75 protein-coding genes and 2 pseudogenes (1 of these 77 cut by a window edge) are annotated in these 85,594 nt (G+C 62.5%); 49 read left to right on the top strand and 28 right to left on the bottom strand.

Annotated elements, in window-relative coordinates:
- Positions 1 to 160: 160 nt before the first annotated feature.
- Together ACQZ5H_RS27815 and ACQZ5H_RS27810 are read right to left on the bottom strand one after the other, a co-directional pair.
- Complete coding sequence (locus ACQZ5H_RS27815) at positions 161 to 694, bottom strand: GNAT family N-acetyltransferase (RefSeq protein WP_246777600.1); 534 nt, start codon at positions 692 to 694, stop codon at positions 161 to 163.
- Positions 695 to 767: 73 nt separating this feature from the next.
- On the bottom strand, positions 768 to 1,994 hold the full coding sequence (locus ACQZ5H_RS27810) for an MFS transporter (RefSeq protein WP_449099597.1): 1,227 nt from the start codon (positions 1,992 to 1,994) through the stop codon (positions 768 to 770).
- A 161-nt stretch (positions 1,995 to 2,155) separates the two neighbouring features.
- On the opposite strand from ACQZ5H_RS27810, the gene ACQZ5H_RS27805 reads away from it, so the two are divergent.
- Positions 2,156 to 2,497 (top strand): nuclear transport factor 2 family protein, encoded by a 342-nt coding sequence (locus ACQZ5H_RS27805; RefSeq protein WP_449099596.1) that lies wholly within the window; start codon positions 2,156 to 2,158, stop codon positions 2,495 to 2,497.
- Here ACQZ5H_RS27805 and ACQZ5H_RS27800 read toward each other — a convergent pair.
- Together ACQZ5H_RS27800 and ACQZ5H_RS27795 are read right to left on the bottom strand one after the other, a co-directional pair.
- Positions 2,494 to 2,895, bottom strand: a complete 402-nt coding sequence (locus ACQZ5H_RS27800) for a VOC family protein (RefSeq protein ID WP_449099595.1) — start codon at positions 2,893 to 2,895, stop codon at positions 2,494 to 2,496. The two genes, ACQZ5H_RS27805 and ACQZ5H_RS27800, sit on opposite strands and share 4 nt — an antisense overlap.
- 13 nt (positions 2,896 to 2,908) lie before the next feature.
- Positions 2,909 to 3,640, bottom strand: coding sequence for a sulfite exporter TauE/SafE family protein (locus tag ACQZ5H_RS27795; protein WP_449099594.1), 732 nt, complete (start codon positions 3,638 to 3,640; stop codon positions 2,909 to 2,911).
- A gap of 210 nt (positions 3,641 to 3,850) precedes the next feature.
- On the opposite strand from ACQZ5H_RS27795, the gene ACQZ5H_RS27790 reads away from it, so the two are divergent.
- Both ACQZ5H_RS27790 and ACQZ5H_RS27785 read left to right on the top strand, forming a co-directional pair.
- On the top strand, positions 3,851 to 3,997 hold the full coding sequence (locus tag ACQZ5H_RS27790) for a hypothetical protein (RefSeq protein ID WP_449099593.1): 147 nt from the start codon (positions 3,851 to 3,853) through the stop codon (positions 3,995 to 3,997).
- A gap of 91 nt (positions 3,998 to 4,088) precedes the next feature.
- Positions 4,089 to 4,403: a GCG_CRPN prefix-to-repeats domain-containing protein gene (locus ACQZ5H_RS27785; RefSeq protein ID WP_449099592.1), complete on the top strand. Its 315-nt coding sequence runs from the start codon at positions 4,089 to 4,091 to the stop codon at positions 4,401 to 4,403.
- A 74-nt stretch (positions 4,404 to 4,477) separates the two neighbouring features.
- Here ACQZ5H_RS27785 and ACQZ5H_RS27780 read toward each other — a convergent pair whose 3' ends face one another.
- From ACQZ5H_RS27780 to ACQZ5H_RS27765, 4 genes are all read right to left on the bottom strand, one after another.
- Complete coding sequence (locus tag ACQZ5H_RS27780) at positions 4,478 to 5,287, bottom strand: hypothetical protein (RefSeq protein ID WP_449099591.1); 810 nt, start codon at positions 5,285 to 5,287, stop codon at positions 4,478 to 4,480.
- Entirely contained in the window at positions 5,284 to 6,645 is a 1,362-nt protein-coding gene (locus tag ACQZ5H_RS27775) for a hypothetical protein (RefSeq protein ID WP_449099590.1), read from the bottom strand. Before ACQZ5H_RS27775 ends, ACQZ5H_RS27780 begins: the two co-directional genes overlap by 4 nt.
- Positions 6,646 to 6,725: 80 nt before the next feature.
- Positions 6,726 to 8,258 carry a hypothetical protein gene (locus ACQZ5H_RS27770; RefSeq protein ID WP_449099589.1) on the bottom strand — a complete coding sequence of 511 codons (1,533 nt, stop codon included), beginning with the start codon at positions 8,256 to 8,258 and terminating at the stop codon, positions 6,726 to 6,728.
- Between the two features lie 203 nt (positions 8,259 to 8,461).
- Positions 8,462 to 8,791 (bottom strand): hypothetical protein, encoded by a 330-nt coding sequence (locus ACQZ5H_RS27765; RefSeq protein WP_112715136.1) that lies wholly within the window; start codon positions 8,789 to 8,791, stop codon positions 8,462 to 8,464.
- 212 nt (positions 8,792 to 9,003) lie between these two features.
- Here ACQZ5H_RS27765 and ACQZ5H_RS27760 point away from each other — a divergent pair, with 212 nt between their 5' ends.
- Both ACQZ5H_RS27760 and ACQZ5H_RS27755 read left to right on the top strand, forming a co-directional pair.
- Positions 9,004 to 9,606 (top strand): superoxide dismutase, encoded by a 603-nt coding sequence (locus ACQZ5H_RS27760; RefSeq protein WP_203430393.1) that lies wholly within the window; start codon positions 9,004 to 9,006, stop codon positions 9,604 to 9,606.
- Positions 9,607 to 9,782: 176 nt separating this feature from the next.
- A pseudogene (locus ACQZ5H_RS27755) lies at positions 9,783 to 10,432 on the top strand (pyridoxamine 5'-phosphate oxidase family protein).
- 19 nt (positions 10,433 to 10,451) lie between these two features.
- Here ACQZ5H_RS27755 and ACQZ5H_RS27750 read toward each other — a convergent pair.
- Entirely contained in the window at positions 10,452 to 11,264 is an 813-nt protein-coding gene (locus ACQZ5H_RS27750) for a class I SAM-dependent methyltransferase (protein ID WP_449099600.1), read from the bottom strand.
- Between the two features lie 130 nt (positions 11,265 to 11,394).
- Here ACQZ5H_RS27750 and ACQZ5H_RS27745 point away from each other — a divergent pair, with 130 nt between their 5' ends.
- Positions 11,395 to 11,523 (top strand): hypothetical protein, encoded by a 129-nt coding sequence (locus tag ACQZ5H_RS27745; RefSeq protein ID WP_354541113.1) that lies wholly within the window; start codon positions 11,395 to 11,397, stop codon positions 11,521 to 11,523.
- Positions 11,524 to 11,992: 469 nt separating this feature from the next.
- Positions 11,993 to 14,059 carry an autotransporter domain-containing protein gene (locus ACQZ5H_RS27740; protein WP_449099588.1) on the top strand — a complete coding sequence of 689 codons (2,067 nt, stop codon included), beginning with the start codon at positions 11,993 to 11,995 and terminating at the stop codon, positions 14,057 to 14,059.
- Between the two features lie 80 nt (positions 14,060 to 14,139).
- Here ACQZ5H_RS27740 and ACQZ5H_RS27735 read toward each other — a convergent pair whose 3' ends face one another.
- Positions 14,140 to 14,775: a TetR/AcrR family transcriptional regulator gene (locus ACQZ5H_RS27735; protein WP_449099587.1), complete on the bottom strand. Its 636-nt coding sequence runs from the start codon at positions 14,773 to 14,775 to the stop codon at positions 14,140 to 14,142.
- A 96-nt stretch (positions 14,776 to 14,871) separates the two neighbouring features.
- Between ACQZ5H_RS27735 and dctP the strand changes: the two genes are divergently transcribed.
- A complete protein-coding gene (dctP, locus tag ACQZ5H_RS27730; protein ID WP_449099586.1) occupies positions 14,872 to 15,951 on the top strand; it encodes a TRAP transporter substrate-binding protein DctP in 1,080 nt (359 codons plus the stop codon).
- 36 nt (positions 15,952 to 15,987) lie between these two features.
- Here the strand turns inward: dctP and ACQZ5H_RS27725 are convergent, their stop codons facing one another.
- Entirely contained in the window at positions 15,988 to 16,848 is an 861-nt protein-coding gene (locus ACQZ5H_RS27725; RefSeq protein ID WP_449099585.1) for an aldo/keto reductase family oxidoreductase, read from the bottom strand.
- Positions 16,849 to 17,130: 282 nt separating this feature from the next.
- Here ACQZ5H_RS27725 and ACQZ5H_RS27720 point away from each other — a divergent pair, with 282 nt between their 5' ends.
- The gene (locus ACQZ5H_RS27720) at positions 17,131 to 18,984 is read left to right on the top strand and encodes an ABC transporter ATP-binding protein (protein ID WP_449099584.1); all 1,854 of its coding nucleotides are present in this window, start codon (positions 17,131 to 17,133) and stop codon (positions 18,982 to 18,984) included.
- 129 nt (positions 18,985 to 19,113) lie between these two features.
- Positions 19,114 to 19,605, top strand: coding sequence for a histidine kinase (locus ACQZ5H_RS27715; protein ID WP_112715031.1), 492 nt, complete (start codon positions 19,114 to 19,116; stop codon positions 19,603 to 19,605).
- A gap of 111 nt (positions 19,606 to 19,716) precedes the next feature.
- Here the strand turns inward: ACQZ5H_RS27715 and ACQZ5H_RS27710 are convergent, their stop codons facing one another.
- Both ACQZ5H_RS27710 and ACQZ5H_RS27705 read right to left on the bottom strand, forming a co-directional pair.
- The gene (locus ACQZ5H_RS27710) at positions 19,717 to 20,421 is read right to left on the bottom strand and encodes a hypothetical protein (RefSeq protein ID WP_449099583.1); all 705 of its coding nucleotides are present in this window, start codon (positions 20,419 to 20,421) and stop codon (positions 19,717 to 19,719) included.
- Positions 20,422 to 20,602: 181 nt separating this feature from the next.
- A complete protein-coding gene (locus tag ACQZ5H_RS27705) occupies positions 20,603 to 21,511 on the bottom strand; it encodes an AraC family transcriptional regulator (protein WP_449099582.1) in 909 nt (302 codons plus the stop codon).
- Between the two features lie 153 nt (positions 21,512 to 21,664).
- Here ACQZ5H_RS27705 and ACQZ5H_RS27700 point away from each other — a divergent pair, with 153 nt between their 5' ends.
- On the top strand, positions 21,665 to 22,444 hold the full coding sequence (locus tag ACQZ5H_RS27700; RefSeq protein ID WP_449099581.1) for an SDR family NAD(P)-dependent oxidoreductase: 780 nt from the start codon (positions 21,665 to 21,667) through the stop codon (positions 22,442 to 22,444).
- 20 nt (positions 22,445 to 22,464) lie between these two features.
- Here the strand turns inward: ACQZ5H_RS27700 and ACQZ5H_RS27695 are convergent, their stop codons facing one another.
- Both ACQZ5H_RS27695 and ACQZ5H_RS27690 read right to left on the bottom strand, forming a co-directional pair.
- Positions 22,465 to 23,109 (bottom strand): ThuA domain-containing protein, encoded by a 645-nt coding sequence (locus ACQZ5H_RS27695; RefSeq protein WP_449099580.1) that lies wholly within the window; start codon positions 23,107 to 23,109, stop codon positions 22,465 to 22,467.
- Between the two features lie 61 nt (positions 23,110 to 23,170).
- Entirely contained in the window at positions 23,171 to 23,860 is a 690-nt protein-coding gene (locus ACQZ5H_RS27690) for a helix-turn-helix transcriptional regulator (RefSeq protein ID WP_112715039.1), read from the bottom strand.
- A gap of 130 nt (positions 23,861 to 23,990) precedes the next feature.
- Here ACQZ5H_RS27690 and ACQZ5H_RS27685 point away from each other — a divergent pair, with 130 nt between their 5' ends.
- From ACQZ5H_RS27685 to ACQZ5H_RS27670, 4 genes are all read left to right on the top strand, one after another.
- Positions 23,991 to 24,650 (top strand): LysE family translocator, encoded by a 660-nt coding sequence (locus tag ACQZ5H_RS27685; protein WP_449099579.1) that lies wholly within the window; start codon positions 23,991 to 23,993, stop codon positions 24,648 to 24,650.
- Positions 24,651 to 24,796: 146 nt separating this feature from the next.
- Complete coding sequence (locus ACQZ5H_RS27680; RefSeq protein ID WP_449099578.1) at positions 24,797 to 25,507, top strand: DNA helicase; 711 nt, start codon at positions 24,797 to 24,799, stop codon at positions 25,505 to 25,507.
- Positions 25,508 to 25,740: 233 nt separating this feature from the next.
- Positions 25,741 to 26,181, top strand: coding sequence for a c-type cytochrome (locus tag ACQZ5H_RS27675; protein ID WP_112715045.1), 441 nt, complete (start codon positions 25,741 to 25,743; stop codon positions 26,179 to 26,181).
- A gap of 112 nt (positions 26,182 to 26,293) precedes the next feature.
- A complete protein-coding gene (locus ACQZ5H_RS27670) occupies positions 26,294 to 27,208 on the top strand; it encodes a c-type cytochrome (protein ID WP_449099577.1) in 915 nt (304 codons plus the stop codon).
- Positions 27,209 to 27,264: 56 nt separating this feature from the next.
- On the opposite strand, the gene uxuA is transcribed toward ACQZ5H_RS27670, so the two are convergent.
- A complete protein-coding gene (gene uxuA / locus ACQZ5H_RS27665) occupies positions 27,265 to 28,452 on the bottom strand; it encodes a mannonate dehydratase (RefSeq protein ID WP_449099576.1) in 1,188 nt (395 codons plus the stop codon).
- Between the two features lie 51 nt (positions 28,453 to 28,503).
- Positions 28,504 to 29,226, bottom strand: coding sequence for a GntR family transcriptional regulator (locus ACQZ5H_RS27660; RefSeq protein ID WP_449099575.1), 723 nt, complete (start codon positions 29,224 to 29,226; stop codon positions 28,504 to 28,506).
- Between the two features lie 210 nt (positions 29,227 to 29,436).
- Between ACQZ5H_RS27660 and ACQZ5H_RS27655 the strand changes: the two genes are divergently transcribed.
- The 4 genes from ACQZ5H_RS27655 to ACQZ5H_RS27640 are packed head-to-tail and all read left to right on the top strand — an operon-like array spanning position 29,437 to position 33,493.
- Complete coding sequence (locus tag ACQZ5H_RS27655) at positions 29,437 to 30,612, top strand: extracellular solute-binding protein (protein ID WP_449099574.1); 1,176 nt, start codon at positions 29,437 to 29,439, stop codon at positions 30,610 to 30,612.
- 53 nt (positions 30,613 to 30,665) lie between these two features.
- Positions 30,666 to 31,769: an ABC transporter ATP-binding protein gene (locus tag ACQZ5H_RS27650; RefSeq protein ID WP_449099573.1), complete on the top strand. Its 1,104-nt coding sequence runs from the start codon at positions 30,666 to 30,668 to the stop codon at positions 31,767 to 31,769.
- A complete protein-coding gene (locus ACQZ5H_RS27645) occupies positions 31,766 to 32,647 on the top strand; it encodes an ABC transporter permease (protein ID WP_449099572.1) in 882 nt (293 codons plus the stop codon). Before ACQZ5H_RS27650 ends, ACQZ5H_RS27645 begins: the two co-directional genes overlap by 4 nt.
- 3 nt (positions 32,648 to 32,650) lie before the next feature.
- On the top strand, positions 32,651 to 33,493 hold the full coding sequence (locus tag ACQZ5H_RS27640; protein ID WP_449099571.1) for an ABC transporter permease: 843 nt from the start codon (positions 32,651 to 32,653) through the stop codon (positions 33,491 to 33,493).
- On the opposite strand, the gene ACQZ5H_RS27635 is transcribed toward ACQZ5H_RS27640, so the two are convergent.
- Both ACQZ5H_RS27635 and ACQZ5H_RS27630 read right to left on the bottom strand, forming a co-directional pair.
- A complete protein-coding gene (locus ACQZ5H_RS27635) occupies positions 33,490 to 34,851 on the bottom strand; it encodes an APC family permease (protein ID WP_449099570.1) in 1,362 nt (453 codons plus the stop codon). The genes ACQZ5H_RS27640 and ACQZ5H_RS27635 overlap by 4 nt on opposite strands.
- Positions 34,852 to 34,952: 101 nt before the next feature.
- Positions 34,953 to 35,666 (bottom strand): GntR family transcriptional regulator, encoded by a 714-nt coding sequence (locus tag ACQZ5H_RS27630; protein ID WP_112715063.1) that lies wholly within the window; start codon positions 35,664 to 35,666, stop codon positions 34,953 to 34,955.
- A 268-nt stretch (positions 35,667 to 35,934) separates the two neighbouring features.
- Here ACQZ5H_RS27630 and ACQZ5H_RS27625 point away from each other — a divergent pair, with 268 nt between their 5' ends.
- The 7 genes from ACQZ5H_RS27625 (at position 35,935) to ACQZ5H_RS27595 (ending at position 44,222) form a co-directional block, all read left to right on the top strand.
- A complete protein-coding gene (locus tag ACQZ5H_RS27625; RefSeq protein ID WP_449099599.1) occupies positions 35,935 to 37,017 on the top strand; it encodes an ABC transporter ATP-binding protein in 1,083 nt (360 codons plus the stop codon).
- 29 nt (positions 37,018 to 37,046) lie between these two features.
- Entirely contained in the window at positions 37,047 to 38,345 is a 1,299-nt protein-coding gene (locus ACQZ5H_RS27620) for an ABC transporter substrate-binding protein (RefSeq protein ID WP_449099569.1), read from the top strand.
- A 121-nt stretch (positions 38,346 to 38,466) separates the two neighbouring features.
- Positions 38,467 to 39,381 (top strand): ABC transporter permease, encoded by a 915-nt coding sequence (locus tag ACQZ5H_RS27615; RefSeq protein ID WP_449099568.1) that lies wholly within the window; start codon positions 38,467 to 38,469, stop codon positions 39,379 to 39,381.
- 33 nt (positions 39,382 to 39,414) lie between these two features.
- Positions 39,415 to 40,203, top strand: a complete 789-nt coding sequence (locus tag ACQZ5H_RS27610) for an ABC transporter permease (protein ID WP_449099567.1) — start codon at positions 39,415 to 39,417, stop codon at positions 40,201 to 40,203.
- A 1-nt stretch (position 40,204) separates the two neighbouring features.
- Entirely contained in the window at positions 40,205 to 40,939 is a 735-nt protein-coding gene (locus tag ACQZ5H_RS27605) for an aspartate/glutamate racemase family protein (RefSeq protein ID WP_449099566.1), read from the top strand.
- 137 nt (positions 40,940 to 41,076) lie between these two features.
- Entirely contained in the window at positions 41,077 to 43,473 is a 2,397-nt protein-coding gene (locus ACQZ5H_RS27600; RefSeq protein ID WP_449099565.1) for a glucan 1,4-alpha-glucosidase, read from the top strand.
- Between the two features lie 50 nt (positions 43,474 to 43,523).
- A complete protein-coding gene (locus ACQZ5H_RS27595; RefSeq protein WP_130280802.1) occupies positions 43,524 to 44,222 on the top strand; it encodes an ROK family protein in 699 nt (232 codons plus the stop codon).
- Between the two features lie 18 nt (positions 44,223 to 44,240).
- Here ACQZ5H_RS27595 and ACQZ5H_RS27590 read toward each other — a convergent pair.
- Positions 44,241 to 47,067: pseudogene (locus ACQZ5H_RS27590) on the bottom strand (M16 family metallopeptidase).
- 307 nt (positions 47,068 to 47,374) lie between these two features.
- Between ACQZ5H_RS27590 and arfA the strand changes: the two are divergent.
- The 11 genes from arfA (at position 47,375) to ACQZ5H_RS27535 (ending at position 59,890) form a co-directional block, all read left to right on the top strand.
- Entirely contained in the window at positions 47,375 to 48,895 is a 1,521-nt protein-coding gene (gene arfA / locus ACQZ5H_RS27585) for an arabinosylfuranosidase ArfA (protein ID WP_449099564.1), read from the top strand.
- Between the two features lie 62 nt (positions 48,896 to 48,957).
- Positions 48,958 to 50,043 (top strand): ABC transporter ATP-binding protein, encoded by a 1,086-nt coding sequence (locus ACQZ5H_RS27580; protein ID WP_449099563.1) that lies wholly within the window; start codon positions 48,958 to 48,960, stop codon positions 50,041 to 50,043.
- Between the two features lie 137 nt (positions 50,044 to 50,180).
- The gene (locus tag ACQZ5H_RS27575; RefSeq protein WP_449099562.1) at positions 50,181 to 51,449 is read left to right on the top strand and encodes an ABC transporter substrate-binding protein; all 1,269 of its coding nucleotides are present in this window, start codon (positions 50,181 to 50,183) and stop codon (positions 51,447 to 51,449) included.
- Positions 51,450 to 51,549: 100 nt separating this feature from the next.
- Positions 51,550 to 52,383: a carbohydrate ABC transporter permease gene (locus ACQZ5H_RS27570; protein ID WP_449099598.1), complete on the top strand. Its 834-nt coding sequence runs from the start codon at positions 51,550 to 51,552 to the stop codon at positions 52,381 to 52,383.
- 1 nt (position 52,384) lies between these two features.
- A complete protein-coding gene (locus ACQZ5H_RS27565) occupies positions 52,385 to 53,209 on the top strand; it encodes a carbohydrate ABC transporter permease (RefSeq protein WP_112718630.1) in 825 nt (274 codons plus the stop codon).
- Between the two features lie 169 nt (positions 53,210 to 53,378).
- Positions 53,379 to 54,302 carry an ArsR/SmtB family transcription factor gene (locus tag ACQZ5H_RS27560; RefSeq protein WP_130280809.1) on the top strand — a complete coding sequence of 308 codons (924 nt, stop codon included), beginning with the start codon at positions 53,379 to 53,381 and terminating at the stop codon, positions 54,300 to 54,302.
- A 302-nt stretch (positions 54,303 to 54,604) separates the two neighbouring features.
- Positions 54,605 to 55,225 carry a TetR/AcrR family transcriptional regulator gene (locus tag ACQZ5H_RS27555; RefSeq protein ID WP_449099561.1) on the top strand — a complete coding sequence of 207 codons (621 nt, stop codon included), beginning with the start codon at positions 54,605 to 54,607 and terminating at the stop codon, positions 55,223 to 55,225.
- A gap of 83 nt (positions 55,226 to 55,308) precedes the next feature.
- The gene (locus tag ACQZ5H_RS27550; RefSeq protein WP_449099560.1) at positions 55,309 to 56,445 is read left to right on the top strand and encodes a M14 family metallopeptidase; all 1,137 of its coding nucleotides are present in this window, start codon (positions 55,309 to 55,311) and stop codon (positions 56,443 to 56,445) included.
- A 145-nt stretch (positions 56,446 to 56,590) separates the two neighbouring features.
- The gene (locus ACQZ5H_RS27545; RefSeq protein ID WP_112718622.1) at positions 56,591 to 58,186 is read left to right on the top strand and encodes an ABC transporter substrate-binding protein; all 1,596 of its coding nucleotides are present in this window, start codon (positions 56,591 to 56,593) and stop codon (positions 58,184 to 58,186) included.
- Positions 58,187 to 58,347: 161 nt separating this feature from the next.
- A complete protein-coding gene (locus tag ACQZ5H_RS27540; protein WP_449099559.1) occupies positions 58,348 to 59,118 on the top strand; it encodes a 2-keto-4-pentenoate hydratase in 771 nt (256 codons plus the stop codon).
- Positions 59,119 to 59,155: 37 nt separating this feature from the next.
- Positions 59,156 to 59,890 (top strand): SDR family oxidoreductase, encoded by a 735-nt coding sequence (locus tag ACQZ5H_RS27535; protein WP_449099558.1) that lies wholly within the window; start codon positions 59,156 to 59,158, stop codon positions 59,888 to 59,890.
- A gap of 36 nt (positions 59,891 to 59,926) precedes the next feature.
- Here ACQZ5H_RS27535 and ACQZ5H_RS27530 read toward each other — a convergent pair whose 3' ends face one another.
- Complete coding sequence (locus ACQZ5H_RS27530; protein WP_449099557.1) at positions 59,927 to 60,802, bottom strand: helix-turn-helix domain-containing protein; 876 nt, start codon at positions 60,800 to 60,802, stop codon at positions 59,927 to 59,929.
- 213 nt (positions 60,803 to 61,015) lie between these two features.
- On the opposite strand from ACQZ5H_RS27530, the gene melA (ACQZ5H_RS27525) reads away from it, so the two are divergent.
- The 10 genes from melA (ACQZ5H_RS27525) (at position 61,016) to ACQZ5H_RS27480 (ending at position 72,630) form a co-directional block, all read left to right on the top strand.
- Positions 61,016 to 62,482 (top strand): alpha-galactosidase, encoded by a 1,467-nt coding sequence (melA, locus tag ACQZ5H_RS27525; RefSeq protein WP_449099556.1) that lies wholly within the window; start codon positions 61,016 to 61,018, stop codon positions 62,480 to 62,482.
- Positions 62,483 to 62,606: 124 nt separating this feature from the next.
- Entirely contained in the window at positions 62,607 to 64,694 is a 2,088-nt protein-coding gene (locus tag ACQZ5H_RS27520; RefSeq protein ID WP_449099555.1) for an ABC transporter substrate-binding protein, read from the top strand.
- A 116-nt stretch (positions 64,695 to 64,810) separates the two neighbouring features.
- A complete protein-coding gene (locus ACQZ5H_RS27515) occupies positions 64,811 to 65,818 on the top strand; it encodes an ABC transporter permease (protein WP_112718612.1) in 1,008 nt (335 codons plus the stop codon).
- A gap of 1 nt (position 65,819) precedes the next feature.
- The gene (locus tag ACQZ5H_RS27510; RefSeq protein WP_413712214.1) at positions 65,820 to 66,950 is read left to right on the top strand and encodes an ABC transporter permease; all 1,131 of its coding nucleotides are present in this window, start codon (positions 65,820 to 65,822) and stop codon (positions 66,948 to 66,950) included.
- A gap of 10 nt (positions 66,951 to 66,960) precedes the next feature.
- On the top strand, positions 66,961 to 68,628 hold the full coding sequence (locus ACQZ5H_RS27505; protein WP_449099554.1) for an ABC transporter ATP-binding protein: 1,668 nt from the start codon (positions 66,961 to 66,963) through the stop codon (positions 68,626 to 68,628).
- A gap of 22 nt (positions 68,629 to 68,650) precedes the next feature.
- Positions 68,651 to 70,018 (top strand): alpha-galactosidase, encoded by a 1,368-nt coding sequence (gene melA, locus ACQZ5H_RS27500; RefSeq protein ID WP_449099553.1) that lies wholly within the window; start codon positions 68,651 to 68,653, stop codon positions 70,016 to 70,018.
- 121 nt (positions 70,019 to 70,139) lie between these two features.
- Entirely contained in the window at positions 70,140 to 71,084 is a 945-nt protein-coding gene (locus ACQZ5H_RS27495) for a lytic transglycosylase domain-containing protein (RefSeq protein WP_449099552.1), read from the top strand.
- 160 nt (positions 71,085 to 71,244) lie between these two features.
- On the top strand, positions 71,245 to 71,694 hold the full coding sequence (msrB, locus tag ACQZ5H_RS27490) for a peptide-methionine (R)-S-oxide reductase MsrB (protein ID WP_449099551.1): 450 nt from the start codon (positions 71,245 to 71,247) through the stop codon (positions 71,692 to 71,694).
- Positions 71,691 to 72,197, top strand: a complete 507-nt coding sequence (gene msrA / locus ACQZ5H_RS27485; protein ID WP_449099550.1) for a peptide-methionine (S)-S-oxide reductase MsrA — start codon at positions 71,691 to 71,693, stop codon at positions 72,195 to 72,197. Before msrB ends, msrA begins: the two co-directional genes overlap by 4 nt.
- 136 nt (positions 72,198 to 72,333) lie before the next feature.
- Positions 72,334 to 72,630: a hypothetical protein gene (locus ACQZ5H_RS27480; protein WP_449099549.1), complete on the top strand. Its 297-nt coding sequence runs from the start codon at positions 72,334 to 72,336 to the stop codon at positions 72,628 to 72,630.
- 10 nt (positions 72,631 to 72,640) lie between these two features.
- On the opposite strand, the gene ACQZ5H_RS27475 is transcribed toward ACQZ5H_RS27480, so the two are convergent.
- Positions 72,641 to 73,882, bottom strand: coding sequence for a sensor domain-containing phosphodiesterase (locus ACQZ5H_RS27475; RefSeq protein WP_413712218.1), 1,242 nt, complete (start codon positions 73,880 to 73,882; stop codon positions 72,641 to 72,643).
- Between the two features lie 129 nt (positions 73,883 to 74,011).
- On the opposite strand from ACQZ5H_RS27475, the gene ACQZ5H_RS27470 reads away from it, so the two are divergent.
- Positions 74,012 to 75,808 (top strand): diguanylate cyclase, encoded by a 1,797-nt coding sequence (locus ACQZ5H_RS27470; RefSeq protein ID WP_449099548.1) that lies wholly within the window; start codon positions 74,012 to 74,014, stop codon positions 75,806 to 75,808.
- 2 nt (positions 75,809 to 75,810) lie between these two features.
- On the opposite strand, the gene ACQZ5H_RS27465 is transcribed toward ACQZ5H_RS27470, so the two are convergent.
- Positions 75,811 to 76,944: a TadE/TadG family type IV pilus assembly protein gene (locus ACQZ5H_RS27465; RefSeq protein ID WP_449099547.1), complete on the bottom strand. Its 1,134-nt coding sequence runs from the start codon at positions 76,942 to 76,944 to the stop codon at positions 75,811 to 75,813.
- Between the two features lie 244 nt (positions 76,945 to 77,188).
- Between ACQZ5H_RS27465 and ACQZ5H_RS27460 the strand changes: the two genes are divergently transcribed.
- Positions 77,189 to 77,965, top strand: coding sequence for a DUF1194 domain-containing protein (locus tag ACQZ5H_RS27460; protein WP_449099546.1), 777 nt, complete (start codon positions 77,189 to 77,191; stop codon positions 77,963 to 77,965).
- Here the strand turns inward: ACQZ5H_RS27460 and ACQZ5H_RS27455 are convergent.
- From ACQZ5H_RS27455 to ACQZ5H_RS27435, 5 genes are all read right to left on the bottom strand, one after another.
- Positions 77,962 to 78,228 (bottom strand): hypothetical protein, encoded by a 267-nt coding sequence (locus ACQZ5H_RS27455; RefSeq protein WP_199625838.1) that lies wholly within the window; start codon positions 78,226 to 78,228, stop codon positions 77,962 to 77,964. The genes ACQZ5H_RS27460 and ACQZ5H_RS27455 overlap by 4 nt on opposite strands.
- Before the next feature lie 157 nt (positions 78,229 to 78,385).
- Complete coding sequence (locus ACQZ5H_RS27450; RefSeq protein WP_449099545.1) at positions 78,386 to 79,672, bottom strand: HlyD family type I secretion periplasmic adaptor subunit; 1,287 nt, start codon at positions 79,670 to 79,672, stop codon at positions 78,386 to 78,388.
- Between the two features lie 30 nt (positions 79,673 to 79,702).
- Positions 79,703 to 82,303 (bottom strand): cadherin-like domain-containing protein, encoded by a 2,601-nt coding sequence (locus ACQZ5H_RS27445; RefSeq protein ID WP_449099544.1) that lies wholly within the window; start codon positions 82,301 to 82,303, stop codon positions 79,703 to 79,705.
- Positions 82,304 to 82,313: 10 nt separating this feature from the next.
- Positions 82,314 to 84,047: a type I secretion system permease/ATPase gene (locus tag ACQZ5H_RS27440; protein ID WP_449099543.1), complete on the bottom strand. Its 1,734-nt coding sequence runs from the start codon at positions 84,045 to 84,047 to the stop codon at positions 82,314 to 82,316.
- 69 nt (positions 84,048 to 84,116) lie between these two features.
- Positions 84,117 to 85,594: the 3' portion of a peroxidase family protein gene (locus ACQZ5H_RS27435; protein WP_449099542.1), read on the bottom strand. Its footprint extends 5,611 nt past the window's final position; only the last 1,478 of its 7,089 coding nucleotides appear in the window; its start codon lies off the right edge, out of view — the gene reads right to left on this strand; its stop codon occupies positions 84,117 to 84,119.

Here is an 85,594-nt window from a genome sequence, read left to right as displayed (position 1 = left end):
GCGAAAGCTCCTCACCATCCTCAACGCCATCATCAGGGACAACAAACCATGGCAAGACGCTTGACGCAGAAGACAGTCGCTCTCCCCTCGGGGAGAGGGCAGGGTGAGGGGGCTCACCCACTGCCGTCAATTCCTCAGGGCGAAAGCACCAGCTGCGCCCTCACACTGCCAGCATCCGCGCACGCTCATCCTGCGTGATCCCGTAATCCTTGCAGGGCAGGCCATCCGAGACCTCGTCGCTCAGGAACTTCATCCCGAGCTTCTCCGCCACCTTGATCGATGCATCGTTTCCGGCGAAGATATTCGCGACGATCCGCGGCAGGTTCAGCGTGTCGAAGCCGTGGTCGAGTACCGGGCGGGCGGCCTCCGTCGCATAGCCCTGGCCCCAGGCGTGGCGGTTCAGGCGCCAGCCGATTTCGATATCCGGGCCGATCGTGTCGTAGGGGATCAGCATGATCCAGCCGAGAAACTGCTTCGGCGCCGTCTTGGAAAAGATCGACCAGTAGCCGAGACCTTCGCCGAAATCGCTTTCCATGCGGTTGATGACGAAACGGCGATGCGCTTCCGGATCGGCCCAGGGGCCGGGGATGTAGCGTGTCACCTCGGGGTCGCGGTCCATCGCCATACAGTCATCGAGATCAGCCAGCGTGCGCGGGCGCAAGATGAGACGATCGGTGACGAATATCTGCTGCAAACTCCGTTTCCCCCGTTGCATGCGGTTTCGTTCTGAAACGCAATCATAGCGGCGGGAGTTGCAAACGATAGTCTCAGTTTTCGTCTTTTGGCTTCACAATCCACGTGAAGACCGCGCCGCCGGCCAGCAGCACGCAGGTTCCGAGGAATACCGAGGGCATGCCGATATGACCGCCGACGAAGCCGCCGAGCACGGGACCGGCGACCTGGCCGACATATTGCGACGACACCGAGAGACCGAGAATGCTGCCTGCCGCGCTGTCTGGAACGCTATGGCGAATGACGGCGGAAATGCAGGGAAGCAAGCCGCCGAGCGCGATCCCCATCAGGAAGCGCAGGATGATTAGCTGCCAGGAGCTGGTGACGAACGCCTGCGGGATCAGTAGCACCGCCGCCACCGCCAGCGCTCCGGCGATAACCGGCCAATGGCCGATCCGGTCGGCCAGCTTGCCGAGCCGCGAGGCCGACAGGATGCTGCCGAGCGCCGCCGCCGACATGACGACGCCTGATATCATCGTCACCTGCGACTGGTCCTTGGCAAGCTGCGCCACATAGACGGTGATGATCGGCTCGATCGACATATTGGCGAGCATCAGCAGCATGCCGGTCAGCAGCATGGCGATCACCGGCCCCTTGTCGGGGATGGAGCTCCAGCCGCCGCTCGCCTTCGCCGCCTGCTTGCGGGAAGGGGATTTCTCTTCCTTGATCAGGAAGGCCGTCGCCAGGAAAGCGAGGAAGATGATGCCGCCGGCCGCCAGAAATGTGCCGCGGATGCCGATGATCGGCGGCAGCACCCCGCCGATCAGGGGACCAACGAGATTCCCGGCCATGATGCCCGAAGAGAGCATGCCGAGCGCCCAGGCCGAACGGTCCTTCGGCGTCTGCGTCGCGACCAGCACCATCGAGCCCGAGGAATAACCACCCGCCAGGCCGACGAAGAGGCGCAGCGCCACGAGCTGCCAGACATCGCCCGCCATGCCCATCAGCGAGATGGCGATCGTCATGCCCAGGCTGGCGCGCACCAGCATCAGCTTGCGGCCATAGATATCGCCGAGCCTGCCCCAGAGAGGCGCCACGAAGGCAGCCGCAAAGAAGGTCGCCCCATAGGCGATGCCCGACCACTGCACGATCGCCGCGTGATCGCGGACACCGAGCTCCTCGACATAGAGCGGCAGGAAAGGAAGCAGCAGTGTCATCGCCACGATCGTGGTGAAGGAGCCGATCAGCGAGATCGTCAGGTTGCGCTTCCAGTAGAGGGACCCGGCCGCGGCATTTGCTGCGTCCATCGGGGTGTCGGTCATATCAGGGGCTCGTGCATTGCAATCTTGGGGGAGGGCCAGGTTACGCCGGGCTTTGCGCCCTGCCAAGGACGGTTAGGCCCCGAACCGTCGGCTGGTTTGCCCTAAATGCCAATTTTTGCTATAAACCAATTGCGAAATGCAATCAGATAACGGAGGTTGCAATGAGCAGCAGCAATGAGCACGAAGCCATTATCCGTGGCCTGTTCGCCGCCTATGTCCAGGGCCGCAAGGATCTGGTGCGGCCGATGCTGGCGGATGACTTCACCTTTTCGAGCCCGCGTGACGACCATATCGGCCGTGATGCCTATTTCGAGCGCTGCTGGCCCGAGAAGCCGCCGTTCAGTGCCATCGAGATCGAATATCTCTCGGTAGACGGTGATGAGGCGGCCGTCCGCTACCGCGCCGCCAAGCATGACGGCACCGCTTTCCGCAACATGGAAAGCTTCAGCTTCAGGGGCGGCAAGGTCGCTTCGGTGGACGTCTATTTCGGTCGCGAAGCCTAGCGCTCGATGACGATTTCGTGGGCCGAGCGTGTCGCCGGCCCATGATAGACGGCCTCGATATTGTTGCCGTCGGGGTCGAGCAGGAAGCAGGCATAGTAGCCGGCATGATAATGCCGCTCGCCCGGCGCGCCGTGCTCCCGCCCGCCATGCGCCAGTCCCGCCTCGTAGAAGCGCTGGACCGCGTCCTGATCCGCCGCCTGGAAGGCGAGGTGCAGGTGGCTGACATAGTTCTCGGCGGCATCGACATAGAGCTCGTCCGACGAGAAGAAATCCGCGCCCTCATGCGTGAAGCGCCGTCCGAGCGCACTGAGGATCGCCTGGTAGAACACCCGGCTCTTTTCCAGATCCCGCACTCTCAGATGCACATGATCGATCAATCGTCCCTGGTGATACTGCATCGCGTTGCCCTCCCTAGAACAAGCGGATTGCCGATGTCGCAATGATGATGATCGAGACGGCGATCATCAAGGGCTTTACCGGCAGCCGCTTGACGAGCAGCGCGCCGAAGGGGGCGGCGATCACGCCGCCGATGATCAGCCCGATCGCCGAATCCAGTTCCGACCAGCCGAGCGTCAGCACGAAAGTCAGCGAGATTACCAGCGTCACGACAAATTCGGTCAGATTGGTCGAACCGATTACCTTCTTCGGATCATGGCCGCGCCCGACCAGCGTGCTTGTCACGATCGGCCCCCATCCGCCACCGCCGATCGCATCGAGCACACCGCCGCAGAGACCGACCGGCGGCACCGCCCAATCATGCACATCGCGCGGCCAGCGCGGCCGGAAGGCCTTGTAGAGAATGATGAGGCCGATGGCGATCAGATAGGCGGAGACGAAGGGCTCGATCACCTTGCCGTCGACATTGGCGAGAATATAGGCGCCGACCGCGCCCCCGATCATCCCTGCCGGCGCCAGCCGCGCCACGAGCTTCCAGTCGACATTTCGCTGATAGGCATGAGACGCGCCGGAGGCAGCGGTCGTGAACATCTCGGCCACATGCGTCATGGCGCTTGCATTGGCCGCCGGCACCCCGAGCGCCAGAAGGCTCGTCGTCGACAGCACCCCGAAAGCCATGCCGAGCGCCCCATCGACGATCTGCGCACAGAAGCCCACCAGCACGAAAAACAGGAAATCGAGCGTCATGAAATTCCCCCGAAACCGACGTTCGGGAAACAACACGCGGGGGCTGAGAAAAGTTCCGGATTTGGCCGGATCGCGCCCCTTCATCCACCGCCCTGTTCCTTAACGGGAAAAACACGTGGGTTTAACCATGTTGCTTAGTCTTTGATTCATCCTCCCGGAGCAGTTTGCGCGCCAGGGTGGCTGGGAACCAACCCCGAAGGATCGAAGCTCATGACCTATGCACTCGTGCTCTTCTCGGCCGTAACGGCTATCGTTGTCTCCATCTCCGCGATCGGCAGCGCACCTGCGCCCAACAGCAACTGGCCGCAAATTCATCCGGAAAAGACCTCCAGGCTGGTGCAGACGCATCAGCAGTAAGTTGCCTTATTTCAGATGAACGTCAGGTTCATCACCGGTTCAGCGCGATCGGCAGAAGCTCCATCCCGGCTGGAAATTTTGGAGATTCGCAATGAAGATCATCACGCTGGCAGCAGCGCTCGTTATCGGAGGCCTTTCGGCGATATCCGCTGAAGCGATGCCGGTTGCGCCGCTTACTGCAAACACGACCGCCACGCCCGACGTGACCAAGGTCGACTATGCCTGCGGCCGCGGCTGGCACATGACCCGCTGGGGCGAATGCCGCCGCAACGAGTATCGCCGCTACGCACCGCCGGTCCGCTACTGGCACCGTCCTCCGCCGCCGCGCTGGGGCTGGGGTGGCGGCTGGGAACGCCCGCGCCCCTATTACCGCGAGCGTGGCTGGGGCGGCTACGATCGCTACTGAGCCGAACGGCTTGAAAAGGAAACCGGGGCACTCGCCCCGGTTTTTGCTTGCGCTCAGGAGAAAGCCGATCCGGCTCACTTCGTCTTCATCGCCGCCGCGGTCACCTTGGCCGGTCCCGTCACCAGCGCGAATTCCTTCATTTCTTCGGGCCTCAGGTAGTAGAGCCGGTCCGGTGGCGTCTCCATCGCGTGGATCCAGAGGCCGGGCTTGATGCCCATCTCGTCGAGATGACGGGTGACGTCGGCGGTGGTCCGCTGCGCATCCGACATGGCGCGTTCCGGCGAGAGCTTCTCCTTCGAGCCGTTGAAGACCTGATGGACGCCGATGACGGCGCCGTCATCGGCGTTGCGGGTGATGCCGCCGGCGAGCACGATCGGGCAGGAGGAGGCGCAGAGCGCGCCTTTGACCACCTTCGTGCCGATCTTCTTCTCGCGGATCAGCTTCGACATGGCGAGCGCATCACCGACGGCGCCGCCCGGCGAATCCAGCGATACCGTCTTCACGTATTCGCCGCGTGCCTCGATCTCCTTCTGAAAACGTCCGGCCGCGCCATAATCGATCGCGCCGCGTGCCAGCAGGATGCCGCCGGGCTGGAGCTCGAAGGTGATCGGCTGTTTCAGCAGCTCGACGCTGGTGGTGATTTCGGAAGGCGCGTTGTCGGGCTCGCCATCGGTCAGCACAGGCGGCAGCACCGGCATACTGTCCGGGGCCGCCGGATCGAAGACCGGCAGCTCGGCATTGGCGATCATCAGGTTGCGGAAGTCGATGACGAGGAAGGCGACGGCGGCGGCGATCAGCGCATGCAGCACCAGCCGCGGCAGCGTCGAATCGTCGATCGAAAGCAGCTTGCGTTTCAGCTGGTCTCCCGCCGCCTCGATCTTCATGCCTGCGGTCCCTTGCGCGGCGGCTTGCCGGGCAGGTCGAGGCTGGTGACGTTGGAGGGTTCGGTCTCATGTGTTTCGGCAGTATGCGCTTCGGACGTCGCTTCCGCGTGACCCGCCACCTTGGCATCGGCCTTCGCTTCTGCCCGGGCGACGACCGCCTCGATATCGATGCCGCGCGCTTGCAATGCACGCTGCACCTCGATGGCTTCCAAGAGTTCGGCGGCGGTAATCCGCTCGGCAAACGGCATCTTCTGCTCCTGCCGCCGTAAGGCGCCATGTGCTACCGACAGCATCAGCACGAGGACGCCCGGCAGAAGGTCGATCGAGATCGCACCCGCCCAGCTGGGGATGAAATCAGACGCATAGCGCAGCACGGCTTCGGCCGAGGATAGCGGCACGAAGCGCCGTTCGCCCACGGGCTCGCGCGCCAGAATCTGATCAGCCGCCTGCGACAGCACCTTGGATTGTGCCGCAACCGAGGAACGGATCGTCTCCATCACCTGATCCTGGCGGTTGGCAAGCTCCGCCTCGCGGCCATCGGCGACCGGGGCGATGAAGCCGAGCGACAGGTCTTCGGCGGCGCGTTTGACCGAAGGGGCGATCGAGGTCTGTTCCAGCGAAGTGATGACGCCGGTGAGTGCAACGACCTCGGCGGCGAATTGATCGGCGCGCTGATCGATGGCGCCTGGCGCTGAAACCAGCGTCCGCATCGTTTCCAGATGCTTGCGGCCATCGTCGAAGAGGGTGGTGACGCGTTCGCGAGAGGCATTGATGTTATTCTGCAGCTCCGTCAGCTGCGAAGCCATCTGCGAGAGCAGCTGCACGACGCTGCCCGCGCCTGTCGTGCCGGTCAGAGCGCCGGTCTCGCGCTCCTGATCGGCGAGCCGCTGGAAGCGTTCCTGCGTGCGCTGGATATCCGGCAGAAGGCTCTGCGCCGCCAGCGCATTCTGGTGCGCCCGATCGAGGTCGCCGGTATAGTCTTCCAGCGTTTCGGCAAGGTGCTGTTCGAGGGCTGCCGAACCCGCAAGCGCCGCCGCATTCAGCCAGCTTGCCATGGCGATGATCATCGCGCAGCCGAGCGCCATGATGCCGAGCAGCGCGGTGCGCGCCGCCACCGTCGTCACATGCGGATAGAAGCGGGCGAGATAGGTCCAGAAGGCGTAAATGGCCACCGAGACCGCCGCCGAATAGATCAGCGCCGCGAAGAAGGTGGAGGTCGGCGAGCCGTCGAGCAGACTGCGCACGCCGAGATAGGTATAGACGCCGGAAGCGAGCGCGAGGACCGCGAGCGCAAAACGCGTCATCGTTTCGACGGCTTCGATGCCGTCATGCAAGCGGTGAGATGCGCCAAGCGCCATGGTTTTCCTCCGGTCGGTATCCTCTTAAGAAACCCTTAAAATCCCGGCGAAAACAAGGCCTTCAAAATGAGCGTAGCGCCTTACTCCGCAGGCGGTACGCGCATCGGCTCGCCGGACATTTCCCGTTCGCTCGGATAGCCGTCGGCCGTGCCACGCAGTGACTTCTCGGAAATGTCGATCAACGGCTGGTAGTGGGCCGCCGGCATGCGGACGTCTTCCAGCTCCTCCAACACCGGCGCCGAAGGCCTGTCGCCGCGAGCCACTTCCAGCTGGCCGTTGAGGATGGCGCGTTCGGCGCGCAGCTGGCGGATCTCCGACTTGGCGATCTCCAGGCTGGTTCTCAGCTGGCCGATCTCGTGGCGGTCGCTGTCCATGCGGGTGTCGAGGTCGCGCTTCATCGCGTCCGCCTCGCGGTCGCGGCGGGTGCGCAGGGTTTCGGCTTCGCGCAGCTTCGCGGTCAGCTCGTTGTTATAGGCGGAGAGTTCGCGACGGGCCGTCTCGTTCTCGGTGCCGGTCACGCGGGTGCGGCGCAGCTCGTCCTCGACGCGCTCGGCGCGCGAAATGGTTGCCGCCAGTTCCGATTTCAGCCGCTTCATCTCGCCGCGCGCTGACTGCAGTTCCTCGTCGGTCATCTTGTTGCGGCCGTTGGCCGTGATCAGCAGCTTTTCGACAAGCTCTGCCTTGGAGCCCACAGCGTCGCTCTTCGTCGTCAGATGGGCGATCTCAAGCGCCGAGGAAGTGGTGATCGTGTGCAGCTCGACCTCGGCGCGCTTGTGGCGTTCCTCGACCAGCGACAATTCCTGCTTCAGCTTGGCGATCGCCGTCTGCAGGTTGGAAACCAGGCCTTCCTGTTCCATCAGGCCGGCCTTCAGGTGACCGCGCTCTTCCGTCAGCCGGGCGATGTCGCGTGCCTGCGAGGCGCTTTCGCGCCGCGAGGTTTCGGTCAGCAGCTGCAGCGCGGTGGTCTCGCTGTCCAGCTTGTCGCGGGTGGCGGAAAGTTCTCGGCTGCGGCTGTCCAGATCCTGCTGGGCGCGCTTCAGCAGCGTCGAGGCCTCGTCATACTGCATGGCGCGGGCGGCAAGCTCACGCTCCGCGTCGATCAGCCGGCTTTCGATGATCGAGAATTCCTCGCAGGTCACGCCGTGGACGTTCTGCAGCTTGGTCAGCTCGTCGCGCACCGCTTCGATCTCTATGCGGTACTGGCCGTTGGCGGTGCGGATGTCCTTGTTCTCGGAGGCGAGCCGGGCATTGTCCGCATCGGCCTTGCGCCGCGCGCTGCTTTCGTAATCGAGCAGCGAGCTGATACGCGCGCATTCGGCCTGCAGCCTGCCGGTATCGTTGAGGGACTGGTCATGGGCGCCGATCAGCGCCGAGACGCGATCCTGCAAGGCCGAAAGGCCGGCGACGAGTTCCTTGGAATTGCGCTGGTTTTCTTCGAGCACCGAGCCGAAAGCCTGGAAATCGTCGATCTCCGGCATCTGGTAGGGTTGCGGGGCTGCCGGCTGCGGCGCCATCGGCTGCTCGGTGATGGAGACCGGCCGGTAGGCCTGGCCAGTGCTGCGAATATCCGTCTTGCCCGGCTCTTCGCCCCGGCGGAAAAAACTCATGACCATCAAGCGCCCCAGAAAATGAATGTCAAAAAGCAGTCTGAAACTATCAATTCACGCTAATTAAGTTGATCCTATCAAAGGTTGCCCTAACGATCTTTGCCCGGATAACTTGTAGACGCATCTAGGCCGCGAAAACCCGCGCCTGTCAAAGCATCGTTCCATGAAATCAACAGTTTTTTAAGATTCGTTACCGCCGCTGCCAGTCTTCATTCGTCGGGCAGCAGGTCGAGCTCGTCGGTCTTCAGCTCGGTGCCGATCTCGGCCGCCTTGGACTGCTTGTCGTAGACGCAGATATGGGTGACGAAGCCGTTGCCGCCCTTCGGCTTGCCCGTTACCAGCGCCAGCCCGTAATGCTCGCTGCCGAACGGATCGACGACGGCTCTTGCAAATTCGAGCGAGGGTGTCGCCGCCTCCTTGCATTTCGCCGCCACGTCATCGGCAAAATCCTTCCAGGCGTCGTCCGAGGAGGCGGAGGCGCTACCGGCGGCAAAAGTCAGGAGGAGGGCGGGGAGAAAGCGGATTTTATTCCTCTGCATCATGGCCTCGTTCAGTTCGCTGTTGCGGATCCTGCCGGTTTTGCATCGGCATCATCGGTGATTTGGGGGCAGAAAGCCAAGCCCGCAATCAAGGCAATTTTTCCTCTGACGCTCCGTTTTTTGATCGTTCCGCCGTTGCCACGCCCTGCTTCGGCTCCTATGTTCCGCCTCACCTGCCGATCACGCAACCCATTGCCAAGAGGAGACTTACAATGGCTTTCGAATTGCCCGCACTCCCGTACGACTACGAAGCGCTTTCGCCCTTCATGTCGAAGGAAACGCTGGAGTTCCATCACGACAAGCACCACAAGGCTTATGTCGACAACGGCAACAAGCTGGCTGCTGAAGCAGGCATGGCTGACCTTTCGCTCGAGGAAGTCGTCAAGAAGTCCTTCGGCACCAATGCCGGCCTCTTCAACAATGCTGCCCAGCACTACAACCATGTCCACTTCTGGAAGTGGATGAAGAAGGGCGGCGGCGGCAACAAGCTGCCGGGCAAGCTGGAAACGGCCTTCAACTCCGACCTCGGCGGCTACGACAAGTTCAAGGCTGATTTCGCCAATGCCGGCGCAACGCAGTTCGGCTCCGGCTGGGCCTGGGTTTCCGTCAAGAACGGCAAGCTCGAAATCTCCAAGACCCCGAACGGCGAAAATCCGCTTGTCCACGGCGCCACCCCGATCCTCGGTGTCGACGTATGGGAACACTCCTATTACATCGACTACCGCAACGCCCGCCCGAAGTACCTCGAAGCCTTCGTCGACAGCCTGATCAACTGGGACTACGTCCTGGAGCGCTACGAAGAAGCCACGAAGTAATCGGTTCGGACAGAACGGATTTGCTGACACCCGGTGCGAGAGCGCCGGGTGTTTTCGTTTGCGCGGGTGCCCCCCGGCACACAGGGAGCTCAGCTTGATCGCAAACCGCGTTTGGTGTATCCAGTAAATGAGGTACGCACATCAGTTTTGTTGACGTGAGGAGGAGAGGTACTATGATGAAGGGGTTCCAACTCGATCCTGCATTTGCAATAGCGGACGAACAGGCTCTGCGCGGTCTGTTCGAAGCAACGCATGCCCTGGCGATCCAGAAGTGCCGCGACACGCTCGGCCCGCACGCGCAGGATTTCATCCGCCGTTCGCCTTCCTATGCATAGGTACGCAGAGCATGGATGGAAAAGCGGATGTCAGCCCTCGCGGCGATCCCGCCGGTTTCGTCCGGATTCTCGATGAGCGGACGCTGGCGATACCCGACCGGCCCGGAAACAACCGTCTCGACACGCTGGTTAACATACTCGCCAATCCCAGCGTCGGCCTGCTCTTCATCATCCCCGGCTTCGACGACACGCTGCGCGTCAATGGCCGCGCGGGACTGACGACGGAGCCCGCGCTTATCGAGAGCATGGCGGTAAATGGCCGCGCGCCGAAGCTCGCTATCGTCATTGACGTCGACGAGGTCTTTATGCATTGCGCCAAGGCCTTCCGCCGCTCCCATCTCTGGGACCCGGACCACCGGCAAAACCGCAGCGAAATGCCGTCGCTGGTCAAGATCATCCTTGACGAGACAACCGGCGCGCCGAGCGACGAACGCGAGATGCGCGACATCGACGACCAGCTGGAAGCGGATTATAAGCGGACGCTTTATTGAGGCGTCTTAACGGACGACGTTACGCCGCCGCCAAAATCACATGCGCCTGGATCTTCGCGGCCACCGAGCTGTCGCCATGCTTCCGCGCGAGCTCCAGCGCCACGTAATCGGTCACCGCCTGAAGCTCGCCCGGCTTTCTCGCCTCGATCTCGGTTCGCAGCAGCGTGCCCTGGCAATAGGCGAGCGCGACGATGCGCACCGAGGCGGCGTGGCTTTCCTCGGCTCGCGTCTCGATCGCGATGGAAGAGAAGCCGGCGGCTTCGAGGTCGCGGCGGATCAGCGCCTTGTCGTGATAGCCGTGCGGCGTGCGGGCCAGAAAACGCGGCGGGTCGTCCGGGAAGATATCGGCGAGCTCCTCGGTGACGTCATTGGCGAAGACGTTTTCCTCGATCCGGTCCCAGACGCTGAAGAGGAAATGGCCGCCGGGTTTCAGCACCCGCCTTGCCTCGCGATAGGCGGCCGGCCGGTCGGGGAAGAACATCGCCCCGAACTGGCAGCAGACGAGATCGAAGCTCGCATCCTCGAAGGGCAGCGCCAACGCATCCGCCTGGCGCCATTCGACAGGGTTGCCGCCGTCTTGCCGCGAGGCGGCATGGTCCAGCATCGGCTGGTTGAGATCTGTCGCGACATAGCGTGCCCCGACCGCCAGTCGCAGTGCCAGGGCGCGTGTCACGACCCCGGTCCCCGCTGCCGTCTCCAGCACGGCCAGCGGCGACAGCGCCGCCGCCCGCGCCGCCAGATCCGCGGCGAAGGGCGCAAAGATCAGCGGCACCATATGGCGGTCGTAATTTTCGGGAATCGAGCCCGCAAACACCTCGTCGCCTTCCCGCATCGCCATGCCCTCCATCGGCTGATGGGCCCAGATTAGCACGCGCGGCGATTTTGCGTCAGGAGAGGGTTCACGCTCTTGCTATTTTCGTCGAATGGGATGCTAGCTAGGCCTTCAACCGGAGGAGACGATCATGGCTAAGGGGCAGGTTCGCAGCAACAAGGAGGCACGCAAGCCGAAGAAGGACAAGGCGGCGCCAAAGGCTGCCCCCACTCTTGGCTCGCAGGTGAAATCGAGCGAAAGCGACACCAAGAAGAAGTAGACCGGCAACAGCCTCGCCATATGCGGCGGGGCGCAGGCTGGATGGAATGAGAGCAAACGGCGCCCGGAGAACCGGCGCCGTTTTTTATTGCCGGGGCGGGGATGATTCGCCGCCGCTCAGCCCATTGAAAAACCTGGCAAGATTGTGCCTTGATGCCATCGGGCCGGACCTTTTTTGGCATTTGGTGAGAGGTTTTGACCTCGGTCCTGTGCCGCTTTGAAACTAATCAAGCTCTTGAGCACGTTCTTGCCGAGGCTGCGGCGGCGCAGATTGCGGCGAATATTAGCGCAGAAATTGCGCTAATACAGCAACCTTTTGTGTAATTCATACTGAATTGCAACCATGTTGACATGCCCTTTTCGCCTTGCTCGAAAGCAGCCTGGCCGCCCGTTTGCGTGTGGCCGCAAGTTGGGGATGCGTAGTTAATTTCCTTTTTAAGCTATTGAAAAAGCAGGGTGAGCTTTTGACAATGATCAAGAAAATTAAAGATCGGACGGGCGCCGGATTTGGGCGGCGTCTTCTGGAAACCTCGGCGCTGACGCTGGTTTTCTCGGCGGGACTGCTTGCAGCTGGCATGGGTGTCGCGCGTGCAGGTGAAGCGGGAAATAGTGAGTTGTGGGACCCTATTCCCGGATCTGACGGGATTGCCAGCTCAGGGATCAGTGGCAACGGCAAGGTTATCGTTGGCACCATAGATGAAGAGCGCGCCTTCTACTGGAGCACCGTCGACCGCGAATGGATCGCCCTTCATGCGCTTCCCATCTATTCGTTGATGGCTACGAGCAGCTCCGTGAGCAGCTTGACGGAAGCTTTGGCGGTCAACGAAGATGGTTCGGTCATCGTCGGTACTTCACAAAGCTGGGATGGTATGCATGCCGTGAGCTGGACGAATGGCGTGATCAAGGACCTTGGCGGGCTGGATGATGCGACAGGATCCTACGCGACTGGCGTCAGTGGAGATGGTTCGGTCGTTGTCGGCTATTCGAACTTCAGCAGCACGGTCAACTCTGCAAGCCGCCAGGCTTTCCGCTGGAAGAATAACCAGATCCAAGGTCTCGACGGGCTGAACGGCGACGGATTCTCGCAGGCATTCGGCGTCAGCAGTGATGGAAAGGTCATCGTCGGCGTCGCGGCCGATGGCGCAAATGCCGGTATAAGCCGTGCAGTCCGCTGGACCAACGACGGTCAGGATATCGAGGATCTCGGCCACCTTGAGGGCGGGCAGTGGTCAAGCGCAAAGGCCGCCAGTGAGGACGGCTCCGTCATTATTGGCAACGCTGGCGTTGGCAATGCCAATCATGCTTTCCGCTGGACGGCCAGTGGGATGAAAGACATCAACGGGTTGGACAGCGATTATTCGGTCGCCAATGCCGTCAGCAGCGATGGATCGGTCGTGGTCGGTCAAGTGGGTCTTCTCAACGCCTCCCATGCATTCCGCTGGACGGAAGCCTTTGGCATGGAGACCGTCGAGGACTGGCTGAGCCGGCAAGGTGAGGACATCGGCGACGACGTGACGAAGACTGCAACCGGCATCTCCGCCGACGGCACCGTCATAGTCGGTGACTTGGATAATGGAGGCGTCTTTATCGCTCGCGCCACCTCCGGCATCATCGACGTCGACCAGTACAATACCACTATCGCCGCCAAGCCCTCGGCACAGGTCGGTCTCGGCTATGCCAATACGGTTCTCCAGGGCGCCCATGGCGAGCCTATGCGCGACCTGCTTGGCCTCGGCCAACGCTCTGTCGCCTTCACAGCCGACATCGGCTACGACGACAGCCGCGTTTCGAACGGCGGCGTCGGCATCGGCGACGTCACCTTCGGCTACGGTCTTGCCGAAGGCGTCACCGCCCGCTTCGCTGGCGGTGGTCTCTATACCAAGCAGGACATCGAGACCGGCGGCGACTTCCATCAGGCGGCCTTCTACATGGCGCCCGAAGCCACCATCGCGCTCGGCAGCAGCAACGTCTATGCCACGATCGGCGGCTACTACTCGACCGGCCGGATGAACGTTCACCGCGGCTATATGAACGGCGCCGCCATGGATTACTCGCATGGCGAAACCGACGTTGACACCTACGGCGCCAAGATCCGCTTCGACTGGCTGAACGCTGCGACGATCGCCGGCACCAAGCTGACGCCCTATGCCAGCTTGACCTATGCGCACTCGCATATGGACGGCTACACGGAAGAGGGCGGCTCGTTCCCATCGGCCTTCGATTCCGTCAACGACCACTCGACCGTTGCCCGTATCGGCGTCGACTTCCTCCACGAGCTGACGGACACTGTTCGCCTGACGGCGCGTACTGAAGTCGATTACCGCTTCGAGAAGAACACCGCTGGCATCAGCGGCGAAATCGTCGGCCTCTCGGCCTTCGATTTCGCGGGTGAAGACGTCAAGCAGCTCTGGCTGCGCGGTGCCGTCGGTACCGAGTTCGACGTCGCAGGCGGCACCGCCTCGCTCGGTCTCAACGTCACGACCGAGGGCGACGACCCGAACGTCTGGCTGCGCTCCGGCTGGAACGTCAAGTTCTGATTGTCACCAGTCTGGCGAGTATCCAGACTGCAAGATCAAAGGACCCGCCGGTCATGCCGGCGGGTCTTTTCGTTTGGGCCTTACCCTTCCGCCGCCGCCCGCAGATAGGCTGCAGCCAGCAGTCGCGCCTCGTCGCGCAACCTCTCCAGAACCTCGGGACCCGCCACCAGACCGGCGAAGCTGCCGCGCGAGAGGCCGGCGAGGGCTGAGAGGAGGGTGAAGGATGCGCGGGCGGGGTTGCGGAAGGAGGCGTCGGCCGCGTTGGGGAGTGCGCGCGTGACTGCCGCTTCCAGCCTTTTGAAGACGTCAGTCGAGAGGCGGAACTGGTCGATGGCGCCGGCGACGCGGTAGAGTGCGGTCGTTGCTTCAGGGCGGGCGGTCTTCACCGAGACATAGGCGTCGGCGATCGCGTGGGCGATGGTAGTGAGCGGTTGCCGGTCGCGGGTCAGCGGAATGGCCTCGAGCGCTGCGGCGATCTCTTCGAAGTGGCGGCTGAGGATGGCAAACAGCAGAGCCTGCTTGTTGGGAAAGTACTGATAAAGCGTGCCGACCGAGACCCCGGCGCGGTCCGCCACCCGGGTCGTCGTGAATTTCGCCAGTCCATCCGCCAGCAAAACCTGAATCGCGGCTTCGTGAACGGCTTCGACGGTCGCGCCCGAGCGCGCCTGGATCGGGCTTTTGCGGGGTTTCAGGCTCTGCGGAACGGGGTCATTCAAATGCGAATACCGAACTGAAGGATTGTTCAGGTATATTTTTGAGCAGCATCCCGGTCAAGCAAGGGACGGCGAGGTATCGATATGAGAGGTGAGACGATGAGCGAGGCAGACAGCATGACCGCAAATACCGGCATAAGCCGCAGGCTCTTTCTCGCTTCCGCCGCCGGAGCCGCCGCCTGCGCGGCGCTGCCGTCAGAGGCGGCCGCCCAGCCGCGCGTCCTCAAGTTCAGCGATCACGAACCGCTTGGCGGCATGCGCACGCGCTTTCTGCGCGATGTCGTGTTTCCGGCGATCGAGCGGGAATCTCGTGGACGCCTGAAGATCGAGGATCACTGGAATGGCGAGATCGCTGCCGCCTATGACGCGCTCAGCGCGGTCAGCAAGTCCGGCGCCGATATGGCGACCGTCGTACCGGAATATACCGCCAAGGAATTGCCGCTGCACCAGATCTTCAAGAGCTTTCCCGTGGGTCCGGCCGGTGGCCGGCAGGTCGATTTCTTCAGCCGTGTCTATGACGAGGTTCCGGCCTTTGCGGCGGAGCTGGAGCACAACAACATCGTGCCCGTCTTCTTCGGGACTGGCTATCCAGTCGCTTTCTTCAGCACGGCGCCGATGGCCGGTCTTGATGGTCTGAAGGGCGGTAAATGGCGCTCGGCGAGCTTCTGGCATCTCGATTTCCTGCGCAATGCCGGTGCGACGCCGGTCACCATGCATTGGGGGCCGGAGATCTACGAGGCAATGAAGCAGAAGACGCTCGATGGCCTGATGGTCAATGTCGATAGCGGCTTCATGCTTGGGGTTCACGAGGCGGCACCGCATGTTCTGGTGTCCGATGACCTGTGGCTCGGTCACGTCTATTTGCTGGCGATCAACAAGACCGTCTGGGATAGCCTCACGGCGGAGGACCGGGATGCTATCCGCCGCGCGGCTCGCAGCTCCTACCCGACGCTCGGTGCCGCAATGGCGTCAAGCCTGGAGGCGCAACTCGATGACCTCCGCAAGGCAGGTGCGACCGTGCGCATTCTTGAGCCCGGCGAAGTCCCCCGCTGGAGCGACGCTACGCGATATCGGGAAGTCCAGTCCGCCTGGGCCAAGGACCAGATGAGCAAGGGTGTCGCCGGGGCTGGTCCTGCACTGGACGCTGTTACGGCCATCATGACCGACCTGATGGGCTAATGGAAAATGCCCGGGGCGAGCCCGGGCATCTTGCTTTCAGATTGCCTCGAGCGCGGTCAGCGCCTCCGGGGGCAGGGCAATATCCGCTACCGCGAGATTTTCGCGCAGATGCGCCCGCGACGATGTGCCGGGGATCAGCAGGATATTCGGCGCTCTCTGCAACAGCCAGGCGAGCGCCACCTGCAGCGGCGTGGCGCCAAGGCGCGCGGCGACGTCGGAAAGCGTTGTCGACTGCAGCGGCGAGAAGCCGCCGAGCGGGAAGAACGGCACATAGGCCGTGCCGGCCGCCGCCAGCGCATCGACCAGCGTATCATCGCCGCGATGGGCAAGGTTGTACTGGTTCTGGACGCAGACGATCTCGGTGATCTTGCGCCCATCAGCCACCTGCTTTGCGGTGACGTTGGAGAGGCCGATATGCTTGATCAGCCCCTGGCGCTGCAGGTCGGCGAGCACGGTCAGCGGCTCCTCCAGCGATCCCTCGGCCGGTCCGTGCACATCGAACATGGCGCGCAGGTTGACCACCTCGATCGCATCGAGGCCGAGATTGCGCAGATTGTCATGCACGGCCTGGGTCAGCTCCTCCTTCGAGAAGGCCGGGTTCCACGAGGCATCCGGCCCGCGCCTGGCGCCGATCTTGGTGACGATCACCAGATCGTCTCTGTAGGGATGCAGCGCTTCCTTGATGATCTGATTGGTGACGTGCGGCCCGTAAAAGTCGCTGGTGTCGATATGGTTGACGCCGCTTTCGACGGCTTCACGCAGAACGGCGACTGCCTCGGCGCGGTCCTTCGGCGGGCCGAAGACACCCTTGCCTGCGAGCTGCATGGCGCCGTAGCCGAGCCGGTTCACCGTGCGGCTACCGAACGTAAATGTTCCTGCTTTTGCGAGATTGGACATGGTCTGCCTCCGTTTCGGGATAGACGAGAAATAGGCCGGTTTGGTTCCCGGCATAAGCGGCGACAATCCGCACGGGCCGTACGAAAAACCGGACAATCGCATCGGCCACGGTGCCGGAGAGTCTGAGGAGACAATCAAAAGCTGTCTTCAGGTGCGGCTTTCAGGCCATATCGCCCTCTCCGCCGTGTATTTTCTAATTGAGATTGCAGCCGACCGATGCTCCTATGCGCCCCCGCGTAACTGAGTTTCTCGTCCTATCTCGATCCCTCACACGAGCGAGCCATGTCGATTTCAGATACGATCTACCGTCCCTTCGAGCGCCTTATAAGGCCGCTCGACATTCCCTACAGGCCGCTGCCCGCCAAGGGACCGGTGACGGTTCTGCTGCATTTCATCGCAATGTTCCGCGGTGTGCTGTTTTCGCTGGCCGCCGCCTCGATGGCAATGGAGGCGATCAATCTGTCGGTCGTCTGGGGGCTGTCCGTCATCGTCGATGGCGTCACGCAGAAGGGGGCCGTGGCCTTTCTGGAAGACGAGTGGCTGCTCTTGACCTTCCTCGGCCTGCTGATCTTTCCGGCGATGCCGGTCGCCTCGTTCCTGGTCAATACTTTCACGTCGCACACACTCGGCATCGGCATGCCCGCTGCCATACAGTGGCAGGGGCACAAGGCGGTGGAGCGGCAGGATCTGGCCTTCTTTCACGATCTCTATGCCGGGCAGGTGGCGTCGCGCCTGTCGCAGGTCGCCTCCGCCGTGCAGCAGCAGATCATCGCCGCCTTCCAGACCGTCCCGCGCTTTCTGCTGCAGCTGGCCGGTTCCGTCATTCTCCTGTTGACGCTCTCCTGGCAGATGGCGCTGCCCGTCGTCATCTGGATCGCGCTCAACGTGCTGCTCGCCATCCGCATGGCGCCGGTCTTTGCCGAGCGCTCGCGCCGCTCCGCCAAGCAACGCAGCATCGTCGCCGGCGCCATCACCGATCTCTACACCAACATGCAGATGATCAAGCAGTTTGCCGCCGAAGACAGCGAGGCGGGCGCCATCCGCCGCATCATCGGCAAGTCGGTGCGCATCCAGCACGAGGAACAGCGGATCTACCGCACCTCGGAGCTGATCGTCGTCGCGCTCAACATGGCGCTCTGGCTGACGGTGTTGGCGATCGGCTTTTCCGGTCTCGTCAGGGGCTTCATCAGCATCGGCCAGTTTGCCGCCGCCGTCTATATCCTGCAGCGGCTCTCCGGCCACACCTACACCTTCCTGCAGATGGGCGAGCAGATCTTCCGGGCGGTCGGCACGATCAAGGATGCCATGCCCGTCATGACGACGCCGCCTGATATCATCGACCGGCCGGATGCCGGGGAGCTGAAGGTCGGGCGCGGCGAAATCCGTATCGAGAATGTCAGCTTCGCCTACAAATCGGGACCTTCAGTGATCGATGGGCTCTCGCTGACGGTTCGGCCCGGGGAGAAGCTTGGTCTTGTCGGTCTGTCGGGCGCCGGCAAGACGACGCTCGCAAACCTGCTGCTGCGCTTCTACGATATTCCCGATGGCCGCATCCTGATCGACGGTCAGGATATCCGCGCGGTGACGCAGATGAGTCTGCGCCGCAATATCGGCGTCATCGCCCAGGATGTCGCGCTGCTGCACCGCTCGGTCGGCGACAATATCCGCTATGGCCGCCCGGAGGCAGAGCAGGCCGAGATCGAGGAAGCGGCGCGTATGGCCAAGGCCGATGCCTTTATCGCCGACCTTGCCGATAGCGACGGCCGCAAGGGCTATGAGGCCTTTGTCGGCGACCGCGGCATCAGGCTGTCCGGGGGACAGCGCCAGCGCGTCGCGATCGCCCGCGTGCTCCTGAAGAATGCGCCGATCCTTGTGCTCGACGAGGCGACCTCGGCACTCGACAGCGAATCCGAGGCGGCGATCCAGGAGCGGCTCAATCTGGTGATGCAGGGCAAGACGGTGATCGCCATTGCCCACCGCCTCTCGACCATTGCCAGCATGGACCGGATCGTGGTGCTCGATCAGGGCCGGATCGTCGAGGAGGGGGCGCCTGTCGAGCTCGCCGAACGCGACGGTCTCTTCGCCCGCCTCTGGCGCCGCCAGACCGGCGGTTTCATTCCGGAGGACCTGGATTGAGAGGTGCCGCTGGACCATTTTTGGGCAGATGGCGCGAAACCGGCATCGCGATGCGAAACATCCTGATTTCCATTAACTGAGCTGCGCTATGGCTTGTTGCCCCCCAACTCCCATAGAGGACACCATACTATGAAATTCTTGCTTGCAGGCGCCGTCATCGCCGCGCTGCTGCCCGGTATCGCTCAGGCCAAGACGCTGCAATTCCCGGGCGACGCGCCGATCGCCGAAATCGCCATTCCCGACAGCTGGAACCCTGAGGAAACCGATACCGGTATCCAGGCGACCTCTGAAGATTCCGCCATCTATCTCTCGATCGATGTTGCCGACGAGAAGACGACCGACAAGGTCATCGACGACGCCATCGCCTTCCTCCAGAAGAACGGCGTGAAGATCGACGGCTCGACGCAGAAGAAGTCTGACGAGCAGATCAACGGCATGGACATGACCAATTTCGACTGGACCGGCAAGGACGACGACGGCGACGTCAATGTCGGCCTCTCGCTGCTCTCGCCGAAGGCCGGCAAGCTGCTGGTCATCACCTATTGGGGCTCGCAGGGCACGCAGGAAGCCCACGGCGCTGAGCTGCAGGGCATCATTTCCTCGCTGAAGGCGGCAGAATAAGCGGAACGGGCGGGTGCTTCGGCAAAGAAGCATCCGCCCGCCTATAGATTGCTGGATAGCCTTGAAACAGCATGGCGCGCACAAGCCCTGCGAACGCTGACATAAGATGAGTTACATCTGATAGATCGCGAAGTCGGCGCAGTGTCCAAGAGTATTGCTCATAAACGCGACGGCATTTTTCACCAGCGGATCGCCGTTGCGAATTATATCTGTCTCTCTCTGCCACCCCCAAATGGAGAGGATTGGCGGAAAAGTCGGCCGGCCGAAATGAACCTTGTGATGATATCTGATCAGAGTGCGTTTCTCTGCTTCGACGAGAAACAGCGCGAACGGGCCATTTCTGCCCTGCGGCCTGTAGTCAGGCGTGGGCAGCGGGCTATCCGGCGAGAGATCTAAAAGGAGATATCGAGCCGGAATTATCCGGCTGCGCTGGAGTTTTTCCGGGTAGGCCTCGATGGGCAGAGCTGTCGTGCTGCAGCTTAGGCTGTGAAAGTCCTGCGCCGTTACGTAATACGGTGTTTTGACCAACATTGTTTCCGGAAGGGCAGGCGGTAGCGCTTGCCTTGCCAGGGCATTGACATCAGCCTGATAGGCTTTCTCTGCCCTCTCCGTTGCGATGCCCGCTTGATACCAGATAAGGATCGGGATGCCGGCATAGACAGAAAAGAGTAGCGCTAGGGCCAGTGGATGCCACGCCCGTACGCAATAAGCTGCTATCGGAGCAAATACGCAGAAGAGCACAGTCGGCAAATAAGCAAAGAATCCGGCGATCAATAGAAATGCGATTACGAAGGCAGCGAAAATCAGTCCGCTCATTGGTTACCCGTACCTATCGTTCGCCACGCTCTTCCGGTTGGAACTGTGCAACGTAAATCGGAATAGAAATCTTTATATCCTGAGTTGCAATTTAGCCAATTTCAATTTCATTGTCGCGACCATTTTCAATGGGCCGATAAGATTAGGTCGTCGGACTTGAGAGAGGCCGCACACTTTACCTTTAGGCAACCGCCTGAAACGGCATCGCCTTGATCTCCGTCACATCGCGCTTCGGCGGCGTGCCGAAGGTGCGGGAATATTCGCGGCTGAACTGGGAGGCGCTCTCATAGCCCACTTCATAGGCCGCCGTCGCAACGCTGGCGCCATCCGCCACCATCAGCCGCCGTGCCTCGAGCAGCCGCAGGTTCTTCTGATATTGCAGCGGCGTCATCGCCGTCATGTCCTTGAAATGCTGGTGGAAGGAAGAGGGGCTCATGCGGGCTGCCGCCGCCAGCTGCTCGATGCGCATGGGCACGGTGAAATTGTCGCGCAGCAGGTTGATCGCATCGGTCATCCGCCGCGCATGGCTGCCGGGCAGCGCCAGCTTGCAGACTTCGCGGCCGTTCGGCCCGGTCAACAGCCAGTAACAGATCTCGCGCATGATCGCGGGATAGAGAACCGGGATTGCCTTCGGCGTCTCCGTCAGCTTCACCAGCCGCAGCACGCAATCGGCCAGCACCCCGTCGAAATCCTGCACGAAGACGCCAGCCGCCCCTTCGCCTGCCGGGCGCGGCGGTTCTTCCATCGCTTCCATCACCTCACGCAGGATCGCCACATCGAAATCGATGTTGAGGCCGATATAGGGCGCCTCCTTGCTGGCCTCGGTGATCTGGCCGAGAGCCGGCACCTCGAAGGTGACGACCAGCGACTGCATCTCGCGATAGCCGAACACCCGGTCACCGACCATGATCTGCTTGGCGCCCTGCACGACGATACAGATCGTCGGCCGGTAGATCATGTGGCGGGGCATGACCGGCTGGCTGAGGCGTGAGACCGACAGCGCCTTCACGGGTGTCTCGAAACGCCCTTCGGCATCGCCGGCGAGCCTGTCGATATAGTCGAGGATGGCGTGTCTCAATGGTGTCAGCATGGTCTGGAACTCCTTGCCCCAAGCTATGCGCCGCTGTGCGCCATCCCGCAAGGAGGCTGGAGGAATAGGCAAGAAATTCGAGAGTTCCGGCATCAACAAGAGGCGGCCTCGGGCCTATCGTCTAGGCATCCACTCCAACAAGGGAATGCCAGGATGTCCAGTGAAAACCAAGTGAATTCAAAGCATAAGATCGCCATCGTCACCGGCGGCAGCCGCGGCATCGGCCGCAACACGGTCGAGGCGCTGGCAAGCCGCGGCGTCGACGTGATCTTCACCTACCGCGCAAATCAAGCAGAAGCCGAAGCCGCCGTTGCTGCCATCGAGGCGCATGGCGCAAAGGCCGTCGCCATCCGGCTCGATACCGGTCGTATCGCCGATTTCGACGCCTTCGTCGGCAAGGTGAAAGAGGCGCTGCATGCGCTCAACGCCGATCGCTTCGACTACCTCGTCAACAATGCCGGCAACAGCTACCACGCGCCGATATCAGAGACGACGGAAGAGGCCTTCGACGAGCTCGTCAATGTCCACTTCAAGGGCGTCTATTTCCTGACGCAGAAGCTGCTGCCTCTGATCAACGACGGCGGCCGCATCATCAACATCTCCAGCGGTCTTGCCCGCTTCACCGTTCCCGGCATTTCCGCCTATGCCTCGGTGAAGGGCGCGATCGAGGTCTTCACCCGCTATCTGGCCAAGGAGCTCGGCCCGCGCGGCATCACCGCCAACACGGTGGCGCCTGGCGCCGTCCAGACCGATTTCAGCGGCGGCATCGTGCGCGACAACCCCGTCTACAACAAGATGGTCTCCGACCAGACGGCGCTCGGCCGGCCGGGCCTCGCCGAAGATCTCGGCCCGATGATCGCCTCGCTGCTCTCCGCCGAAAACCGCTGGGTCAACGGCCAGCGCATCGAAGTCTCCGGCGGCGCCAATCTCTGAAATGGAAGGCGCGCGGCAGCTCAGCCGCGCGCCGCCCACAAGAGGCCGCGGCGCAGGATCTCGCGCATATGCGGATGCTCGTATTCGGCCGCGACATGGCCGAGTGCGGAATAGAAAACCCGGCCGCTGCCGAAATGCCGCTTGAAGACGACGGGCATCACGACATTGCGCGCCGCCTCGTCATATTCGCCGGAAAAGGTCGTCGTTGCCAGCACGTCGACGGTCGGGTCGTAATGCAGGTAATATTGCTCCGATCGATAGTCGAAATCCGGAATGTCGCAGACGAGGGGATCACTCTGTCTGGTGATATTGACGCGGAAATCGATGATATTGCCGGGATGCGAGACCCAGGTGACGCCGGAGACATAGCGGAAGGGTGCGCTTTCCTTGAAGGAGGTTGCTAGCGCCCCATGCGGGCCGCCGAGCCCCAGCCCGCCGCGCACCGCCTCGACCAGTGCATCGGCATGTGCCTTTTCCAGCTTCTCGCCGGTGATGATCGGCACCAGCAGGTCGGCTCTGACGATGTCAGGCGAGCCGAAAATGCCGAGATCGCCGGTCACTTCGGTCGAAAAACCCTCCCGGCGCAGCATGTCGCCAATAATTGCGGCGCATTCCTCCGGCTCGTGGCCCTTCCATCCGCCCCAGACGACGATTGCCTTGCGCATTCCTCACTCCCATGCTGATTCCTCGGGGATAACCGCAACATAGGGCGAAGATCGCCCGATGTCAGGCCGGAGGATTGGCCCAGCCGCTCATCCAGTCGGCGCGCAGCCTGTCGCCATCGCCGCGGAAGAAGGCGTCGCCAGCCTCGCAATGGGCGATGCGGTCGCTGCGGAAATTGCGGATCGCCTGGCGCAGCTCGCACCAGCCGACCAGATTGGCATAGTGCGAATAGTAGATCAGCGCGATCGGCCGGATGACGCGTTCGGTGGCGCGGCCGAGTTCGTCGCGATAGTCGAGCACCAGTTTCTGCTCGTCGCGGATCGCCCGGCGCGCCAGGCCGAGATCGAAGCTTGCGGGTGGCGGCGCCACCGTGCCCCAGGCGTAGAGCGCCTTGCTTTCCATCGCCTGGCGCAGCGGTGCCGGAACCGCGCCCGCGATCTTCTGGTTCACCCGCCGTGCCGCCTGCTTCAGCTCCTCGTCGCCGGTCCGCTCGAGCAGCGCCAGCGACAGCACGATCGCCTCTGTCTCCTCGATCGAAAACATCAGCGGCGGCAGGTCGAAGCCGGGCCGCATGATATAGCCGATGCCGCGCCCGCCCTCGATCGGCACGCGCATCGCCTGCAGCGCGGCGATATCGCGGTAGATCGAGCGCACCGTCACTTCCAGACGGTCGGCCATAGCCTGCGCCGTCATCGGCTTCTTCGAAAGCCGCAGGATCTGGATGATCTCGAAAAGCCGCGATGCCTTGCGCATTTTTGCCCGCCCGTTGAAACGCTCCTGACAATACACTGTCAGTTGCCCACGCGTATAGCACCTGCCTATCGGATTGAAATCACAGGCGGAGAACAGGAATGCGCCGCCTGACATCGAATGGGCAACTGACATGACATACAGCGAAAACCTCTGGCTCTACTTCACCCTTCTTTTCGGCATCATCATCGTTCCCGGCATGGATATGCTCTTCGTTCTCGCCAATGCGCTGACCGGCGGCAGGGGCCGCGGCATGGCGGCGACGGCGGGCATCATGGCGGGCGGGGCGGTGCATTCGCTCTATGGTGCGATCGGCGTCGGCATTCTCGCCAGCCTGCTGCCGTCGCTCTTTGCGCCGCTGCTCTTCATCGGCGCCGCCTATATGGTCTGGATCGGCTTCACGCTGATCCGCTCTTCGATCCGGGTGGAAACCGTCGGCGACGGCGCCGTGCGCACCGACTGGCGCGCCTTCCGCCAGGGCGTCATCACCTGCCTGATCAATCCCAAGGCCTATCTCTTCATGCTGGCGGTCTATCCGCAATTCCTGAAGCCCGTTTATGGCCCGATCTGGATGCAGGGCGTCATCATGGGCGCGATGACACTCGCCACCCAGTTCGCCATCTACGGCGCCGTCGCCTTCACCGCCGACCGCAGCCGCACGCTGCTGATCGCCAACCCCGCCGCGACGATCCTGATCGGCCGGGTGGCCGGTGCGCTGCTGATCGTCGTTGCTGTTCTGACGGCCTGGCATGGATGGCAGACGGAAGTGTCATTCTCGGCGGGCGGCAATTGAGCTATCATCTGATTCTGGCGCCGCCTGTGCCTCCCCCCCTCCATCGGGAAAGTATCGATCATGCAGGGCAATTGACCATCGAACCAACTGTTCGGGCATGACGCATAAGGAGGGAATGCAGTATTTGCTCGCATCAGGAGGTTTCGATGAAACTGTCTGCACCTGTCTATCGCCTGAAACGCAAGGCAAGATTGCTTGCCCGCGAGGAAAAAATCCCCCTTCATGAAGCGCTTGACCGGATCGCCGCCGGTGAAGGCTTCGGCGGCTGGAGCCTGCTCTCCGCCCGGATGACCGAGGTCCTGCCCGGCAGCGCGCTTTTCGCCCGTCTTGACCCCGGCGATCTCGTGCTGCTCGGGGCCCGCTCGGGCCACGGCAAGACGCTGATGAGCCTGGAACTCGCCGTCGAGGCGATGAAATCCGGCAATCGCAGTGCCTTGTTCACGCTCGAATATACCGGCCGGGATGTGCTCGATCGGTTCGCCGCGATCGGCGCGGATTTCGAGCGCTTCCGGGACCTGTTCGAGTTCGATACGTCCGACGCGATCAGCGCCGATTATATCGCGGCCCGCCTTGCATCCGCGCCGCGCGGCACGCTCGCCGTGATCGATTATCTGCAGATCCTCGACCAGAAGCGCGACAATCCTGATCTGATGACCCAGGTCCGCGCCCTGAAAGCTTTCGCGCGGGAAAGGGGCATCGTCATCGTCTTCATCTCGCAGATCGACCGATCCTACGATCCGGCGCTGAAGCCTTGCCCGGATATCGGCGACGTCAGGCTGCCGAACCCGCTGGACCTTGGCCTGTTCGACAAGACCTGCTTTCTGAATGCTGGGGCGATCGAGTTCCGGGCGGCATAAGGAAACTTTGCGCCAGTGGCCCCCTCACCCTGCCCTCTCCCCAGCGGGGAGAGGGCAGGGTGAGGGGGCTGCGGGCACGAACCTCGCCTGTTCTCGCTAGCACCCTACCAATTTGAAATCCCTGTCATATCACCCACTTGTTACTTCGCGGGCCGCATAAATTTGCCATCATGCGGCCGCGAATAAGAGGCGCCGGGATTCTAAGCCCTCGGTATCCAAGAGGAGTCGACACTATGAAGTTCAAAGCGATAGCGGCAGCTGTCATGGTTGCCGGAATGGCGGCCACGGCGGTCTTCGCACAGGACGGCACGCATGAAGCGCGTGAAGCCATGATGAAGAAGATCGGCGGTTCGGTCGGAGCCATGACGGCGATCGCCAAGGGCGAGAAGCCCTACGATGCCGAGGCCGTCAAGGCCGCGCTCACCACCATTTCGGAAACCGCCAAGGCCTTCCCGGACCAGTTCAAGCCGGGTACCGAGCAGGGCGACAAGGAAGCCAGCCCGAAGATCTGGGAAAACATGGCGGACTTCAAGGCGCGGGCAGACAAGTTGAGCGCTGACGCAGACACCATTCTTGCCCAGCTTCCGGCAGATCAGGCCGGTGTCGGCGGCGCGCTGAAGACGCTCGGCGCCAATTGCGGCGGCTGTCATCAGGCCTACCGCATCAAGGAATAGCGGTAGGTCTTCCCCATCCTTAAGGCTTTCGGTCCGCCCCTGCCTTGCCGCGGGTGCGGACCGGTTTATGTTCAGCCGGGATATCCGGTAAAAAACATGGGGGTAGCGGCCGATGGTCCGCAGGTTCATCCGCTTTGTGCTCTGTCTGATCGGCGTCGTCATCATCGGCGGCGCGGCCTTCTATTTCATTACCGCGCCCAATCCGCTGCCCGAAAGCCACTGGGCCGATCTCGGCGCGCCCGATGTGAAGAACGGCGAGATGGTGTTCTGGGCGGGCGGCTGCGTCAGCTGTCATGCGGCGCCTGGTTCGCAGGGCGATGCGAAGTTGACGCTCTCCGGCGGTCTGGCGCTGAAGAGCCCCTTCGGCACCTTCCATGTCCCGAATATCTCGCCCGACGAGACGGCCGGCATCGGCACCTGGACGCTGGCGCAATTCGGCAATGCCATGAAGCGCGGCGTCGGCCCGCAGGGCCAGCATCTCTACCCGTCCTTCCCCTACGGCTCCTATGCGCGCCTCAGCGACAAGGACGTCAACGACCTCTTCGGCTATATCAAGACGCTGCCGAAGAGTACCAATGTCGCCCCGCCGCACGAACTGCCGTTCCCGTATAATATCCGCCTGGCGCTCGGCGGCTGGAAATTCCTCTATTTCAACGACCAGCCGCGCGTCGTGCTCGCCAATGCAGACGACAAGCTGAAGCGCGGCCAGTATCTGGTCGAAGGTCCGGGCCATTGCGGCGAATGTCACACGCCGCGCGATGCGCTGGGTGGCTTCAAGCTCGACATGTGGCTTGCAGGCGCGCCGAACCCGGAAGGCGAAGGCCGCATCCCCAACATCACTCCTGGGGGCCAGGACGTCGGCAACTGGAGCGAAGCCGATATCGCCAACTACCTCGAAACCGGCTTCACCCCGGATTTCGACTCGGCCGGCGGCTCGATGACCGAAGTCCAGCAAAACATCGCCCACCTGCCGAAGAGCGATATCGAGGCAATCGCGGCCTATCTGAAGGCGGTGCCGAAACGGTGATGCTTCTTTAATTATCAAATAAGAAAGGCGGCATCCGGGATGCCGCCTTTTCTAGTTTACGACGGGATTGAGCCGAGGGCGTAGAGAATGCCCCTGAGCTCTGCGAGACCGCGCATGCGGCCGATTGCCGGATAGCCCGGCGTGACGGTCTTGGTCAGGTCGTCGAGCATGCGGTGGCCGTGGTCGGAGCGGAAGACGATCTGGTCGCTGGCGCTGCGCTTGTTGTCCTCGGCGACCAGTTCCTTGAGCACGGCGACCATGTCGACATCGCCCTCGAGATGGGCGCTCTCGTGGAAGGAGCGGCCGTCGCCTTCGCGCTTGGTGGCCCGCAGATGCGCGAAATAGATGCGGGAGGCGAAACGGCGGGCAATTTCAGGCATGTCGTTTTCGGCGCGCACGCCGAGGCTGCCGGTGCAGTAGCACATGCCGTTTGCGGGTGAGGGCACGGCGTCGAAGAGGGCGGCGTAGTCCTCGGCGCTTGAGGCGATGCGCGGGAGGCCGAAGAGCGAGCGCGGCGGATCATCGGGATGCAGCGTCAGCTTGACGCCGCGCGCCTCGGCGGCCGGGGTGACGGCCTGCAGGAACTCGATCAGGTGCTGGCGCAGCTTCGCCGCATCAATGCCGGCATAGGCAGAGAGGACCTCGCGGAAGCCGGGGATCGTCAGCGGCTCGGTGGTCGATCCAGGCAGGGCCGAGGTGATGATGCGGGTGATCTCGGCGACTTCCTCTTCGCTCATCTCGTCAAAGACCTCGCGAGCGCGCCTCTGGTCTTCTTCCGAATAATCGTTGCCGGCGCTCTGGCGCTGCAGCACGAAGAGATCGAAGGCGGCGAAACGCTCGTGATCGAAGCGCATGGCGGTCGCGCCCGTTGGGGTGATGTAGTCGAGCTCGGTGCGCGTCCAGTCGACGACGGGCATGAAATTGTAGCAGATGATCGGGATATCGCAGGCTGCGACCGCTTCCATGCTGGCGATCCAGGCTTCGATCTCGGCCTTCGCCTTGCCGCCCTTGCGCTTGACCGCATCGGGGATCGGAATGCTTTCGACAACCGACCAGACGAGCGGCGAGCGCCCTGCGGGCGTCGTCTCGATCATCGATTTGCGCTCGGCGACTTCCTTTTCGGTCCAGGCTCGGCCGATCGGCACCTGATGCAGCGAGGAGACAATGTTCGTCGCGCCGGTCTGGCGCACCTCGTCCAGTGTCACCGGGGCTTCGGGCCCAAACCATCTCCATCCTTGCCGCATCGGTTTCCTCCTCGTCTGTCTTCTGTTTCTTGTTTCGTTGCCCTGCCGGGATCAGCAGAAATAATCTGGATAGCGGGTGCGCAGCTCCGCCACGTCGGGGATGACGGCGCTGAGGTGATGCAGCATCGCCTCGCGGGCGGCCTCCACGTCATGACCGGCAATTGCGTCACGGATGACGACATGCTCGCGCACCACATTATCCATGCGCCCGAGCGCAGGCAGCGTGAGGCGGCGGGCGCGGTCGATCTGCACCTTCACCGTCTTCAGGATCGTCCAGATGCCGGGGTAACCGGCAATCCGGGTGATCGCTTCATGGAAAGCTTCGTCTTCCTCGTGGAAACCGGAGGTGTCGCCGAGCGAAGCCAGCGATTTCTGCCGGCTGATGATCATGTCGAGCCGCTGGATATCGGCCGGTGTCGCGCCTCGGGTTGCAGCTTCGACTGTCGTCGTCTCCAGCGCCTTGCGAACGACAACGGCTTCGGGAATGGCGGAAACCGGAACACGGGAAACGACGGTCGCCGATTGCGGATAGATATCGACGAGGCCGCCTTCGGCGAGCCGCAGCAGGGCTTCTCGCACCGGGGTGCGGCTGACGCCGAATTCCTCGGCGATCTTCTTCTCCTGCAGCGGCATTCCCGGCGGCATGCGCAGCGAGACGATATCCGCATAGAGCTGGTTGAAAATGGCATCGGCAGTCGTCACGCGGCGCAGCTTCGCCGGTCTTTCCGTCATAGGCGGAAAGTCGATCGCTTCGGAACCGGATGCCTGCCGCATGCTATTTCCTGCACGTTGACTCTGTTGTGCATACTAGTATATCAATCCTCATCCATTGCCAAGGCTTGCCGAAGTGGAGCGGTCGCTTTGCAAGGCTTTCAACCGCTTTTCGGCGGTTGAGCCGGCGCTTTGATCTCGCCTGGCAGATCACGGGAGAGCAGGTTGTCTGAGCTCGTCCTCAGGCGCCGCACAAGAGGAGGAGAGACCATCATGAACATCACACGCAGAACATTCGTCAGCACTGCTGCGGGCGTCGCGGTTGCCGGCGTGCTGCCGAACCGTCTGTTTGCGCAGGCAAAAAAGCCGGCAAGCCCGGTGACCATCACCATCGCCGATGTCGCCGGTAACCTGGCGCTCACCCAGGGCATGTTCGAAGCCTATGCCGCCGAGAAGGCCGATTGGGTATCGAGCTTCGCCTTCACCAAGGCACCGGCACCGGAATTGCCGGGCAAGATCAAGGCGCAGCAGGCCGCAGGCAAGGTTGATATCGATCTGGTGCTGACCGGTACCGACGCGCTGTCGGCCGGTGTCGACCAGGGCCTCTGGATCGATCTCGGCGCCCACAAATCCGAATTGCCGAACCTCGAAAGCATCCTGCAGCCGCAGGCCTTCAAGATGCAGGGCCTCGCCAAGGATCAGGGCGTCGTCGTCACCTATTATCCGTCCGGCCCGCTGATCGAATATATGCCCGACAAGGTCGCGACCCCGCCGAAGACGGCGCAGGAACTGCTCGACTGGACCAAGCAGAACAAGAACAAGTTCCTCTATGCCCGCCCGGCCAATTCCGGCCCCGGCCGCACGCTGTTGATGGGTCTTCCCTATTTGCTCGGCGACAGCGATCCGCGCGATCCGGCAAAGGGCTGGTCGAAGACCTGGGAATATCTGGCCGCCCTCGGCGAGAACATCGAATATTACCCGACCGGCACTGCCGTCGTGTTCAAGGAACTCGGCGAAGGCACGCGCGACATCGTCGCGACGACCACCGGCTGGGATATCAACCCGCGTGCGCTCGGCATCGTTCCGGCCGAAGCCAAGGTGCAGAAGCTCGATGGCTTCCACTGGGTCACCGATGCTCACTACGCCGTCATTCCGAAGGGCGTTTCCGACGAGAAGGTCGCGGTGCTGATGGATGTCCTGAATTACATCCTGCAGCCGAAGCAGCAGGCGATCGCCTATGACGCCGGCTATTTCTATCCGGGTCCGGCCGTCAAGGACGTGACAATCGACATGGCGCCGCAGGAAAGTCAGGACGTGATCAAGGAATTCGGCCGTCCTGAATATGCCGACTGGATCGCCAACAACCCGCTGGAAACGCCGCTCGAGCCGAAGCAGCTCGTCGAAGCCTTCCGCATCTGGGACGAAAAGATCGGCGCCAAGAAGGGCTGATCTCAAAAACGGCGCCGGCCGGTTGAGCCGGCGCCCCTCATTGCTTTTGACATATGGAGCTTGGATTGAACGCGCCAGTCCAGAACGCTGCGCCGTCTTCGCGCAACAATGCCCGCCTCGAACTCGACGGCATCCGCCGCTCGTTCGGCGCCTATAACGCGCTCGACGGTATCGATCTCGCTATCGAGCCCGGTGAGTTCATCGCGCTGCTCGGCCCGTCCGGCTGCGGCAAGTCGACGGCGCTGAACTGTATTGCCGGACTGCTCGGCCTTTCCGGCGGCGAAATCCGTCTCGGCGGCAACCGCATCGATCAGCTGGAGCCTGAAAAGCGCGGCTTCGGCATGGTGTTTCAGAGCTACGCTCTCTTCCCGCATATGAGTGTGCGCAAGAATGTCGGCTTCGGCCTTGCCATGCAAGGCATCAAGGGACCGGAGGCCGACAAGCGGATCAACGATGCGCTGGCGCTGGTGCGGCTGGAAAGCCAAGCGGAAAAACTGCCCGGTCAGCTCTCCGGCGGCCAGCAGCAGCGCGTGGCGATTGCGCGTGCCGTCGTCATCCGCCCGCCGATCGTCCTCATGGACGAGCCGCTGTCGAACCTCGATGCCAAGCTGCGTCTCGAGATGCGCGCCGAAATCCGCGGCATTCACGACCAGATCGGCTCGACCACGATTTACGTCACCCACGACCAGGACGAGGCGCTGTCGCTTGCCGATCGCATCGTCGTCATGAGCCAGGGCCATATCGAGCAGATCGGCACGCCGCAGGATCTTTACCAGCGGCCGGTCAATCTGAATGTCGCAGACTTCATGGGCTTCCGAACCCGCATTCCCGGCCGCGTCACCTCGGTTTCGGGAGATGAGGCCGAGGTCGAGGTTGGCCCGGCGCGGCTGACCGGCACCATGCGCATGCCGCTTCAGGTGGGCGACGCCGCCGTTCTTTCGGTTCGCCCGGAAGATCTCGTCGCGGTCGGCAGCAATGGCATTCCGGCGACCGTCAGCAGCATGGAATATCGCGGCCGCGCCTTTTTCGGCCTCGCCAAATCGGCTGACGGTTCCGATCTTTACTTCCGCTCCGACGAGGTTCTGCCGCGCGGCGCCTCCACCTTCCTGCAGCCGGCTGCCGGACGGGCGTTGGTCTTCAAGGACGCAGCCGCATGAGCGGGCCGTCGCTCCGCACCCGGCTTGCCGCCCGCGGCCTCGACGGCACGACCTTGCTGGTCCTGCCGGGCCTGATCTTCATGATCGCGCTGTTCGTCTATCCCTTCCTCTATGGCGTCGTGGATTCGCTGACGCCGAAGGATGGCGGGGCGTGGTATGCGAATTACGTCAAGTTCTTCAGCGATCCCTTCCAGTACAACACGATCGGTGCGACCATGTGGCTGGCGCTGCCTGTCACCATCGCCAACCTGGCGCTCGCGGTGCCAATCGCCTTCCGGGTGCGCCTCATGCGGCGCCAGCGGCTGCTGACGACCATCCTTGTGCTGCCGATCACGCTCGGTACCGTCTTCGTCGCTGATGGTCTCCTGACGTTCCTCGGTCCGCGCGGCTGGTTCAATCACACGCTGCTGGCGCTCGGCATCTTCAGCGATCCCGTCAAGCTCACCAACAACTACTGGGGCGTCTTCGCCTCGCTGCTGATCACCGGCTTTCCCTTCGCCTTCCTGCTGACGCTCTCTTATATCACCGGCATCGATCCGGCGATCGAGCAGGCAGCGGCGACGCTCGGCGCCAGCCCGCGCCAGCGCTTCTTCCGGGTCTTCCTGCCGCTTCTGGTGCCGGGGCTGGCAGTGACCTTCTGCCTCGCCTTCGTACAGGCCTTCGCGGTCTTTCCATCCGCGGTGCTGCTCGGCGCGCCAGCGGGGCCGACGCGCGTCATCTCGATCGCGGCCTATCAGGCGGCCTTCGAGCAATATGATCATTCGCTGGGTTCGGCGATCGCGCTCATCATGGGCGCCGTCGAACTCGTCGTCGTGGTGGCGATCCTCGGCTGCCGTTCCTTCTTCTATCGCGGCCCTGCCGGCGGCACGAAAGGCTGAGCCATGATCCGTGATCAGGGACTGACATCGAAAATCTGGCGCTTTGCCGTCTGGGCCGTTGCCGCGCTCTTCATCCTCAACCTGCTTGCCGTCATCGCCGTCGTCATCATCAATTCCTTCTCGACGCGCTGGCTCGGCACCTGGCTGCCGGCCGGCTGGACCACACGCTGGTATTTCAGCGCCTGGAAGGAGTTCCAGCTGTCGAGCGTCGTACTCGTCACCTTCCAGATCGTTTTCACGGTCACGGTGATCTCCGGCCTGCTCGGCGTAATGACGGCCTATGCGCTGGCGCGGCGGGATTTTGCCGGCAAGAAGCTGATCGTGCTGCTCTTTCTGCTGCCACTGCTGATCCCGCCGCTGACCTACGGCATTCCGCTCGCCACCGTGCTATACCAGCTCGGCCTCGGCGGCACCTTCTGGGGCGTGGTGCTGATCAATCTCGTGCCGTCGTTCCCCTTCGTCGTGCTGGTGATGATCCCGTTCATCGAGCAGATCGATCCGCGCATCGAGGCCGCGGCCCGCGTCTTCGGGGCGGGAACGACGAGCCTCTTCATCCGCATCCTTCTGCCGTTGCTTCTGCCCGGCATGCTGGCGGCGCTGCTGCTCGTGCTGGTGCGCACCATCGCCATGTTCGAGCTGACCTTCCTGATCGCCGGGCCGACGACGCAGACGCTTGTCGTCTCGCTCTATTACGCGGTCTTCGCCTCGGGTGTGCGCGCCGCGCAGTCGATCGACGCCATGGCGGTGATCTACATGATCACGACGCTCTTCTGGCTCATCATCGCGCTGCAGTTCGTCAACCCGACGCAGATCGTTGCCCGCGCCAAGCAGCAGTCTTCGCACTAGGCACTCTGGTTCGCGCTTCGCATGAAGCCGATCGTCGCGAACCACAGGACCACGCCGATGCCGATCAGGACCGCGGCAATGGCATACTGAACGGGGTCGCGTCCGGTCCATGGGCCGACCAGGAACAGGCAGGTCGCGGCACCGAGGATCGGCACGATAGTCGGCGTGCGGAAATGCGGGTGATCGACCTTGTCCTTCCGCAGCACGAGGACGGCGATGTTGACGACGGCGAAAACGCCGAGCAGCAGCAACGCCGTCGTGCCGCCGAGTGCCGGCACGCCGCCGGCAAACAGGATCAGCCCGACAGCCAGCAGCGATGTGAAGCCGATCGCGATGTAGGGCGTCTTGCGGCCCGCATGCACCTTGCCGAGCACTTCGGGTAGCACCTGCTCGCGGCTCATGCCGTAGATCAGCCGGCTCGCCATCATCATGTTGATCAGCGCCGAATTGGCGACCGCAAACATGGTGATGATGCCGAAGACGCCGATCGGGAAATTCGGCGCTCCCGCCTGGACGACCTTCAGAAGCGGCGTCTCACCTTCGCCGAGTTCGGCGGCCGGCACCAGCGTGATTGCCGAGATGGCGACGAGCACATAGATGACGCCGGTGATGAAGAGGCCACCCAATAGCACCTTAGGAAAGATCCGGCTTGGCTGCTTGCACTCCTCGGCCATGTTGACCGAATCCTCGAAGCCGACCATCGCAAAGAAGGCGAGCGTCGTTGCCGCGATGACGGACCAGAACACGCCGTGCTCGCTGCTCGGCTGGAAGGTCCAGGCGCGCGACACATCGCCTTCGCCGCCCGCGATCGCCCAGAAGCCGATGCCGATGATGATCAGCAGACCGGTGAGTTCGACCATGGTCAGGACCACGTTCAGCTTCACGCTTTCGCCGACGCCGCGGAAATTGATGGCTGCGATCAGCGCGATGAAGGCAACTGCGATGAAGGTCACGCCGTAGTCGCCGAAATCGAAACCGAAGGCTTCCGAGAAGTTGGCGGCGAAGGCGCGCGATGCCGTCGAGGCCGAGGTGATGCCCGAGGACATGACGGCAAAGGCGATCAGGAAAGTCAGGAAGTGGATGCCGAAGGCCTTGTGCGTATAGAGCGCCGCACCGGCCGCACGCGGATATTTGGTGACCAGCTCGAGATAGCTGAGCGCCGTCAGCAACGCGACGACGAAGGCGATCAGGAAGGGCAGCCAGACGACGCCGCCGACTTCGGCCGCGACCTGTCCGGTCAGCGCGTAGATGCCGGTGCCGAGGATGTCGCCGACGATGAAGAGGAGCAGCAATCCCGGCCCCATCACCCGCTTCAGCTCCGGCTGCTCCGGCAAGGTTTCCAGTGGCACACCGCTCATCAACGCCTCCTTGAATGTCAGCCGCTCAGGCTCCTTTTTTTGGAACTAGAGCGGGAATTCTGGAAGAAAAGCAGAGATTTGCCAGTCAGGCGTGCCGCGTCTCAGATCGAGAAGGCTTCCTTGAGGCCGAAGCCCTTGCGCTCGCGAAGGTCGAGATCGGCCTCGATATGGGAGATGTGGTGCACCATCAGATGGCAGGCGCGGTCGAGATCGTTGGTCTCGATGGCGGTGACGATATCGCCGTGTTCAGAATGGCCGCAGCTCGAAACGGCGGACTGGCCGTAGAGGGCAATGACCAGCGAGGAGCGGGCGACGAGCTCCTCCATGAAGCGCTGCATGATGGCATTGCCCGAGATCGATGCCAGCGTCAGGTGAAAGTCGCCAGATGCCTTGATCTCGGCGCGCCGGGCCGTCTGGCCGCGTTCGCCAATCAGCCGGCCCTCTTCCTGCAGCAACTGCCTCAGGTGCTGGATCTGCGAGGGCGTGATGCGGGCAGCCGCTTCGCGCAGGATGCCGGGTTCGACGAGCCGCCTCGCGGCAAAGATCTGGCGTGCTTCATCAGGGGAGGGGTAGGCGACGAAGGCGCCGCGGTTCTTCTCGACATTGACCAGCCCTTCATAGGAGAGCGCCTGGAGGGCGGCGCGTGCCAGTGTGCGGCTGACGCTGAAGAGATTGCCGACATCGGCTTCCGAAAGCTTCGTGCCCGGCGCAAGCCGCCGCTCGACGATCGCCTCGCGGATGGCGTCGCGGATCTGCTGCGTGCTGCTATCGGCTGAATCGTCCGCCTGCGAAAGCGCGGTGGCTGATGGGGTCATGGAAAAGGCACCTGATTGCAACCGTGATAATAGCCAGCTTCCGGTCAAAAGTTAAACGAATTTTGCGCGCAAAGTGACGCTCAAATTGTATACGATACTTTGCGTAAATTGCAGACGAAAGCCTATTTCCTGTGCAGAATTTTCGCCGCCTCTAAATTGGGCTTTTGCCGGTCTGGCGCCGATTCCCATTGAATTCTAGGGCTTTGACGCAGTGCAATAGAAACTGGCACGGCAGATGCATTGTCTTACTCGAACAGGGGAAGACATGATGTCGAAAGCGGCAGAGATCGATATTGCATCCGTTTCCAAGGTCTATGGCTCCACGACAGCGGTGCATGCCATCAGCCTCAAGATCCCGGCAGGGTCATACTGCTGCTTCCTTGGCCCGTCGGGCTGCGGCAAGACCTCGACACTGCGGATGATCGCAGGCCACGAGACCATTTCATCGGGCGACGTGCGTCTCGGCAACACTGTCGTAACCGACTTTCCGCCGGCCAAGCGCGGCACGGCGATGATGTTCCAGTCCTATGCGCTCTTCCCGCATCTCGACCTCGTCGACAATGTCGCCTTCTCGCTGAAGATGAAGGGCGTCGAGAAGGAAGAGCGCCGCGCCAAGGCGCTCGAGATGCTGAAGCTGATGCAGATGGACGTCTATGCATCCCGTCGCCCGGCACAGCTTTCCGGTGGCCAGCAGCAGCGCGTGGCGCTGGCGCGCGCGCTGATCACCGACCCCGAAGCGCTGCTGCTCGACGAGCCGCTGTCGGCGCTCGATCCGTTCCTGAAGATCCGCATGCGCGCCGAGCTCAAGAAGCTGCAGAAGTCGCTTGGCATCACTTTCGTGCATGTGACGCACAGCCAGGAAGAGGCGATGGCGCTCGCCGACCTGATCGTCATCATGAACGATGGCAAGATCGAGCAGGCGGCTTCGCCGCGCCAGGTGTTCGAGCAGCCGGCAACCGCCTTCGTCGCCCGCTTCATGGGCGATCACAACGTGCTCTCCGGCCGCGTCGTTTCGGTCAAGGACGACATGCTCGTGCTGGAAGCGCCGGAGGGACAGACCTTCTCGGTGCGCGGCAACGGCAAACTGGCCGGCGAGCCGGTCGATATCGGCGTGCGCACCGACCGCGTCCGCCTCGAGGCGGCGAGCGACAAGACGCTCGGCTTCGGCGGCATCGTCTCCAACATCGAATATCGCGGCGCGACGGTGAAGCTCACCGTCATCGGCGCGGGCAGTGACGACTTCACGGTCATCGCGAGCGACGGCGATTACTTCGCCAAACCCGTATCGGTCGGCGATGCGGTGTCTCTGAGTTGGGCCCTGGAGGACGCCGTCCTCCTCGGCCGTGCATGAACCTCACCACCATAAGAAGGGGAACTGACATGACAACTGAAACGAAGACGACAAAGCCGCAGACGGGTATCTCCCGCCGCTCGCTTCTCAAGACCGGCGCTGCCGCAATCGGCGCTGCTGCCGGCTCCGGCCTGATCACTGGCTTCCCGACGATCTGGGCGCAGTCAAACATCACGCTGCGCCAGTTCGGTACCGGCGTTTCGAACATCAATGCGATCGCCGAACAGTGCAAGAAGGATCTCGGCATCACGCTCGAAATGACGGCGACCGATTCCGACGCGGCTGCCCAGCGCGCCGTCACCCAGCCTGACAGCTACGACATCGCCGACATCGAATACTGGATCCTGAAGAAGGTCTATCCGACCGGCGTCATCCAGCCGATGGACGTCAAGAAGCTGAAATATTACGACAAGGTCGTTCCGCTCTTTAAGAACGGCAAGCTGAAGCCGGACAGCGTCATCGCCCAGGGCACCGCGCCGCACACGGTCGGCTATGTCGAGAGCGCCGATGCCAAGACCTTCGCCAAGGGCGAAACCGAACTCTTCACCATGATGCCGACCATCTACAATGCCGATACGCTCGGCATCCGTCCCGATCTCGTCGGCCGCGATATCACCAGCTGGGCCGATATCATGGATCCGAAGTTCAAGGGCAAGACCTCGATCCTCAACATCCCGTCGATCGGCATCATGGATGCCGCGATGATCATGGAATCGCTCGGCAACATCAAATATGCCGACAAGGGCAACATGACCAAGGAAGAGATCGACAAGACGATCGAATTCCTGATCAAGGCCAAGAGCGACGGCCAGTTCCGCGCCTTCTGGAAGAGCTTCGACGAGTCGGTCAACCTGATGGCCTCCGGCGAAGTCATCATCCAGTCCATGTGGTCGCCGGCCGTTGCGGCCGTCCGCTCCAAGGGCATCGCCTGCAAATATCAGCCGCTCAAGGAAGGCTACCGCTCGTGGGGCGGCGGCCTCGGCCTCGCCTCGCACCTCAAGGGCGCAGAGCTCGATGCGGCCTATGAATACATCAACTGGTACACGTCCGGCTGGGTCGGTGGCTATCTCAACCGCCAGGGCTACTACTCGGCCTGCATGGACACCGCCAAGAACTTCATGACGGCCGACGAGTGGGGCTACTGGATCGAAGGCAAGGCGGCGCAGGGCGATATCCTGTCTCCGGAAGGCAAGGTCATGGAAAAGGCCGGTGCAGTCCGCGACGGCGGCTCCTTCGAAGAGCGCATGGGCCATGTCGCCTGCTGGAACTCCGTCATGGACGAGGACCGCTACATGGTCCGCCGCTGGAACGAGTTCATCGCGGCTTGAGGTGATTGTGGCTTTCCCCTCCCTTCGGGGAGGGGAGGTCTTGCCGTGAAGCGCCCCCCTCTGCCCGGTAGGGCAGAGGGGGCGCCACGGAGTGCAATGCTAACTGGAAAAGGGATCAGCAATGGCGACGATCGCTTCAGCAGAGACACACGAGAAGGTCGACCGCGTCCGACGCAGCAGCGCCCGCCTGCCGCTCGCGGCGATCTCCTATCTGCAGGCGCTGCCGCTGATCGTCATTCTCGGCTTCTTCTTCCTGCTGCCGATCGCCATGATCGCCGTCGTCAGTTTCTGGGACTACGATTTCGCCGGTCTCTATCCGGCCTTCCTGACCATGAACTACACTGATACGCTCGGTTCCTGGGTCACCTGGAAGACCTATCTCAACACGCTGAAATTCATGGTCATCGTCTGGACGCTGACGCTGTTCATCGGCTTCTGGGTCGCCTATTTCCTGGCCTTCCATATCCGCAAGACTTCGACGCAGATGATCCTGTTTCTGGTCTGCACCGTGCCGTTCATGACCTCGAACATCATCCGCATGATCTCGTGGATTCCGGTGCTCGGGCGCAATGGCCTGGTCAATCAGGCGCTGGTCTCGGCAGGCATCGTGCCGCAGCCGGTCGAGTGGCTGCTCTATTCGGATTTCGCCGTGGTGCTCGCCATGGTCCATCTCTACACGCTGTTCATGGTGACGCCGATCTTCAACACGCTGATGCGCATCGACCGTTCATTGTTCGAAGCGGCGCGCGATGCCGGCGCCAGCGGCTGGCAGGTGCTGTGGAATGTCGTGCTGCCGCTCGCAAAGCCCGGCATGGCGATCGGTTCGATCTTCGTCGTCACCCTCGTCATGGCCGACTTTTCCACCGTCCAGGTCATGTCCGGCGGCCAGAGCGCCTCTGTGGCGCTGATGATGAAGAACCAGATGTCGCTGCTGCAATATCCGGCGGCGGCCGCCAATGCCGTCGTCCTTCTCGCCGTCGTGCTCCTGATGGTCGCCGCCATCCTGCGCGTCGTCGATATCCGCAAGGAGCTTTGAGATGAACCGCGAACGCGCAGCCTCGAATTCTATGTGCTCGCCCTGTTCTTCATCGTCTTCGTGCTGTTCCTCTATGGCCCGCTCTCGGCGATCCTGATCCTCTCCTTCCAAGGGCCGGATGGCGGCCTGACCTTCCCGCTGAATGGCGTCTCGGTACATTGGTTCTTCAATCTCTTCGAGAAGCAGGCAGTCGGCGATTTCGGCGCCTCATTCACCCGCTCGTTCACGCTGGGCCTGATGGTCATGGTGGTGACGGTCGTGGTCTCGCTGCTCGCCGGTCTCGCCTTCCGCCGGAAGTTCCGGGGATCCACCGCGCTCTTCTATGCAACGGTTGCCAGCCTCGTCGTGCCCTCGATCATCATCTCGCTCGGCATCGGCGTCGTCTTCCAGCAGGGCGGCCTCAAGCCCGCCTGGTACTCTTCGGCTTTCGGCGCCCATCTCACCTGGACGCTGCCCTTCGGCGTGCTGATCATGTTTGCTGTCTTCAACCGCTTTTCGCCGGCTTACGAAGAGGCGGCGCGCGATCTCGGCGCCAGCTCCTGGCAGACCTTCCGCCATGTGGTTCTGCCGATGATCCTGCCAAGCCTGATCGGCGTCGGCCTGTTCGGCTTCACGCTTTCCTACGACGAATTCGCCCGCACACTGATGACGTCAGGCAGCTACAACACGCTGCCGCTCGAAATCTACGGCATGACCACAAACGTCACGACGCCGGTGCTCTATGCGCTTGGCACGGTCACGACGGTCTTCTCCTTCACCATCATCCTCGGCACGCTCGGCATTATGACAATGCTCGGCCGCCGTCAGGCAAAGATCAAATAAGATGCGCATACTGCTGGTTAATCCAAACACGACGGCGTCGATGACCGAAAAGGCTGCGGTTGCCGCCCGCGTGGTCGCCGCATTCGGCACCGAAATCATCGCCGCCACCTCCCGCATGGGGCCGGTGTCCATCGAAGGGCATTATGACGGCGCGCTGGCTATCCCCGGTCTGCTCACCGAACTGAAGGACCGGCAGGCGGAGGGCTATGACGCGGCGATCATCGCCTGCTTCGACGATACCGGCCTCGAGGCAGCACGCAGCTTCTGCGATGTGCCCGTGCTCGGCCTCTGCGAATCCGCCGTGGCGACCGCCGGGTTTCTGGCGCAGCGCTTCACAGTGGTAACGACGCTGGAGCGCTCGCGCGTGCTGATCGACAATCTCGTGCGCCGCTACGGCATGGGCAACCGGGCCAAGGTTCGCGCCTCGGATATCCCGGTTCTCGAGCTGGAGAACGAAGCCTCTGGCGCGATCGGCAAGCTGCGCGCTGAAATCGAGCGCGCACTTGCCGAAGATGGCGCCGAGGCCATCGTCCTCGGCTGCGCCGGCATGACCGATCTCGCCCGGGAACTCCAGGCGCATTACGGTGTGCCCGTCGTCGATGGCGTCGCGGCCGCCGTAAAGCAGGCGGAAGCGCTGGTTTCACTCGGTCTTTCGACGAGCAAGCGCGGCTCCTACGCCTCGCCGCTGGCGAAGCCCTTCACCGGCGCGATGAGCCAGTTCGCTCCAGCCGGATGATGCCGGCCGCGTCACCTTGACGCCTTGGCCGCATCCCCGATCACTCTCTCCTCGACAGCTTCCGCGTCAGGTGCTTTCCTGATGCCTCGCGCGCACTATCTTCACTGCGCCGAAGCCCAAGACGGAGGATCAGGTCAGTGTCGCAGCCATCCACCCCTCCGGGCGCGCCGGGCATCGAGCCGCGCTGGACCTCCAGCGACAAGACCGCCGTCGGGCGCGCTGCCGGGGAGGCGGGCAATCTCTGGTTCACCGCCAGCCACGGCATCCTCAACGAGGTCTACGCGCCGCGCCTCGACCAGGCGAGCATCCGCGATTTCGGCTTCGTGGTGACAGCCAAGGACTATTTCTCGGAAGAGAAGCGCGATGCCGATCATCTGGTCGAAACGCTTGAAGACGGCGTTCCCGCCTTTCGCCTGACCAACACATCCAGAGACGGCCGTTACCGGATCACCAAGGTGATCCTCGCCGATCCCGATCGTGAAGTCCTGCTGCAGGACATCCATTTCGAAGCGCTGGTCGGTGATCTCCAGGATTATCAGCTGCACGCGATCGTCTCGCCGCATCTCGTCAATGGCGGCGCCAACAACACCGGCTGGTACGACGATTTCAAGGGGCATCCGATGCTCTTTGCTTACGGTACCGGCCGCTCGCTGGCGGTTGCCTCGTCGGTGCCGTGGCTTGCGCGCTCCGTCGGTTTCGTCGGATTTTCCGATGCGTGGCAGACTTTGTCGCGAGGCCAAGGTCTGCGCGAGGACTATCAGCGCGCCGAGGACGGCAATGTCGCGCTCGGGGGTACGATCGACCTGTCGGCGACGGGTGGGCGCGCCCTGCTTGCGCTCGGTTTCGGAACGCAGCCCGAGGAGGCTGCCTTCCGCGTGCTGCTCAGCCTGCAGCAGGGGATCGAACCGGCGCTGAAGACATTCAAATCAGGCTGGCGGGAATGGCAGGGCAAGCTTCTGCCGCTCGACGAGCCGCATGATCCGCGTGAGCTCAACCGCTACCGTGTCAGCACCGCTGTCCTCGCCACCCATCGCGACGATGCCTCTGGCGCGATCATAGCCAGCCTGTCGATCCCCTGGGGTTCGGCGAAGGGTGACGATGATCTCGGTGGCTACCATCTGGTCTGGACGCGCGATCTCGTGGAGACGGCAGGCGGACTGCTGGCCGCCGGTGCCAAGAAGGATGCGCTTGCTGTCCTCGATTATCTTGTGGCGACGCAGGAGGCCGATGGCCACTGGGTCCAGAATTCCTGGCTGGACGGGCGTCCCTACTGGAAGGGCATCCAGATGGACGAGACCGCCTTCCCGATCCTGCTTTACGATATGCTGCTGCGGGCAAAGGTGATCGCCGCCGCCGATGCCGGCCGCTACACGGCGATGATCCGGGCTGCCGCCCGCTATATCGTCCGGAACGGTCCCTGCACCCAGCAGGACCGGTGGGAAGAGGACGGCGGCTATTCGCCCTTCACGCTTGCCGTCGAGATCGCCGGGCTGCTTGCGGCCGCCGATGCCATGGATGCGTCCGGCAAAACGGATGTGGCGCGCTACCTGCGCGAAGTCGCCGATAGCTGGAACGAGCAGATCGAAAGCTGGACCTACGCGACCGGCACGGAGCTGTCGAAAAGCCTCGGCATCCACGGCTACTACATGCGGATCGGCAGTTTCACCGGCGAAGGACACAAGCGCTCGCCGGCGCTGGTGCCGATCAAGAACCGCACCAATGCGGAAATGACGCTGGAATCCGGTCTGCTCGTCAGCCCGGATGCACTGGCGCTCGTCCGTTTCGGCCTGCGGGCGGCGGATGATCCACGGATCGTCAATACGGTGAAGGCGATCGACGCGCTGCTGAAGCGCGATCTTCCGGCCGGCCCGTACTGGTATCGCTACAACGAGGATGGCTACGGCGAGAAGGAGGACGGCTCGCCCTTCGATGGCGCAGGAATCGGCCGCCTCTGGCCGCTTCTGACCGGCGAGCGGGCGCATTTCGAGATCGCGGCCGGACGGACCGAAGAGGCCACCAGGCTGCTGGCGACGCTGGAGGCATCTGCAAGCCCCGGCGGCCTGCTGCCGGAGCAGATCTGGGACGAGGCCGACATTGCCGACAAGGAGCTGTTCCTCGGCCGCCCCTCGGGCAGTGCGATGCCGCTCGTCTGGGCGCATGCCGAGCATATCAAGCTGTTGCGCTCGCTGAAGGACGGCGCCGTCTTCGACATGCCGCCTCAGACATTGGCGCGCTACGTCAAGGGCAAGCCCGCGCCGGCGCCGTGGATCTGGCGCACCAACTCGACCTACGACACCATTTCGGTCGGGCGCCTGCTACGCTTCGAGCTGTTCGAGCCCGCTTATGTCCACTGGTCGGCGGATGGCTGGAAGACGGTACATGATGTGACGGCGCGAGACACATCGATAGGTACCTGGATCGCCGACCTCCCGACGGATGGTATCGCCGTTGGATCGGTCATCTCCTTCACGATCTTCTGGACCGGCCGAAACGACTGGGAGGGCAGGGATTTCCAGATCGCTGTCACCACCTAATTCCTCCCTCCCCGGCCTATCAACGCGAAATTTCAAAGCAGGATTTTCCCATGGACGCCCCCGCCGATAGCTCCAACACACAGAAGACGGTCCTCGCCATCGATCTCGGTGGTTCGCATGTGAAAGTGCTCCTCAGCACCGGTGGCGAAAAGCGAGCGATGGTCTCGGGTCCGGACATGTCGCCGGACAAGATGGTCAAGGCCGTCAAGGAAATGGCGAAGGGGCTGGAATTCGACGTGATCGGCATGGGCTATCCCGGCCCGATCGAAAATAACCGGCCGTCGCTCGATCCGCATAACCTGGCGCCCGGCTGGAAGGACTATGATTTCGAAAAGGCCTTCGGCAAGCCGCTGAAGCTCGTCAACGACGCGCTGATGCAGGCGATCGGCAGCTATGAGGGCGGGCGCATGCTGTTTCTCGGTCTCGGCACCGGCCTTGGCGCGGCGATGGTCGTCGACAAGGTCTGCCTGCCGATGGAGCTAGCGCATCTGCCCTACAAGAAGAAGCAGACCTTCGAGGACTATGTCGGCCTGCGTGGGCTGGAGGCACATGGCAAGACGAAATGGCGCAAGTCCGTTGGCGATGTCGCCGCCCGGCTGAAGGCGGCGCTGCAGCCCGACTACATCGTCATCGGCGGCGGCAATGTCGACAAGATCAAGGACCTGCCTGAGGACTGCCGCCGCGGCGACAACGAAAACGCCTTCAAGGGCGGCTTCCGGATCTGGCAGGATCCCGAGCTGAAGCTGTGACCCCGCCGGTGCGGCCGGCTATTGGCCGGCCGCTGGCAGCACCTCGAACTTCCAGAATTTCTCCGGCTTGAGATAGTCGTTGGCGAAGGCGCGGACGTCCTTGGCCGTGATCGTGTCGTAGCCGGTAAGATTGGCGCGCACGCGATCGAGACCACGCGGATCCGTCTGCGCGTTCTGCAGATATTCGATCCAGTATTCGTTGCTCTGCTGGCGGTGTTTCAGGGTTTCGATGATCGGCGCCCGGGCCCGGGCGAGCTCGTCGTCCGAAATGTCATTTGCCTTCAGGTCGGCCGAGACCTGATCGACAAGCTCGAAGAAGCGGGGCAGCTTCGCCGGCGTGGTGTCGACATAGATATAGGCATAGCCGTAACCCGGAATGTCCTTCGACAGATCGACATCCGCCTGCACGCTGTAGCTCGCGCCCTCGGCGATGCGGAACTGGTCGATCAGCCGGTTCTGGATGACCTGCGAGGTCAGATTTGCGGTGAAGGACCGCGGCAGATCGGAGAGCATGTCGCCGACTGGCGCAGCGACGATCGCCGCGGCATTATCCGGCCGTCCCGTATGCGTGCCGATCGCAGGCGCCGCCTGGGCAGCCGGGAAGCTCGCCGTCTCGTCATGCGGAGTGCTGTCGGCGCGGGCGGGCAAGGCACCAAATGTCCGCGCCGTCAGGGCGATTGCTTCGTCGGCCGTGATGTCGCCGACGACGGTCAGGCTGATCGGCCCTGTCGTGACCGCCGGCTTGAAGAGTTTTTCGAATTCGCTCGGCTGCGAGGAGGCCAGCTCGGCTCGTTCCGGGAAGGTCCAGCGTGGATCGCCGCCGTGCACCAATCCGGCAAAGTCGCGGCTGATGACGCCGCCGGGCGTTGCGGCATATTGGTTGAGCCCGTTCAGATAGGCCTGCTTGACGCGGTCGAAGACCTCCGGGCGGTATGCCGGGTCGGACGTATAGGCGGTCATCAGCTGCAACTGGATCAGGAGATCCCTGGTCCGCGTCTGACCGTTGAACCGGAACGCACCGTCCTCCACCGAGAAGTCGATGTTGAACATGTTGGCAGCCAGCACCCGCTGAATATCGGGGTAATCCATGGCTTTCACGCCCGACAGGACGACGGCGGGCGACGCCCAGAGCACGGATGCCTGATCCTTCGGCAGGCTGTTGCGGCCATAGCCGATATCCTCGCCCACCAGAACCTCGTCGGCTCTCAGCTTGGTGGGCTTGACGGCGCACGCCATTGGCAAAGCGCACCATCGTCAGGTCGAGATCGCCGATCTCACGCCGCTCGGCAACCGTGCCTGGCGTGCCGAAATCGGTATAGGGCCAGACGAGATTTGCAGCAGTTTCGGGGGCGGCGACCGTCACCGCACGAGAGGCTTCGTAGGCCTTCTTGATCTCATCCGTCCCGCCCTTCGGCGGCTCCGCCGTCATCAGCACGACCTGCGGGCCGTTGCCGGAAAAGGTGGTGGGCAGGGCGTCGTTGACTTCCTTGGCGCTGATATCCTTCGTCATCTTTTCGAAGAGCGTGAGATCGTCGGCCGGTGAGGTGAAGACCTGGTCGCTGTCGACAGTGTAGGCGAGCGAAGAGGCGAGATCGGTGCTCGTACGCGTCGCCGCACCCGAGGCCGCTGATTGCAGGTAGGCGCGATATTCGGTGACCTCGCGGTCGAGCTCCTGCTGCGATACGCCGAACTGCAGGAGACGGCGCTGCTCCTGTTCGATGCTGCTCAGGGCAACCTGCCACTTTTCCGGATCGCTGTTTGCGGTGATCATCACCGCGTGGGCAGATTCCAGGATGTCCTGCGAGCCGGCATTGGCGCCGGTAAAGGGCGCGTTGGGCTTGCTGGCGATCGTCGAGAAGCGCCGCCGCAGCACGGAAAGACCAAGGTCTTCCACCATCTGCTGGCGCCGTTTGGCATAGGTGTCCGGGGCGGCATCGAAAGGACGCGTCCAGACGATCTGGGCGCTCGTCATGCCGCTCGGGATGGTCAGGAGATCGACGGTTTCCGTCTTCGGCTTCAGGGCGCCGAGATCAGGTGCAGGTGCTGGCGCACCGTGAGCCTGCCAGTCGCCGAACCGCTTGCGGATATCGGCCTCCAGCGCGGCTGGATCGACGTCGCCGACGACCATCAGGGCCGCCCGGTCCGGACGGTAATTGGCATTGTAGTAGTCGCGGACGCGATTGACCGGTGCCGTCTTGATGATACCGACCTTGCCGATCGGCGAGCGCGAAGCGGCGCGCTGTCCCTCAAGCAGGATGTTGGTGATGCCGATCGCCGCGCGATATTGCGGCGTGTCCCGCAGCCGTTCTTCCGACAGGATCACGCCGCGCTCGCGATCGAACGCGCCGGCATCGAGCGTCAGTTCGCTGGCGGTTTCGCGCATCAGCATCAGGCCGGTCGAGAGAGTGTCGCTGTCGACCTCCGGCAGATCGAGCGAGTAGACCGTTTCGTCATAGGCGGTATTGGCGTTGGTATCGGGGCCGAAGGCCAGTCCCTTGCGCTGCAGGATGCGAACCATCTCGCCTTCGGGAACATGGGCCGAGCCCTTGAAAGCCATATGCTCGAGAAAATGCGCCAGCCCCTGCTGGGCGTCGCTTTCGTCGAGCGAACCCGAGCCGATGCGGAAGCGAATCGCCGCCTGCCCGGGCGGGGTGGCGTTGTGCATGATCGCATAGCGCATGCCGTTCGGCAGAACCCCGAAGCGCACATCCGGGTCTGCGGGAATGTCGCTCTGCGTCTGCGGCCACGGGTGGGAGGGCTGTTCCGCAAGGACCGGAGTGCTCGAGACCGCAATGGTGCCGAGGGCGACTGCTGCGATGAGGCGCAAACAGCTGAGGTGACGCATCTGGATCTGGTCCTGCCATTGATGGGAACGGTGTCAGGCGGGAAACCTCGCATAGCCCTTGGCGCGCAGCAATATGCGCCATTCGAAATGGATAAAGCTTGGTAACGAAAGTCTCAATTTAAGCGATACTGAAAACGTAACTATGCAACCGTTTTCGTGCGACAGTTGGCCGGCTGAAATGGAGCTGTAGATCGCTTTGGAGTGCTAACTAAAACTGATTTTTTGATATAAAACAAAAGCTTGATTTAAAAAATCTCCCAGAATAGCGTGGCAAAAAATCAAATTCAATAAACGAGGAACACCAAGTATGCGGGCTAAAGCCACCCTGAACCGGGAATTCACGATCTCGACCGTCGATAAGCGCGTCTATGGCTCATTTCTCGAGCATATGGGCCGTGCTGTCTACACCGGTATTTATGAGCCGGGTCACGAAAAGGCTGATAAGGACGGTTTCCGTACCGATGTTCTTGATATGGTGCGCGATCTCGATATGCCGATCGTGCGCTATCCGGGCGGCAATTTCGTTTCGGCCTATCACTGGGAAGATGGCATCGGCCCGCGCGACCAGCGTCCGACGCGCCTCGATCTGGCCTGGCGCACCCGCGAAACCAACCAGATGGGCGTCAACGAATTCGCCGACTGGTCGAAGCTTGCCAAGACCGAGATGATGCTGGCGATGAACCTCGGTTCGCGCGGCCTCAACGACGCCCGCAACTTCCTCGAATATTGCAACCACCCCGGCGGCACCTACTGGAGCGACCTTCGCGCCAAGCATGGCTACAAGGATCCGCACAATGTCCGCATCTGGTGCCTCGGCAACGAGATCGACGGTCCCTGGCAGGTCGGCCACAAGACGGCTGCCGAATACGGCCACCTCGCCAACGAAGTGTCCAAGGCCTTCAAATATTTCGACAAGACGCTCGAAACGGTGGTCTGCGGCTCGTCCAACGACAAGATGAAGTCCTATCCCGAATGGGAAGCAACAGTCCTCGATGCCAGCTACGATAGCGTCGACTACATCTCGCTGCACAAGTATTTCGGCAACGAGGAAAACGACACACTTAACTACTATGCCAAGGCGATCGAGCTCGACCGCTACATCGTCACCATCGGCGGCGTCATCGATTACATCAAGGCGAAGAAGCGCTCGAAGCGAGACGTGAAGATTTGCTTCGACGAATGGAACGTCTGGTATCACGACCGCAAGGAAGACGACCAGCGCTACAAGAATTGGGATTGGCCGGAGGCCCCGCCGCTGCTCGAAGAGCTCTACAATCTCGAGGACGCGATCTTCGTGGCGTCGCTGATCAACGTGTTCATCCGCCGCTCCGACCGCGTCAAGATCGCCTGCATGGCGCAGCTGGTCAACGTCATCGCGCCGATCCTGACGAAGGCCGGCGGCCCGGCATGGCGCCAGTCGATCTACTATCCGCTGCAGTTCGCCTCGAAATACGGCCGCGGCACGGCGCTCTCCGTTTCTGCGTCAGGCCCGACCTACGATTGCGACGTGGCGCAGGACGTTCCCTATCTCGACCTCTCGGCGGTCCTGCATGAGGACGGCAAGTCGATCGCGGTCTTTGCGATCAACCGCAGCCTCGACGAGGCGATGGATATCGACCTCGATCTCCAGGGCTTCAAGGGCGCGAAGATCCTCCAGCATCACACGATGGCCGGCGATGATCTGAAGGCGCGCAACTCGGTTGAAGACCAGAACCGCATCGTTCCCAAGGCGGGTTCCGGGCTGCAGATCACCGATGAAGGCAAGCTCACGGGCTCGCTGCCGGCGAAGTCCTACCATTTCATCCTGCTCTCTGTCGCTTCGGCGTGAACTGATTGCCACCGGGGCAGCGGAGGAGGCTGCCCCGATGGGAGTTCCAACCGGGAGGACATATGTCTGGGATCAAACTGACCGAGGTCAGCAAGTCGTTCGGAGCCTTCAAGGTCATCCACGGCGTCGATATCGAGATCAAGCAGGGCGAGTTCGCCGTCTTCGTCGGCCCGTCCGGCTGCGGAAAGTCGACGCTTCTCAGGATGATCGCCGGGCTCGAGGAAACGAGCGGCGGCCAGATCAGCATCGAGAACGAGGACGTGACGCATCGCGAGGCGTCGAAGCGCGGTGTGGCGATGGTCTTCCAGTCCTACGCGCTCTACCCGCATCTCTCGGTCTTCGAGAACATGGCCTTCAGCCTGTCGATCGCCAAGCGGCCGAAAGCGGAGATTCAGCAGAAGGTGAAGGCGGCGGCCGATATCCTGCGGTTGACCGACTATTTGCAGCACAAGCCAAGCCAGCTTTCCGGCGGCCAGCGCCAGCGCGTGGCGATCGGCCGTGCCATCGTGCGCGAGCCGCGCGTCTTCCTGTTCGACGAACCGCTCTCCAATCTCGATGCCGAACTGCGCGTGAAAATGCGCATGGAGATTGCCCGCCTGCACCGGCAGATCGGCGCGACGATGGTCTATGTCACGCATGACCAGGTGGAGGCGATGACGCTGGCCGACAAGATCGTCGTGCTGAAAGACGGCGTCGTCCAGCAGGTCGGCGCGCCGCTCGATCTCTACCGCGATCCGCAGAACATGTTCGTGGCCGGCTTCATCGGCTCGCCGGGCATGAATTTCCTGAAGGGCAAGGTTGTCGCGGCAGGGCAGGGCTCGGCCCGTATCGAACTCGACGATGCACCTGGCCAGCCCTTCGACCTGCCGACGCGGGCGCCCGTCGACACCGGCGCGCCCGTTCATGTCGGCGTTCGCCCCGAACATATCGGCCTCGGCGCCGGAGAGGGCGGCGTGACGCTGCCGGTGACGGCTGAATTTACCGAGGAGCTGGGCGGCACCGGCTATCTGCATGTGCTGACGGCAACCGGTGCGGAAATGACGGTCGAGTGCCGCGAAAGCAGGCCTCAGCCGAAGGAGAGGATCAGCCTCTCGCTGAGAGTGCCTGAAATGCTGGCTTTCGATGCCGAAGGCAGAAGGCTCAGCTGACGGATGGCCGCCGAGGGGATCGGCGGCCGGAGCATGAATGCAGAAATGTGATCCGCAACCCTTGGAGGAGGCGCGCGGAAAGCGCCATCCCGCGACCCGGGGTGACCCGTAACCCATGTTTAAGAGGAGGAACAAACGTGAGAAAGCTAGTGAAACTCGCCGTTTCGGCGGCCATTGCATTGCTGCCCTCGGCGGCCGCATTCGCGCAGACAGACGTTACCTGGTGGGACTTCCTGAGCGGCGGCGACGGCGTTCGCATGAAGGCGCTGATCAAGGAATTCAACGACACCCACCCCGACATCAAGATCAATGCCACGACGCTGGAATGGGGCGTGCCTTTCTATACCAAGGTGCAGACCGCGGCCGCCGTCGGCCAGCAGCCCGATATCATGACCTATCATATGTCGCGCTATCCGCTGGCCGTGCCGACCGGCATCCTGCGCCCCTTCAGCGATGAGGAACTGGCATCTGCCGGCATCAAGAAGGAAAACTATGTCGATGCGGCCTGGAAGCAGGCGACCTTCGACAACAAGGTCTACGGCATCCCCTTCGACGTCCACTCGATCGTCCTCTATTACAACAAGAACATCCTGAAGGAAGCCGGACTGCTCGGTGACGACGGCCTGCCGAAGGGCCTCGACGGCCTCGACAATTTCAATGCCGCGCTCGAGAAGATCAAGGCAACCGGCAAGGTCGAATATCCGCTGTCGCTGCATACCGATGAAGGCGGCTCGATGTGGCGCGTCTTCTATACGCTGATCGCCCAGCAGGGCGCCAAGTTCATGGATGGCGACCAGATCCTTCCGGGTGACGCCGGCGTCAAGGCGCTGCAGACCATGGCAAACTGGGTTTCAACAGGCTATTCGCCGAAGCTGATCTCCTATGAAGCTTCCATCGCGCTCTTCACCTCGGGCAAGGCTGCGATGCACGTCAATGGCGTCTGGGAAGTGCCGACCATGGCTGACCTCGCCAAGAAGGGCGAACTCGGCTTCGAATGGGGCGCGATCGAAATCCCGAACCTGATGGGCACGCAGGCCACCTGGGCCGACTCCCATTCCTTTGCCGTGCCGAACAGCGATAGCAAGCCGATCTCGCCCGAGAAGCTGAAGGCCGTGCTGCAGATCATCGCCTGGATGAACGAGCACAGCATTTCCTGGGCCAGCGCCGGTCACATCCCCGCCTATAAGCCGGTGACCGACAGCCAGGAGTTCAAGGGCATGCAGCCGAACGCCACCTATGCGAAGCTTGCCGACACCGCCGTCTTCGACCCGGTTTCCAAGCTCGCAGGCGTTGCCGGCCCGATCTACGAGGCGACCCAGAACTTCGTGGTTCCCGCCCTCAACGGCCAGCTCGATCCGGCCGACGCGATCGACCAGATGCGCGAAGAGCTGGAAAGCCAGAAGTAACGAGCGGCTGGCCGGGGTCTTCCCCGGCCAGCACTTCCGCCGTGGGAGATGATCTGTGGTCAATACCGAGAAGAGACGCAAGACGCTGACGGCGATCGCCATGATCGCACCGTTCCTGATCGCCTATGTGACCGTCTTTGCCTATCCAGTCTACAAGATGTTTGAGCTGAGCTTTACCGATGCGCCGCTGGTCGGCGAGGGTCAGTGGGTGGGCTTCGACAATTACGTGAAGCTCTTCCACCAGAAGCTCTTCTATACGTCTGCCTGGAATACCGGCTATTTCGTCGTGCTGACTGTCATCCCGAACACACTGATCGGCCTCGGCTTGGCGCTGATGGTCGTGCGCCTCAAGGGCTGGGTGCAGAGCCTGGTGTTGGTGCTCTTCTTCATCCCCTATATCCTTCCCGTTTCCGTCGTCACGCAGATCTGGAAGTGGGTTCTCGACCAGCAGTTCGGCGTCGCGCAATTCGTCATCGAGGCCGCCACCGGCAAGCGCGTCAGCGTCTTTCGCGATCCGATCTGGGCCATGCCGATGGTGGCGCTGGTGACCGTCTGGTGGACCAACGGCTTCAACCTGTTGCTCTTCATCGCCGGTCTCCGCAACATCCCGAACGATTATTACGAGGCGGCGATGCTCGACGGCGCGACGCGCTGGCAGTGCTTCAAGCGCATCACCTGGCCGCTGATATGGCCGGTCACGGCGCTGGTGCTGACGCTGCAGCTGATCCTGCAGCTGAAGATCTTCGACCAGGTCTACCTGCTGACCGAGGGCGGGCCATTCAATTCGACCTACGTCCTCCTGCAACTCGTCTATCGCGAAGCCTTCCGTTCGAACCATGGCGGCACGGGCTCGGCCGTCGCGGTGATCCTGTTCATGATCATCGTCGTCGTGTCGGTGCTGCAGTACCAGCTGCTGCGTGTAAGGGAGCGCTGAGATGCCCGGCAAGACAATCGGCAATGCGCTGCTTCTCGTCCTGACGCTTTTGATTGCCTGCATGTGGGCCTTCCCGATCTATTGGGCGGTCATCACCTCGATCAAGCCGGAACAGGAGGTCGTGGCGAAGACGACCTTCATCCCCGACGTCCTGAACTTCTCGGGCTACTATTACGCGCTGTTCGAGACCAAGCTCTCGACCTGGTACCTGAATTCGATCGTGACATCGGTGACGGTGACCATCGTCGTCATCCTGATCAGCGTGATGTGCGCCTATGCGCTGTCGCAGATCGTCTTTCCGGGCCGCAAGCTGCTTTACGGCATCATCCTGGCGAGCTTCATGGTGCCCTCGCAGGCGCTGGTGATTTCGCAGTTCGTGCTGATGCACAAGCTGAACCTGATCAACACCTGGGGCGGCATCATCCTGCCGCAGCTGATCGTCCCTGTCGTCGTCATCGTCTACAAGCAGTTCTTCGATTCCGTGCCGAAGGAGCTGCGCGAAGCTGCCAAGCTCGATGGCTGCGGCGAGTTCCAGATCCTCTTCAAGCTCTATCTGCCCCTGAACTGGGGGATCACGACGGCGCTGGCGATCATCACCTACATCATGGCCTGGAATGCCTTCCTCTGGCCGTTCCTCGTCACCAACTCCGATGACATGATGACGATCACGGTCGGCATCACGCAGACCCGTGATGCCTTCGGCGTCAAATATGCGCGCGACATGGCGGTCGCCATTCTCGCCGCGATGCCGGTGGCCGTTGCCTATCTGCTGTTCCAGAAGCGGGTGACGCAGGCGCTGATGCTGTCGTCCGGCATCAAGGGGTGACGTGCATGAGACTTTGCTTCCGGGCCGAGGTGAGAAGGCCCCTGCCGGTCCGCGAGAGTTCTCCCGAGGCGCGGACCGGCCCCTAGTAAAATTTGAGCAGCGACACAGTGCATGCGCCCATGATATCAGCTGAAACCAACAAGAAAGACTGGAGAACCAGTATTATAATATGGAGACGAAGCTTCTAACCGTCGATCCGATGAGGGACGCCGATGTCGTCCAGGCACTCGGTTCTCCGACGCGCATCGAAATCCTCAACCTGCTGCGCCAGAAGGGGCCGCTGAATGTCAACGACATCGCGGCACAGATGGGCTTGCCGCAGTCGACGACGGCGACGAATTTGAAGTCGCTCGAGCAGGCGGGTCTCATCCAGACCCAGACGATGAAGGCGACGAAGGGAAACCAGAAGGTCTGCTCCAGCATCTATGACGAGATCCTGATCCGCTTCGACAGCAGTGGCACCAAGGCAAGCGAAGACGTCGTCACCGTCAGCATGCCGATCGGCCTCTTTACCGAGTTCGAGGTGGGCGCGCCCTGCGGCCTCTGTTCCGTCAACAATGTCATCGGCATGCTCGATGTGCAGGAGGTCTTCCTCGACCCGCAGCGCATGCAGGCGGCCTTGCTGTGGTTCACCCGCGGCTATGTCGAATACAAGTTCCCGAACAATGCCAAGGTGTCCGGCAAGAAGATCCGCAAGGTCGAATTCTCCGCCGAACTCAGCTCGGAAACGCCCGCGACCAATGCCAACTGGCCATCCGACATCTCGATCTGGATAAACGGAATCAAGGCCGGCCACTGGACCTCGCCGGGCGATTTCGGCGACCGCCGCGGCATGTATTCGCCCGCCTGGTGGAAGCTCTCGGGTTCGCAATACGGCAAGCTGAAGACCTGGACGATCGACGAAACCGGCACCTGGATCGACGGCGCCATGGTCTCGACCCAGACCATCGCCTCGCTCGGCATCGCCGACCACCACTCGATCCGCTTCCGCATCGGCATCGACGAGAAAGCAGACAATCCCGGCGGCATGAACATCTTCGGCAAGGGTTTCGGCGATTTCGACCAGGACCTGTTGATGTCGATCTATTTCTGAGCCTGGGCATTCGCACCTGCCAGTCTGAAGGCCGCCGCCAGGCTCGGCGTGGCGGAGCTATGGCTCTTTCCTCACCCGTCCTCATTAAGGCTCTCGATCGAAGGGACGCGTGCCAGCGGGCGGGCGCCCGCTTTGGTCGGCTGACCCGGTGATTTCCGGTTGTCCCGGCGGTCTTGAAAGTTCAACTTACATTCCGACTAGTATGTATTTACATTCCGACTGATATGTATTTATATCGCCTCATGACCGATCAGCCCCGCCAAGTCAGACGTACCCAGGCAGACCGCAGCGCGGAAACGCGGGTGCAGCTGATCCGCGCGGCAACGACGCTGCTGCACAAGATCGGCTTCTCGGGATTGACGACCGCCAACGTCGCCAAGGAGGCGGGGCTGACGACAGGTGCGCTGCACCACCATTTCCCGACCAAGTTCGAACTGCTGTTCACGGTCTATGATCACCTTGCAGAACGGGTGCTCGACGACTTTACCAAGCAGAAGAACCTCGCAGCCCACGGGCGGCTGAATGTCGGCAAGCTGGTGCGCTATTTCTGGGGCGTCTACGGTGATCCGGAATATTGGGCGATCTGGGAAATCCTGATCGGCACGCGCGCCGAGGCCGAGGTACGGCCAAGCACCGTTTCGGACCGCATGGAAGCGATCCGCGAAGTCCGCTACCGCTGGCTCGAAGAGCATGTCGACATGGGCAAGAACAAGAGGGAGATCTTCGAACTCCTGGAGTTCACGCTCATCGCCATTCGCGGCCTCAGCCTGGAGCGGCTGTTCCACAAGGAGGAGGCCTATTTTGAACGCCACCTCCAGACACTGACCTCCGTCATCTCGGCCCGCTACGAGGCCCTGACCAGCGAGGCCGGGATCACCTCGATCAGACCGGCACCGCGCGAGAGGAACCGGTCGAAGACATGATGGGCTAACACCAGCATCCGGTCGCCCGCTTCGCAGAACAGGTCGGCCGGCAAGTCACGGCAACTGCGGAGTAGTGTTGAGCGATGAGTAAAATCAGCAGTAATTTCGATTCCGGGCGCATCAAGGTCATCGACGAAAGCGATTGGGCGGCGATGCGGCTGGCGATCCTTCCCGACCGTGAAGGATCCGACGAGTTCATGGGCTTCTATTTCGCCGCCACCGGCGCAAAGGGCAGGGACTGTCACTATACGCTGGAGGATGCCGGCAAGAGCCGCTGGTCGCGCGGCTTCAAGGACTACCGGATCGTCGCCTCCTATGACCGCAAGGACTGGTTCCGTATTCCCGCGACATTCGACGGCTCCTCATTGAAATGGAGCCACCGGCCGGAGCAGGACCGCGTCTCCTACGCCTATCATGCGCCCTATACCGAGACGGAGCGCTTCTCGCTGATCGAACGCTGCGCGGCGAGCCCGCTGGCAAAGGTCGAGAGCCTCGGCAAGACGCTCGAGGGGCGCAGCATCGATCTCGTCACCGTCGGCAAGCCCGGCCCGGGCAAGAAGTCCTGCTGGGTGCTGGCGCGCCAGCATCCCGGCGAGTCGATGACCGAGTTTGCCGCCGAGGCGCTTCTCGACCGGCTGATCGATGCCGCCGACCCCCTGTCGCAGTCGCTGCTTGAGCGCGCCGTCTTCTACGTGGTTCCGAACATGAACCCGGACGGCAGCATCAAGGGCTTCCATCGCTACAATGCCGGCTATGTCGATCTCAACCGTTCCTGGAGCACGACGACAGTCGAGGAAAGCCCGGAGACCTGGTTCGTGCGCGAGCGGATGCGCCAGACCGGCGTGCATTTCTGCTACGACATCCATGGCGATGAAAGCAATCATCATCCCTGGCCGGTACGGCCAGTCGGTGTGCCGTCCTGGTCGAACAAGCAGGCGACCCTCTTGAAGCGTTTCGAGGATGCCTTGCTCGTCGCCTCGCCGAACTACACGCCCGACCTGCCGAAGCCGAACTACGACCATGCGCCCGGCACTGATCCGCTCGCCATGGCGATCTCCTGGACGGCGGAAACCTTCGGCTGCGTCTCCTTCATCATCGAGCTGCCCTTCCTCGACGACATCTTCCATCCCGACGAGCGGAACGGCTGGTCGCCGCGCCGTTCGCGGCTGTTCGGGGCGGCTTCTCTGGAAGCGCTCGCGGCCGTCGTCGACGACCTCTGAGAGACTGCAGGCTCCGGGGGCGGAGCCTGTCCGGCAACAAGCATAAAGCGGGAAGCCGGCGTGACCAGGCAAAGCCGGGCCTGGATCACGCCGGAAGCAGGCAGTGGATAACAAAACCCAACTCACTGACGACTGGGAGACTTCGATGTTTCAGAAAATAGCCTTGGCCGCAGCGATTGTGCTCGCGCCGGCTTGGGCCACGAGTGCGAGCGCAAAAACCTTCGTCTACTGTTCGGAGGCCTCGCCTTCCGGCTTCGATCCGGCACTGAGCACCAGCGGCACCACCTATGATGCCGTCGGGCAGACGATCTTTGACAGGCTCGTCGAGTTCAAGAAGGGAACGACCGAGGTCATTCCGGCTCTCGCAGAGAGCTATCAGGTGTCGGATGACGGGCTGCAATATACGTTCAAGCTGCGCCCGAACGTGAAATTCCAGACGACGGACTATTTCACGCCGACACGCGACATGAATGCCGACGACGTGATCTTCTCCTTCGTGCGCCAGTGGAAGGCCGACAATCCCTGGCATCAATACACCGGCGCCGCCACCTGGGAATATTTCGACGCGCTGGGGATGGGCGATCTGATCCAGTCGATCGACAAGGTCGACGACATGACGGTGCGCTTTGTCCTGAAGCGCAAGGAAGCGCCGTTCATCGCCAATATCGCCACGCCTTTCGCCTCGATCCTGTCGAAGGAATATGCCGACAAGCTGCAGGCCGATGGCAAGATGGCGCAGATGAACCAGCTGCCCGTCGGCACCGGCCCCTTCGGCCTCGTCAGCTACCAGCAGGATGCCGTCATCCGCTACAAGGCCAATGCCGGATATTGGGCAGGCAAGCCGAAGATCGACGATCTGGTCTTTGCCATTACGCCCGATGCCACGCAGCGCTATCAGCGGCTGACCGCAGGCGAATGTAATCTGATGTCCTATCCGAACTCGGTCGATGTCGCGGCGATGAAAGCCAATCCCGATCTCAAGGTCTCCGAGCTCGCCGGCTTGAATGTCTCCTTCCTTGCCTACAACACGATGCAGGCGCCGTTCGACAAACCGGAGGTCCGCCGGGCGCTCAACATGGCGATCAACAAGCAGGCGATCGTCGATGCGGTGTTCCAGGGGGCGGCGACGGTCGCCAAGAACCCGATCCCGCCGGGCATGTGGTCCTATAACAATGCCATCAAGGACGATCCCTATGATCCCAAGGCGGCAAAGGCGGCGCTCGAGGCTGCCGGTGTCAAGGATCTGTCGATGAAGATCTGGGCGATGCCGGTCTCGCGGCCCTACATGCTAAACGCGCGGCGCGCAGCCGAGCTGATGCAGTCGGACCTCGCTGCCATCGGCGTCAAGACGGAGATCGTCACCTACGAATGGGCCGAGTATCTTAAGCGGGTCAAGGCGAAGGATCGCGACGGCGCCGTCATCCTCGGCTGGACCGGCGACAATGGCGACCCGGACAATTTCTTGGGTGCGATGCTGAGCTGCGATGCCGTCGGCGGCAATAACTGGGCGCAGTGGTGCAACAAGGACTTCGATGCGCTGGTGATCAAGGCGAAGGAAACCACCGACACCGCCGCCCGCACCAAGCTCTATGAGGAGGCGCAAGCCCTCTTCAAGCGCGAAGCGCCCTGGGACACGCTGGACCATTCGCTCGCGGTCGTGCCGATGCGCAAGAATGTGGTCGGTTTCGTCCAGAGTCCGCTCGGCGCCTTCCAGTTCGATACGGTCGATCTCTCCGATTAAAGCCATCGGCCCGGCAACCGGACACCGGGCCGGTCGTCTTCCAGGATGCTTCGCTCCGCCCGGGCATCCTGGAAGACATTTCACGGTGGCTGTTCGGATCAAGGTGGCTGTTCAGCGCGCTGCGAAACATCTATGGGAGGAGAAAAACGGGAGGATGAGATTTGACCGACAAGAGCGCCGAACTCGCCGGCACGCTGGTTGCCGAGCATCGCAGCGGCACGAATTTTCACCGGCTTGAGGGCATCAACGACCTCGCCGACGCCTATAATGTGCAGGAAAAGTATATCGCCGCGATCCGCGACGGCGACGAGACCGCCGGCTACAAGATCGGCCTGACCTCGAAGCGCATGCAGGACATGTGCGGTATCGACCAGCCGATCCACGGCACGATCTTCAAGCGCCGCGTCGCCTTCACCGGCGCGCATCTGGCGCATGCCGACTATCACCGTCTCGGCCTCGAATTCGAGATTTGCGTTCGCCTCGGCCAGGACCTCTTGCCATCAGACGTGCCGTTCACGCCGGAAACGGCGGGGGCCGCCGTCGATGCCGTTGCGGCAGCGATCGAGATCGTCGATGACCGGCATGCCGATTACAGCGTTCTCCATTGCGGCACGCTGATCGCCGACAATTCCTGGAATGCCGGCGTCGTGCTCGGCGCCTTCACGCCGCCACCGGCGAAGATGGAGGATGCGACGGGTGTTGCCTATCTCGACGGCACCGAATTTGCCCGCGGGCTGGGCGCCGATGTTCTCGGTCATCCCTACGTGCCGCTTGCCTGGCTTGCGAACCATCTGGCGGCATCCGGGCGGATGCTGCGCAAGGGCGATATCGTCATGACCGGCAGCATCGTGACCACGCGCTTCCCGACAGGGCCTTTCACCTATCGCTTCGATGTCTCCGGCATCGGCAGCGTCGAGGTCAGCGGTTCCTGATTTTTGAGACGAAGAACGATTTGAAGAAGAGGCTGCCATGGATCTTGGCTTGAACGGTAAAACGGCGCTCGTAATGGGCGCTTCGAAAGGGCTCGGCTTTGCGATCGCCAAGGAGCTTGCGGCGGAAGGCGTCAAGGTCGCGATCTGCGCCCGTGACGAAGAGCGGCTGAAGGATGCCGCCGGGCGGCTCGGAGCGACGCCGTTCGTGGCCGATCTGCGCCAGCCCTCGGCCGGACGCGTTGTCGTCGATCAGGCGGTGGCGGCGCTCGGCAAGGTCGATATCCTCGTCGTCAACACCGGCGGTCCGCCGACCATGCCCTTCGAGAACATCGCCAGCGACGACTGGCGCAATGCCTTCGAGGGCCTGTTCGTCAGCGCCACCGACGCGATCGGCGCGGCATTGCCGGGCATGCGCGAGCGCAACTGGGGCCGCGTCCTGCTGGTCACCTCGATCGCCGCCAAGGAGCCGATCAACAATTTCACGATCTCCAACGCCTTGCGCGCCGGGCTTCACGGCCTGACCAAGACGCTGAGCCGCGAATTCGCCGCAAACGGCATCACCGTCAACGCGCTGATGCCCGGCTACACGATGACCGAGCGGCTGGCCGAAGCCAAGCTCGACCTCGACAAGGTCAGCAAGATGATCCCGATGGGCCGCATCGGCCGTCCGGAGGAATTCGCGGCACTCGCGACTTTCCTCGCCTCCGACAAGGCCGGCTACATCACCGGCCAGGCCGTTGCCTGCGACGGCGGCGCGCTCTGGTCGATCTGACAAGCGGGCGAGGGGCGGCCGTGGCCGTCCCGACGCCTACCGGCTGCGGCCGATGCTGGCATACATGCCGGTGGTGCGGAATTCGGTCGGCGTGATGCCGTAGACGCGGCGGAAGACCTTGGCGAAGTAGTTGGCGTCTTCGAAGCCGCACATGATCGAGACTTCCTTGACCGGCAGGAAATCCGCCTTGGTCAGCAGCTTGGCGGCGCGCTGCAGGCGCTGCTGCAGCACGTATTCGGCGGGCGGGACGCCTTCGCTGTCGGCGAAGCTTCGCGAGAAGTGGGCACGGCTCAGGCCGACGATCGCGGCAAGCTCGCTGACCGGGAGCGGTTTTTCCAGATTGGTATTTATGTGGTCGATGACTGGCTGCATCAGGCTCTGTTCGGCCATGAAGGATGGTGAGCCGAAGACGTCGTCATAGAGCGCCATCGCCGCCTCGTAAGCGATCGCCGAGGCCGAGCCAGGTGTCGTGGCGCCCCTGACGAGACGCAGGCTGCAATCGGCGAGGTGATCGATGGTCGATGGCTGCAGTTTCAGGACCGGGCCGGACAGCGCCATCACCATCTTGTGGATACGCAGCGTCTCATCGCCGTTCATCGAAATCCAGAAATACTCCCAGCGCTCGCCCTTTTCGAGCCAGTAGCGGTGGTTGTGCGGCACCAGCACCATCATCGTGTCGCCGCCCTGGAGCTTGTAATTGCGGTTCTGGTAGCGCAGGTGGCCGCTGCCGCTGATCGTGTGCTGCAGCACCGTAAACGGCGTCTGGCCGCGCTTGCGGCCGTCCCAATCGTAGGTCTCGTTCTCGCGCACCTCATAGCCGGCGCTGGTCGGCATGGCGTGCAGGCGCTGGCGTCCGCGGGGCAGCGAAACGGTCCTCATGGCCTGTCCGTTGGCGATCAAATCCTGCAGCACAAAATTACCCTCGAAAGCATAATCCTTCTCTGGCCGCCTCATCGAATATACGCATAATCCCCTCGCATAAGAGGAAGAGATCGCGGCTGGACGAACGGCCGGGAGGAATACAGGTTTCATTTCCAGTGATTTTCGATCGCCTGCGCCAGCAGGCGGCCTGGTACCCTTTTGTCTTCTTTCTACGTAACATTCGATCGGACCGAGGTGAAGGACATGAGTTTCAAAATCGCTATCATCGGGGCAGGCAGCGTCGGCTTCACCAAGAAGCTGTTCACGGACATCCTGTGCGTTCCGGAATTCAAGGACATCGAATTCGCGCTGACCGATCTCAGCGAGCATAACCTGCAGATGATCAAGGCGATCCTCGACAAGATCGTCGAATCCAACAAGCTGCCGACCAAGGTGACGGCGACGACCAACCGCCGCGAAGCGATTGCGGGTGCGCGCTACATCATCAGCTGCGTGCGCGTCGGCGGCCTCGAAGCCTATGCCGACGATATCAGGATCCCGCTGAAATACGGTATCGACCAGTGCGTCGGCGATACGATCTGCGCCGGGGGCATTCTCTATGGCCAGCGCAACATCCCGGTCATTCTCGACTTCTGCAAGGATATCCGCGAGCTCGCCGAACCCGGCGCAAAATTCCTCAATTACGCAAACCCGATGGCGATGAACACCTGGGCGGCGATCGAATACGGCAAGGTCGACACGGTCGGTCTCTGCCACGGCGTCCAGCACGGCGCCGAACAGATCGCCGAAGTGCTCGGCGCCAAGTCGCAGAGCGAGCTCGACTACATCTGCTCGGGCATCAACCACCAGACCTGGTTCGTCGATCTGAAGCTCAACGGACGCAAGATCGGCAAGGACGAGCTGGTTGCCGCCTTCGAGGCGCATCCCGTCTTCTCGCAGCAGGAAAAGCTGCGCATCGACGTCCTGAAGCGCTTCGGTGTCTATTCGACGGAGAGCAACGGTCACCTCTCGGAATACCTGCCCTGGTATCGCAAGCGTCCTGACGAGATCACCAAGTGGATCGACATGTCGGACTGGATCCACGGCGAGACCGGCGGTTATCTGCGCCACTCCACCGAAACCCGCAACTGGTTCGAAACCGAGTTCCCGCAATTCCTCGCATCGGCTGAAAAGCCGATCGATCCGGCCAAGCGCTCCAACGAGCATGCGAGCCATATTCTGGAAGCGCTGGAAACCGGCCGGGTCTATCGCGGTCACTTCAACGTCAAGAACAACGGCGTGATCACCAACCTGCCGTCGGATGCGATCATCGAGTCGCCCGGCTTCGTCGACCGCTTCGGCATCAACATGGTCTCCGGCATCACCATTCCGGAAGCCTGCGCCGCGACCTGCATGGCGTCGATCAACGTCCAGCGGATGTCGGTCCACGCGGCAATCTCCGGCGATATCGATCTGCTGAAGCTCGCCGTGCTGCACGACCCGCTGGTCGGTGCGGTCTCGACGCCGGAAGAAGTCTGGCAGATGGTGGATGAAATGGTCGTCGCCCAGGCACGCTGGCTGCCGCAATATGCCGACGCCGTACCGGCCGCCAAGGAGCGCCTGGCGAATTCCAAGGTCAAGACGAAGGAATGGGCCGGTGCTGCTCGCCGCAACGTCCGCTCGATCGAAGAGCTTCGCGCCGAAAAGGCGGCGCTGAAGCAGGCGGTCTGATTTTCCGGTGAGGCAAGCCGCGGTGGTTCTTCGGGAGGAAGGCCGCCGCGCCAAGGCTTGCTTCATCATTCTTTGAGGAGAAGCGGAGACGCGTGCAAGCGCTCCGGAACAAGAGGGAGAGACGATGACGAATTTCCGCAAGATCGGCATCCTGGCAGGGCTGGCGCTCGGCGTTTCAGTTGCTGCCTTGAATGCCTACGCTTCCGAGCCAACCGCCCCGCCTGCGCCACCGCAGTTTCCAGCGGAAGGCAAGATCAAATATGTGTCCCGTGACTCCATTGAGGAGTTCAAGGCGCTTCCTTCGTATAACGAGCCCGATTGGGTGAAGAAGAATTTCGTCGACACCGGCAAGCTGCCGCCGGTCAAGGATCGCCTTCCCAAGGAGCCGCTGGTTTTCAAGACCGGCAACATGCCTGACGGTATCGGCGTCTATGGCGACACGATGCGCCATGTTATCGGCGGCCGTCCGGAAGGCTGGAACTATGGCGCCGGCCAGACGCAGGGCTGGGGCGGTATCGATATCGGCCTCTCCGAATGCCTGACGCGCACCGCGCCGCTCTTCCAGGTCGAGGCCAAGGACACCGAGCCGCTGCCGAACCTCGCCAAGGGCTGGGAATGGTCTGCCGATGGTCACAAGCTGACCATGCATCTGATCGAAGGTGCGAAATGGTCGGACGGCGCGCCGTTCAACGCCGACGACATCATGTTCTACTGGGAAGACGAGGTCATCGACCCGAACGTTTCACCGCTTGGCGGCGGCGCATCGCCTGAGGCCTTCGGCGAGGGAACGACGCTCAAGAAGATTGACGACTACACGGTCGAATGGACCTTCAAGGATGCCTTCCCGAAGCAGTATCTCTATACGATGGCCTACCCGAACTTCTGCCCGGGTCCGTCGCATATCTTGAAGCCGCAGCATCCGAAATATTCGAAGAACACCTACGACCAGTTCAAGAACGCCTTCCCGCCGGAATTCATGAACATGCCGGTCATGGGCGCCTGGGTGCCGGTCGAATATCGTCCTGACGATATCATCGTCATGCGCCGCAACCCCTACTACTGGAAGGTCGACGAGAAGGGCAACCAGCTGCCTTACCTCAACGAGCTGCACTACAAGCTCTCGACCTGGGCAGACCGCGACGTTCAGGCCGTTGCCGGCTCCGGCGACTTCTCGAACCTCGAGCAGCCGGAAAACTTCGTGGCGTCGCTGAAGCGCGCTGCCGAGAAGACCGCCCCGGCGCGTCTCGCCTTCGGCCCGCGCCTGATCGGCTACAACATGCGCATGAACCTGTCCGCCAATGGCTGGGGTGACCCGGACGAGCGCGGCGAGGCGATCCGCAACCTCAACCGCAACGAGGATTTCCGCAAGGCCGTCACCATGGCGGTTGACCGCAAGGCGATCGGCGACTCCCTCGTCAAGGGTCCGTTCACGGCGATCTATCCGGGTGGCCTGTCTTCGGGCACGAGCTTCTACGATCGCAACTCCACGGTCTACTATCCCTTCGACCTGGCAGGCGCCAAGGCGCTGCTCGCCAAGGTTGGCCTCAAGGATACCGACGGTGATGGCTTCGTGAACTTCCCGGCCGGTACTGCCGGCGGCAAGGACGTCGAGGTCGTGCTGCTCGTCAACAATGGCTATGCCACCGACAAGAGCCTTGCAGAAGGCGTCGTCGGCCAGATGGAAAAGCTCGGCATCAAGGTCATCATCAATGCGCTCGATGGTCCCAAGCGCGATAATGCCCACTATGCCGGCCAGTTCGACTGGCTGATCCAGCGCAATGCGACGGAACTCGCATCCGTGGTGCAGAATACCGAACAGCTCGCAGCCGTCGGTCCGCGCACCAGCTGGCATCACCGCGCCGGCAAGGATGACCAGCTCGATCTGCTGCCCTACGAAAAGGAGCTTGCCGACATCGTCAACAAGTTCCGCACCACGCAGGACAATGACGAGCGCGTCAACCTGATGAAGCAGTATCAGAAGACCGCGACCGAGCATGTCGATACCGTTGGCCTGACGGAATATCCAGGCGCGCTGATCGTCAACAAGCGCTTCTCGAACGTCCCGCAGGGTACGCCGATCTTCATGTTCAACTGGGCTGAAGATTCCGTCATCCGCGAGCGTCTGTGGGTCGCTGCCGACAAGCAGGGCAAGTACGAACTGTTCCCCGAACAGCTGCCCGGCAAGCCCGGAGACAAGGGTCCGATCAACTAAGAGCTCCCTCCCAACCGAATGAGCTTCCGGCCGCGCGTGCTGCGCGCGGCCGGGCATAATCAACAAGCCGGCCGCGCTAGACGAGCGACTGGCGGCAAGGAGAAGCGAACCGTCCGATGCTACGATTCCTGCTCATGCGCATCGCCTCGGCGATCCCCGTCCTCTTCATTCTGAGCGTGGTGACTTTCGCGATCATCCAGGCGCCGCCCGGCGACTATGCCGATTACATCCGCTCGCAGCTGATCAACCAAAGTGGCGCGTCCTTCGCGCAGGCCGAGGAACAGGCGCAGGCCTACCGCGTCGAGCATGGCCTCGATAAGCCGATGGTCGTCCAGTATTTCAACTGGATGAAGGGCATCATCACCGAAGGCGATTTCGGCTACAGCATGTTCTACAACAAGCCGGTTGCCGATGTCGTCGGCGAGCGCCTGCCGCGCACGCTGGCCCTGGCGCTGGTCTGCCATATCTTTGCATCGATCCTCGGCATAACCTTCGGCATCTGGGCGGCAACGCGCCAATATACCTGGATCGACAGCCTGCTTTCGGGCATCTCTTTTCTGGGCATGACCGTGCCGCGCTTCCTGATGGCGCTGATCATCGTCTATCTCTTGGTCTTCCAGTTCAATGTCAGCGAAATCGGCAGCTTCTTCTCGCCGCAATATGGCGGAGCGCCGTGGTCCTGGGCGAAGTTCGTCGATCTCGTCAGCCATGTCTGGCCGGTGGTCGCGATCGCCACCTTCGGTGGGCTCGCCTACAATATGCGCGTCATGCGCGGCAATCTGCTGGATACGCTGAATGCCCAATATGTCGAGACGGCCCGCGCCAAGGGTCTCTCTGGCAGTGCCGTCGTCATGCGCCATGCGGTTCCGAATGCGCTGCATCCGCTGGTCATGTATCAGGGCGTCGTTCTGCCCTACATGCTGACCGGCGAAATCGAGACGGCGATCATCTTCGCCCTGCCGACCGTCGGCCCGGCCATCGTCGGTTCGATGGCGATCGGCGACGTCTATGTGACTGCTACCTTCATGCTGGTGCTCTCGGCCACGCTGATCGTCGGCAATATCATCGCCGACATGCTGCTTGCCATGCTCGACCCGCGCGTCCGCCAATATGGAGGTGCCTGAGATGCTGGCATTCGATTCTTCTCCGCCGCCTCCGCACGAAGAAAACGTCAAGGCGACCGCCCACGGCAATGAGAGCTACCTTGCTCTCGTCTGGCGCCGCCTGCGACGCTCCTGGACCGGCATGATGGGGCTGATCCTCGTCGGGCTGCTGCTGATCATGGCGATCTTCGCCGATTTCTTCGCGCCGCTCGATCCGAAGGCGACCGATGTCGGCTTTGCGCCGCCGCAGGTCATGAGCATCCATGACAAGGACGGCAATCTCGTCTGGCCGCGCGTCTATGCGCTCGCCGATTCCGAGGAGCTCGACCCCGTCACCTTCCAGCCGATCGTCGGGCCCGATTACGATAATCCGCGGGTGCTTGGCTTCTTCGTCAAGGGTGCGGAATACAGGCTGCTCGGCCTGATCCCCGCCGACCGCCACTTCTTCGGCTCGGTCGATGGGCAGCCGGTGCATTTCCTCGGCACCGACAAGTTCGGCCGTGACGTTCTCTCCCGCGCCATCGTCGGCTCGCGCATCTCGCTGATGATCGCGCTCACCGTCGTCTTCATCGTCACCATCGTCGGCACGACGGTTGGTATGGTCTCGGGCTATTTCGGTGGCGCGTTCGACGTCTGGGTGCAGCGCTTCGTCGAGCTGGTGCTCGCCTTCCCGCAGCTGCCGCTTTACCTGGCGCTGACCTCGTTGATCCCGATCACCGCGCCGACCAATATCTTCCTCGCCTTCGTGATCTTCGTCATGTCGGCGCTCGGCTGGGCGCAGATGTCGCGCGAGGTACGCGGCAAGACGCTGGCGCTCGCGCGCATCGACTATGTGCGTGCCGCAATGGCAGTCGGGGCGACCGACAGGCGCATCATCTTCCAGCACATCCTGCCGAATGTCATGAGCCATGTGATCGTGGCGGTGACGCTGCATATCCCGAGCGTCGTGCTGCTCGAATCCTTCCTCGGCTTCCTCGGCTTTGCCGTGAAGCCGCCGCTGATTTCCTGGGGGCTGATGCTGCAGGATACGGCGAACTATTCCGTCATCGGGACCTATCCGTGGATTCTCGCCCCTGTCGGCTTCGTGCTCGTCACCGTCTTCGCCTTCAATGCGCTGGGCGACGGTCTGCGCGATGCGGTCGATCCTTATTGAGGTGATGAAGATGGCTCTTGCTCTTGTCAGTTCCTTTGCCCCGCCCGTCCGTCACGATCATGACGGCCGCAAGGAAAGCCCGATCATCGACGCCCGCAATATCGGCGTGAATTTCAAGGTCGAGCACGGTCTCGTCGAAGCGGTGAAGGATATCTCCTTCCAGCTCTATCGCGGCGAGACGATCGCCATCGTCGGCGAGTCCGGCTCCGGCAAGTCGGTGACGGCGCGTACCGTCATGGGGCTGCTGTCCAAGCGTGCCGTGACCTCGCCGAAATCGACCGTCGAGTACGAAGGCAAGAATATCCTGAAATTCTCCGAGCCGGCGCGCCGCAAGCTGCGCGGCAACCGGATCTCGATGATCTTCCAGGAGCCGATGAGCTCGCTGAACCCGATCTATACGATCGGCAGCCAGATCGTCGAGGCGATCCGCGTCCACAACAAGGTCAGTCGCAAGCAGGCCGAGGCGAGGGCGCTGGAACTCCTGAAGCAGGTGCAGATTCCTGATCCGGAAGCGCGGCTGAAGCAGTATCCGCACCAGCTTTCCGGCGGCCAGCGCCAGCGCGTGATGATCGCCATGGCACTCTCCAACAATCCCGATGTGCTGATCGCCGACGAGCCGACGACGGCGCTCGACGTGACCGTCCAGGCGCAGATCCTCAATCTTATCCGCAACCTGCAGAAGGAACTGCGGATGGCGGTGATCCTGATCACCCACGACCTGACGGTCGTTCGCCAGTTCTCCGACTACGTCTATGTCATGCAGCACGGCGAAATGCGCGAGCACAACACGACCGAGCAGCTCTTCGCCAATCCGCAGCATCCCTATACCAAGCATCTCTTGGCCTCGGAGCCGCGCGGTCAAGCCAATCCGCTGCCTGAGGGATCGGATATCATTCTCGACGCCCGCGGCGTGCGGGTTTCCTTCATGATGCGCCATGGCGGCTTCTTCAAGCCGGAGCTTCGCGAACTGGTTGCGGTCGACAGCCTCAATCTGACGCTGCGCCGGCATGAAACGCTGGGCCTCGTCGGCGAGTCCGGTTCGGGAAAGACGACTTTCGGGCAGGCGCTGGTGCGCCTCAACGACCCCGATACCGGCGAGATCTATTTCGACCGGCAGCCGATCCACGGCAAGTCGCGCTCCGAAATGCGGCCGCTGCGCTCGCGCATGCAGATCGTTTTCCAGGATCCGTTCTCGTCGCTCAATCCGCGCATGACCATCGGCCAGATCATCGAGGAGGGGCTCGTCGTCAATCGGCTCGGCGCCACCAAGGCGGAGCGTCTCGACCGCGTGCGCGACGCGCTTTCGGCGGCCGGCATGCCGGGCAATATCCTGTCGCGCTTCCCGCACGAGTTCTCGGGCGGCCAGCGCCAGCGTATCGCAATTGCCCGCGCCATCGCCCTTGAGCCGGAGTTCATCCTGCTCGACGAGCCGACCTCGGCGCTCGATCTCTCCGTCCAGGCGCAGATCATCGAGCTGCTGCGCAAGCTGCAGGATGAGCGCGGCCTCAGCTACCTGTTCATTTCGCATGATCTCAAAGTCGTGCGCGCCCTCTGCCACCGCGTGATTGTCATGCAGCATGGCAAGATCATGGAAGAGGGTCCCGTCAACGAAGTTCTCACCAATCCCAAGACCGCCTACACCGAACGGCTCGTCAAAGCCGCTTTCGAGGTAGCCTGATTTGCATCTGCCGGAGGTTTACATGGCAAATCCCAGAATTACGTTCATCGGAGCTGGCTCCACCGTTTTCATGAAGAACATCGTCGGCGACATCCTGCAGCGCCCGGCGCTGTCGGGCGCGACGATCGCGCTGATGGATATCAATCCGCAGCGCCTCGAAGAAAGCGCCATCGTCGTCAACAAGCTGATCTCGACGCTGGGTGTCAGCGCCAAGGCCGAGACCTATTCGGATCAGCGCAAGGCGCTGGCGGGCGCCAATTTCGTCGTCGTCGCCTTCCAGATCGGCGGCTATGAACCCTGCACGGTGACCGATTTCGAAGTGCCGAAGAAATACGGCCTGCGCCAGACGATCGCCGATACGCTCGGCGTCGGCGGCATCATGCGCGGGTTGCGCACCGTGCCGCATCTCTGGAAAATCTGCGAGGACATGCTCGCGGTCTGCCCCGAGGCGATCATGCTGCAGTATGTGAACCCGATGGCGATCAACACCTGGGCGATTTCGGAGAAGTACCCCACGATCAAGCAGGTCGGCCTCTGCCACTCGGTGCAGGGCACGGCGATGGAACTCGCCCACGACCTCGATATCCCCTACGAGGAAATCCGCTACCGCTCGGCCGGCATCAACCACATGGCCTTCTACCTGAAATTCGAGCATCGCCAGCCCGATGGCTCCTACCGGGATCTCTACCCGGATCTGGTGCGCGGCTACCGCGAGGGCCGGGCGCCGAAGCCGGGCTGGAACCCGCGCTGCCCGAACAAGGTGCGCTATGAGATGTTGACCCGCCTCGGCTATTTCGTCACCGAAAGCTCGGAGCATTTCGCCGAATACACGCCCTATTTCATCAAGGAAGGCCGCGAAGACCTGATCGAGAAATTCGGCATCCCGCTCGACGAATATCCCAAGCGCTGCATCGAGCAGATCGAGCGCTGGAAGGGCCAGGCCGAGACCTACCGCTCTGCCAACACGATCGAGGTCAAGCAGTCGAAAGAGTATGCCTCCTCGATCATCAACTCGGTCTGGACGGGCGAGCCCTCGGTCATCTATGGCAATGTCCGCAACAATGGCTGCATCACCTCGCTGCCGGAAAATTGCGCAGCCGAAGTGCCCTGCCTCGTCGATGTGTCAGGCATCCAGCCGACCTATATCGGCGCCCTGCCGCCGCAGCTTACGGCGCTGATGCGCACCAATATCAACGTCCAGGAACTGACGGTTCAGGCGCTGATGACGGAAAATCGCGAGCACATCTACCACGCCGCGATGATGGACCCGCATACGGCGGCCGAGCTTGATCTCGACCAGATCTGGTCGCTGGTCGACGATCTCCTCGTCGCCCATGGCGACTGGTTGCCGGAATGGGCACGCGGCGGTCGCAAGGTCCGCGCCGCCTAATCGAATGACCGGCGCTGGCGGATGTCGGCGCCGGTCCCGCTCTTGACGGGAGGCGTCAAAGCATCTCGTATGGCTATATTAGCCATGTGATGGCGGCGCTGCTTGGCGGTGCCGGAACCAGATGAAGGCAGTGAGGCAGTCATCACCGCGTTGGTTGGCGCTCTTCGCAGCGGTTCTCGCTGCATGGTCGCCGGCCCCTTCCGCCTTTGCGGCGGGCGAGCCGGAAGGGCCGGCGCCTGCCGGATGTCTCTATACCCGCTCGGCGTCTGGAACGGGCGAGACGCTCTGTATCCGCAAGGACAGCTTCAACCGCGATCTCTGCAACGCCATCGAGCGATCGGCCGCCGATTTCGAGCTGCCGCCGGATTACTTTGCACGCCTGATCTGGCGCGAGAGTCGGTTTCGCGCCGATGCGCTGAGCTACAAGGGTGCGGAGGGGATCGCCCAGTTCATGCCGGGTACGGCGAAGCTGCGCGGTCTTCAAAACAGCTACGATGTTCTGGAGGCGCTGCAAAAATCTGCGGAATATCTCGACGAGCTGCGTGACCGCTTCGGCAATCTCGGCCTTGCCGCGGCCGCCTATAATGCGGGCGAGAACAGACTTGCGAGCTATCTCGGCGGCGGTGGCCTGCCGTCGGAGACCCGCGCCTATGTCATCGGCATCACCTCGCACAGTGTCGAGGACTGGAAGGGCGAGCCGCCGGAGATCGCGGCCCCTGCGCTCGACAAGACCAAGACCTTCCTCGATAGCTGCGTTGCCCTTGCCGAAAGCCGGAAGCTGCGCGAGCCTGTCTGGCAGAACGAGGGAACCTGGATGCCTTGGGGCGTGCAGCTCGCCGCACATGCCAATCCCGATGCCGCGCGGCGCCTGTTTATGGCGGCTGTCGAACGGCTACCGGCGCCGCTCAATGCCGAACAGCCGCTGATCATGCGCCAACGCGACCGCAGTTTCGGCTTCCGCCCGCGCTATGTAACGCGCATCGCCCGCCAGACCCGCGCCGAGGCGGACCAGCTCTGCGCCGAAATCCGCAAGAACAACGGGACCTGCCTCGTCTTCCGGAACTGAGCCTAACAGATACGCTGTGATACAAAGTTTAGCCCTGGGGTGACCTGACAAACTGCGAGCCGAGTGCCTATATAGCGCTTAACGATCCGCCACCCTCGTCCAGTCCCTATCCCACGTTTTAGGACGCTGGTGCAGGCGATCGATCGCTAGGAGAAGCAACATGCAGCACTATCAGAAGAGTGCCGACGCCATCGCCAAGCTGACGCCGGAGCAGTACCGTGTGACCCAGCAGTCCGGCACGGAACGGCCGGGAACCGGCGAATATCTCGATAACAAGGAGCCCGGCATCTACGTCGACATCGTGTCCGGCGAGCCGCTCTTTGCCTCGTCCGACAAGTATGAATCCGGCTGCGGCTGGCCGAGCTTCACGAAGCCGGTCGAGCCCGCCAATGTCGCCGAGTTGACCGATGTCTCGCACGGCATGGTCCGCACCGAAGTGCGCTCCAGCCACGGCGACAGCCATCTCGGGCACGTCTTCCCCGATGGCCCGCGCGATCGCGGCGGCCTGCGCTATTGCATCAACTCGGCATCGCTCCGCTTCGTCCATCGCGACAGCATGGAAGCGGAAGGTTATGGTGCCTATCTCGATCAGGTGGAGGAAGTTCAATGACGACGGAACGCGCAGTTCTCGCAGGCGGTTGCTTCTGGGGCATGCAGGACCTCATTCGCCGTTACAACGGCGTTATCTCGACCCGCGTCGGCTATAGCGGCGGCGAGGTGGCGAATGCGACCTATCGCAACCACGGCAACCATGCCGAAGCAATCGAAATCATCTTCGATCCGGCCAAGATCAGCTATCGCGAGCTTCTGGAATTCTTCTTCCAGATCCACGATCCGTCGACGAAGGACCGCCAGGGCAACGACCGCGGCCCGAGCTACCGCTCGGCAATCTTCTATACGAGCGACGAGCAGAAGCGCGTTGCCGAAGACACGATCGCCGATGTCGATGCCTCTGGTCTGTGGCCGGGCAAGGTGGTGACGGAAGTGACTGCGGTCAGCGACTTCTGGGAAGCCGAGCCGGAGCATCAGGATTATCTGGAGCGGATCCCGAATGGCTATACCTGCCATTTCGTCCGCCCGGGCTGGAAGCTGCCGAAGCGTAGCGCCGCCTGATCCGGCAAGAGTTTAAGCATGCAAAGGGCGGCCGGTGGCCGCCCTTTTTGCGTGATCACAAATATTAGCGATCCGGCTTTTTCGTTGGCGCGAATATGCGGTTCGCGGTATTCGGATTCCAAACGGGATTCGACTCATGGCCAACAAAGACCAAGTTCTCGTGACGCTGCGCACCTACATGCAGGTCAAGCGTGCGCATGATCAGAACCAGGCCGAATATCTCGAAACGCTTCAGCGGAAATCCCGGGAAGAACCGATCGACACCGCGGCGATCGCCGAGCTGACCAATGCCTATCACGAGCTCCAGCATCCCTTGCTCGATGAGATGAGCTATCGCTGGCAGGTGCTGGAGGCATGGTTCGACGATATCGAGGTCGATCTCGTCAGCTGGGCGATCCGCAATCCGAAATTCGCGAGTGCCGTGCGCGGCTGACGAGAGATCGTCAGTTCGCCATCAGATGCTGGCGCACCAGATCGGCGGCGACGGGACGGCCGAGATGATAGCCCTGGACGAGATCAACGCCGAGATCGCCGAGCGTGCGCAGCTCAGACGCCGTCTCGACACCCTCACCGACGACCAGGCTGCCGGTATGATGGGCGAAGGTCACCAGCGCATGGGCCAGCGCCCGCTTGACGCTGTCGGTCTCGATATCCTTGGTCAGGCTGATGTCGAACTTGATGATGTCAGGCCGGATGTTCAGGACGTGGCGCATGCTGGCATAGCCCGATCCGGCATCGTCGATGGCAATGCGGACCCCGCGCTCGCGCAGGGGATGGAGGGCGGCGGCGAGTTGCTGGTAATCGTAGATCTTCTCATGTTCGGTGACCTCGAGAATGACCCGGTCCAGCGGCAGATGGCGCAGCACGATATCGAGCGAACTGTCGACGATGGTCGCCGCCGAGACGTTGAGCGACAGCGAGATCGTGTCATCGCCGATGGTCGTGAACTCGTCGATGGCATTCTCGATCGCCTGGCGCTCGACGCGCGAGCGCATGCCGACATCGGCTGCTTCCGAGATCCAGATATCCGGCGAGCGTTTCGGTTCGCCGCCGAAGCGCGCCAGCGCCTCGAGCCCGACGATCTGGCGGTCGGCCATCGCGAAAATCGGCTGGAAAACGATCGCCGGCTCGCGCAACGCCAGCGCTTCGGTGATGCGCAGCAGGCGTTCGGAGAAATCGAGATTGTGGCGGATCTCATCGCTGATCTGGCTGGCGATGAGCTCGGCGAAGGCATTCATGATCTCGAGGTCGCGCTCGTTCAGCGTCGGATCGGCATGTCTCGAAAAGCAGCAGAGCGTCCCGTAAATGCGCCCGTCGTGAAGCACCAGCGGCACGCTGACATGGGCGCCGATCGGCATTTGATGCGTCGCTGGGATCTCCATCGCCTCCGGGCAGAGCGACGTATCGGGAATGAGCCGCGGTAGCTGGCCGGTCACCACCTTGTAGCAATAGCCGTCATGGAGCGGCAGAAGGTCGCCCGCCTGAAGCGGCGAAGGATAGGCGGCGCTATCGACGTTCCGGAAGAGACGGTGGTCGGGCATGAAGCGCGAGACGAAGGCGACATCCATCTTCAGATGCCGGCGCAAGGTCTTCAGCGCCCTGTCGATCGTCGTCAGCGCCGCGCTCTGCTGCGCCAGCTCCACATTTTCGCGTTGTTGCGCTTGAAGCAGCTGTGGTATCGCCATGCCCGGTTCCCGTTTTGGTGGCTCAACCTTCACGCTTATTATTAAATACTCATTTAACGCTCGATCGTTAAGGTCCACATGTCGACGTACGATTTAGGACACAGACTTTCGTGCAGGCGAGATTTCGACATGCGGATTAGCACGATCACCAACTGGGCTTACGGCGTGACGGTCGGTCTGACGCTGCTGTCAGGCGGTGCCTTCATCCTGTCGGCGCGCAGCGCCGATCACGAGCGGCAGGCGGTCGTCGAAAGCCAGGCGCTGGACGAGCTTTCCGAGCGGCTGACGATGGCCGCCGAGCAGACCAGCGAGGATGCCCGTCTCTTTGTGATGCGCGGCGAAGATCGCTATCTCCAGGCGTTCCGTGGCGACGAGAATGGCGAGCGCGATCGCGAGCAGGCGCTGAAATCCTCCAAGGCCGCCGCTCTGCTGCCGCAGGAAATGGCTCTGATCCAGGAGATCGAGCAGGATGGCGAAGCGCTCGATGCGATCGAGGAGCGCGCGGTAACCGCCTATGCGAATGGCGATCAGGAAGGCGCGCGCCAGATGCTTTTCGGCGCCGAACACGAGCGGGTGCAGAGCGATCTGCTGACCAGCGTTCGCCAGCTGACTGACCTCATTGCCACCCGCACCAATGATGCTCTCACTGACGCCAAGCAATGGAGCGACTTCTGGGGTGCGGTGGCCAAAAGCCTCCTTGGCCTGACGGCGGCGGTTTTCCTCGGCGTGCTCTATTTCGTGCTGCGGCGGCGTGTGGCCATGCCGCTGATGCGGATGACCGGGATCGTCAAACGGCTGGCGCGGCAGGATTACGCCGTCGAGGTCTTGACCGATAACCGGCGCGACGAGATCGGCGAGATGAACGACGCCATCCAGATTTTTCGCGATAATGGGCTGGAGCGCGAGCGGCTGGATGCCGAGCGCCGGGCCGACCAGCGCACCAAGGATCTCATCCTGCAGATGATGCACCGCCTGCAGGCCTGCCAGCGGCAGGAGGAGCTCGCCGAGGTCGTCTCGCTCTTCGCGCCGCAGATTTTCCCCGACTTCGCCGGCCATCTCTATGTGATGAACGACAGCCGCACGGCGCTGAGCTCGATCGGCAGCTGGCGCGAACCGCGCCGCGCCGGCCTCGTGCTAACGTCGGCTGAATGCTGGGCGCTGCGGCGCGGCCGTCCGCATGTCAGCGATGCAGCTGCCGGCGATATTCCTTGCCAGCATCTGGAACATGCCGACGAGATGGGCATTTGCGTTCCGCTCTCGGCGCAGGGCGATACGGTCGGCTTGCTCTATTTCGAAGGCGCTTCGGACAGCCAGGCAATTGCCTCGGCGCGTCTCTATTTCGAGCTGATCGCCGAGAATATCGGCCTCGGCGTTGCCAATCTGCAGCTGCGCGACCGGCTGATGGGTCTGGCGATCCGGGACGGGCTCACAGGTCTCCTGAACCGCCGGTCGCTGGATGAGGCGCTGAACCGGATCGCCAGAGACGAGAAGGGTGATGTGATCGCCATGATGGTGGATATCGATCACTTCAAGCGCTTCAACGACGAATTCGGCCATGACGCGGGCGACGAGGTGATGCGCCGCGTCTCCGCGATCCTGTCGGAGACGGTGGGCAAGGCGGGCACAGTCTATCGCTTCGGTGGCGAGGAGTTCGCGATCCTGCTCGAAGGTGGTGCCGAAGGCAGCGCGCTCGATCTCGCCGAGAAACTGCGCATGCTGATCGCGGCAACGCCGGTCACCTATCACGGCCGCCTGCTGGGTGCGGTGACGATCTCCCTCGGCGCGGCATCATCGACGGCGGACACCCCTTCGGCGGATGTGCTCCTGCGCGCCGATGCGGCACTGTTGAGCGCCAAGGCGAAGGGACGCAACAGGGCGGTGGCCGATTGGGTCGAGCGGTCCTCGACAGATCGGCGGCGTGCGTAGGGCTAGTTGGTCAGGCGGCTGACAGATTTGGTCGCCGTTTGGGCAATCGAGGCGAAGGCCGCCACGAGGCCATCCATGGTTTCCGGCTCATAGTAGTTTGCCGTCGTCGAGGCGCAATATTTCAGCAGGCTCTTGCCGTTGTCGGGCGCCATGAAGGCAACTGTGTAGATCACGATCCCATTCGCCTTGGCCGTCGCGCATTCGTTGCGGACGGACTGGTCCAGCGCCTTGTTCGGCAGGTTGGAATTGCCAGTCATGTCGCCGTCGGTCATCAGGATGATGACCCGGTCGGAATTGGCATTGCCCTTCTTCATCTGCTCGACGCTCTCGGTATCGGTGCCGTAAGAGTTCTTCTTGATGGCGGTATCGGCCGTGTTGACCGCGGCGGTAGCGTCCGTGCCGCCTGTGGGCGACATGGTCATGTTCGTCACGTATTTGCGCGATTCCACCGTTCCCCAGCTGACAGCGGACTGTCCCTTGATGCCGTTGGTATAGGAGATCACCCCGGTTCTGACGAATTTCGACGCTGAATCGGATTTGTCCAGCGCGTCGAACAGCGCCGCCGCCGCTTGCTTCAGAGCCTCGATCTTGGTGACGTAGATGGTCTCGTAGGCGAGGCAGGTTCCGAGCAGAGACAGGGTGCAACGGGTCGATTTCACCGTTGTCGTGTTCTGCGCCATCGAGCCGGATTCATCAACGACCACCTCCATCGAAAGGCCGTTCTTCGTGCTGCCGGAGCCGCTGGCGGTGTTGCTGGTGGCGCTGATCGTCTTGGTGTTTCCGGCAAACATGCTCATCAGCGGCGTCAATGTCACCGTCGCCTGCGAGCTGACGGCGACGGTGAAGGACTTGGCGGTTCCGTTCGCTGTCGTGGTGATCGTCGTCGTCGTGGCATTCTTGATGGCGGCCGCAGACGTGGCGTTCACATAGTTCGCCATCTGCCCGCCGACGAAGTCTTTCGCCAACGCCTTCCCCGAGGTCTCGTCCGCCTTGCCGTCGGCAAGCGCCGTGGAAACCGCAAGAGCCGCGGCATCCGTCGCCTCCTGCAGCTGGCGTTGCGAGATGATGATATTGCCGAGATCGATCGCTAGCCCCGCGCCGCCGACGAGCACAGGCAGCACGATCGCGGTCATCATCGCGAAATTCCCGCTACGGCTGTTCTTTAGCCGCCGCATATTGTGCAGAAAGCCAGACATGGCCGCATAACGGCCTACATCGGAAATTGTGCCAAGCGACCTTTTGGGGTGATTAACACAAGGAAAACGTGTGTGGAGCGGCGATCATCTTTGAGACAATCACAATCTTTTCCGGCCGCATTGGCGGATCGGCGCATCGGACTATATCCTCCGGCAGACTCCATAGCCGGTGACTGGATTGCCGATGTTTGAGACGCTCGCGATACTCATGAGTCTTTCGGGAAGCGCGCCTGTCCTGGCGCAAGCCGGGTCGAACGAGGTCGACGTCAAGCTGGTACTTGCCGTCGATACGTCCCGGTCGATGGATTTCGAGGAGGTCCGCATCCAGCGCGAAGGCTATGTCGAGGCGCTCAAGCACAGGGAATTCATCGATGCGGTCAAGGGCGGGCTGACCGGCCGGATCGCCATCAGCTATTTCGAGTGGGCGGGCTATGTCGTGCCCGGCTCGGTGATCGACTGGCATGTCATCGAGAACGAGGACGATGCGCTCGCCTTTGCCAACAGGTTGGAGGAACGGCCACTGAATACCCAGCGCCGCACCTCGATTTCGACGGCGATCACGCAGGGCGCGACGATGATCGTCACCAGTCCTTATTCCGCCGTGCGGCAGGTGATCGACGTCTCAGGCGACGGTACCAACAATGCCGGAAGCCCGGTTGCCCCGACGCGCGACAAGGCGGTGGAGGCGGGCTTGATCATCAACGGACTGGCCTTGATGCTGCGGCCCTCGGGCGCTCCCGGCGGTCTCGACAACTATTATGCCGATTGCGTCATCGGCGGTCCCGGCGCCTTCGTGCTGCCGGTCTACAAGATCGAGGATTTCGGCGTTGCCGTGCGCCGCAAGCTGGTCCTCGAAGTCAGCGGGCTGACCCCGCCGCCAGAAATCCAGAACGCTGCCACGGCGCCGAAGAGCGATTGCATGGCCGGCGAAAAGCAGTGGCAGGAATTCTTCGACCGCTAGTGCAGGCGCGCGCCGTGATCGCTGGCCAGATCGGCGGAGGTAATCCAGACGCGGCCGTCGAAGGCGACTTCGCCGCGGTCGGTCTTGCCGCTGGCGATGCGCTCGATCAGTCCGAGATGCTGGCGCACCGCATCGACGCGATTGGCAGCCTTCAGGGCTTCATCAAGCACGCAGACGGCCTGTCGCGCCGCGCCGTCGCCCATGATGATCAGCGTATGGTTTGCCTTGGCGAGTATCTTTCCGGGCAGTGTAACGAGCCGCATCTTACCACCTCAACTTAGCTTGGAAGCGCGCCTCCGGGGAGGCCTCGATAGCGGCAAGGCTGGTCCAATATAGTTAACGAAGGGTTAACGGCGCGCGGCCCGGAGCGATGGCGGTACGCTCCGGGCCGCGGCTGCCGATACGTTTCGCGGAAGCCAATCACTCCTCGCGAAACGCCCGCATCATCTGATCCGTAAAGGGTTTGGCGAGGTAGGAGAGGGCGCTGCGCTCCTCCGTCTGGACATAGACCTCGACAGGCATGCCGGGCATCAATTTGCGCGATCCGAGCGCCAGAAGATCGGCTGGCGTGATGGTCGCGAGATAGTAGGGCCGGCCGGTTGCGCGGTCGGTCGCGGTCGCCGCAGCGACCACATCGACGGTGCCGTGGAATTCCGGCGTGGTGCGCTGGTTGAAGGCGGTGAAGCGCATGCGGGCGGGCTGGCCCGGGGCGATACGGTCGATATCGGCCGGTGGCACCTGGATCTCGACGCTCATCTCTTCGCTATCGGGGACGACGGACATCACGGTCGCGCCAGCGCCGACAATGCCTCCGATCGTGTGGATCTGCATGTCATAGATCAGCCCGTCAACCGGGGCTCGCACTTCCATGCGGGTCAGCCGGTCACGGGCGGCGACTTCGCGTTCCCTGAGCTCCGCCACCTTGGCTTCGAGCGCGACGATCTCCGTCTGTGCTTCCTTGCGGTGGTTCTGGTCGAGCGACAGCAGCTTGATGCGAACCTCGCTGATCTCGTTTTCGGTCTCGGCCATGCGCGCCATCAGCTCGCCCTTGGCGCCTTCGTTGCGGGCCTTCTGCCGGGCGAGATCGCGCTGCTGGGCCACCTGGATCAGGCCCTTGGCAAGAAGGTTGTTGGCCTTCTGCAGCTCCTTGTCGATGATCTCCTGCTCCGCGTCGTTCGACTGGGCCTGGGCGCGATAGGCGGCCACCTGCTGCTCCAGCTGGATGATCTGTAGTCGCAGCTGCTCCTTCTGATTGGTCAGCATGCCCAGATTTTCGCTGAACAGCTTGGTCTCGCTTTCGAGGAGCGGGGCGGGGATGGCAAGGCCCTTGAAGTCAAGGGACTTGGCGCCATCGCGCTCGGCCGTGAGGCGGGTCATCATCGCCAGCATCTGCTGCAGCTGGCCCTGGACGATGGTCAGCTCGACGCGCGTCTGCGTTTCGTCCAGACGGAAGAGCACCGAGCCCTTGCGCACGGCATCGCCGTTGCGCACCAGGATCTCGGAGACGATGCCGCCATCGCGGTGCTGGATGACCTTGACCTGTTGCGAGACGGCGACCTGCCCCTGCGCGATGACGGCACCCGAGAGCTTGGCCTGCGCCGCCCAGCCGCCGATGCCGAAGACCAGCGCGCCTGCCAGGAATGCGGACAGATAGATGCGCCCGGATATGCCGAACTGCTTCTGGGTTTCTTTCTTTGCCGGTTGCATGTGCTTTCCCCTCATTGTCCTTGTTCTTGATCAGCCCTGATGCGGCGTGACGCCGTCCTGGCCGGGCTCGCGTGCTGCGAGAATGAAGTCTTGTTCGGTCAGTTCGTGGCGGCCGTAGAGAAGGATCTCGAAATCCTCGTCCCGGTCGAAATCGATGATCGCCTTGACGATCGTCCGGTCGCCGCCCTCGAAATTCTCGTGATAGAGGACGATGCGGTTCGGCGCCGCCTGCGGGCCGCCGCTATCATCGCCACCGAAGACCAGACCGCCGATGCCGGCAGCGATTCCAGAGAAGTCGATCCGGTCGCCGACAGCGAAATCGCGGATTTCGTCGCGGCCATCGCCATCGTTTTCGAGTGCCGCGAGACTGCGGAACACGAAGACATCGGCGCCATCGCCGCCCGCCAGGAAATTCAAGCCGTTGCCGGCGATCAGCATATCGGCGCCACTGCCGCCGATCGCGGCTTCGAAGCCGTCGAGCGTGTCGGCGCCGATATCGACGCCGGTCGCGGTTCCACGGTCGAGGTCGATGATGACGGCATGGACGGCGCCTGCTGCGCTGTAGGTATCGAAGCCGTCGCCACCCTTGTAACTGTCGTCTCCATCGCTGCGGCCATCGCGGTCTTCGTCGGCGGCATGAACGGCGGCCAGCACGATATCGTCGCCGTCATCGCCGGAAACGGTGTCGTTGCCATCGCCACCGGTCAGCACGTCGTCGCCGTCGCGCCCGGAGAGGCGGTCGTTGCCGTCACCGCCAACGAGGATGTTGTCGGCGGAGTTGCCGGAAAGACGGTCGTGACCGGCGCCGCCGATGACGGCCTCGAAGCCGATGATCGTATCGCGACCGATCTCCTGGCCCTCGGCGAGCTGTGCTTCGAGATCGGCGATGACTTCCTGCACGAGCGCGGCGAGATCGAGCGTGTCGAAGCCGTCATCGCCGCAATAATCATCGTCGCCATCGTCTTCATCATCATCGCCGGTGCGGCCGCGCACGACGACGACATCGTCGCCGTTGCCGCCGGAAATGCTGTCGTCGCCATCGAGGCCGCGGAGGACGTCGTTGCCATCGCCGCCGGAAAGCAGATTGGCTTCGTCATTGCCGGTCAGCGTGTCGTTGCCCGAGCCCGCGAGCACGCCTTCGATCTCGGTGAGGCGGTCGCTACCGATCTCCTCGCCTGTCGCAGTGCCCTGCGACAGATCGGCGGTGATCGCCTTGCGGGCGCTCCTGACATCATAGACGTCATGGCCTTCACCGCCGGAATAGGTGTCGTTGCCGTCGCTGGAGGGCGCGGTCGCCGCACGGGCTTCTTCGCCGGCGAGCCCGGCCTTGATGACATCGTCGCCCTTGCCGGCGATCACCACGTCATTGCCGCTACCGCCGGTCAGCGTGTCCTCGCCGTCGCCGCCGTCGAGATAGTCGTCGCCGGCTTCGCCGAGCAGGTCGTCATTGCCTTCTTCGCCGAACATGCGGTCGGCGCCGGTACCGCCGCTCAGCTGGTCGTCGCCGCGGCCTGCGATCAGGATATCGTTGCCAGCCTCGCCGAACATGCGGTCGTTGCCGTCTTCGCCGAAGAGCACGTCGTTGCCATGGCCGCCGAACAGCGTGTCGTGACCGGCCCCGCCATAGAGCGTGTCGTTGCCGTCGCCGCCGAGGATCAGGTCGTCGCCCGCGCCACCATTGATGACGTCGTCGCTCTCGCGGCCGTAGATCGTGTCGTTGCCGCCGAGGCCGGCGATCAGGTCTTCGCCCGGCGTGCCGGTCAGCGTGTCGTCGCCTTCAGTGCCCTGCAATTCATGCGGCGGCGCCTTCTGCAGCCGGAAGATCGCTGCAGTGCGGATCTCGGCTGCGCCATCCGAAACGTCGTAGGTGAAGGTGACGTCGCCGACGAAGCCGCGCTGCGGCGTATAGAGCCAGACATCGGCGCCATAGGAGCGGATCTGGCCGGAGGTGACCCTGATATCGTTGATGCTGAGCGTGTCGCCATCGGGATCGTAGATATGGGCGAGCAGATCGTCGAGCAGCACCAGCGCCGACAGGTTGACGAGGCCGCTCGAGAAGATCGGCCGTCCGAAACTCATCGGCGCCCGGTTGGGATCGTCTTCTGAAGATTGGCCGCCGCCGCCATGCCCGGGAGTGCCGCGGGATGGGCGTGGCTGGAAATCGAGGCTGAGCGGCGAGCGCGGCGAGGGGAACTCAAAACCCTCGCCGGTATCGATGATGCTGCGGCGGTTGTCGTTGGCGGTGATGGTGACGACGCCGCGCTGGACGCGCTCCGGCAGTTCGGAAACGTAGAAGAGCGTGGTGCGGAAGCTCAGGCGTACCGCGGGCTGCTGCTCGGTCTCGACAGGGTATTCCTCGCTGGCGAGCTGCTGCAGGAAGGCCGTGACATCCTCGATGACTTCGTAATCGTCGCGCGCTGCCGGGCCTTCTTCCTTCTCGCGGCTTTCCGTCTGCTGGTTCTTTGCCTCCGGCTCGGCCTTGCCGAACATCATGGCGAGGGCGGAGAAGGCGGTCAGCGGCACGAAGAATTTGCGCGCGCTGCGCTTCTCCTCTTCCTTTTCCCGATACTTGTTGATCGGGGCGATCGCTGCCTGCGCGTCCGGCAGGCCAAGGGTGAGCTTCTCCTCCATGACGCCCTCCCTATTCTGCCGCGGTGGTGCGCGCCGGCCGTTCGGCGAACGACTTCTCGACCGCGATCGGCCGCGCCTTCGGTTGCAGCAGCGTTTCCTTCGGGCCGAAGGAGACGAGCTTGCCGTTCTGCAGCAGGCCGACCATGTCGACCGCCTGCAGCGCACTCGGGCGGTGGGCGATGATGACGACGATGCCGCCGCGGCGCCGGACCGAGAGAATGGCCGTCGTCAGCGCCTCTTCGCCTTCGGCGTCGAGATTGCTGTTCGGCTCGTCGAGCACCACCAGGAAGGGCTCGCCATAGAGCGCGCGGGCGAGCGCCACACGCTGGCGCTGGCCTGCGGAAAGCGCGGTGCCATGCGGGCCGAGTTCGGTCTGGTAGCCGTCGCGCAGGTGGACGATCATGTCGTGGATGCCGGCGGCCTTGGCGGCAAGGATGATCTTGCGCGGATCGGGCTCTTCTGCAAAGCGGCAGATATTGTCCGAGATCGTGCCGTCCATCAGCGCCACGTCCTGCGGCAGGTAGCCGACGTGATCGCGGAAGAAATCGGTGTTCCACTGGCCGAGATCGGCGCCATCGACGCGTACCGAGCCGCGCAGCGCCGGCCAGATGCCGAGCAGGCTCTTGACCAGCGTGGTCTTGCCGCCGCCGCTCGGGCCGATGAGGCCGAGCGCCTGGCCGGCCTTCAGCTCGAAGCTGACTTCGCTGAGCAACACGGCGCCGGTGCTCGGGGCAACCGTCGTCAGCCCCTCGATCTTCAGGCTTTCCTTCGGTTCGGGAAGCGGGATGAACTCGTCCTTGCCGTTCAGCACGGCGAGCGTTTCCTGGATGCGGTGATAGCTGCGGCGGGCTGAGACGACGCTCTTCCACTGCGCGATTGCCAGATCGACGGGGGCAAGCGCGCGGCTGGTGACGATCGAGGCGGCGACGATGGCGCCGGCCGAGAGTTCGCCGCCGATCGCCAGATAAGCGCCGAGACCGAGGATCGCCGATTGCAGCATCATGCGCAGCACCTTGGAGAGGCCGGACAGCGTGCCACCGATATCCGAGGTCTTGGTCTGGTGCTCGAGGTGGTAGCGGTTGGCGCGCTCGAAACGGTCGACCGCACGCTGCGTCATGCCCATGGCATGCAGGACTTCGCTGTTGCGGGTATTGGAGTCGAGAACGGCATTGCGGGTGACGGCCGCCTTGATCATCGTTTGTGCATGGCGGCGGGTCAGTACCTCGGCAAGGATCGTCAGACCGGCGAGAATGGCGGCGCCACCAAGCGTCAGCATGCCGAGTACCGGATGCAGCAGCCAGACGAAGGCGAGGTAGATCGGGATCCACGGCAGGTCGAAGAGGGCGATCGGGCCCTGGCCGCCGAGGAAGCTGCGCAGCGTGTCGACATCGCGGCCGCGCTCGGCGGCTTCGGCGGTCGAGTAGCCGTAGCGCGGCATCTCGACGACGACCTGGTGCGTGAGCGGCGCCAGCGTCGTATCCATCCGGGCCCCGAGGCGCACGAGGATCTGCGAGCGCAGGATGTCGAAGACGCCCTGGAAGAGATAGAGGCCGATCGCCAGGACCGAGAGAGCGATCAGGGTGGAGATGCTGCCGCTGGCGAGTGCCCGGTCATAGATCTGCAGCATGTAGAAGGCGCCTGTCAGCGCCAGGATGTTGATGAGCCCGGACAGGCCGAACAGATAGGTCAGGATGCCGCGTGCCTTGTCGATCTTGTACTGCGGCTCTTTCTTCTTCGTTGCCATGATTTTCCCCTCCGGCAATTCATTCGGCATGCCCCATGGCCATCAGCGGCCATGGGGCAGAGCCATCGATCAGGAGACCCCGTTGAAGTCCGATGCCTTCAGGTTATGGGTGCCCGCGATCATCAGTTCGAAGTCTTCTTCCGGATCGGCGTTGACGTTGCCGCGCAGCACCGTGAAGGCCTCGCCATCGATGGTCTCGTGGCTGACGGCGATCTGGCCTGCGGCGGTGATCGAGCCTGCTTTCAGGGCGAAGCCCTGGACACCGGCAACCGACGTGTTGGCGTCGATGGCCGAGAAGTCGATCTTGTCGCCCGGCTGGAAGCCGTAGATCTTGTCGCCATTGGCCGCTGCCGCCGAAGTGAAGCGGAAGACATCTTCGCCAGCCCCACCATCGATGATGTTGACGGCAAGCGACGCGGTGATCGTGTCGTGGCCGGAACCGCCGATGAAGTTTTCGAAGCCGTAGACGGTGTCGTTTCCGGTGCTCGATCCCACGACGCTGTCTCTGCCCATGAAGCCGTTGCCGAGATCGACCGTGAGGTTGGTCGTGGCCGCTGCATAGTCGAGCGTGTCGTTGCCGTCTCCGCCCCAGTAGGTGTCGGAGCCGTCGTTGAGCTTTGCGAGGATGAGGTCGTTGCCGGCACCCGCCCATATCTGATCGTCGCCTGCGCCGCCTTCGATGACGTCGTCGCCATCGTCGCCGTAGAGCCGGTCGGCCCCTGCGTCGCCGAAGATATGGTCGGCATCGGCGCCGCCATGGATCTCGTCGTCGCCGTCACCGCCCGAGGTGACATCGGCACCCGCGCCGCCGGTGATCAGGTCGCTGCCGCCTTCACCGCGAAGGATGTCGCTGCCGGCTTCGCCGACGAGGATGTCGTTACCATCGCCCGCCAGGATGATGTCGGCGGCTGCCGCACCAAGCAGGGCTTCCCCGGCTCCGGTACCGATCAGCGTGCGCGGCGCGGCCGGAGCCGTGCCTTCGCCGCCGGACGGCTGTTCGCCGTTGTCGTCGTCATCACCGTCATCGCTGCCTTCCTGCTCTTCTTCTTCCTCCTCTTCGTGATCGTCGTCACCGGGATCAATCGGCGGTACGGACCCTTCAGGACCGACGAAGGTGATCGAGCTGCCGTCACGGGTCATCACCGTGCGCCCCTCGTCATCGACAGTCGTTTCGAAGTCTGCGGCGGTGAGGCCCTCAGGCAGTTCGATGACATCCTGCGGACGCAGCGTGCCGACGATCGTGTCGTGACCGCCGTTCGAGCGGAAGACGATACGGTGGGCGGACTGGAGCGCCGAGATATCGATGACGTCGTCGCCATCGGTGCCATCGATGGTGATGGTGTTCAGCGCCAGGCTGGTCTGCGAGAAGTCGCCGATGACGGTGATCGTGTCGCCGCCGGTCACACCGCCAGTCGGCGTGCCATCGTCGAGCGTGATATTGCCGACGGTGATCTCCTCGATATTGTCGAGCTCGGCGATGACGGAGGCGTTGTCGGTACCGTTGCGGGTGATGACGATTTCAGTCGTCGCCATCAGTCCGGTGATGC

The sequence above is a fragment of the Rhizobium sp. 21-4511-3d genome, assembly GCF_053522545.1.
The sequence above is the reverse complement of the archived record's forward strand: the minus strand, read 5'-3'. Positions and strand labels throughout refer to the sequence as shown.

What these genes read in the sequence shown, in the direction of transcription:
- ACQZ5H_RS27455 (WP_199625838.1), bottom strand. Translation starts at nt 78,228, where the DNA reads ATGCGGCTCGTTACACTGCCCGGAAAGATACTCGCCAAGGCAAACCAT.
- ACQZ5H_RS27675 (WP_112715045.1), top strand. Translation starts at nt 25,741, where the DNA reads ATGAAGTTCAAAGCGATAGCGGCAGCTGTCATGGTTGCCGGAATGGCG.
- ACQZ5H_RS27510 (WP_413712214.1), top strand. Translation starts at nt 65,820, where the DNA reads ATGCTGGCATTCGATTCTTCTCCGCCGCCTCCGCACGAAGAAAACGTC.
- ACQZ5H_RS27520 (WP_449099555.1), top strand. Translation starts at nt 62,607, where the DNA reads ATGACGAATTTCCGCAAGATCGGCATCCTGGCAGGGCTGGCGCTCGGC.
- ACQZ5H_RS27790 (WP_449099593.1), top strand. Translation starts at nt 3,851, where the DNA reads ATGACCTATGCACTCGTGCTCTTCTCGGCCGTAACGGCTATCGTTGTC.
- ACQZ5H_RS27460 (WP_449099546.1), top strand. Translation starts at nt 77,189, where the DNA reads ATGTTTGAGACGCTCGCGATACTCATGAGTCTTTCGGGAAGCGCGCCT.
- ACQZ5H_RS27810 (WP_449099597.1), bottom strand. Translation starts at nt 1,994, where the DNA reads ATGACCGACACCCCGATGGACGCAGCAAATGCCGCGGCCGGGTCCCTC.
- ACQZ5H_RS27690 (WP_112715039.1), bottom strand. Translation starts at nt 23,860, where the DNA reads ATGCGCAAGGCATCGCGGCTTTTCGAGATCATCCAGATCCTGCGGCTT.
- ACQZ5H_RS27775 (WP_449099590.1), bottom strand. Translation starts at nt 6,645, where the DNA reads ATGGCGCTTGGCGCATCTCACCGCTTGCATGACGGCATCGAAGCCGTC.
- ACQZ5H_RS27465 (WP_449099547.1), bottom strand. Translation starts at nt 76,944, where the DNA reads ATGATGACCGCGATCGTGCTGCCTGTGCTCGTCGGCGGCGCGGGGCTA.
- ACQZ5H_RS27545 (WP_112718622.1), top strand. Translation starts at nt 56,591, where the DNA reads ATGTTTCAGAAAATAGCCTTGGCCGCAGCGATTGTGCTCGCGCCGGCT.
- ACQZ5H_RS27655 (WP_449099574.1), top strand. Translation starts at nt 29,437, where the DNA reads ATGAACATCACACGCAGAACATTCGTCAGCACTGCTGCGGGCGTCGCG.
- ACQZ5H_RS27565 (WP_112718630.1), top strand. Translation starts at nt 52,385, where the DNA reads ATGCCCGGCAAGACAATCGGCAATGCGCTGCTTCTCGTCCTGACGCTT.
- ACQZ5H_RS27710 (WP_449099583.1), bottom strand. Translation starts at nt 20,421, where the DNA reads ATGAGCGGACTGATTTTCGCTGCCTTCGTAATCGCATTTCTATTGATC.
- ACQZ5H_RS27770 (WP_449099589.1), bottom strand. Translation starts at nt 8,258, where the DNA reads ATGGTCATGAGTTTTTTCCGCCGGGGCGAAGAGCCGGGCAAGACGGAT.
- ACQZ5H_RS27660 (WP_449099575.1), bottom strand. Translation starts at nt 29,226, where the DNA reads ATGCGGCAGGCATCCGGTTCCGAAGCGATCGACTTTCCGCCTATGACG.
- ACQZ5H_RS27640 (WP_449099571.1), top strand. Translation starts at nt 32,651, where the DNA reads ATGATCCGTGATCAGGGACTGACATCGAAAATCTGGCGCTTTGCCGTC.
- ACQZ5H_RS27715 (WP_112715031.1), top strand. Translation starts at nt 19,114, where the DNA reads ATGAAATTCTTGCTTGCAGGCGCCGTCATCGCCGCGCTGCTGCCCGGT.
- ACQZ5H_RS27580 (WP_449099563.1), top strand. Translation starts at nt 48,958, where the DNA reads ATGTCTGGGATCAAACTGACCGAGGTCAGCAAGTCGTTCGGAGCCTTC.
- ACQZ5H_RS27750 (WP_449099600.1), bottom strand. Translation starts at nt 11,264, where the DNA reads ATGCGGGAAGGCGACGAGGTGTTTGCGGGCTCGATTCCCGAAAATTAC.
- ACQZ5H_RS27535 (WP_449099558.1), top strand. Translation starts at nt 59,156, where the DNA reads ATGGATCTTGGCTTGAACGGTAAAACGGCGCTCGTAATGGGCGCTTCG.
- ACQZ5H_RS27560 (WP_130280809.1), top strand. Translation starts at nt 53,379, where the DNA reads ATGGAGACGAAGCTTCTAACCGTCGATCCGATGAGGGACGCCGATGTC.
- ACQZ5H_RS27605 (WP_449099566.1), top strand. Translation starts at nt 40,205, where the DNA reads ATGCGCATACTGCTGGTTAATCCAAACACGACGGCGTCGATGACCGAA.
- ACQZ5H_RS27550 (WP_449099560.1), top strand. Translation starts at nt 55,309, where the DNA reads ATGAGTAAAATCAGCAGTAATTTCGATTCCGGGCGCATCAAGGTCATC.
- ACQZ5H_RS27650 (WP_449099573.1), top strand. Translation starts at nt 30,666, where the DNA reads ATGGAGCTTGGATTGAACGCGCCAGTCCAGAACGCTGCGCCGTCTTCG.
- ACQZ5H_RS27700 (WP_449099581.1), top strand. Translation starts at nt 21,665, where the DNA reads ATGTCCAGTGAAAACCAAGTGAATTCAAAGCATAAGATCGCCATCGTC.
- ACQZ5H_RS27765 (WP_112715136.1), bottom strand. Translation starts at nt 8,791, where the DNA reads ATGCAGAGGAATAAAATCCGCTTTCTCCCCGCCCTCCTCCTGACTTTT.
- msrB (WP_449099551.1), top strand. Translation starts at nt 71,245, where the DNA reads ATGCAGCACTATCAGAAGAGTGCCGACGCCATCGCCAAGCTGACGCCG.
- ACQZ5H_RS27670 (WP_449099577.1), top strand. Translation starts at nt 26,294, where the DNA reads ATGGTCCGCAGGTTCATCCGCTTTGTGCTCTGTCTGATCGGCGTCGTC.
- ACQZ5H_RS27570 (WP_449099598.1), top strand. Translation starts at nt 51,550, where the DNA reads ATGATCGCACCGTTCCTGATCGCCTATGTGACCGTCTTTGCCTATCCA.
- ACQZ5H_RS27805 (WP_449099596.1), top strand. Translation starts at nt 2,156, where the DNA reads ATGAGCAGCAGCAATGAGCACGAAGCCATTATCCGTGGCCTGTTCGCC.
- ACQZ5H_RS27645 (WP_449099572.1), top strand. Translation starts at nt 31,766, where the DNA reads ATGAGCGGGCCGTCGCTCCGCACCCGGCTTGCCGCCCGCGGCCTCGAC.
- ACQZ5H_RS27725 (WP_449099585.1), bottom strand. Translation starts at nt 16,848, where the DNA reads ATGTCCAATCTCGCAAAAGCAGGAACATTTACGTTCGGTAGCCGCACG.
- ACQZ5H_RS27475 (WP_413712218.1), bottom strand. Translation starts at nt 73,882, where the DNA reads ATGGCGATACCACAGCTGCTTCAAGCGCAACAACGCGAAAATGTGGAG.
- ACQZ5H_RS27625 (WP_449099599.1), top strand. Translation starts at nt 35,935, where the DNA reads ATGTCGAAAGCGGCAGAGATCGATATTGCATCCGTTTCCAAGGTCTAT.
- ACQZ5H_RS27780 (WP_449099591.1), bottom strand. Translation starts at nt 5,287, where the DNA reads ATGAAGATCGAGGCGGCGGGAGACCAGCTGAAACGCAAGCTGCTTTCG.
- ACQZ5H_RS27470 (WP_449099548.1), top strand. Translation starts at nt 74,012, where the DNA reads ATGCGGATTAGCACGATCACCAACTGGGCTTACGGCGTGACGGTCGGT.
- ACQZ5H_RS27495 (WP_449099552.1), top strand. Translation starts at nt 70,140, where the DNA reads ATGAAGGCAGTGAGGCAGTCATCACCGCGTTGGTTGGCGCTCTTCGCA.
- ACQZ5H_RS27740 (WP_449099588.1), top strand. Translation starts at nt 11,993, where the DNA reads ATGATCAAGAAAATTAAAGATCGGACGGGCGCCGGATTTGGGCGGCGT.
- ACQZ5H_RS27680 (WP_449099578.1), top strand. Translation starts at nt 24,797, where the DNA reads ATGAAACTGTCTGCACCTGTCTATCGCCTGAAACGCAAGGCAAGATTG.
- ACQZ5H_RS27615 (WP_449099568.1), top strand. Translation starts at nt 38,467, where the DNA reads ATGGCGACGATCGCTTCAGCAGAGACACACGAGAAGGTCGACCGCGTC.
- arfA (WP_449099564.1), top strand. Translation starts at nt 47,375, where the DNA reads ATGCGGGCTAAAGCCACCCTGAACCGGGAATTCACGATCTCGACCGTC.
- ACQZ5H_RS27515 (WP_112718612.1), top strand. Translation starts at nt 64,811, where the DNA reads ATGCTACGATTCCTGCTCATGCGCATCGCCTCGGCGATCCCCGTCCTC.
- ACQZ5H_RS27685 (WP_449099579.1), top strand. Translation starts at nt 23,991, where the DNA reads ATGACATACAGCGAAAACCTCTGGCTCTACTTCACCCTTCTTTTCGGC.
- ACQZ5H_RS27745 (WP_354541113.1), top strand. Translation starts at nt 11,395, where the DNA reads ATGGCTAAGGGGCAGGTTCGCAGCAACAAGGAGGCACGCAAGCCGAAG.
- melA (WP_449099553.1), top strand. Translation starts at nt 68,651, where the DNA reads ATGGCAAATCCCAGAATTACGTTCATCGGAGCTGGCTCCACCGTTTTC.
- ACQZ5H_RS27795 (WP_449099594.1), bottom strand. Translation starts at nt 3,640, where the DNA reads ATGACGCTCGATTTCCTGTTTTTCGTGCTGGTGGGCTTCTGTGCGCAG.
- ACQZ5H_RS27440 (WP_449099543.1), bottom strand. Translation starts at nt 84,047, where the DNA reads ATGGCAACGAAGAAGAAAGAGCCGCAGTACAAGATCGACAAGGCACGC.
- ACQZ5H_RS27620 (WP_449099569.1), top strand. Translation starts at nt 37,047, where the DNA reads ATGACAACTGAAACGAAGACGACAAAGCCGCAGACGGGTATCTCCCGC.
- ACQZ5H_RS27800 (WP_449099595.1), bottom strand. Translation starts at nt 2,895, where the DNA reads ATGCAGTATCACCAGGGACGATTGATCGATCATGTGCATCTGAGAGTG.
- ACQZ5H_RS27785 (WP_449099592.1), top strand. Translation starts at nt 4,089, where the DNA reads ATGAAGATCATCACGCTGGCAGCAGCGCTCGTTATCGGAGGCCTTTCG.
- ACQZ5H_RS27505 (WP_449099554.1), top strand. Translation starts at nt 66,961, where the DNA reads ATGGCTCTTGCTCTTGTCAGTTCCTTTGCCCCGCCCGTCCGTCACGAT.
- dctP (WP_449099586.1), top strand. Translation starts at nt 14,872, where the DNA reads ATGAGCGAGGCAGACAGCATGACCGCAAATACCGGCATAAGCCGCAGG.
- ACQZ5H_RS27480 (WP_449099549.1), top strand. Translation starts at nt 72,334, where the DNA reads ATGGCCAACAAAGACCAAGTTCTCGTGACGCTGCGCACCTACATGCAG.
- msrA (WP_449099550.1), top strand. Translation starts at nt 71,691, where the DNA reads ATGACGACGGAACGCGCAGTTCTCGCAGGCGGTTGCTTCTGGGGCATG.
- ACQZ5H_RS27635 (WP_449099570.1), bottom strand. Translation starts at nt 34,851, where the DNA reads ATGAGCGGTGTGCCACTGGAAACCTTGCCGGAGCAGCCGGAGCTGAAG.
- ACQZ5H_RS27705 (WP_449099582.1), bottom strand. Translation starts at nt 21,511, where the DNA reads ATGCTGACACCATTGAGACACGCCATCCTCGACTATATCGACAGGCTC.
- ACQZ5H_RS27445 (WP_449099544.1), bottom strand. Translation starts at nt 82,303, where the DNA reads ATGGAGGAGAAGCTCACCCTTGGCCTGCCGGACGCGCAGGCAGCGATC.
- melA (WP_449099556.1), top strand. Translation starts at nt 61,016, where the DNA reads ATGAGTTTCAAAATCGCTATCATCGGGGCAGGCAGCGTCGGCTTCACC.
- ACQZ5H_RS27630 (WP_112715063.1), bottom strand. Translation starts at nt 35,666, where the DNA reads ATGACCCCATCAGCCACCGCGCTTTCGCAGGCGGACGATTCAGCCGAT.
- uxuA (WP_449099576.1), bottom strand. Translation starts at nt 28,452, where the DNA reads ATGCGGCAAGGATGGAGATGGTTTGGGCCCGAAGCCCCGGTGACACTG.
- ACQZ5H_RS27720 (WP_449099584.1), top strand. Translation starts at nt 17,131, where the DNA reads ATGTCGATTTCAGATACGATCTACCGTCCCTTCGAGCGCCTTATAAGG.
- ACQZ5H_RS27760 (WP_203430393.1), top strand. Translation starts at nt 9,004, where the DNA reads ATGGCTTTCGAATTGCCCGCACTCCCGTACGACTACGAAGCGCTTTCG.
- ACQZ5H_RS27695 (WP_449099580.1), bottom strand. Translation starts at nt 23,109, where the DNA reads ATGCGCAAGGCAATCGTCGTCTGGGGCGGATGGAAGGGCCACGAGCCG.
- ACQZ5H_RS27450 (WP_449099545.1), bottom strand. Translation starts at nt 79,672, where the DNA reads ATGCAACCGGCAAAGAAAGAAACCCAGAAGCAGTTCGGCATATCCGGG.
- ACQZ5H_RS27595 (WP_130280802.1), top strand. Translation starts at nt 43,524, where the DNA reads ATGGACGCCCCCGCCGATAGCTCCAACACACAGAAGACGGTCCTCGCC.